We start from the raw sequence: 115,343 nt of genomic DNA, 5'->3' as shown, positions 1-115,343 counted from the left end.
ACGCTGGCTGCCAGACGAAGGCTCCAGCTTGTCAAACCAAAAATCCGGCTGGGTTCTGGGGCGCTTAGTTTTTTGGCTAGTTGAGTGGTAAAGGCTAATGAAGGGTGTTGTGTACGGGTGCTGGCAAAATAACGGAACTGCGCAGCATGCGACATCAGGTGATCGGGGATGTTATCCTGCTGAAAAAACTGACGCAACTCTTTTTCTTCCTGGAGGCTCGTTTCACCCTCATAATATTTCTCCAGCAATTTTTCAATGTCCTGCTTCATAATCATTGACTTTTAAGTAATTGTCGCGAAGCTTTTGCCGGGCCCGCGACAAAATCACTCGAATATTATTAACGCTGAGGCCAGTAACCTGTTCGATCTCCTCAAACGAATATTCCTCCACATCGCGCAGATGAAGCACCAGTTTCTGCTGATCTGGTAATTCATTCATTAGCTGCCGAATCAAGTCGGCACTATCCGTTAATTCTACCTGCCGATAAGGCGAAACGTTTTCCGTGGCGACGCCCAAAAGGGCGGAGTCATCAGTTGATTTCGTTTTAGCATGCGACTTTAACCGATCCAGACACAGATTTTTTGTCATCTGAACTGCCAGCGCTTCTACACTATGATAAGCATCTAACTGTTGTCGATTGGTCCATAGCCGGAGCAACACATCCTGTAGGGCATCTTCGGCTTCTTCGCGGTTGCGAAGAAACAACTGAGCCAATCGGAAAAGACGACCCTGCACCGGAAGTATGCGTTGTTTGAAGACTTGTAGATCCATATCAATGACATAGACGACTGTGTCCGAAAAACATTACAGCGTGATGAGATTTTTTTTCAGAGATTAAACAGGCCCTTCGCTCGGTAGCAACAAAAAAGAGATCTTTACCTTGACCACCCCGCTACATAAGTCGGAATGAGGCAAGGTAAAGACCTCGAAATAAATGGTAGAAATTAATTAACTCACGTAAGCGCGCTGGCTGGCTAATTGACGTCGAACCAGACTCCAGCGTCGGCGTGAAACAGGGAGCACTTCACCCGTGCTTAAATGCACCAACCCACCTGTTTCGGTGCGTTCCAGCCGTTCCACAAACTGGCGATTGACCACACAATTACGATGGAGCCGAATGAATAACTCATTAGGGAGTTGGGGCGAGTAGTATTTAAGTGTGCGAGGCATCAACATCCGGCGACCATCTGCCCAGTTGAGCCAGCTGTAGTTAGCAACAGCCTGCAAATACACTAAGTCTGACACAGAAAAAAACTGTCGACCCGTTTCTCGAAGATAAAGCTTAAGTGGAGGCCAATCCGTTGACATGGACCGATTAGAAAAAGAAAAGACCGACATAGACATTGTGCGTAGTACTTTTCAAAATATTTAAGAAATAATACCTACCGCAATACTAAGCGCAATGGCCTCTCCGCTCTTGCTCATTCGTAACAAGTACTATAAAATTTGTAACATGAGGTAGCTACATTCAGTAGAAGAATGGGAATGTTTGCAAATAAATGAGGAAAAGGGGCCTGATTTCGGATGAAATAAATCGTATGGGGTAACTAAGTACTTATTGATATCAGGCAATTTCATGTCGATTTTGATCGACGTACTCCGAGGGCGTAAGGTGATACTGGTCTTTAAAAACTTTAGAAAAATAGGCTGGAGTATCAAAGCCTACCCGGTCGGCAACTTCGGATATAGAGACACCAGTTATGAGAAGTTCTGCTGCCCGTTTTAACCGGACAATCCGAATCAGTTCATTCGGAGTTAGCCCCGTCATGGTTTTTACTTTTCGATTCAAATGCATGCGACTCATACCGATGGCTGCTGCCAATGGCTCAACCCCGAATGTGGAATCATCCAGACGCTCTTCCAGGATAGCATAAAGGCGATTCATGAATTCATCCTGTGGGTCCTGACTGGCAGTGGGTAGATTGCCCTGACGCAATAGCTGGGTCCGGAAATGCTGCCGAATCCTGGATTGCTGTTCCAGGCGGTTACGAACTCGCGCGTTCAGTTCGGCTACCTGGAATGGTTTCGCTATATAGTCGTCGGCTCCAGCAGTTAAGCCTTCCAGTCGGCTGTCTACAGAAACTTTAGCCGTCAATAAAATAATGGGAATATGACTGGTAACCGGATTCTCTTTGAGTTGTCGGCACAGTTCATACCCATCCATTTCGGGCATTAATACATCGCTGATAATCAGGTCTGGGCCATCGGCAATGGCGGTTTTTACACCTATCTGTCCGTTGCTGACGCGCTTCACCTGCCATTCTACATTCAGGGTAGAGACGATGTACTCGGCCAATTCATCATTGTCTTCTACCAGCAGTATTCGATGTGCTTTTTCTTCTGTAGGTTCCGAGTTGGCGGGAGTCTGTCCCACTACCGTAGTGGCCACAAGCTCGTTGGGGGGAGTTGCCACTACGAGTTCTGGGCGAGCCTGGCGGCAGGGAAGTTCGACGGTGAAGGTTGTTCCCTGTTCAGGATGACTGGTTGCCGCAACCGTACCCTGCATCATCTCTACTAATTCTTTTACCAGCGCTAACCCAATTCCAGACCCGCTGTTGGCACTTTCGAGTGGATCGGCCTGATAAAACCGATCGAAGATACGGGGGAGTTTCTGGTCTGGAATTTTCGGTCCCGTATTATGGACTATGAAACGGACCAAATCGGTTTTTGCCGAGTTTGCAACGGTTGGGTCTTGTGGTTCGACCTGTATCGAAATCGTGATAGCCCCGTTTGCCTCCGTAAATTTCAGGGCGTTCGACATGAGATTACTGAGAATTTTTTCGACTTTATCCGGGTCGAACCAGTAGAAAGGTTGCTTAAACTGATCCGTGAGTTGCAGTCGAATCTGTTTACGCTGAGCTTCTTCGGTAAAAGCCCCGACAATTCGGCGGATAAACTCGGGCAAATCGGCAGGGGTGGGAGTGATGGTCAGATTCCCGGCATCGAGCTTTGCCAGATCGAGGAGCTCGTTAATCAACCGTAAGAGTCGGTTGGCATTCCGGTAAATAAGTGTAAGCCGATTGTGGTAAGGCGAATCGGTTGTGTCGTTCAGAACCTGTTCTAATGGGGTTAGAATAAGGGTTAAAGGCGTACGGAATTCATGGGTGATATTAGCAAAAAAACGCGTTTTAACGGCATCCAATTGTTTAAGCTGCAATGATTCCTGCTCACGAAGCTCTAACTGACTTTTTTGCTGGATTCGACGAATCCGTATTTTGAAAAATAGCCATAAAGCGCCTGCTAACAATAAGGCATATGATAAATAAGCCCACCAGGTGGCCCACAACGGCGGTTCGATAACCAGCTTTAGTGAATGCGAAACGGGGCTCCATACGCCCGAAGTGTTCGACGCATTGACAACAAATGTGTACGTATTGGGTGGCAGGTTTGTATAAGTTGCCGTAGCCGCGTTACCACTGTAAACCCAGTCTTTGTCTAACCCAATGAGTTTGTAACGATATTGATTTTTGTGGCTTTGATTAAATTCAAGCGCTGCAAAATCAATGGACAAAAAGTTTTGGCGGTTTGTTAAAACGATTTCAGTTGTTTCATTGATGTCTTTCTCAATGGGCGAATCGGGCGTGGTAGCCGTTACCAGTTGGTTGTTAACTCGCAAAGCGGTCAGGGCAACAATGGGCTTAACGGGGTCTTCGCTGATACGACTTGGATCGAAGGCGGTGTAACCACCAATACCACCGAAAATAAGACGCCCGTCGGGCAGCGACACGTCAAAGTACTGCCTAAATTCTTCACTAGGCAGTCCATCATCGGTCATGTAGTTCTGGACTTCATACGATCGGGTATCGAAACGACAAAGACCACGATTGGTACTCAGCCAAAGATGCCCACTGTTATCGGGTCGGATGGCATAAATCACGTTGTTGGATAAACCCTGTCCGACAGTAAACCGTTGAATCTGGCCGGTCATTTTATTGAGTCGGCAAAGCCCTTCGCCAAACGTTCCAATCCAGAGGTATTTATACTGAAGCGGGTCCTGAGCCAGACATAATAAGGCATTGCCGGGTAGCGAGTTAGGGTCGCTGGCCACATTTTGCCAATGAATGAGTCGCTTTTGAGAGAGATCAGCGCGCAGGAGACCATGATTCTCGGTAGCCAGATAGATACGACCACCATCGACGACCATTCCCGTAATAACATACGAATGATTGGCGGGAATTGGGAGCGGGAACGTTGTAAACGTACCTAACTCGGGATTGTGCCGAACAATAACCTGACTAGTAGGACCTAATAATCCCCAGAGTTCGCCTTCGGCCCCGGCTGCAAGTGCTGTCAGCCGAAAAACCTTGTCAGGAAGCCAGCGACTTTCGATTCCATTGGGCTGAACGGCACTAAAGGTTTGCCGTTGGGTATCATATACATAAGGTATCGTTTGCCGACTGCTGATCCACAGCTTTTTTTGCCGATCGAACTGGTACCGAATACCGGCGGGAGATTGCTGGCGGATTTCTACCGGAATAGCATCGCGCGGGATGTTTAGTTGTTGACTTAGCCAGTCGGTCTGGAAATTGCTGGTGTAAGGCCAGGTCTGGAAAGGACGCTTGTTCAGATCGTATTTAATAACGCCATCGCCGTTGAGTCCTATCCAAAGAACATTGGTTCGATCGACCAGTAGCGATAATGGCGAGAAGTGAGCCAGTTTGGGCGACTCCGCCGTTCGATCGGGCCATAAAGAAATAAGGCCCCCCTGATCGGTATATCGATTTTGATTTACGTAGTCGATTCCCTGAGGATCTATCGCAAATAAAGGAAGGTTTGGGTCATTAGGGAGCGGCACTACTTTTTGAACACGTCCGGTACTAGGGTCGAAGAGGGCAAACTGACCGGGGAAACCCAGCATCAGCTGTCCATTTTTGCGTTCGTGGAGCCTATAAACTTCATTTTGGGGTAGCCCCTGGGCTTCCAGATAACTATCCAGTTTCTTAGATGATGGATTGTAGCGTGCCAATCCATCCTGAGTGGCCAGCCACGGATAACCATGACGATCGACTAAAAGGGCGTGAATGACCTGATACGTAGAATCATTTTGGGTAGCCCATTGTCGGTGAGATACGGTGCCATTGGCATTAAGCCGAAAAAAGCCGTTGGTGTATGTGGCTACCCAAACGTTTCCGGCCTGATCGGGTTGGATACCGATGAGCTGATCGCGACCAAGAGCCTGTTTAAAAGCGGGAGAGTTTGAAATTCGGTTCGATCGTTCGGTAACTGGATCGAAACAATCGATGTGATTATTCTCTGTACGAATCCAAAGTTTTCCGTTTCGGTCTTCCTGGATTTCATAGATACTACTGAAGGATAACGATTGGGACTGCTGCGGATCGTGGGTGTAAATGTGGAACCGAAGCCCGTCATAACGGCAAAGTCCGTCACGTGTAGCCATCCAGATAAACCCACGATGGTCCTGAATAATGGAGTTAATGAACCCCTGGGGCAACCCATTTCGTACCGTAAGGTACTCTGGTTCTGGGGTAGCGGCATGTATCAGCTTCGACGATCCGAGCAGTCCTATAATCAGCCAACAAACGAACCAACGGGTAGGTCGGGGCATACACTGATCATGATTTTGCCCAGAAGGGCTTGGGTTAGGCCACAAATAATGAAGCAAATAGCTACCTTTAGTTGCTTTCGGCAACTTGAATATAGCAGTATTTTGTTTCCTGTAACTAGATTCTTTTGCTTTTCGCTCCACAACTCGTGCCCTTCTTATGCATATTTTTTTTGAAACCCGGGTTGATCAATCCTTATCAGAAACCTGGGCTGGCTTTAACCGGAGTCTGTTTGAACAGCTTACTCCAGTATTTCCACCCGTAAACGTAGTACGCTTTGACGGGTGTTTAACGGGTGATGTTGTTCATTTACAGCTAAACTTTTTCCTGTTTCGCCAGGATTGGATCAGTCAGATTGTTGATCAACAAACGGGGACAGAAGAAATTTACTTTATTGATCAGGGTACTAAGCTTCCGTTTTTCCTGAGTTATTGGCATCACCGGCATGGACTTCGCCGGTTTGTTGATGCCCTAACTGGTCAGGAACATACCGTTATTATCGATGATATAACCTTCCGAACCCCTTTTTTGCTTACCAATTATCTACTATATCCGGTCATGTGGTTTCAATTTGTATGCCGAAAACCTATTTATCGTAGAATATTTGGTCGTTTATGATGTAATAGACTTTGTTTATTTAGTCCACTGATTTAGTCGCATAAATACGACAGGGAAACTGAACATGCAAAAAAAAGGCGGTTATTCCCGTCACCTTTATAACTAAACGGGCAAATTTTAGTTTACGCTGGCTTTGTAACCAATGGATGTGTATTTTCGGGATTTCACGGATTCTTATACATTTGTTAGACTAAGATTCCTTTAATCACGCTTCATGAAACTCCCCAATCTCACAACACGAATCTTCCTGGGCATGGTGCTCGGTATTGCCATTGGCTATTTTTTCCCAGATACCGGCTCAGGCTTTTCGGGTAGTGACCTGAATATTCTGTCCAAGATTTTTTTACGGCTCATTAAAATGATTATTGGGCCTCTTGTATTTGCCACCCTGGTGGTGGGTATTGCCAAACTTGGCGATTTCGGAACTGTTGGGCGAATTGGCCTGAAAACCTTGGCTTATTTTTACTTTGCCACCATTCTATCGCTGGTTGTTGGCTTGCTGGTTGTCAATATTTTGAAACCGGGCGAAGTGATGAATCTGCCACTTCCCGCCAAAGGCACCGACACGGGAGTTGAAGTGCAGAAACTAACGTTTGAGAATTTCATTACCCACATTGTTCCGACGAGTTTTATAGAAGCACTGGCTACCAACGAAATTCTTCAGATTGTGGTATTCAGTATCTTTTTTGGTATTGCGGTTGGTTCCGTTGGTGCGCAGGGGAAAATTATGATCAAAGCGCTCGATGCTCTTTCGCACATCATGTTCAAAATCACGAGTTACGTGATGGCGTTTGCCCCATTTGGCGTATTGGGCGCTATCGCAGCCGTTGTGGCTAAGCAGGGATTGGGCATTTTGTCGGGCTATGTGTACCTGATTTTATGCTTTTTCGGCGGGTTACTGTTCTTTATTTTCGTTGTTCTGGCGGCTATTTGCGTGGTAGTACGTATTCCTTATGTCGCTTTATTAAAAGAAATTCGCTCCGCCGTTATTTTGTCATTCAGTACGGCTAGTTCAGAAGCTTCGTTTCCGCAAACGATTGAAGCCTTACGCCGATTTGGTTGCTCAGAGCGGATTATTTCGTTCGTTTTACCCTTGGGTTATTCCTTTAACCTCGATGGGTCGATGCTGTACATGACCTTTGCTACGGCTTTCATTGCGCAGGCGTATCACGTGCCGCTGAGTCTTGAGCAACAGATTACCATGATGTTGACCCTGATGATCACCTCCAAAGGGATTGCCGGTGTGCCCAGAGCTTCTCTGGTGGTTATTGCTGGAACTATGTCGCTGTTCAATTTGCCTATTGAAGGGCTCGCTCTCTTGCTTGGAATTGATCAGGTACTTGATATGGGACGTTCGGCTACCAGTGTAGCGGGTAATGCGGTAGCAACCTGTGTTATCTCGAAGTGGGAGGGAGAATTCAGGACGCAGCCCATTGAAACTGACGAAGTTACCGCTTGATAAATGGATTTGCCGTTTAGGGAGGAATGCATGGGTATTCTCCGTTCATTTCGTAGGTTAGAGAAGCAATTGCTAGACATATTGTTTCACCTAAACCCCTAAGTTTGTGCAGCCCTCTTACACCCCACTCAGTACCTATACCAAGGCTACGCCTGTACAGCGGTTCATTGCCGCGTTTATCGACAGTATTATCGCCTACATACCTTGCTGGATATTAATTATCGTATCCTACAAGCTGGGCATGGTTGGTTATGCTATTGCAATCGCTTATCTGCTCACTAAAGATGCACTACCCGAAACAGGAGGCTTTTTGGGCGGGCAGAGTGTCGGGAAAAAACTAATGGGTATCAAAGCCATTAAAGAAGATACGGGCGCTAGCCTGGTTGGCGATTATGGAACATCGATCACTCGGCAGGTTTCCCTGTTAATTCCGTTCTTTGGCTTTATCGATGCGCTTATGGTGTTTAGCGATGAAGGCAAACGCTTCGGCGATAAATGGGCGAAAACGATTGTTGTGAAAGTTTAACGACAACTAATTTGATTAAAAGGCCGCAATCCTTCGGGTTGCGGCCTTTTTTATGACCGTCTGTATAGCCGTTTGGCAGTTCATCCGTAAAATGATTGTTGTGAAACCGTCTAAGTTTGTAGCTTGAGCCCACGAAACAAAACCATTCGTTCTTCCCTAAACTAAATGAACATTCTCGAAACCTATCACATTGTAAAGCAGTATGCTGAACATCGGGCTTTAGACGACGTCAGCTTATCGGTACCCAAGGGCTGTATTTTTGGATTACTCGGCCCTAATGGAGCGGGTAAAACCTCCCTTATTCGGATTATTAACCAGATTACGGCCCCCGATTCGGGCGAAGTGATCCTGGATGGAGAACACTTAAATCCCAACCACATCAAACGAATTGGCTACCTGCCCGAAGAGCGGGGGCTCTACAAAAAGATGAAGGTGGGTGAACAACTGCTGTATCTGGCGCAACTCAAAGGGCTTTCGGAGAAACAGGCGATGGACAAACTGAAAACGTGGTTCATCAAGTTCGACATCAAAACCTGGTGGAATAAACAGATTCAGGACCTGTCGAAAGGGATGCAACAGAAGGTGCAGTTTGTGGCAACGGTTATGCACGAACCAGACCTGATTATTCTCGACGAACCGTTTTCGGGTTTCGACCCCATCAATGCAAATTTGATTAAAGACGAGATTCTAGAATTGCGTGACAAAGGGAAGACGATCATCTTCTCGACGCACCGGATGGAATCGGTAGAGGAACTTTGTGATCACATTGCGCTGATCAACCGGTCACACAAAGTTCTCGATGGGCCCAAACGGGCTATTAAGGAGCAGTTCAAGACGCACACCTACCACGTCGAATACCAGGGGACACTGGAAAATCTGCCAACGGTCTTCGAGGTGTTATCCTCTCGGCAAACCGAAGATGGCTTTTTACGGTCCGACATTAAAATTCCTCCCGATACGGCTGTCAATGAACTGATCCGTCACCTGCTCGATCAGGTTACCGTCCGATCGTTTGGCGAAAATATCCCCAGTATTAACGACATTTTCATTCAGACCGTTGGCGAAACCAACGACTAGAAGTACGATTTACGAATTACGATGTACGATTTTATCAATAGCCGTACATCGAATTCTAAATCAGAGTAATTAAAACATCGTAAATCGTCCAACGTAAATCGTAAATCAATACGTGAACACAATTTTCCTGATTATCAAACGAGAATACCTGGTTCGGGTGCGTAAGAAGTCGTTCATTGTCATGACGATTCTGGGACCAGTGCTCATTTTTGGTTTTTATGCCATTATTGGCTGGGCAGCCGTTAGCTCCATTAACCAGAAAAAAATTGCTGTAGTCGATGAAAGTGGCCGGTTTTCGGGCAAGTTTAAAAACGACGACGAAACGAATTTTGCCTATCTGAAGGAGTCGCTTCCGGCGGCTAAAAAAACCTTCGTGAAGCAAGGCTACGATGCACTGGTCTTTATTCCGAAAGACGTAATTGAGTACCCGAAAACGGTACAGATCTTTGCCGAAAAAAGCGTTAGTCTTTCTCTGCAAAGTAATATAGAGCGATCTATCGGGAAGGAAATCGAGAACCAGAAACTGGAGCAGGCGGGCATCACGCAGAAAATTATTCAGGATGCCAAAGTCAATGTAGATGCTCAAACGATCAGTCTGAGCGATGCCGGAGAGAAGAATAGTAATGGTATTGCCACAACCATTATCAGCGGCTTTTGCGCATTGCTCATCTACATTTCCGTGCTGATTTATGGGACCCAGGTCATGCGTGGAGTAATGGAAGAAAAAACCAGCCGGATTGTTGAGGTAATCATCTCATCGGTGAAGCCATTTCAGTTGATGCTTGGTAAAATCATTGGGGTAGCGCTCGTTGGATTGACACAGTTTATGCTCTGGATTGTTCTGACGGTAGGCCTAATGACCGTGGGTTCAAGCATCATGGGGCAGAAGGAAACGGCAAAATCGGCCGTGACCACTCGCATGAATGGAATGCCGGGTGGGCAGGATGTTCAGCAGAAAATGTCGACGGCTAAAAATCCCGTTGCCGACGTGATGGCAGCCATTGAAACTCTGAATCTGCCGTTGATTATTGGCTGTTTCCTGTTCTATTTCTTAGGTGGGTATTTGCTGTATAGTGCCTTATTTGGTGCAGTTGGGGCTGCTGTCGATAGTGAGACCGAGACACAGCAGTTTATGTTTCCGATCATGATGCCCATTATTGCAGCCATCGCTTTTGCGCAAATTGCCGTTAAGGACCCCGATGGCCCCCTGGCTTTCTGGACATCTATCATTCCCTTTACATCGCCCGTAGTTATGATGGTTCGGATTCCATTCGGTGTACCCGTCTGGGAGGTAATACTGTCGATGGTCTTACTCGTATTAGGCTTCATGGGCACAACCTGGATCGCGGCCCGAATCTATCGCGTCGGTATTCTGATGTACGGCAAGAAAACCTCCTTCCGCGAACTAGCGAAATGGGTGTTTTATAAAGGGTAAAAAGGAGGAGGGGGAAGAGAGGGACAAAGGAGCTGACGCGAAAGCAACACCTTTTCTCCCTTTCTTCCCCCTCCTCCTTTTTACCTTTTTAAAAACCGATGTCAATGACTAACGGCTGAACGAGCCATTGGCCTGAGGTTACGTTGTAGATGGTTCGGAAACCGGCTTCGAAGGGCGTACGTAGGCGAAGGGCGTTAAAGACAAAGGACACGTCGAGGCCCGTTGTCTGATAGTCATGATGTTCAATCTCGTAGCCACGCAAACGGCCGTACACATCCCGTACTTCTACGCTACTCTGGCCCTGAGTCATGTCATAAAAGCCTCCTGCCTTGATACGCTGTACATACAGCCATCTTCCTAATGACCAATGCATATCGGCAACGGGAAGCCGATACTCTACGCTGCCAGCCTTAATCTGGTCGTCTGATACGTAACCCTGTCCACGCGGGAAGAAAACCAGCGCGTTAAACACATACGTTCCCTGTGCCTGTAGCTGGTAACCTGCTCTGAATCGTAAGGAGTGATGATCAAGTAGGCCAGGGAAATACAGATTCCCCTGAATACCCAACTGTTCTGCCGTTAGCTTACCGCCAAAAGGTGTTGTGCGGTAGTTTACAGAAACGGTTTGTCCCCAACGCGGAGCCACATCACGCTTGCTTTGGCGAAGAAGGTGTGAATAACTGAACCCATACGTTAAGGCGCTCAGCGATCCGGCTCCCCCGACTTCTGATGGATAACGATAAGGTAAATCATAGCCAGACACCTGTAAGTAGTTATAATAGGCTGATAGGCTGGCACTTTGGACGTATTTCGAATTGGTGAATTGCAGGGGCAGGCGAAAGCCAGCGGTTAGCTGATTGTATTGCCAGCGATCAGTCCGCAGGCTGTCGAGCGGATAGGTTCTGTCAATATAAAGCGATGTACTGCGGGTACCTCGTTGAAAACTTACATCAATAATGGGGTAAAGTCCCTGATAGCTCAGGAGAGCATAAAAATTACCAGCCCGTTCAGACTGATTATAGGTATAACCCACGCCAATCTGTGTTGTACTCAGCAAATCCTGCGAACTTAAGCCAACAGACAACGCCTGCCCTGTACTGGAAAGGGTAGGCCCCCAGCTATAAATATTAAGCGCATGAGCCAGCCGATTAAAGCGAGACGGTTTATAGGAGATCGAATTAGTACTCGAATCGCTGAGAATACGACGTCCCAATGCAGCTCCCGGTTCCTGTTTGGGCAATGAGCCAAAATAACGGATGGTTTGCTCCTGAACCGGCTCACTTACAGCTTTCCAGGTGGTCGGATCAAGGGGCATATCGGCAATGCGATAGCCCGTAGCGGCAAAATCTTCGAACGCGAGCCGGGTTCCCGATGGCGATACGGCAGCATGATAAGCCGCCAATGGCCGCGACGTAACCTGGAATACCTGCTTTGAGCTGATATCAACTGCATACAAATTGTCGATACCTGATCGAGGGGAATTGTAAAGCACATACTTGCCCCACGGTTGCGGATGGCTGATGTTTTCGTTCACTGGTGGCAGTAAGTCGGTCTTTGTATTGGTTTCAGTATCAATAGTCTGTATAGTTTTCTGGCTATTTTTAAGGGCAATCGTCACCAATGTCCGGTTGTCGGCCTGCCAGCGTGGGTGTTGGAAAAAAGCATTATCTGGATTCGAGATTTGCTTCAGCAACTTGCCCGTTTTGGCATCGAGTACCAGTAGTCGGGTTTTGTATTGATCGGTACTCTCAACAACTGCTAGTTTTGTGTTGTCGGGTGAGAGAGTGGCCACCATATAGCGTGCTCGGTGCGACAGGCGAGTCAGTTTTCTGGTTTTAAGATCGAGCAGCCGGATGTTCGAATAAACGCGTTGGCTCCAGCGTGGATCATAGCCAAACTCAACCCAGCAGGCTTTGGTGGCTGTGGCTGATAATAAGTCAGGGTCATTCGGGAAGCCTTGCACCTGAATGACCTTCTCCGGCTTATTTTTTGACAAAATAACCAGCCGGGGCGTATCCCCCAACCCACTTTTTACGGCTAAAACGGTCGAATCGGTCAGGAATTGCGGATGCTGATAATTGGTGAAAACGGGTCGTGAATTCGATTTAGATGACGGTTGTTTCTCGACACTAACCCGAAAGCTTTGGGTCGGTGTAATGGTCAGCGCTTCCTGTTGTTTCTTCCAGATTTCGGTCAGATCGGCCATTGTTTTCTGGTACAGATCTTCCGTTCGCAACTTGGTTTCGTCTTTGATACTAGCCGAAAACGCAAACGGTAGTGGCCATCGTCGGTAATTGCGGTTCAGAACACGACTCCAGACGTCAGGACCATAGGTACGTTTGAGGTACGTAGTCATAAAATACCCCAGTACGTAATGATTTGGTACATTGTCGCGGTATGAACCGGCCACTGCTTTCGGGTAATCGAATGGCTTTCCAGCGAGCAGATTAGCGCGCATACCCAAATCAAAATTCGGAATTCGTCCGCGACCGCTATTGCTCAGGAGGGTTTCGTTACTGACGGCATCGCCTTCGGCAAACCAGTCGGGCACGGTCAATAACGGGAAGAACAGGCCTGGATTTCCTAATAATGAATAAAGAACCCGTCCATAACCCTGTAAGGCTTTATCATTTTGAACAACGTGTCGATACTCGTGTACAGCCAGCAGATCGAGCCAGTTAAATGTGCCCAACAAACCGGGGTCTTGTGGGGGCACGGCAAAAAACTCAGATCGCCTTGGAAACAATGTAACAAAACCGTTACTATTCGTCGTCTGATTTTGAAGCAGAACCGAAATACGCCGAGGCTGCTTTTCCAGGGAGGCACTAGCAGGCTCATACAGACTTTCGAGTCGGTTCGCTGTTCGCTGGGCAGTCGAGTCAATACCAGACGGATAGAGTACCCGGAAGTGGGGCGTTGTAATCCGATACCAGCGAAGGCTAGCCGGATTTTGATCGAGAATCGGGAGTGTTTGTGCCGTGGCGATCAGGGCTACGAACAGGAGCTGGAGCGTAAGGACGAGTCTTCGTAACATGCGGTATCAATGTACGCAGTTTTAACGAAAAAACGCCCCAGCGTATGTGCTTGCCCTGATTTTTCAATTCCTAATGGGTACGATTGGGAGACTAAAAGTGAAAAAATTTTTCACTTTTTAGTTGATTTTATTTCTGCTCAGATACGATTAGAAGCACTTTTGTCGAAGAAATACCTCCAGCATCGTTTCACTTCAATTCCGCTCAGGTACGATTAGAAGCCGGACTTGTTGACCCAAATCGTAACCGTCGTCGTCATTTCAATTCCGCTCAGGTACGATTAGAAGATAGCATCAGGTCTGATAGCGTTCCGCTTTGCTGAATTTCAATTCCGCTCAGGTACGATTAGAAGGTTGTGGTCGGGGAGCGCGAGGCTTTTTTGTGACGAATTTCAATTCCGCTCAGGTACGATTAGAAGGAAGCAGGGGCAAGCGTCTACATCGGCTACTGCTGCATTTCAATTCCGCTCAGGTACGATTAGAAGGCTGAACACGTGGCACAAATCAAGATCATGACCGGGATTTCAATTCCGCTCAGGTACGATTAGAAGATTGTCGTATCAATTCAAATGAATCAAAAAGTGATTTATTTCAATTCCGCTCAGGTACGATTAGAAGTCCCTATTACCAAAAGGCAAGAAGCCCTCAACGGTATTTCAATTCCGCTCAGGTACGATTAGAAGGTCTTTAAATTCGAGTTGTCTTTTCATAGTTAGAAATTTCAATTCCGCTCAGGTACGATTAGAAGTTGGAAAGGGAGATATTAAAATGAATCGGAAGGTAATTTCAATTCCGCTCAGGTACGATTAGAAGAAATTCGCCTTACTGGCGGCTCTTCACTTGTGCTAATATTTCAATTCCGCTCAGGTACGATTAGAAGATGACCGAAAAAAAGCCTATGGCCTGGTTCAGCACGATTTCAATTCCGCTCAGGTACGATTAGAAGCAATCCGGCGTTTGTTACCTGGTCGAGTCAGGATCAATTTCAATTCCGCTCAGGTACGATTAGAAGCTGGGCCGCATTGCGACCATGATTGTCGGAAGAGGAGATTTCAATTCCGCTCAGGTACGATTAGAAGCCGTGAATTTACGGCTAAAAATGGGCCTTATAAAGCCCCAGAAGATGATTTTGCCAGCCCGAAAGCAGGTATAAAATCGTCGATTCGTAATACTACGAAAAATCCCGTTGATCGACGACTTGCTGATAGTCAATTATATAGGGTTAGAGTGCGCTCGTTCCGGAGGCAAATTGACCGTTGATCAAAGAACAAATTGACGTGTAAAAAGCAGTCGACGACTTGGGACAGTCATTGGTCGATGTTTTTTCGCCGTTTTTACAAAGATTATAAAAACTTCAGAATGTATTGAATGAGCTTCTTGACCGTATTGGTATAAGGGGGATAAATGAATTTCATAGTCCCGAAATCGCGTTTCATGACTCCTCGTTGATTGGAAAATTCCTGAAAGCTAAAGAAGCCGTTCGACTTGCCCACGCCACTGTTGTTAATGCCCCCAAAGGGAAGCTCAGCGTTGACGAATTGGAGCATCGTCTCGTTCACAACTGTATCCCCCGCTGATGTATGATCCAGAATATAATTTGTATTCTGACGGTTGCGGCTATGGATATAGAGCGCCAGTGGCTTTTCGCGCTGATTCACGATTCGTAAGGCTTCGTCGAGGGTTGAGTAGGTTAAAACGGGGAGTATCGGACCGAAAATTTCATCCTGCATCACCTGCATGGCATCGGTCACGTTTTCCAGAACGGTTGGCTCAATGAAGTTCTGATCGGGGTTCATCTTGCCACCCAGAACAACCTTCGCGCCTTTGGTAACGGCATCATCGACCAGATCGCGAAGTCGTCCAAAGTGCCGGTTGTTTATGATGCGGGCATAACTGTCGGACGTTTCAACGGGCTGCCCATTAGAGCTGTACATAGCCTCTAATCGCTCACGTAAAGCTTCCATAAAAGGCTGTTTAACCGACTGATGGATAAGAACGTAATCTGGAGCAATGCAGGTCTGTCCGCAGTTGATGCATTTAGCCCAGACCAGTTGAGCCGCTGCCTGCTGAATATTGGCCGATTCATCCACAATGGCGGGCGATTTTCCCCCTAATTCGAGCGTTACCGAGGCTAGGTGCTTGGACGCTGCCGTCATAACCACTCGCCCAATAGCCGGACTTCCGGTAAAAAAAATGTGATTGAAAGGAAGTTCGAGGAGCGCTTGCGATACATCGGCGTCGCCCTCAAAAACAATCACTTCTTCGGGCGGAAACAGTTCAGTTATCATCCGCTTCAGCAAGGCGGATGTATGCGGAGTTAGTTCCGAAGGTTTGAGGATCGCGACATTCCCGGCTGCTATGGCCGATACCAACGGACGGAGGGTAAGCGCAATTGGGTAGTTCCAGGGCGAAATAATCAGTACGTTCCCTTTGGGCTCGTACCGAATATAACTGCTGGTGCCAATAAGTGGCAATGTAGTGGGCAATGATTTCGGCTTCATCCACTGCTTTAGGTGGCGGATCGTGTGTTTGATTTCGCCATATAACGACATTAAGTCGGTCAGCATGGCCTCGGCGGCTGGCTTGCGCAGATCATCGTAGAGGGCTTGTTGAATCGCTGATTCGTGGGTGATAAGCCAGGTTTGGAGCTTTTGAATACGGTCAAGACGCTCATTTACGGTTGTCAATGCCATTTGAGGAGCATACCGTCGTTGCGCAGCGAAAGCCGCCTTAAAATCAGTTTTATGTTGTACGGAAATCATGCGGTTTCAAGGTCAATGTTCTTTGTTTTCTGGTCAAAATTCAAATCGGAGCTGTACCGGCGACCGATAAAATGTTGACCTTTAAACTTGAAACATTTTTAAAGAATACGCTAAAAATACAAAAAAGAAGGCGATATGGATTTAAAACATGAATCGTTTATCTTAGCTGAAACTTTAGCACCCCGAATTGGATGACGCTCGTTAGTGACAACATCCGCTATCTGCGCAAACTGAATGGTTTGACGCAGGAGCAATTTTCTCGAAAAATAAATATAAAGCGCTCCTTATTAGGGGCTTATGAGGAGGGCCGTGCCAACCCAAATCAGCAAAATATACAAACTATTGCCAAAGCGTTCAATACAACCGTCGAACTGCTAACCCGGCAGGATTTACGGAAACTTCGCGAAACGCCGAATCTTAGTATTCCTCTTGGCCAAAAAAACACCGACGTATACGCTCACCGGAATGATCGGGGGAGTGAAAATGGGTCTATCATTCGATCAGATGGGAAATTAGCCGACGATGACGACCCGTTTCAGCATCCTGATTTCCCGGATATTTTCGCGCAGCCTGCGCCCCCAACGCCAGAGCCACAACCACTATCGTCGGTACTGAACAAATATTACAAAACGCAGGAAGAGCCACGTCGGGCACAGGATGCACCCACTCCGCCCGTCATTACGTCGCCTGTGCGACCCGGTGCTGGAGTTTCGCCATCGACGTTTCAGCCTCAGCAGGATAATCGGCAGCCCGATCGTCCTGCTCCATCTGCGGTCGATCGATTATTTGCTCCACAAACAGACCCCCAACCCCGACCTGAACCTGTTCGACCTGCCTCGCCTTCCCGCCAGTCGGAGTCATTGACGTTCAATAATGTGTATGAAGGAACGTCGGTTTCAGCCTACTCAACTTCGTCGGCGCAGGCAATTGCTCCCACAATTCCGGTGGTGATGCAACGTCAGTTTGCCGAATACGGCCAACGTTTTCAACAGGCCGATTTTTTGCATCGACTGCCAGCCATGCAGTTACCTACATTACCTGAGGGGCATTATCGGGCTTTTGAAGCAGGCGATGACTTTACGTTTCCGGGGGCCTTGCTGGTTGGGAAATTCATTCGGAACTGGTTCGATATTGCCGATGGAAAATTATACGTCCTGCTTATGCATCAGCAACCTACGGGGTCAGGTATTTCCTGTCGGCGAGTATATAATCAGGTGAAGGTGAAGGGTTCGCTGTTGCTAACTGCCGATCGAGCCGATATTCCTAACCGTGAAATAGCTTTAAAAGATGTGCTGGAAGTCTGGGAAATCTGCGCGTTTGTCAGCCAGCAACTTCCTCCACCAGCCCCCAATACAGAGCGCTTACGACAACTGGTCGATGAACTTCGTTTTGAGGTAGAGCGTCTTTAATGGTTTTTTCTGACAGGATTTGCAGGATTGACAAGATTTTACCCGCATTAGTAATCCTGTCAATCGTGTAAATCCTGTCAGAAAAACTTCTCCCGCCAACGCTTACCTTTGTCGGTGTTATGCGTTATTTTCTTCAATTGGCCTATCGGGGCACTAATTATCATGGCTGGCAGCGGCAACCCAATGGGCTGAGTGTACAGGAAGTTCTGGAGACGGCTCTGACCACAGTGCTTCGACAACCCATTTCGATTGTGGGTAGTGGCCGAACAGATGCGGGTGTTCACGCAGGGCAACAATTTGCTCATTTTGAGGTAGATACCGCCTTACCAGGGCATTTGCTTCGCTCTTTGAATAGTTTAATTCCGCCAGATATTGCCGTTTACGATTGCTTCCCCGTCAGAGCTGACGACCACGCCCGTTACACTGCTACATCTCGCTATTACCAATACCAGATCAGCCGTCGGAAAGACCCGTTTCGGGATGGATTGGTGTATGTGTTTACGTTGCCATTGAATGTGAAAGCGATGAACGACGCTGCATCGATCTTATTGAATCATATTGATTTCGAGTGTTTTAGTAAGGTGAAGACTGACGTCAAGACGTTTAATTGCCAGATTGAATGGGCGTATTGGGAAGAGAAGCCAAACGGTGATTTAGTTTTTCATATCAAGGCGAACCGGTTTCTACACGGCATGGTGCGGGCCATCGTCGGAACATTGCTGGCAGTGGGGCAGGGGCGATTGACGATAAATGAATTTGAACAAATAATTCTGTCAAGAGATCGCCGAAAAGCCGGGCGAGCCGCCCCCGCAGAGGGTTTATCACTAGTAGAAGTAGGGTATCCGGCGGAGGTGTTTAAAGAGCGAAAGAGTGAAGTTAAAGAGTGAAAGAATGAATGAGTGAAAGAGCGAAAAATAGTCTGCGCCAGCATTTCGCTCTTTCACTCATTCATTCTTTCACTCTTTATTTGTTACCTTTCATCAAACAAAAACGAGTTCACTTGAAAATTGGAACAATCATATTAGCGGCTGGGGATTCATCGCGGATGGGTGGTGAACCCAAACAGTTGCTGACCTACAAAGGTCAATCACTTATTCGTCGGATAACTGAACAGGCGCTGGCTTTACAGCGCGGCCCAGTGGTTGTGGTATTGGGGGCAAACCGTGCCCGTATTGTGCCCGAACTGACAGGCTTACCAGTCACCCTGGTCGATAACGCGAACTGGCCAACCGGACAGGCTTCATCCCTGAAAACAGGGTTGGCCGCGCTCTATATTACGCACAAAGACATCGAAGCCGTACTGGTTTTACATACCGATCAACCCCTGGTATCGCTCGGGTTGCTGCTGCATATGCTGGAGGTTCGTCGGGAAAATGATAAAGGTATTGTTGCCTGTCGATACGACACCCAACTGAGCGTACCGGCTCTGTTTGATCGGGATTATATTCCAGAACTGCTTGCTTTAGAGGGCGATAAAGGCGTAAAATGGGTGATCGGCAAACATAAAAATGATTGCCTAGAAGTACTTTTTGAAGCCGGAAGCATCGATCTCGACTCTAAGCGTGATGTCGAAATGTTTCAACAAGCGCAAATGCAGTCGCAATAAACTGTAATATCGCAGGAAATCTCACCGACTCTGGGTTCATGATAAAAATACTCAGCCATTGACATGAGTAGGAACAGCAGCAATACGGTGTTTAAGTCCAACACATATTTTATCTATAGTCTATTTCAATAAAGTAAATCGTAATGACAAAGTCCGCAGATATCGGCTTAATTGGTCTAGCCGTAATGGGTGAAAATCTGGTGCTTAACATGGAAAGCAAAGGATTTACCGTAGCCGTATTCAATCGAACCGTTGAGAAGGTTGACCATTTTATTAACGGAAGAGGAGCCGGGAAAAACTTCATCGGTGCTCACTCTATTGAAGAGCTGGTCGCTTCGTTAGAAAGACCCCGAAAGGTGATGATGCTGGTAAAAGCGGGTCAGGCCGTGGATGATTTTATTGAACAAATCATTCCACATCTGGAACCGGGCGACATTATCATTGATGGCGGTAACTCCTATTTCCCGGATACCATTCGCCGAACCAAGTATGTAGAAAGCAAAGGATTTCTGTATATCGGAACGGGCGTTTCGGGTGGCGAAATTGGAGCGCTACACGGCCCTTCTATGATGCCCGGTGGTAGCGTTGAAGCCTGGCCAGCCGTAAAAGGTATTTTTCAGTCCATCGCGGCAAAAGTGGACGACGGTACACCTTGCTGCGACTGGGTCGGTAGCGACGGTGCCGGACACTTTGTGAAAATGGTGCATAACGGAATCGAGTATGGCGACATGCAGATTATTGGCGAGGCTTATCAGGTCATGCGCGATCTGCTGGGTATGAGTGCCGATGAGATGCACGAGGTATTCAAAAAGTGGAATACCGAAGAGCTGGACTCGTATCTGATTGAAATTACGGCCGACATCATGGCGTACAAAGATGAAGATGGTACACCGATGGTCGATAAAATTCTGGACACCGCCGGTCAAAAAGGTACCGGGAAATGGACTGGAACGGCTGCCCTTGATCTAGGTATCCCATTAACACTGATTGGTGAGTCGGTTTTCGCCCGTTTCCTATCAGCCCAAAAAGATATGCGGGTCGATGCATCGAAAGTGATTCAAGGACCCAAGCCCGAATTTACTGGCGATAAAGCGCAACTGCTGGACGATTTGAAAATGGCTCTTTATGGCGCTAAAATCATTTCGTACGCCCAGGGATACAATCTATTTATGGCAGCGGCCAAAGACTATGGCTGGCAGCTTAACTATGGTGATATTGCGCTGATGTGGCGTGGTGGCTGTATTATCCGTTCCGCGTTCCTCGGCGACATCAAAAAGGCGTTCGATAAAAACCCTGCTCTCCCGCATCTATTATTGGATGATTTCTTCAAGCAAAAAGTAGAATCAGCTCAAGCCGGATGGCGACGGGTGTGTGCTGCGGCCTTAATTAATGGCATTCCGGCGCCTGCGCTTACATCGGCACTTTGCTATTTCGATGGTTTCCGGAGCGAATGGCTGCCTGCCAACTTACTACAGGCGCAACGCGACTATTTTGGGGCTCATACCTACGAGCGGATCGATAAGCCACGTGGTCAGTTCTTCCATACGAACTGGACCGGAGAAGGGGGCGATACCGTATCGACAGCCTATAATAACTAATTGCTTGACTAACAGTTTTTTATTTTGCAAATGCACAAAAAAGCGGTGCCTATACAGGCACCGCTTTCCAATTCTGTAGCACCAAACGTGTAGTTAGGTAACTATTTCCTGTGTCCAATTACATTGCCTCATGCAAAAACTCGATACTGCTCACGACCTGCAAGCACGCCTTTTAAGAGTTCTGGAAACCGTGAAAACGGAGTTTGCGCCCTTGACCGATGCGCAATTGCGTTGGAAACCGGCTCCTAACCGCTGGAGTATTATCGAATGTTTGCAGCACCTGAATCTGGCTGAACGATTTTACATCCGAAATATTCAACACAAAGTCGATAAGGTGGGCCTAGTACAAACGAACCCAGCCGACCAGATGTTCGAAAGCGACTGGGTAGGAAAGGCAATGATGTATGCCGTTGACCCTCAGGTGAAACTGAAATTACCCGCTCCTGGGCTAGTTCGTCCTCGCCCAGCCACTGAGTTAGTGCCCGCCGATGTAATGGGCCAGTTTCTGGACTTGCAAACAACCCTTCATACCCTGTTGGATAAAGCCGTTTATCTGGATTGGAATCAGGATAAAGTGATGACGTTGTTTGGTAACTGGTTGAAAATTAGATTAGGCGATGCTTTCCTGATGTTGGTTGCCCACACCGAACGACATATAAATCAGGCCATGCGTGTAAAGGCGGAAATGGCTACTTTTACGATTACGACTAATAACCTGTGATGAAACATTATATTAAACAAGATCCCTGGAACATCGTTGAAGAGGGATTTCACCGTGACTTTAATGAAATTACTGAAAGCGTGATGTCGCTCGGCAATGGCCGATTGGGCGGACGCGGTTCGTTTGAAGAAAAATTTACCGGAAAAACCTTACAGGGGAATTATGTGGCCGGGGTGTACTATCCCGACAAAACCCGCGTTGGCTGGTGGAAAAATGGATACCCCGAATACTTCGCTAAAGTACTGAATGCTGCTAACTGGATCGGTATCGATATCGACATCGAATACGAAACCCTTGATCTGAATCTTTGCGAAGTGCGTGACTTTCGGCGCGTGCTGAACATGCAGGAAGGGTATCTCGAACGCTCGTTTGTGGCTGTTCTGAAAAGTGGTAAAGAGCTACAGGTGAATTCGAAACGGTTTTGCTCCATTGTCGATGATGAATCGGGAGCTATTCGGTATGCGATCAAACCCCTGAATTTCGACGCAAAGATTACCATTACACCCTATATCGATGGCGACATTCGCAACCGGGATTCGAACTACGATGAAACCTTTTGGGATGAAGTTCGGAAGGAAACGGCTTATGGTGAGGCTTATATTGAACTGCGTACCCGTAAAACGGGCTTCCACGTTGCTACTGGCATGTGCGTGGAAATTGAGCAGGATGGCGCCAAAGTGGACTTTCAGTCGCAGCCCATTAAGTACGAAAAGTATGTAGCCAATCGCATCTCGCTCGATTGTCGGAGCGGGCAGGAAACGGTTATTTACAAGTATGCCGTGAACCTGTCGTCGCTCAATTACGACTCGGATACGATTATCAAGGAGGCTCATCAGTACATCCAGCGGATTACCCGCAAAGGCTTCGACAAGATGCTGTTCGAGCAAAAACAAGCCTGGGCCGATAAGTGGAAAACCAACGACATTATTATTGAAGGGGACATTGCGGCCCAACAGGGTATTCGCTTCAATATTTTCCAGCTAAACCAGACCTACACGGGCGAAGACGAACGCTTGAACATCGGCCCCAAAGGCTTTACCGGTGAAAAATACGGCGGTTCGACCTATTGGGATACCGAAGCGTATTGCCTGCCGTTCTACCTCTCAACCGCCGATCAGAAAGTAGCCAAAAATCTGCTGGTTTACCGCTACAAACAACTGGGTAAGGCCATCGAAAACGCGCAAAAACTCGGTTTCCGGGCGGGGGCAGCACTGTACCCGATGGTGACGATGAACGGCGAAGAATGCCATAACGAATGGGAAATCACGTTCGAGGAAATCCACCGGAATGGGGCTATCGCCTATGCCATCTACGACTACGTTCGCTATACCGGCGATGAGCAGTATCTGGTCGAGTATGGTCTGGAGGTACTCATTGCCATCAGCCGCTTCTGGACCCAGCGCGTGAACTGGTCGAAGGCAAAAGAGCAGTATGTGATGCTGGGCGTAACTGGTCCGAATGAATATGAGAATAACGTCAACAATAACTGGTACACCAATTACCTGGCCGCCTGGACGCTCCGTTACACCGTTGAAGCAGTAGGTAAAGTAAAAGCGCTGGACGCTGAAAAATATGCCGATCTGATTGACCGGATTCATTTCCGTGAGGAAAAAGAACTGTCTACCGCCCGGCAAATCATCGATAAGATGTACTTGCCTCAGGATGAGAAACTGGGTGTTTTTCTGCAACAGGAAGGTTTCCTGGATAAAGACCTGATGCCGGTGTCGGACATTCCCAAAGGCCAGCGACCCATCAATCAGAACTGGTCGTGGGACCGGATTTTACGGTCGTGCTTTATCAAACAGGCCGATGTCTTACAGGGACTGTATTTCTTTGAGAACGAGTTTACTACGGAAGAATTGCAGCGCAACTTTGAGTTCTATGAACCCATGACGGTGCACGAATCTTCTCTTTCACCCTGTGTTCACTCCATTCAGGCGTCGAAGTTAGGGATGAAAGAAAAAGCTTACGAAATGTACCTCCGTACGGCCCGACTCGATCTTGACGATTACAACAACGATACCGAAGATGGCTGCCATATTACCTCAATGGCTGGAACGTGGCTGGCTGTTGTAAAAGGTTTTGGTGGATTAAGAATCGAAAAAGAAGACGGGGCTGACCATCGGGTGAACTTGAATCCGTATTGTCCAGATAACTGGCAATCGCTGTCGTTCAAGATTCGTTTCCGGGGCGTATTGATTCAGGTAACGGCTACGCAACAAGACGTAACGGTGCAGAATTTTTCGGGAAAATCGATTACAATCCAGTTGCACGGGAAACCTGTGACAGTAAACGCCGAGAGCCAGGAGACTGTGACGATTTAGAGCGAATTGTTAGTTAAAAGCAGGCCTGCTTTTGATAGTGCAAACTATGGGAAGCAGGCCTTTTCAATTGTTAAGGAGGTAAGGAGCTTGCTTTCACCCCTCTCCTTATTTCAAGGAGAGGGGCCGGGGGTGAGGTGAAACCCTAACGACTACTACCTGAAGTCGCGTGTTTCCCTAAAATAACACCAACCGTAAACTGTATAGACGGGAACCAGCCCTGGCGAAAATGAGTAGCGACATTTCGCTTCTGTTGCCAGTCTTGCCGATCGTTTTTCCAATAAACGGAATCCCAGTAACCTGGGTTGTGGGTTATCTGGTTGGTTGAAAAAAGCTTGACCAGATATTGTGCGCCAATGGCTCCCGATAAGGTGATTCGCTTCGCGATTGTTGCCTTGCCACCAAATAGTAGTTCTGGGGCTAAGGAAAAACCTGCCGCACGAAGCGAATCCGTAGGCATTGGATAGGTAGCGTCAGGTTGAAGTTGCAAGTTCGAATAGTCCACGACCATCCGCGCCGAACTAAACAAGGTTAAAGCGTCCCCGATGCCCAAACCGGGAATATAATAGCGGTAACCAATAGCTAAGCGAGTATTGGTGAAGACATCTGTGCGGGGTGGGGAGATCAGGCCATAAGCTCGTTTTTGCGTATCGTTACCGTTATAGCCCAGTGAGATCGTTAAACTCTGTCGAGTATTAAGGTACCGTTCATACTGCACCAACTGATAGCTGGGATAGAAGATACCGGTGGGGGAAATAGTTAACTCCTGCCGTTGGCTAAAGGCCTGAGCGCTTACTGACAAAACGAATAGGGTGATAAAAGAAACGTTTTTCATGTGTGGACGATGTACTCAGATGAGGCTTCGAAGGTATAATGACCTTCGATCTGCTCCAAGGGTTGGGAGAACAAAAAATACATTTGGAAATAGAGCGATTTCGTAATTAAGCAGAATTAATTTGAAAAGTATTTTGTGTGACCCCGCTGAGGTCACACAAGGCAGCAAATGATGATCTGCAAATCTGCTTGACTGCCTACTGACCATATACTGAAGCTGTTTAAACTTTCTTATTTGGATTGAATTTGCATCGTTTTTTTGTCATTCCGACGTCAGGAGGAATCTCAAGTTTCGTATTAATCAAGCTTGAGATTCCTCCTGGCGTCGGAATGACAAAAAATGACTCCACTTTTACTTACTAAAGAAAAGTTTAAACAGCTTCACTAAATAAACCTAGTAGATACCAGAATGCCCGAATTACATTTGCCCAGCTGGTGCTGGAAAATTAGTATGTCGCTTTGGCACCCCAACAATAATCAACAGGTATAAAGAGTCGCAATTCAGTTCATGAGAATACGAGTGGAGCATAGCTATTTTACTATCTTTTTAGGCCTGCTTCTGACTGTCATCTCCTGCCAATCGTCGAATCGCTCGAGCCAGGATGCCCCCCACGAACTCATCTCCGCTTTTTATCATTGGAAAGTAACCTACAATCCGACGAATTCAGAGCGCGACCAACTAAAGGCACTGAATGTCAATAAGCTGTATATTCATTTTTTTGATGTTGACTGGGATGCCCGAACCCGGCAGGCTGTGCCTAAAGCCTTTGTTCAATTTCGGCAAAAGCCGGTTGGGAGTATTGTACCAGTGGTATTTATAACCAATCGGACACTGGTAAACCTGTCGCCGAATGCATTGGCTGATCTCGCCACGCACATTACGCAGGCCATCATAAAAATTAGCCAGCAACAGAGGTTGTCCTTTCAGGAAGTTCAATTTGACTGCGATTGGAGTACAGGTACGCGTGATCGCTATTTTCGCTTGTTGACCTTGCTGAAAAATCAACTCCATCGTCCGCTTTCGGCAACGATTCGGCTGCATCAGATTAAATACACCGATCAGACGGGGATTCCACCCGTAACGCGGGGTATGCTCATGCTCTACAACGTAGCCGACTGGAAACGGGTGGAAACCCATAACTCGATTTACGATTCTGAAGTAGCAAACCAGTACCTGTCGTATGTATCGAACTACCCATTGCCACTCGATTTAGTGATGCCCTTGTTTCGCTGGACAGTCGTTTACCGCAACAATCGTTTCCTGACGTTTTTGACTACTATCGACCGAAAGGCGCTGATAAACAGTCGTTTTCTGATGCCTCAGTCAGACAGCACGCGCTTTGTCGCCAGTCGGGACACAACGGCTTTTGGTTTCTCTATCCGTCGAAACGATCTGTTTCGGGCAGAGGCCGTATCACCCGAATTACTATTGATCGAAAAAGCCCGTTTGCTCGATCAGATTTCTAACCAACAACTTACATTTGCTTTATACCATCTCGACTCGACCATTTTAGCCACATACCCGCGTGAAACGCTTCAAACCCTCCTTCGGCCTCAGCCGCTTCCGTAGACCTTTTCTGTTAGTAGCCATCGTGTTAGGGTTTGCCTGTGGGCCATCGTTCGATCCGAACGAGTTCATGAGCTTTTTTATGCCCGAATCGGCCAATAGTAAGCCAGAGGATAGTCGCTATTTTTTTACGCCCCAGTTTTATAATGACGCCGAGATTAGCGAGCAGTATAGCGATAGTCTGGTGATCGACGAGAACATCAGCGCCTGGGTCAATTACGCGGGAAAGAGTCTGTCGGAAACGCAGATGTACAAGGCGTTGTACAGCGAAAATCCTGCGGCTGTGGCGGCCCTGAAAGCGAAATTTGCCCGCACCAACCCGGCGGCTGTCACGTATCTGGACTTCGCCTGGGCCGCCGACGATGGTCAGGGAAATCCATGGGACCCGAACCCTACATCAACAGACAGTACGAAACTTCCTGAGCTTCTCAATACAGCTAAAACGGCTTACGGAACCACGAACGATGCGTTTCTGAAAGAACGCTATGCGTTTCAGGCGGTAAAACTGGCTTGTGAAACCGAAGATTATAAGCAAGCCCAACAGTTGTATGATCAATTGGTAAAGCCGATGCCTACGCACACGTTTATTAGTGATTGGGCTTTGTGTCGTCGGGCGGGCGCCACGTTGGCTTTGGGCGATACCGCGCAGGCCATCTACGAATTTGCCCTGGTATTTGACCGATGCCCATCCCGCCGGAAAGCTGCCGAAACCAGTTTGCGGAAGTATGGTATTCGCTTTCGGGAGGGAGCTTTGCAGTACGCAAAAACGGATCAGGAACGGGCGGCAGTGTATGCGCTTTGCGCCATTCAGCCCGGACAGGACGCATTGGAATTCCTCAACGAAATTGTTCGCCTAACTCCGAAAAATCCGTTGATCGAGTTGGTCATGGCCAGGGAAATCAATCGGAATGAGTACTACTTCTTTCAATCGGAAGATGAGTACATGAACTATGGCATGATGACATCGCCCGACTCAATGGCGTTTGTCAAACGTAAAGCTGAAGGGCCGTCCTATTTTGAAAAACTTCGATCGTTTGCTCTCGAATCGGCGGATAATAAAGCACTGGGAAATCCGGCTTTCTGGTACACAGCTGCGGCCTATCTGGATTACATCGGGAAAGATTATAAAGCCGCTCAGGCGCATCTGGATCAGGCTGTTTTATCGCCTATGCCCAACGCAACGCTGAAAAAACAGGTTACCGTACAGCGAATGCTACTGTTGGCTGCCCAAACGGAAACAATTACGCCCGAAGCAGAAAATCAGTTGATCGGCTATCTGGAGGAGTTTGATAGTACCAATAACTTCCGGCTTGGCTACGCGTTTACGTCTGTTTGTAAGCAGTTTGCGGATAAATACCAGCATAAGACTGAAACAAAAAGTGGCTGGTTGTCAGGCTGTAGTCGTTCGAAAGCGACACATGTTGATGGACCAAGTGTGGCTAAAGCGTATTTACTGACAATGCTGACCACTCAAGGGGGCACAGAAAGCTATCTGGCCAGCACAAACGACCCGCATTCCATTGAAGATACGGTATCGGCAATGACTGTCGAACAAACAATTGCTTTTGCCAATCAGCCAACCACCGATTTCGATAAACGACTGCTAAAGTTAGCGGGCCTGACGAATGACTATCTCAATTTATTACTTGGCCGACGACTGATGATGGAACACCAGTATGCAAAAGCGGCCGATGCTTTCGCGAAGGTAGACGCTAAGACCTGGGGAGATGAAGCCTTTACAAGCTATTTCCAGACGAATCCGTTTGCCATAAAGATGCCTGCTATTCATGCGGCCGATGGGAGTGTCAACTTCCCGGAAGAAGACGAAACGAACCCGTACACGCCCATTGAGTTTGCCAAACGCATGGCCGAGCTAGAGCAACAAGCCAAGGCCGCTACCGGCGATAAAGCGGCTGAATTGTACTACCAGTTAGGGTGCGGTGCCTGGAATTTGAGTTGGTATGGCAATTCATGGCTGCTGGTCAAATCGTACTGGAGCGCGGGCGAACCGCCAGTGTATAGTCTGCCTACGAATCCAGTTGAAAAGCAAAAAGGCATTGATCAGCTTCTGAATACCGATTATTACACCACAGCCCATGCTAAAGGGTATTTTGAGCAGTCGGCAAAAGTGGCTAAAACGCCTGCCCTGATCGATCGTTCTGCCTATATGGCTGCCCGGTGCGAGGCCAATGCATTTGCATTGAATCGTTCCATTGAGCAGATCCGGAATGGGTATATAGCTGAGGACGATTCAACGTTTGTGAAGAATATGCTGGCCTTGCGCAAAACCAAATACGCCAGTGCCTATAAAGTATTTTTCAACAACCCCTCCCGAACGATGTTTAATCAGGAAATGATTCGGGAGTGTGCGATGTACAAAGACTTTTTGCAGTTTGGTGATCAGGTTAGCGATAAAACAAATGGAGGCAAAAACGTATACCGGAGGTAATTTTAATTGGGTTGTCCCGGTATACGATGCCCTTGCCTTTGTTGTATTTGGCCATCGATTGCAGCGTGCACAAACCATATTTCTAGAGCGTATTCCTCCAAATGCCACAGTATTAATTGTGGGTGGGGGAACCGGTTGGCTGTTGGAACAGATCCTGTTGAAATGCCAGCCGAAACACGTCATCTATCTGGAAACATCTTCCTGTATGCTGGCCCGCGCCAGTCAACGACTGGTGCGGAAAGCACTGGTTGGTTCGGTGGAGTTTCGGGTGGGCGACGAGTCGAGCGTTATGACCGATGAACGCTTTGATGTTATTCTTACTCCTTTCGTGTTGGACCTTTTCACCGACCAGACACTACACACTGTTTTTCTGCCTCGACTTCGTGCTGGTTTAAAAACGAGTGGTGTATGGCTCGTAACAGACTTTGTTGAGCCTAAAATCTGGTGGCAGAAGGGTCTTTTATGGACAATGATTCAGTTCTTTCGACTCACGGCGGGGATACAAACTACTCACTTAGCCGATTGGCAGAAACAACTCGCCGAATCAGGCTTAACTTGTAAAGAACGCCAAATACAGGTAGGTGGCATGGTTTCGGCGGAAGTTTGGAAAAAGATAGAACGCTGATTTTTAGGATTGCCATGATCGAACCGTTAACAATCATAAATGTGCGTTCTATCTGGCACGAGTAAATACGCGCGCCAGCTTATAACCCTTTTAGTGTTTTTACCAACGCCCGATAATCGCTTATTTCATACCATTCCTCGGTGCCCAGATTTAGCCATTGGCCTTCCTGTCTAGGGCGTTTTAGCTCTGCCTCATCCGGGTCGTAATCATGGTTATACACTTGATTCATCACGTGTTGTAAGGTCGACCAGGGAAGCAGTTTAGTTTGCTCACGCCGATTTTCGACGGTTGTAATCTTAACTGTTCGCTCGGCGAAGGAAGCCGTTAAGCGCGTTTCTAAAATACCGTGCTGACCATTAATGCTTAGAAATAACAGTTCAAAAGGACGCTCACGGGCAACAACTTCGTAGGAGGCTTGAATCAGTTCCTGCATTAAATACTGCCAATCGTCAGCTTTAGCAGGCTTGCCCTGAGATTTACTGCCGTTATCGGTCTCAATCGTAACTTCCCAGAAATCATCGTCTTCATCCAGTTCGTCTTCGTCAATTGGTTGCAGACGTGTTTTACCGACCAGATTGGCCAACGCTTCCCACCAGGCCCTTGGCAATTGTCCCGACCAGACATAATCGTCGTCGCGTGTATAACCTTCGGCGATCAACTCGTCATCATCGATATCATCACGATCAGGGTATGTAATAGAAATGGCTACCTGAATGGCGTTGCCGGCAATTTTATCGATGGTCAGGGTATAAAAATACGCGTAGGGAGCAGGCAATGACCGGGCGGTCTGGTAGCGAATCTGGAGACTTTTGAAAGACATAACTCGTCGGTTAACAGTCCGGCAAAGTTAGTGTATTTGTGCTATTGTCGCTTTTTGGTCAACCTTGCCAGTAGGCGTTTCTAGAAATTGGTCAACGAAAATGATTTCTTTCGGGACAGCATAAGGGCCTAATTTCTCGCGAACCGTTGCCTGTATCGTCGCCCAGGTCACCCCGTCCAGGCTACTGTCTGCATTCTTCCTGCTCTCATGCTCCGTGCCCCGCGCTCCACGCTCATATAGCACCACCACGCGTTGCCCCAACCGTTCATCTGCCAGACCTGTTACGAAAAAACGACCGCTGTAGTTTTCGGAGTGGAGTGAACCCAGTACGTTATGAATTAGCTGTTCTACCTGTTCGGGCTGCACTTTAACACCCCCGCTGTTGATAACCCGGTCTGCCCGACCCAATAGTCGAAAATGCATAGGGTCGACTAGTTCAACGACATCGTTGGTTTGAATTCGCTCAAAATTTGTGGCAGCTGAGGTGATGTGTAAACAGCCCCGCTCGTCGGTCCCTAGGTCAACGCCAGCCAGGGCGGTAAATAAATCGCTGGCAGCTGGCCCATTGAGTCGGCGGAGAGCGATGTGTGAGACGCTCTCCGTCATGCCATAAGTAGCGTAAACAGGTGCCGTAATGACCTGAAGTGCTCGTTCAAGCGTTGGGCTTGTGGCGGCACCTCCTACCAAAATGGCCTTCATACCGTTCAAAATGGCCAGTTGGTCGGCGTCATTCTTTTCCAGAATAGTCTGCAACTGTAGGGGGACTAGTGCCGTAAAAGCAAAGTGATTGTCAGTTGCCTTAAAATCGCTCAGCGGATTACCGGTTGGTTCAACGATCGCTAGGGGAAGGCCAAGCTCCATACCACGCACCAGCATCATGACACCCGCTACGTAATGGATATTCAGACAAACAAGAGCTGTGTCGCCTGACTGCAAGCCAAGGGTTTGGCCAGTTAATCGGGCACTCGCCTGCATCTGCGCCCGTGTCAGCTGAATGGGTTTAGGCGTGCCTGTAGAGCCAGACGTATAGAGCGTAAATTCTTCCTGACCACTCAACCAAGCTCGACAAAAAGCCAGAGCTTCTTCCTCATAAGGCGTTTGTGCTAGAGGCCAGGAATCAGGCTTGATAGGAGAGAGGAACATTAATTATGCACCCGCAGGGTACCAGATGTGAGATTGGAGTCGATGATATACAGGGTTAGCGGCTGTTTGGCTGGCCCCGAAACTACTTTCCCATTGATATCGAAACGAGAAAGATCGAGTGGGCAATAGAATTGATTATCCGATACTTTGTAGATTAATTTTGTCCCTTCATACGTGCATTTCGCTGAAACGGCCACGTATTTTCCATCTTTAGTCTGCACGACCATGACATTTTCGACAATCACATAACCGCCTTTAACAAGCAGGTTCTGGTTGGTATTGTCATTCAGACTAAGTGTAAAATCAACTTTCTGGGTAGGGTCTGGCGTTGGTTCAGAGCTTCCCTGTCCGGCACAACCGGCCATACTACGTGTCAGAATAATTGACCCGATACTAGTGCCAACAAGTTTCAGAAATGCCTGTCGGGGCATTGTTGGCTGATCTGTGGATGGAAGGGTAGTTTCCATAACGGTTTTCGCGTACTTTTGTGGCATCACGCCGTTCAAGGTGTAAATATGCGTTATTTTTTGTCATTCAACGACAGCGAACAAAGACGTTTGCAGGGCGGTTACCCAATTACTAATTATGGAAGAAGCGAAAGTTATTATCAATCCGATTTCGCCGGATAAAGTTGCCGAAGCACCGGGCCTGCTGGAGTATGCACACACAGCGGGTAGCGCTATTATTCGCCCGGAAGATAAGGGCAAAATCACCGGACGCGCCGTGGCGGCCATGCGCGAACAAACCGACATGCAACTCAGCCAACTGTACAAGCAAATGCAGTTACTGGCCGAGCAGGCAACAGCCATTCGGAATCGAGTCGAAATCTCGGAGCGTATTTATTCCGCCCAGATGAATTTCGAACCCGTTGTTGGGCATACCTATCATTTTTATCAGCGTAAAAACGGCACCGATCTGCTATCCATGATTGGTCCGAATGAGTGGGGCCGCAAGTTTCCATTTGAGCGCTGCCTCGCCACTGTTCGCATGATGGCCGATCACACCTGGGATGTGCAGTATCACGAAGTTTCATTTAATGAGTGAAAGAGTGAATGAGCGAAAGAGTGCCGCTTTAGACTCTTGTAGGTTGCAGCCTGTTTTCGCTCATTCACTCTTTCGCTCTTTCACTCTTTAATTTATGCAAAGCAATTACCCCTGGGAAACCATTAAAGAATACGAGGAGATTCTGTTTAGCTATTACGACGGAATTGCCAAAATCAGTATCAACCGTCCACACAAGCGTAATGCTTTTACGCCCCTGACGGTCAGGGAAATGTCGGAAGCGATGGAAATTGCTCGGCAGGACGAACGCGTTGGTGTCGTTATCCTCACGGGTGAAGGGGGAGAAGCGTTCTGCTCTGGGGGCGATCAGTCGGTTCGTGGGCACGGGGGCTATGTTGGTGAAGACAAAGTGCCTCGCTTGAATGTCCTGGACCTGCAAATGCAAATCCGGCGGATTCCCAAACCTGTGATTGCGATGGTAGCCGGTTATGCGATTGGCGGTGGACACGTTTTGCACGTTGTCTGTGACCTGAGTATTGCGGCTGAAAACGCTCGTTTTGGCCAAACTGGTCCTAAAGTCGGCTCGTTCGATGGTGGGTTTGGCGCATCGTATCTGGCGCGGGTTGTTGGTCAGAAAAAGGCCCGCGAAATCTGGTTCTTATGTGATCAGTATGACGCACAGGAGGCTTTAGATATGGGGCTGGTTAACAAAGTTGTTCCGCTTGAACAACTGGAAGAAACAACAATTGCCTGGTGCCGTAAAATCCTGGAAAAAAGCCCCATTGCGCTTCGCATGCTGAAAGCTTCGTTCAATGCGGAACTAGATGGCCAGGCGGGTATTCAGCAATTGGCTGGCGATGCTACCTTGCTCTATTATCTTTCTGAAGAAGCGAAAGAAGGTAAAGATGCTTTCCTGGAAAAGCGCAAACCCGACTTCAGCAAGTTTCCGAAGTTTCCGTAATAAACAGCGGGTTTAGCCTGCTTCATTATAAAAGCCCTAACAAGAGCGTATAAAATCGCTGTTTGTTAGGGCTTTTTTCTGAAATGTATGGATTACAGTTTATAGAATTTTCAGGAAGATCAGGAGAAGTAAGGAAACTAACACCCCTAGCGAACATACTAACGTAATCATCCGTTTCCGAATGATAAAGCCAATGAGTGAGGCCCATGAAACCGTAGAAACCGCCTGCTGGCTACTTTAGGAAGTAGCTTATATACGATTACTATGGCTTACTTTCGACTCCTTTTGCTGGTGCTCCTTGCACAAGTGGCTGTAGCTCAGGAATCCAACTCCACGCTGAATCAAGATCCTGTTTTTACAACAATTCTGAAACGTCGGCTTAAATATCCTCGCCAGGCCCAGTTATCAAATCGGTACAATCGGGTTTTCGCTGGATTTAACGTCGATGATAGAGGGCGTGTTCAGGATATTTCAATTCTGAATCATAGTGTCGAAGGCGATTACGTGGGCTTTGAACAAACGATAATAACTGCTTTGAAAAAGCTACCATCGCTGAATCTACGGTATACTGGAAGTTATATTTTACCGATTTCGTTTATCCTGGTTGACTACCGACAAAAGGACAGGCAATTTGTCCCTAAAGACACCTTGTATGTTCAGGATTTGGCAGGCCGCGTTATCCTGAATGAAATTAAAGTTTTGGGGAGTAACGTAAATAGTAGCGAGCGAATCTTATCGGGGAGAACCTATTAAATTTTTTAACTAAACCGAGTTTTCTTAAACAAGATAGTTCGTTAACGAGGTACATGTAGCCTGTCAACGTGGTGTCGGTTTTGCGAAATCGACACCACGTTGAGGCAAAAGAACATACTATATTCGGTAAAATTCCGGGCAAGCAGCAGAATAATTTGAAAATCTGACGTTCACAGCTGGTATTGTCTGACCATTTTTGCGCAAAAACGTGTAGTTTTACCGTACAGCGTTCATCCTCATATACATAAGCGATCATGTCTACTCGTAGGAACTTCTTCCGCCAAACCGCAGCCGCAGCCACGGCTGCCCTGACTCTCCCACAGTTTTTACCCGAAACATTTGCCAGCCCTATTTCCACTGCTGATGTTGGACTAAAATCCGCGGCTCAGTGGGCGCAGGATGAAGATTTCTGGTCGTGGGTGAAATCAGAGTATACGGTATCGCCTACGTTGCTTAATCTAAACAATGGCGGTGTTTGTCCGCAACCAAAAGTTGTTCAGGATGCCCACATCCGATTTTACCAGTATTGTAACGAAGCTCCCTCGTATTACATGTGGCGGATACTGGATCAGGGCCGCGAATCGCTGCGTGAAAAACTAGCCGATTTAGGTGGCTGCTCACCCGAAGAAATTGCCATTAACCGGAACGCTACCGAAGGCTTGAACACGGTTATCTTCGGCCTGAATTTGAAAGCAGGGGATGAGGTTGTGCTTACTAAACAGGATTATCCGAACATGCTCAACGCCTGGAAACAGCGCGAAAAACGCGATGGCATCAAGCTGGTTTTTCTGGACTTAGAGCTGCCCAGTGAGGACGATAAATACCTGACGGAGCAATATGTCAAGGCGTTTACTCCCCGAACCAAAGTGGTTCATATTACCCACATGATCAACTGGATCGGGCAAGTGATGCCCGTTCGTAAAATTGCCGATGAGGCTCACAAGCGAGGTATTGAGGTGATTGCCGATGGGGCACACTCGTTCGCGTTATTCGATTTCAAAATTCCTGATCTTGGTGCCGATTACTATGCTACCAGCCTACACAAGTGGCTCTGCGCGCCTTTTGGTAGTGGTATGTTGTACATTAAGCAGAACAAGATTCGCAACGTCTGGGCGCTCCTGTCGAACAACGAGCCCGATGGACCAGATATTCGCAAATTCGAGAGTTTGGGCACACGATCGTTTGCTTCCGAAATGGCTATCGGTACTGCCGTTGATTTCCACAACAGCATTGGCTCGGCCCGTAAGTTTGCCAGGGCCCATTACCTCAAAAATTACTGGATGGAACGAGTTAAAGATGTGCCTGGGGTAAAACTCCATACATCACTCAAACCAGAATTTGCCGGTGCTGTTGGCTTGTTCTCCATCGATGGCATGAAAACCAGCGAAGTAGACGGGCAGTTGTTGAACAAGTATAAAATCCATACAACAGGCATCGATTGGGAAAATATTCATGGCGTAAGAGTAACCCCCCACGTGTATCATTCTCCCAAAGATCTCGACCGTTTGGTGGTCGCTATTACGCAAATAGCGGAGAAACAGGCTGTTGCCAGCAAGCAGAAAAAGAGCTAGAGTAGAAAAATAGAACGCGGATTTTTATGATTGCTATGGTTGATCCTAACTGATCGTGGCAATCATAAAAATCCGCGTTCTATTTTTAACGAATAATATGGTATACCCAATGGATGAGATTAAATGGGGAATTATTGGTTGCGGAGACGTAACCGAAGTAAAAAGTGGACCGGCTTTTACTAAAGTGCCGCATTCGAGTTTGGTGGCCGTTATGCGGAGAGATGCCGAAAAGGCCGCCGACTATGCCCAACGTCATAACGTGCCCACCTGGTACGACGATGCCGATGCCCTGATCAATGACCCGAATGTCAACGCTGTCTATGTGGCCACTCCGCCCGATACACATGCTGAGTACGCCATTCGGGCAATGCGCGCTGGGAAACCCGTTTACGTAGAAAAGCCAATGGCTCGCAATGCTGCCGAATGCGAAGCTATGAATCAGGTCAGTCGGGAAACGGGTATGCCACTGGTAGTTGCCTATTACCGTCGGTCGTTGCCGTATTTTCTGAAGATAAAAGAGCTAATCGATACGAAAGTTATTGGCGACATTCGATACGTTCGGATTCAGTTGAATTGGCAACCTTATGACGAAGAAGTGGGGGAGAATGCAAAACCCAGGTGGCGGGTCGATCCTGAAATATCGGGTGGCGGCCATTTCCATGACCTGGCTTCTCACCAATTCGATTATCTGGAATATGTACTTGGCCCTATCAAAACAGCCAGCGGAATTGCCCGAAATCAGGCAGGCTTATATCAGGCCGATGATATTGTTGTGGCCAATTTCGAATTCGAATCCGGCGTCCTGGGAACTGGAACCTGGTGCTACACCGTGAATAAAGAACAACGTATTGAAGAAACGGAGCTTATTGGTTCTAAAGGAAAGATTACTTTTTCCTTTTTTACAATGAATCTCATCAAAGTGGAAACGGAAGCAGGATCTGTCGAGTACACGATTCCAGCCCCAACAAACATACAACAGCCCCTCATTGAGTCGATCGTGAACGAGCTTCGGGGCGGAGGAAAAAGCCCTAGTACGGGCGAAACCGGCGCGCGATCCAATATGATTCTGGATTGGATTACGGCGCGTTGATATGTAGTAAAGTTAGTGACCGTCGCTTCAAAAGGGCGTTACTGTCAGAGGCCCTTCGCCAACTTGAAGGCCAGCCTACTGTTGGGATCAAGCTGCGCCAAAGTCAATATCTTTGGCAGACCTACTGGCAAGGCAGTATCGACTTATCCGCCCCAGGCACGCTCCTTTACCGATGATAGGCACCGCACCGACGACCCGGCCGTATGGAACTGGGTCGTAAGTGGTGTTTGCCATGCGCTGAATCAAGCCTTCTTTCAAGCGCAACAGGTTGGTCAAGAGTATGTTGGTTAAGAATTGCTAGGCTGTTTTGCTGATCCAAAACGCGTTATTCAGCTAACGGCATACCCCTACATTAGAAATACGTCATAATCATTTCTAGTTGATATTATTTTAGGTCATTTCGCCCCGCAAAATAGTCAGTTCACGCATAGATCGATTAACAACAGTAGGCTTTCAGGGTAGGGTATTTTAGGTTTGCTCATGTCAGACTTTTTGACGTAAACCTTTTTTATTGGACTTTCCCCTACTTACCTATGAAAACTAAAGCTACCTGTCTATTACTGTTTGCATCTGCTTACGGCTTACTTAGCTGCTCACAAAATGCAACCGAAGAAGCGTTGAAAATATTGCCTATAGTTAATGTTGAACGACCAGAAGAAGCTTTCCCACGTCAACGGGGAACACTTCAAGCAGGTACGTTGAATGGTGAGAAAATTACGTATTCACTAATCAACGGACAGGCGGTTTTCCAAAATGATATACTGGTAAATCCAGATAGTATTGATGATTCAGCGGATTTGTCTACCCAAGCCATAAAAGGAACTGGACGCACAAAGTTATCCTCCCGCTGGCCCAATAAAACAGTTTATTATGCTATCGATCCTGCACTCCCTGATCAGGCTCGAGTATATAATGCTATTGCACACTGGGAGTCCAATACCTCTATCCGGTTTGTGCTCCGTACAACGCAACGCGGTTATGTGCTGTTCCGCCCAGGTCCAGGTTGCTCATCAAATGTGGGTTATGCTGGAGGTCTGCAATACATAAACTTAGCGAACACTTGTTCTACGGGCAATACGATTCATGAAATTGGGCACACTGTTGGTCTATGGCATGAACATACTCGTGCCGATCGTGACACTTATATTACAATCAATACAGGCAACATTACTAGTGGATACGAAACGGACTTCCAAACTTATAAGCAACGAGGTATGGACGGTTTTGACTATGTCGGAGGATTGGATTTTGGCTCAATCATGCTATACGGCTCCTTTGACTTTTCAAGAAACGGTTTGCCCACTATTGTGAAGAAAGACGGATCAACGTTTATACGTCAGCGTCAGTCTTTGTCAGCAATAGACATTGCCACAGTTCAATCAATGTATCCTTGAATTGATGATTGGTGTACAACTTGCTTCGCTACTGTTTTTGCGTTTGGGTTTAGATAAGAACTCTGATTAGCAGATTATATGTTTACGAAATATTATGATAGGTAAATTAAAGGATGATTAGAATAATATATTTATTTATATTATTACTTATTATTTTTCAATAATGAATTATGTGAATAAATTTGTCGCTCTAAGCTGATTGTCAATAGGTACTGGGCGTTACTAAGTCAATTCAGAGAATTGTCCATTTTGTATTAGTTCGCCAAAATCTTTTCTTTTCATCAAGTTCTGAGAATAGCCAACTATCTCAATTACTATAGTATATAGTCAGCCTTAAGTCCTCATACTCAACAAATTCTATTTAATTGGGGTGCTGCACTCGACAACAAAGCATTGCTGAGTGCAATGAGTCATTAGGTCTTATTCACACATGTTGACGCAAATACTAATTATTGAAGACGTACCGCAAATTCGGGAAAACGTAGCTGAGCAATTGACCTTGAATGGATATGATGTACGAACGGCCGAAGATGGCGTAACTGGTCTGGTACAAGCCAAACAATGGCTTCCCAATCTGATTCTATGTGATATTATGATGGGAAATATGAATGGTTATCAGGTGCTTGAGGGTATCCGTACTAATCCGGAAACAGCTCATATTCCATTTATTTTTTTAACGGCTAAAGCAGACATGGTGCACTTGCGAGAAGGTATGGAGCTAGGCGCCGATGATTACGTGACGAAGCCTTTCCTATTACGGGATTTACTTAACGCGATTGAGAGCCGACTGAAAAGAAACCAGGAACAGGGGAATACTGCCAAGGCATCACATGCTTATTTAAGATCAATCCGTGGCAGGGATGGTAAAGGATGTATGCTACTAAGCACAGAAGAGTGTGTTTATTTCGGCACGCATAAGCGAGGGTATTTTGTTTATCATCCACTCGGAAATTTTCAGATTGATATGAGCTTAGATACGCTTATCGCTAAGCTTAATCCGAATCATTTTTTTCGGGTAAACCGACATGCCATTTTGCACCGGAAAAGTATCCAGAAATACACGTATTGGGATAAGGGTAAGCACTGTTTACTAATTGATGTTGGGGGGAGACACCAGGAAGTGATTTTGCCCAAAGCACGTTTTCGTTCCTTTAAAGACTGGTTAGCCCAGTAAATAACAACAAGTTATAGGATAATGATCGGTGCGCATTTTTGGAAATTCAGGCACTATTAATCGAAGTGACAAAAAAGACGAAGCGGACAGCTTAGTTACCTAACTAAATGGAATCTAGCAGGAGAAAGGTAAATTAATGGAGAAATATTTACAGTTTTGGTTCAATGCGTCTTCAAAAGGGGTTGCTTTTTTAGAACCTATATGGAACCAGCATAAAATCATCATTGACTTTCGCTATACATTAGTCAATAAGACCTTTGCTCAACTGACTCGACAAACGCAGGAAGAACTTATTGGCCAAATTGTTAAACCAGCTAGCCAGCAAAACGAATTTTTTGGGTCGCTCGTGCAAACCATTCAAACAGGCGAAACGCAGCGAATACTAAAGCAATATCATCGAAATGGCGAAAGCATATGGCATGAAATAACGTTAACCCGTATGGAAGACCATGTCATGGTGGTTGTTCAGGATGTTAGTGAACAGAAGCAAGCTGATCATAACCTGCAGCGACGACTGATTATGGAGTCGCTTATTTCAACTGTAGCAAGTCGATTTATAACACTTAAATCCGACGAAGCAACTAATTACATTGTTGAAGCTCTGAAGATAATAAGCGAATATGTAAATGCCGAGCGTGCATCGGTATTTATGTACAGCGATGATTATCAGGAAGGGAGTTGCGTACACGAATGGTGTGCTCCAGGACATCAATCCAGAAAGGATAAAATACAGACTAGACCACGCGAATGCTTTGACTGGATGCGACCGAAGCTGGAGAAGGGTGAGATGATTCGCTTACAGATCGACGAGCTCACGCCCGAACAAACCCAGGAAAGGACTTTTTTTGAGTTTATCTCGGTGCGATCAATAATCGCCATCCCCATAATTCAGGAACAGAAAACGCAGGGATTTATCGGATTTTATACGATTAGTAAGCCGCCTATCTGGGATCAAAATGACGTTTCCTTGTTAGGCACATTTAGTACGTTAATCGCTAACGTGCTGTTACGATTGCAACAGGAAACGGCTTTACAACGTGTAAATCATCGTCTGGAAGGCCTACATGCCGTAGATCAGGCTTTACTCAACTCCCGAATGGCTGAACAGCCTCCACTGTCGATTGCCATGAAATATATGTATGGCCTGGTGCCCTGTAATCGAATTTCGGTATTTCACATCAATAGAGAAACGGGTCTGGCAGAAGCTAAATGCCGGGTTGTTGATGGAGAGCTAGACATTGCCCCCACTATTGCTGTCCCCGCACATTATTTTGATGACCGGTTTACGCAAAGCAAAGTGCCGGCAGAATTCATCTACTATCCTGATGTACAGGCAGACTCAACGGGCATACCTCCTAAACTGCTATCTAACCTAACCGGCTTCCGTTCGCAGGTAACTATTCCCTTATACAGCAAGAAAGAATGCATTGGGGTTTTCACGCTAATGTCAGTCGTCCCCAATTTTTTTACTGAAGAGTATCTCCAAATCGCTCAGGAATTAGCCGGGCTACTGGCCATTGTTTTATATCAGCAACAATTAGATAAGCAACTAAAACTGTATACTGAAAAGCTTGAATTGCGGGTAGAAGAACGAACGCAGGAGGTCAGACGATTATCCACGTTACACCAGGCAATTCTTAGGCACGCCGGTCAGGCGATTGTATCAACTGACTTTAGTGGAGTGATACAGACGGCTAATCAAGCTTGTGAGCATTTGTTGGGCTATCGACCCGACGAATTGATTGGATGGCAGGCTTACCTGGAAGTAGGGCAGGCCGATAATTCGGTGCCGATTGTTAGCTATGGGCCAGTTCAACCGGGAAATCGTCCGGTCACTATTTTCACGGAAGCTTTAGCTTCCCAAGGTTATTTCTATTGCGAATGTATAGCCATTACTAAATCAGGTAGCCGAATTCCAATCTTATTGGCTGCCAGTGCTTTGCAGGATGAGGACGGCACTGTTATAGGTTATATGGGCATTTCTACCGACATATCGGCCCTGAAAAAAGTGCAAGGTAAACTTCAGCAAAAGAATCAGGCACTGAATAGTTTTTTTGAAGGTGCGTTGGACATGCATTGCATTGCTGATAGTAAGGGGAATATATCGGCCGTCAATCGGGCTTTTCAGACTACACTCGGCTATTCGGCAACCGAATTAATGAGTATCCCTTTTTTAGAACTAATTCACGCGGATGAGCAGAAGTTTGTTTATAAGAATCTGTTAGTGAACATTCTGGACCAACCTGTTCGCAACCAGATTAACCGAATGCGCAGAAAAGATGGATCCTACCGGATCATTGAATGGAATGCGATTGGCATTAATCAGGTCGTGTATGGCTCTGCACGCGATATCACTGAACGACAGGAAACGGACATGCAGCTTCGGAGCCTGAATCAGCGTTTACAATTAGCTACACAAGCAGCAGGTCAGGGCCTCTGGGAAAATGATTTAGTAACAGGGGCTTTATTTTGGGATGACCACTTGTGGCAGATTTTTGGGGAGGAATACCGTCAGCCAGACTGGAGTTTTGAAAAGTTCCTAAACATTATTCATCCCGACGATCTGCCCAATTTTCTAAAGCGTTCTCATTTAGGGGCGCCAGGAAATAAGATTTCAAACGTGAGCCGAATTTTCCGGCCAGATGGAAGTATTCGCTACATTGAATCGAGTGGGCTGATCACTCGGTATGAACAGGGCCGCCCATTACGAGCAATTGGTGTTGCCTGGGACGTAACTGAAAGAGAGCTTACCGAAGCTGCGGTGCAGGAAAGCGAGCAGCGGTTTAGAGAAATCGCCGATAATGTTGACGAAGTCTTCTGGATTCATGCCACCAATCCCTTTCGGCTACTTTATGTGAACCCAGCTTATGAGCGTATATGGCATCGGACTTGCCAAAGCCTGTACGAAAACCCGCTTTCGTTTCTCGAATCGATTTATGAAGAAGACAAACCAGTTGTTGAAAAGGCCTATAGTCAATACGGTCTAGGCGAGGAAATCAGCGTTCAATTCCGGGGTGTCAGGCCAGATAATTCGTTGTTCTGGGTATCGATCCGTACTTTTAGTATTCGCGATGAAACAGGAAAAACCATACGCCAGATTGGGCTTTCCAATGACATCACGAGCCAGAAAGAGACAGAACTGATTTTGCAACAATCCTTACAACAGGAACAGGAGCTGAATCAACTCAAGTCGCAGTTTGTAGCTACTGCCTCCCATGAGTTCCGAACACCTTTAGCGACGATTCAGTCGAGTGTTGATTTAATCAAACTCTATCTCGAAAAGCCAATTTCTACCGCGAATGGATCGATTCAAAAGCACCTGGCGGTTATTGAAAAAGAGGTTGATCAATTCAATAATCTCCTTACCGACATATTGACAATAGGTAGAATCGAATCTCGAAAAGTGAATTTCGCACCTAGGCTAGTAGATGCCCTACTGCTCTGTGAAGAACTAATTAGTACCCATTTTAGCCACCGCAATGATCATCGTGTAGTCGAATTCATCGTAAAAGGCACCCCTCAGAACGTTTATATAGACGATAAATTAATGCGTCATGTACTGGTTAATTTATTGTCGAACGCTTTTAAATTTTCGAAAAGTAATCCCGTCTTACGCCTAATTTTTAACGAGCAAAGTCTTGTTTTTGAGATTGTCGATAAAGGAATTGGTATACCAGGCAAAGAGCTCTCGGCCCTATTTCAGGCATTTTTTCGGGCCAGTAATACAAACGGTATTCCAGGCACAGGTTTGGGCTTAGTTATTGTCAAACAGTTCGTTGAACTCCATGGGGGAAATTTTGACATTCAGAGCGAAGAGAAAAAGGGTACTTTTTGTACCGTTTCCTTACCTGTTTAATTGATAAATCCAATGCTCTTAAGCCATTAGTTGACGGTAAAGCCATTGACAGACCATTCAAAATACATTATGCATTCATGGCAACGCAAATTTTACTCATTGAAGACGACGTTCAGATGCGGGAGAATGTAGAGGAGCTACTGACCTTGCAGGGATTTCAGGTAGAAACGGCTACCAACGGGCGGGAAGGAATTAGTCAGGCTTTGCTTCATTCACCAGATTTGATACTCTGTGATATCATGATGCCTGAAGTTAGTGGCTATCAGGTACTGGAAGTCGTCCGTACAAATTACCTGATCTCGAATGTTCCATTTATATTTCTGACTGCCAAATCAGATCCAACTGATTTGCGTCGGGGAATGGATTTAGGCGCTGATGATTATCTAACGAAGCCGTTTACGTCTCAAAATTTGTTGAATACCATTGAAAGCCGGCTGAAGCGGGAAGACCTGCGAAAAGCTCTTCTAAAAACCCAGATCAATACATTTCAGCAAAAACTAGCTTCAGCAGCGACGCATGAATACAATACAGCGCTGGCGGGTATTATAGGCTTCTCATCGTTATTAGCTGAAAATTTCCAACAGTTTACCGCAGCAGAAACGTTGTCTATGATGTCTATGATAAAGATTAGTGGGCTGCGGTTGAAACGCTCACTGGATACGATTCAACGGATGGATTTATTACAGCAGCTAGACCCCGCTCACGAGGCTTATTCTTATTTCTCGACTGGCAACTCATTTATTACAGCCGAGGAGGTTGAGCATGTTGCCCAATCAGTATCTGAAAGACAAGACCGAGTACTTGATTATCACTTAAGCATACAAAGTGCTCAATTGCGTATTTCTGAGGATAACCTTCGTATTTGCCTTGAAGAGTTAATTGATAATGCCTTCAAGTTCTCCGATCCGATGCAAAAAGTGTCGTTGACTGGCGAATGCGAAGGAAGTCAGTATCGTCTAACATTCATCAATACAGGTCAGCCTTTCAAACAAGACTATTATAATCAAATTGCCCCCTACATGCAATTTGAACGTCAACGCTATGAGCAACAAGGTTTTGGATTGGGCTTAGCAATTGTCAAAAAGATTTTGGAATTAAATCAGGGACGCCTAACTATTAGTAGCTTACTCGTTGAGGAAACGTCTGTATCAATCTGTTTACCGATTATATCTTGACATAGTAAAACAGTTCAACAGCATTGTAGAAAGGTGTACTAGTACTCGTCCAATTTAGTTTCTATAGATTCTTTGGATTCTATCGTCTTTGATTATCAGCACAATAGAATCAACCGCGCGGGCGGCCCCGAGAATCTATAAAATCCCCTAGAATCTATTTTGCCAAAGCACTAGTCAACCCTGTTGTATGCCTTCTACACATATAAAAGGAGGCTGGGCAGATGGGTGTCGATCAAACGCCTACAAATGCCTTCAATCGGGAGGTCTAAAGGCGACAACTGACAATTAAATTTACCCCCTCACTGTCAGATCAAGTAGTGGCTACTACAAATTAGTTGGCTGTGGATTCTGCAATTCCAGTCAATTATCTAAGTTCAACCATAGTTTGCTATAAATGAGGATCGTTCTGATATCGTTCAACTGCTGTTTTGTACTCTTCTTCTTTTTCTGCAGCCATACGCTTGACAGCCGCTGAGACTCGTTCATACGCTGCTTGATTCTCAATTTTAGGTGGTTGGGTTTTCATCATCTTCATAATCTGCCTCTCCCAATATATAAAAGAGTTGACTAGGTCAAAGACCCAGTTCCAGACAAAATATTTTACATACAAATGCAGAATTAATACGCTCATTTTACATACATTTGGAGAGTTAATCAAATCGAAAGAATAACCGAACAAGCCCATGAAGGGGAGTAACCTGGGGGAATTTGAAGAATTAGTGCTGCTGACAATTGCTGCACTCGTTAACGACGCCTATAGTGTAGCCGTTTGCGATGAACTGGAAAAACATACAGGGCGGGCCACGAAGCTAGGTGTTGTGCACGCTGTTCTGAATCGATTGGAAGAGAAGGGGTTGGTGAAAAGCCGAATGGGCGAAGCAACTAGCACGCGAGGGGGTAAACGCAAACGCTATTACGAGGTTACACACGCGGGCAAAATTGCTCTGACCAATGCCAAAGAGGTTCGGGAATCACTCTGGCGGATAATCCCCGGCTTCAATTTGGAGGGCTCAATATGAAACGATATGACACTCAATACGATTGCCCGATAGATCAAACTGATCAACCCGAACCGCCCCGTTGGGCGCAACGCCTGATTAGCTGGTATTGTCGCCCCGAGTTACTTGAGGATTTGCAAGGCGATTTGAATGAATATTTTGAGCGAAACGTGAAAGCGAAAGGTGCCAAGCGTGCCCGGTTGATTTACTGCCTGGATGCCCTCAAGTTCTTCAGATTATATACGATTCGAAAACCTGATTTTTTAAACCTTTTCATTCACTGGATCATGATTGGCAGCTATCTTAAAACATCCCGGCGCAGTCTGGTGCGCAATAAGTTATTTTCCTTCATCAACATCTTCGGATTAGCTGTCAGCATGTCGGTGAGTTTGCTTGTTATTTCGCTGATCTCTGATCTGCTCTCTTACGATGACTTTCAGTTGAAGAAAAATAGAACCTACCGAGTCCTTACTACCTTTCAGAATTTAGATCAGCCTGCTGAGGAGCTAGCTTCTACTTCCGTAAAGGTTGGGCAGGAAATTCGGAAAGCGGTAGCGGGCGTAGAAGAGCTAACCATTTTTCGTAATGGGTTTGGTGGAGATGCGCACATAGGCGAAACCGTAATACCCCTTGGAGCTTATTGGGCCGATAATTCGTTCCTCAAGGTCTTTTCATTCCCATTACTAAAAGGCGATCCGGCCACGGCCCTCAAAGAGCCTTATTCGTTGGTGCTGACCGAAAAAACGGCCAAAAAGATGTTTGGCGATGTTGACCCATTAGGCAAATTCGTCCGATTTGATTCGCTGAATTATACGGTTACAGGTGTGGCGAAAGATGTTCCGAAGTTGTCGCACATGCGATTCGATGCGCTTGTTTCGTTTGCTACCGCCGATGCATTACTGGCCAAAAATGACCCGAATTTTTATAGTTGGGAAAATGTCTGGCAGAACTACGTTTACATAAATCTGCCGGAAGGAAGTAATCCTGTTGCGTTACAAGCGACGCTAGATAAACTGAACAAGAAGGAGAATGCTGCCATAAAAAATAAAAAGTATATCGTGGCGCTTCAACCGTTGAACGATGTCGTATTAAGCCGACGGCTCGGTAACACAATTGGGCCTAATATTCGGCCACTAGTCATTTGGATTCTGGGTGGCCTGGCATTTGTCATTATTTTATCGGCTTGTTTTAATTACACAAATCTGTCCATTGCCCGTTCGCTCCGGCGCTCTCGTGAAGTTGGCGTTCGTAAAATTATTGGTGCCATGAAAAGTCATGTACTTGGGCAGTTCATGACCGAATCAGTTATTATTGCCCTGATAGCGCTGGTGTTTTCCTTTGGCCTGTTTTTGTTCTTACGCGAGCAATTCCTATCCCTCGATCCACATATTGCTGATCTGGTCGAACTCAATTTATCGCCCCGAATCATTCTTTACTTTGTGATCTTCGCTGCGTTGGTTGGGCTTGCCGCCGGGTTTTTGCCTGCTGTGTTTTTCTCCCGAATCAACGCACTCCAGGTCATAAAAGACGTCTCAACGGTAAAGGTATTTCAGCGGGTTACGATGCGTAAAGCACTGATTGTGATTCAGTACACCTTCTCGCTGATTTTCATTGTCACAACCCTGATAGGCTATAATCAATACCGGGGACTTGTGCTGTTCGATCTGGGCTTTACCACCGACAATATTTTAAATATTGAGTTGCAGGGTAATAAAGGAAACGTGTTAGCCAAAGAGTTTTCGCAAATTCCGGCTGTACGTGGTGTTTCCCGCTCAATGATGATTACCAGCCTGGGAAGTATGCACGGTACAAATATGAAATATACCGATCCCCGAGATTCTGCAATGGTTTGGCTAAATATGGTCGATGAGCATTATTTGCCCTTACATAGTCACAAACTGATTGCTGGAGGAAATTTTACTTTACGTCCCAAAAAAGGAGAGGAAAGTGAAGTTATTGTAAATGAGCAGGTGCTGAAACGGTTCAATATTGCCAAAAGAAACCCTGAAAAAGCGCTAGGTAAAGTGGTTACTGTAGATGGTAACAAACTCACCATTGTAGGCGTACTAAAGGATTTTCATTACGGAACAATGGATAAGAAGATTGAACCCGTCATATTCCGGTTCCTGACCGATGAGACCTGGGGGTATCTGAATGTCAAAATTGCTTCGAATGATTTAGCTGCTACGATGGCAAGTATCGACAATGTCTGGCGCAAGATCGACAAGGTTCATCCATTGGAGGCTAAATTTTATGATGATCAGATTGAGCTGGCTTACAGTCAATTCTCGGTCATGGTGAAGGTTATTGGGTTCATTGCCTTCCTCGCCATTTGTATTGCCTCACTTGGCTTGTTTGGTATGGTTGTCTTCACCACCGAAACCCGATTAAAGGAAATCAGCATCCGGAAAGTGTTGGGAGCAACCGAAGGCGGGCTGGTCTTTTTACTAAGCAAAGGATTTTTAGGATTGCTGCTGATCGCGAGTTTGGTGGCACTTCCAGTAACTTACTACTTCTTCGACCAAGTCGTTCTGACCAGCTTCGCCTATCACCAACCCATCGGGTTGAGTGACCTATTGATCAGTGTATTGATCGTGATGACATTGGCCTTTTTACTGATCGGTTCCCAAACGTTAAAAGCCGCCAGAAACAATCCGGCTAAGGTATTGAAGAGCGAGTAGAGACGCAATCCCTTGCGTCTCCTATGCGTCAGCAAAGCCATACTGGATAATGAGACGCAAGGGATTGCGTCTCTACTCGCGAAACGACCTATACCAAAGCCCAACGGCTCCCAACCAACCCAGCACCAGCCATATGCCAACGGGAACCCCAAACATAATAGCCAATAGACCACCAATAAACGTAGCGAGTACACCCGATAGCCAGCGATCTGGTATGATGTTGCGACCATAAGCGAGGCTATGCATAAATAATAAGGCACCCCAACCCGTTAACCAGAGCCAGATGATATAATCGAGACCAATGCTGGATGGACAGTTACGCAGTAAAATCAGGAGTTCAGGTAGCCAGATGAGGCCATAAGTGAGCGTATATCGACCCAATCGTTGTAACCACGATAGAGGCAGATTAGGTAAGAGAAGCAGATACTTTTGCTCAAATTCGCTGATTTGATTACCTACTTGTGAATGCCCTAAAATAGCGAGCAACAACCCAATCAACAGGAGACGCTGGTCGTAATCGTCGGTGGGATACAGACGGCAGACACCAGCCAGTAATAATCCGGAAAAAGCTTTTGTTAATAAGAATGAGAGCGGTTCATATCGTAGCCAGTACGTGGGAAAAAACAGCTCATACGGAAGTCGAACTGTTAGATGCGGTAAACGAATTGACTCGGGATTAGGGTGTCGAAGCCGATAATCAGCCGCAGCTGCTCCCGTTCCAATCTGGGCCAGAATGACGAGGACAATAGCACTGAGCGAATCCCATTGCTGATAGTGAACAGCCATTTGTACCATCCAGCCTGCATACGCAATAATAGGCAATAACAGACCCGTTTGTATCGCCAACCAGAGCGCCCAGCGTGTAGGTTTTGGTACGAGCCAGAACGTCTGCAGAAATAAATGCTCTGGAGCCGTTAATTCCTGCCAGATAAATGAAATGGTTTTTAGGAGATACAATCCCCACAGAACGAATACAATAGCCAGAAAAAACGGCGAACCCAAGGCGGCTGTAATGAGCGCTTTATGCTCCGTGGCACTTAGAAAGCCAAAGGCTAAAAGAAGTATGACCAGAAATGTACCTGCATTTTTGGCGTAAAAGGGGCCAATCAGGAGTTTGTTTAGGAACGTCAGCATTTATAGTTCACTTTGTGTAATGACTCCCGAGCTTACCTGCCAGACACCGGTGATCGATAAACCTGTCAGGCTAACGTCCTGATGAGAAGTCAGTAAAAAAGAAACATGCTGCTCATCTCGAAGCTGTCGCACATAAGTAAAGAGCCTTTCGGTGGTTGCCACGTCTAAGGTTGTTAGTGGCTCGTCGAGCAGAATTAGGCGGGGTGTTCCAAGGAAGGCTAGCAACAGCGATAACTTCTTGAGCATACCACTCGAAAACTGTCCCGTTGGCTTAGTCCAGAAGGCGTCCACACCCAACAGCTCGGCTAAGGCATCTACTTGGCCAGCGGGCGATAGTTTGGCTTTCCCAACAAATGCAACCAGATCGCGGGCTGTCAGGAAAGAAGGGTAAAGTGGCTCTGCTTCAGCGTAGTTGACCCGCATTCGATAATCGATCGGATTCCGCGTGATCTCGTAGTTGTTATCCAGAACAATTTTTCCCGAAAAGGGCAGTAAGCCAGCTACTGTTCGGAAAAATGTTGTTTTCCCAGAGCCATTACCGCCCCGGAAGTAGTGGATGCCCGGTGCTAAATGCAGTTCCGGGACTGTTAGGGCAATATGCCCATTATACGCTTTGGTGAGGTTAGAGACGGTGAGCATATTCATTGAACTGGCGCGAGTACATACTCGCGCCAGTCTGAATCATTCATCATTTATAATTCATCATTTCATTTACCATTTCACACTCAGCCGCACACCACCCATGCCATTTCGGCCGGGGGCTGCATTGTAATAGCGGTTGCCAACGGCGTTTAGGTCATAGCCAAGGGAATAACTTCTGTCCAGTAGATTATCGCCACTGGCATACACATCAAGCATCCAGTGTTGTCCCAGATTTCGTCGGAAACCGAGTGTTGCCTGTAATAATTGAGTTGGGTTCGATAAGGCTGTGTTGGCGTCGTTCAACGCAAATTCCAGCAGAAACTGGTAGGTCAAATGAGCGTAGAAACCTGACTTGGTTTCGGCATCGATACCCGTGATATTGGTTGTAGGCGCTACACCCGGAATGCGATTGTTCGACAGATCGACAGTACCTTGCTGATAGTCGCGGTACCGATAATTGATCAAGGTTAGGTTGTTCCACAAGCGGAGCAGGGAGAATGTCGAAGCGTTGGAAACGGACGATGGCATGACAAAATCATAGGCGACCTGCGTTTCTAATCCCGGCTGATCGGTCCGGCCAGCATTGACAAAGTAATCGGCTCCGGCTGCATCTGACCGACGCACGATGGTTTCACGTAATTGAAGTTTATATAGGGCTATATCGAACCGAAGCCGACTGTTAAGAACTGTTCCGCGCAGACCTACTTCATAACTGGTTCCACGTTCAGGATTTAGAGTAGCACTGAAGCCACCGGCCGAAGGATGTATTTCCTGGCTAGATGGAGCCGAATAGCCCGTGCTGATGCTTACAAAAGCCGAGATATTTGGACCAAACGTGCGGAGTAGAGCTATTCGTGGTAACCAGACTGGAGTAAAATTCCGGGTGATCATAGCGGTGGGCAATCCTCCGGCTCGTACCATAAACCGGGTAAAATCGTACCGAACATCATTGCGACTCAAGCCTGCCGTTAGTAGAAAATGAGCAGGTAGTTCGGCTTCTGCCTGGGCAAAAATGGTTGATTGTCTCGAAATGAGTTCTTCGTCGGTCTGGATACTATCGGGTACGCCACCCCGGTTTCCAAAATTCCGGTCGACTGTAAAGTTGCGTAAGAACTCACCACCAACGGTTACCACCGTTGGCAATAGACTGTTCGGGAAACGGATCTGAGTGACGGTTCGGCCCCCAATGCCCTGATCGGTTCGTCTTTCGTAGTTTGTAATAAAGGGGTTGGCGAAGTCGGTGGTAGTACCGAAGATGGCTGTTGTATTCTGGATACGATCACTCCAACGATATTCGTGCGACAACCCGAAATAGCCCACTTTCTGGTAAATTCCAGCGTTCTGAGCGGCACTGCTTGGGAGGGTGGCCGTTGCCGGACGAGAGGCACGAGGATTGGCCAGGAACTGAGCTTCGGTCAGACCGCCCGGTGTTTGATAGTGTAGGTCAGAGTACAATGCCAACATTGAAACTGTCCGTTTGGGGCTGACATTGAATGAGCCGGTAAAACTCAGATTGTCTCGCACCACAGCACTTTGGTCGCGATAGCCATTCGATTGTAAATGGTTGTAATTGAGTGATATGGCTGAGTTGTTTTTGCCGGTTTGTAACACCAGGCCATTCCCGTATAATCCATAGGAACCGCCCAGAGCCGAAAGTTCAATCGTACTTTTGCCCGCTGGAACGCCCAATCCACTAAATAGAAGCGTACCGCCCGTACCGGCACCGTACAAACTTCCCGACGGACCTTTGATAACCTCAATTCGGCCGAATGCCCGAACGTCAAGCGCATTCAGGTTGGTGTTGCCGCCCGCATCCGTAAGGGGCATTTCGTTCCAGTACGTTTTGATGTTTCGTACACCAAACGGCGACCGAATGGCACTTCCCCGAATGGCAAGCCGATAACTACCCGGCGATCGTTCATCGGCCCGAACACCAGGTAACGTATTCAATGCCGGAATCAACGTAGGCGTCCCAAAGCGCTGGTTCAAATCCCGGCGCGTGAGTAATCCCACTGATGCTGGCGTTTCGAGTAAACGTCGATTGGTTGCGTAACCCCGTACTACAACTTCATTGAGTTGGAGCGTGTCCTCTAAGGAAGAGGTCGTTGGGGCTTGAGCGAAAAGAAATGAAGGGAAAAGAAAACCACTAATTAGTGTGAAGGGGAGGAAACGTTTGAGCATAGGGCTACAAGATAAGTAGCGCAAAAGTACAACTGAAATAAGAGAAAGAATGTCGTAAAACTGGCTTCTTATTTCGGAAGTTTCACTCGATATAACCGAAATGGGTATTCCACTTTGTCTTCCCCATTATTATAGCGTTTGCCCCGATGGAGTTGGGCGGCTGTTACATACAAGTAGCCGTCGGAGCCGATGCCAAAACTATCGGGCCAAAGTAAACGATTGTCCTGCACAAGCATTTTTAATTCTCGCTTAGGCGTAAAGTACCGAATGGCTTTATCGGGAGAATCTGTCAGATACACATTCCCGAGTTTATCCGCAAGCATACCGTGCGAAACCCCCGTTTCGCCCATTACCTCAACGTGTGCGGCTAATTCGGTAGGCGACAGGGCAGAGTTTATAAGGTAGCTGGTGGCAATGCGGAATAATTTTGTCTGGGTAATTGGTCTGAAATAGAGGTACTTGTAGTCGTACGTTAAGGCAATGCCATTGACGTTACTCTTGAATGGATTCCCTTTGTTGTCTCGTACCTCCTTTCCATCAATGGTCAGCACAAAATTCGGATCGGCCTTTGTGGAAGGATCATTTTCTAAAACAGTTCGGCTTTTGCCCGACCTAAGGTCCAGTACAACAAGGGCACCTCGTCCTGGGTCTGAGAGATACGCAACCTGCTGTTTTGAATCAACCTGAACATCATTTAGGGCAGTACGTTCGCGGGGCAAATCCTCAAATCGATAAATCTTCTCCACCTGATTCGTGGCAAGATTTATTTTTACGAGTTTAATCCCATCCGTAATCGCTTTCTGACCAGCAGGACTAGCCGGGTCAAGTACCCAAAGCATGTTAGTTTGATCGACGAAAAGAGCCTGTACATTGATAAATCGACTTTGTGGTTTCAACGAATCCCACTGGTTCCATTCTGCATTCGGATAAGGATATCGTTTCCCTTTGATAATCTCTGCCAGACCATAATCATAATTCATTGGATTCTTTGGGAACGTAACGAAAATGCGGTTCTCCTGCGAAACACCTAAGCCAATAGGTTGGTGTTTGCCAAATTCGGCCACTGTTTCCAGCTTCGATTGGGCCAGAGTGAGCAGGCTGTTTACCAGAAGGAAAAGACAAACGATATATGTTTTCATGGGAGTCGATTTCAGGCTAGCTACATTCACAAACAAGAGTAAACGGCGAAAATTCCTACTTGTTGATTCAAGGATAGGCTTTTCCCTACACAACGAACTCGGGCGTTCAGAAAAAGTTTAGGCACTGGATTGATTCGCTTACTGTGAAGGGAGTGCCACTGACACAACTGTTAATAGATACGTTGGCGGGGTAAAATTCGTGCAACAGCCACTTATACTCTAATTAGGTAAATTCTGTTTTTTCGTTATATTTGTTTCAAATCAAGCGGTTTACTGACCGGGAAAGTAAGGTCAGTTGTGTTCCACCATCATTCAGCTGTTACCTTGACATTTCAGGAATTTAATCTCCACGACGACCTGTTGGCCGGAGTGGATGCCATGAACTACTTAAAAGCCACACCCATTCAGGAGTTGGCGATTCCCAAAATTCTAGAAGGACGCGATCTGATTGCCAGTGCCCAAACCGGTACGGGAAAAACAGCCGCTTACCTGATTCCTCTCCTTGATCGAATCTCGCACGCCGACCACGATCATACCAGCACGCTTATTCTAGTGCCAACCCGTGAGCTGGCAAAGCAGATTGATGAACAGGTTGAAGGATTCGGTTATTTTGTGAATGCCAATAGCATTGCTATTTATGGCGGTGGCAAAGGCGACGACTGGGATAAACAACGCAAAGCTCTCGAAACGGGAGCTGATATCATCATTGCTACACCTGGCCGACTGATTGCGCACATGCAACTGGGCTATGTGAAGTTCGACAAGATCGACTATCTAGTACTTGATGAAGCCGATAAAATGCTTGATATGGGCTTTTCGGATGATATTCTGAACATTGTAGCGAAACTGCCCACCAAGCGGCAAACCTTGCTTTTTTCAGCTACGATGCCCAATAAAATCCGCGAGTTTTCGAAGCGAATCCTGACTGATCCGGAAGAAATTCGACTGGCCGTTTCGAAACCAGCCGCTGGTATCGATCAACAATTTTATCTGGCCTACGATAGCCAGAAACTGCCATTGTTGGCGCATTTGATTAAAAACAGTACGAAACCCGTGCAAAGCATGGTGCTGTTTACATCGCGGAAATCGGAGGTAAACAGCATTGTGCGGGCCTTGAGTAAACTGGGCTATGACGCGCGCGGTATCAGCTCTGATCTGGAGCAGGACGATCGGGAAGTGGTTCTTCGCGATTTTAAAAACAAAGTATTCCCAATTCTCGTCGCGACCGACGTGCTATCACGGGGCATTGATATTGATAACCTGACACACGTGGTTAATTACGACATTCCACGTGATGCCGAAGATTACGTTCACCGAATCGGGCGAACGGCACGAGCGGCTACTACCGGTACGGCCATTACATTTATTAGCGATCAGGATCAGAACCGTATTGTAAACATTGAACGCCTGATTGAGCGTGACGTGGACAAACAATCGATTACAGAAGCGTTAGATATGGGCAAATCGCCCATTTTTGATCCGAAACGATTTAGCGGCCTACGTGGTAAAGGCGGGTCTCGGAGCAATAATGGTAAAGGTAGACGCGACGGACGTCGTGGAGGTGGGCAGCCTAGGCCAGAAGGTAGTCAACCAGTTTCGGGCGAACAGCGTGAGCGTCGTCGTGAACAGGGAGCTGATGCCGAACGTAAACCCCGCCCGGAAGGCGTAGTGAGTGTTACCGAAGGGACGCCTGCTGAAACTGCCGGTGGAAGTGTGCTGCCAAATCCAGCCAATGGCGATGGGAAGGCCAAAAATAAGCGACGAAAAAAACGTCGGAAAGGGCCCAAAGGCGAGGGCCGCTCGAAAGATCAGAACCAGGCACCCGCTTCGGTGCCCGTTGGGGAATGAACAAATTCTAGCTTTGATTTCCTATAGCCGTAAGCGCTTTATAGTACTTTTTATAGATAAGCAACTAATGAGTATCCTCATTAAAGATCGTGTGAATTGTTCGCTTATCGAAGTCTTTTAAAAACACTGGGTTTTCTGTCCACGATATGCGTCAGCAACTTACGTCCCATGAACTTAATTCTGCTGGATGGCTTAATCGTTCTAAACGAAACGTCCGAAACGGCAAGCTCACTTTCTTAAGGAAATAGGTCAAAATCGTTTACCGTGGTATCCTAAGAAAGTGAACTTGCCCAGCTATGGCGTGTCAATATTAAGGAAGCAAAACCCGGTCAACGATATGAACAACCCCACCAGTAGTAGAAAAATCACCCTGTGTAATTGTCGCTACATTCGTTCCATTCCCTTTTCCAAGAATAGTTACTTTGTTATTACTCACGGTAAACCGAAGGCTTTCACCTTGAGCCGTCACAATGTCTGATCCGTTCTGGAATGTTTGTAAGTAGGCCCGGTAATTTAGTATATGATAGCTAAGCAGATTAGCTAAAACTTTAGGATCAGCCGCTTTTATTGCTGCCTCGTCGGCATACCCGGCCGCTTTAAACGCTGCATTGGTAGGCGCAAATACGGTAATGCCCGTAGCTGTATTCGTGGTGGCAAGTGTTTGGATTGTACTGCCAGCCCGATCAATAGCAGCTGCCAGCAACGATAAATCAGCATTGCTCTTGACCAGATCCGCTACAGTAACTGTAGGTGGTATCAGTAACCGATCAATGATATGAATAACACTGCCCGTTGTGGCAATATTACCCTGAATGATTTTCGCGTTGTTGACGGTAACAGTTTCCCCTGATTTAAAAACGACAACTCGACTGTCGGCAAGCGTCGTTTGATAGGAAGTATTCACATTGGTTGGAAAAGCGCCCAGATCAATGCGTGAACCAATGACATGGTATCTGAGAATACGCTGTAGATCGGAGGCTGGCAATGCATTGATAGCCGTGGTAGTTGCATAACCAGCTGCTTTAAAGGCATCATCGGTTGGAGCAAATACGGTTAGCTCACCTTTGTTTAATTCTGAACCTAAGCCCGCTTTGGCAACTGCTGCAGCCAGCAAAGTTAAATTTGCCGTTTGTCCAATTGTTTCACTAACCGATACAACCGAACCTGTTGATGTGGTTCCAGTACCAGGTGATGTAGTCGTGCCAGTACCAGGGGTCGTTGTTGTCCCGGTACCAGGGGTTGTTATCGTACCCGAACCGGGAGTTGTGGTTCCTGTAGTAGGATTTGGATCAGGGGTATCGTTCTTACAACTTATCAGGAATTGCCCTGAACAAACAAAAAAGATAGCCATTATTAGCCCTAGAGTGGAGGAAACCGTTAGCTTTTTCATACGTTGATTATAAAGTTTAAAAAACGCTCAATTCAGTCGTGCAGACAACGAAGCGAACTGAGTAAACAGAATTATTAACTTCCGTAAAAGTTAAATTGTTGTAGTAGCAATCGCTGGTAAATGGGATATTATCTTGAAAATACCTTACTGTCAGTTGAAATAATATAATTAACTGTACAGAATTAGTTTATTTTGTACCCATTAGTAGGAGAGTAGTATAGGATAGCAAAGGTGTCAGGTAATCCTTGATTGCCCTATAAAGAGTACAGTTTTAGAAATCTAGAACATAGCGATATACTCCTCGAAATGGGCTACAGGAGCTTACTTTGCAGAGGTAGGCAAATCATTTTCGTAAGTTTTTGCCCTAGTAGCTACTACTGCGGAACGTTTAGCCGAATTGACCCCAATACTATCTCTGGAAGAAGTTAATCAAGAACAATCACCGACTTTCCCATAATTTTATCACGACGGGATTCACGGTAAGCTTCCCTGACGTTACTGAGCGAGTACGTCTTATCCAGCACGACCTCTAGGTCAGCCTGAGCGAGCTTCGTCAATGTAGTGAGTCCGTCAACGGTTGGTTTCAGGATCAGGATTTTTAGTTTTTGTCCGGAAATGAGATTGTTAACAAACGAGTAAAGGAGCGTTAAGGGTGAGGGAAGTGTACTGACAAAGACAGCTCTTGGCTTCATTAGCCTCTTGGCCTCCTTAAATGACAACTTGGTGGATAGGTCAATAACCGCGTCGAACTGCTGATTTAGCAGGTTGATATCTTGCTTAGTGTAGTCGACTACAGTATCTGCCCCCCATTTAATGGCCTCTTCCACACCTTTGGTACTGACAACCGCTGTCACGCGGGCTCCGCGTTTTTTAGCAATCTGCACGGCGAATACGCCAATTCCACCCGTGGCACCATTGACTAATATATCCTGTTTTGGGCCGACGGAGGCCAATTGATCAATGATTTGCAGGGCTGACAGTCCGGTTACAGGTAAGGCAGCTGCTTTTTCAAAGGAGACATTGGCAGGTTTTGGGCTAATGTCGATTTCTCGGACGGCAATGTAATTAGCCAGGGCTCCGCCTTTGAATACGTCCAGTAGGCCAATGACCGCATCCCCCGTCTTAAAGCGGGTAACGTCACTTCCGATTTGGTCGACAATACCCGAGAAATCGATGCCTACTGATTTAGGAAATTTAGAACCCGACATCAATTTCATTTCTCCGCCGTACACCTTCCAATCCAGGGGATTAATCGAAACCGCTTTTACCCGGATCAGCAGTTGGTCTTTCTGGATACTTGGCACTACTTGATCGACTAATTCCAGCACGCTTTCGTCGCCGAACTGGTTATACATTACTTTTTTCATGGCTATATGTGTGTTCGTTTCTACACAGCAAAGGTGGATGATATAACGAACTATAAATAGCGCAAAAAGTCGGAAAAACAGTCGAATCCGACGAGATAGATGACTCCATATGTCGGCCCATCTGGCATTATTAACGTCTTATATATAGGGTGCTGACTGTCCGATTTGGTTTGTCCGATAGGACTGATTTACGGTCACATCGGAATATTTTCTACTAGAGAACCTTCCGAGTTTTGTACTGTAATTAAATCATGCATCATGGAAAATCACCAAAAACCGATCACTGTTGGCCCTCAAGAGGGGAAAAGCGTTTCTGTTGGGGGGAGCACCTACCGAATCCTGGTTAGTGGCAAAGACACAGAAGGAGCCTTTGCAACGATTGACATGCTTGTCCCTCCCGGCGGTGGGCCTGGACCACATGCCCACGCGAATTTTGAAGAATCCTTTTACGTGGTTGAAGGCGAAATCGAGGTCAGATCTGAGTTTGGCAAGTATGCAGCGACCAAAGGATCATTGATTACCATTCCTAAAGGAGGTGTGGTGCACGGGTTCAAGAATAAGACTGAGCAAACGGCCCATTTACTTTGCACCGTAGTACCAGCCGGTCTGGAATCATTATTCGAGGAGATCGGCCAACCCGTTGCCCCCGGCCAGTTTCTTCCACCACCACTGCTGGATGCAGCTACTATTAAACAATTGCAGGCTATCGCCGAAAAGCATGGTCAGCAAGTGTTTCCACCCGATTATCTGGGGTAAACTGAACGTTATGAATACGAGTATCGCTTCGGGTTTAAGCCATAATGCTTTTCAAAGAGTCGGCTGAAGTGACTCAGATTGGAAAAGCCCAGCTCGTAACCTACCTCTCCCACGGAATGCTTGCCCTGTTTTAACAGAAAGGCGGCTTCTTCCATTCGAGCTTGCTGGTAGTAATTGTAAATGGTGGTGCCAAACGTTTGCTTAAACAGAAGTTTTAACTTGGTTTCGCTCATGGCAGCGGCCTGAGCCAGTTCGCGGATGACCGGTGGCACGCTCAGGTCGCTAATAATCTCATTCCGTATATAAATGAGTCTTTCCGCGTCGACGCTGTTGATGGTTTGATGGGCAGCGCTTTCGCGTAGAGACAGTTTATTAAATACCAGATAGAGCAGTTCCTGCACCTTGATCTGCATGTAAAAGTTGCTCAGAAGGTCATTCATGTCCACGGTAGCCAGGTTTTTAAGCAGCAACTTAGTCTGGGCTTCCATGCGCTCAAAAAAAAGAAAGGAATTACCACCGCCGGAAATGGTTTGGAGTACTGAATTAGGTTCAGTGACGGCTAATAATTGGGTTAAGCGGGGTGGCGTTATGGCGACAACCACGTAGTGAATTTGTTGATGGGCAGGAAAACGGATGGTTGAGCTGAGATCGTTAGACGTGACTTGGATCGCTGACTCGTCACGCTGAGAAAACAGGATTTGGGTGTCGTCATTGAAAGCAATCTGGAGCGCGTGCTCGTTATTGTAAAAAAAAACGGTGATCAGTTCATTCCCCTGGCCGGACGCATTGCGTTTGATGATCAGATCTTCCTTGAGCAAGTAGCGGTGTATGGTAATTTTGAAGTCTGGCCCGAATGATAATTTACGAACGTACCCCTGTCCCAGATGATCAGGTATCACCAGGAGGCCGTTTTGTACTGTTGCCTGTATAGAACGGGCAAAGTAGGTCATAAAGTCAAAATCAGGTGTGGCGCAGAAACTGAATATCATACTGACAGAGGCTATGTAGTCCAATGTTAGCAATATGGCAGAATTGTACTTTATAAGTATAGCCTTAGGATTGAAAATAAATACTTGCCATTCAACGAAAAATTAATTTTCTCAAAAAAGCTCCAAACTGCGGCATAGTAGACCTTCTCAGAAACTACTGAACTATGCGGGCAAGGCTTCTGATTGCCTAGGAATTAAATTAAGCAATTTCTAGTTATTTATACTCAATTTGCTCTTGTGATGTGTAAAAATATAGTAGCCCTCCTCACGGTAATTGTTTTTTCTATCGTCGTTTTCCAAGCCTGTACAAAAGATGAGGCCACTACGACTATAGCTCCCACAGTAAGTACACCCATCCAGTCTATTACGGTCACTAATTCAATTACTAATGATACGGCTCTGCTTGGCCAGGCGCTGTTTTGGGACCCAATCTTGTCGGGTGATAAAGACGTAGCCTGTGCTACCTGCCATCATCCCAATAATGCCTATACGGATGGATTAGATCTGGCCTTGGGTACCAATGCCGTTGGTTATGGACAAAACCGTCGCTTTCTAAAACCCAACGACGTACCGTTAACGAAGCGAAATACGCAGACCATACTTAATGCAGCCTTTAATGGCATGGATATAAATGGAAATTATGGGTCGATGACCGCGCCAATGTTCTGGGATTCCCGCGCAAAAAGTCTCGAAAATCAGCTGATCGGCCCACTCACTACATTTGAGGAAATGCGTGGTCATGCATACACCGAGGCTACTACGGTAGACAGTCTAGTGGCTCGATTGACAAAAAACGCTGAGTACCGCCAATTATTTCAGACCGCCTTTGGCAGTAGTCAGGCCATTACAGCAACTAATATCAGCATCGCTATTGCAAGATTTGAGCGTACCTTACTGGCAATGAATTCACCCTACGATCAGTATCAGAAGGGGGATAAAACGGCACTAACTGACCCGCAAATTCAGGGAATGCGGATATTCAAGGACGAGGGCTGTTCCATTTGCCATTCGGGGCCGATGTTTTCTGACTACAAACTCCACGTAATGTCTGTACCTGACAATACGCAACTGGCCGTTTCTGATGCAGGTGCGGGGGGGACCTATGCATTCCGAACTCCCTCGCTGCGAAACGTCGGGCTGACAGCTCCGTACATGCATAACGGGGTTTTTCAGACGCTGAAGCAGGTACTGAAGTTTTATGACGACATCGGCGAGCCTATTTCACAAAATCCGCATGTGCGGGTACAGCAATTAGATGCAAACATCCAGCGAATTGCTCTGCTGCCCGCGGATCAGGATAATCTCATTGCGTTCCTGAATGCCCTAACTGATCCTACTTTTGACAAGTTCATCCCCGTTCGTGTTCCGAGTGGTCTCAATCCGGGGGGTAACATCCGGTAGGTTCGTTTAGGGTCAGTTTTGCTGTTTCGCTTTCGTACTTTACTATCCAAAGTAGGAAAATTTCAGGTGATTGGTTGGCCAATAGAAGGTTGTAGACTTAATCTTAAAAAACGCTCCTGTAGCCAGGGCGTTCTTTTGCTTGATTTCTGGCGGTATGTCACTGACAATTTGGGTCTAACAGGAGTCTTTGCCATTTAGCAGGACAATGAAATTGAATCTTGTCCCTGGTTTTATGTTCACTGTTATGGAATCAATATCCGAATAAAAAGTCCCCATTTTGCCTTTCGTGATCGATCGGTGGTGAAAACATCCGGGCGAATTTTAGGGGAAAGTAACCGTGCATTCTTATTCAACTATCCCCCATCATTAATCGCTTTAGAAAACTTCCCCCAGGTTGAAAAACAAGCCGCGCGAACCATCTAAACCAAAGCCGTAATCAATAGAAAGATTGGTGCGCGACACTTTGTTCATTTTGATTCGAATACCACCACCGATACCCGGCGCTATTTTTTCAAATTGTCCGCTGTTTAGCTCGGTTACTGACTGGGCATTGGCAAAAATAACACCACCTAACAGCCGGTCGCTGGTGAGGTGAAATCGGTATTCAGCTTCGGCATATAGGAAATTTTTACCTCGAAATCGACCCTGTATATAGCCCCGACCGATATTGCCTGTATTATCCCAACCCGTGCTGGGGAGATCCAGAAAAGGCGGATCACCATTTAAAGTAAAGGCATTATATGACCATAGAGCCAGAATGTTGCCTGAGCGGGAAGACAAGGGAAAATACTTTCGGGCCTCTACTAAAAGCGATTTATACGAGTCATCGCTACCTAAAAACTCCGCGTTAGCCCGAAAAACCGTGTTAACGTATAGCCCCCCGTTTGGATTAATGGCATTACTTCGGTTGTCGTAAAGTAAGTGCAGAACTGGCCCCGATGAGATCGAACGACCCTGAACCCCATCAGAATAACGAGAAATACGGACTAGTTCACGAACACCATTAGGCCCTTGAATGTAGCTATCTATATTCCAGTGGAGGTCCAAATAATACCCGACACCCCCGTAAAAATTGGGCGCTAACCGACGTAGAAAACTCTGGTAAAACCGGAAATAGGCGTAATCCATATTGATAATCCGCTCGGTAGTGGTATACATACCCAGACCATAAGTCGCTTGTGGATAGTGCATTAGACGCCAGTCATTCGTCCAGAGATAACGATTGTTCCTGCTCCAGATCATCGAATTCGCCGTCAGGATAATCTGATTATTCTGCGTGTACGACAACTGTCCGCTCATCGACGACATATTCGCATTGGGTCGTCGGAATGGGGTATTAACGAGTACAGCAACCAGCGCACGGGTTTGCAACGTATAGCCAATTTGCGGAATAATCATCATAAACCGTTTGCCTTCCTGCAGGGATGAAGAATCGTGCGGGGTAATATGCAAACGGGGATACCAGCGTTTAACCAGGTCGGCAACATCCTGTAAATGGTGCACTGGTTGGGTAATCTGGGTAGAGTCTTTTGTGCCTATTGAATCTGCCAACGGTATCTGAGCCAGACAGCAGGATAGCTTTGGTGAAACCAGAAGCAGGAAGCCCACCAACAAACGGATAACAGGTTTCATAAGTGGGACTAAAGATATCGCATAGATTGATAGACAGTATGTTATGGCGTAGCTTTATACTCATACTCCACAGGCTTACGCATACCCAAACGCAAAAAAACACCCTATTGTTGCAGCCATAAATCCAGCAGAAAATAACAGATCAAATTACCTCAGTTTGCCAGAGTTTAGTACTTGCAGTATTATTAGATTACGAAAATACAGTTATTCGGCCAATTATCCTGCGCAAGTTGAGGGATACACTCCGTTTGTGGCAGTGAGAAGTTCTGGAATGGGCAAAAAAAGCGAATCAACAGCCTCCAAAAATGCATAGTAGAATAAAAGGATTGGTTATTACAGAATGAAGAAACATTTTTCTTTTTAACGAAATTTATTTTTTCAAATGGGAATTGACGAAATCTTCTTTGGATTCACTGCCCAGGACCTCATTTATTTCTGTATTTTTGACCGTTAACCCAATCATCAACTCATCAATTTCATGTTAAAACCTCTCCTGACAGGGCTGTTCGCAGTCAGTCTGACCTGTTCAGTCATGGCCCAGACGACCTTTCCGCGAAATGGCGTTTATGACGAGCGACCGGGGCTATACGCCTTCACCAACGCAACCATTGTTGTTGACCCTCAAACTACCTTACAGAATGCTACTCTATTGATTCGGAATGGTCGAGTCGAGGCTGTAGGAACTGCGGTTAGTGTGCCCAACAGTGCCGTCGTTACCGATTTGAAGGGCAAACGGATTTACCCGGCCCTCATTGACATTGATTCCGATTATGGTATGCCCGAGATCGTACGCGGTCCAGGTGGTGGTGGTGGTCGTGGGGGCGGTGGCGCTCCACAATATGAGTCGAACAAAAAAGGGGCGTATTACTGGAATCAGGCGATTCAGCCAGAAAACGAGGCCAGTACGCTTTTCAAAGCTAATCCAACCAAAGCCGATGAACTCCGTAAATTGGGTTTCGGGGTGGTGTTGACGCATGCACACGATGGTATTGCGCGAGGAACCGGTTCGCTAGTTACGCTGGCTGATGATCGCGAGAATACGCTGGTGCTTAAACCAAATATCACGGCTCATTATTCGTTCAGCAAGGGAACTTCGGGCCAGCAGTATCCGAACTCCATGATGGGCGTGGTGGCTCTGTTGCGTCAGGCGATGTACGATGCCGATTGGTACAAACGGGCTGGTAGCAAAGAGCAGGCAAATATGTCGCTCGACGCGTTGAACCGCACCCGTTCGTTACCGGCTATTTTTGAAGCCAATGATAAGCTTGGCATTCTTCGGGCTGATAAAATCGGGGATGAGTTTGGTATTCAGTACATTATCCGAAGTTCAGGCGATGAGTACCAGCGTCTTGATGAAGTGAAGGCAACGGGAGCTTCTCTGATTGTTCCCCTCAATTTCCCCCAGCCCTACGATGTTGAAGATTCATGGGATGCAGATAACGTGTCGCTAGCTGAACTGAAGCACTGGGAAATGGCCCCGATGAACGCCGGACGCGTAGCAGCCGCCAACATTCCTTTTGCGCTAACGACGGCTGGTTTACGAAACAAAGCGGATTTCTGGGCTAATCTTCGCAAAGCCATCGAAAGTGGCTTGTCGGAGCAGAAAGCACTCGAAGCCCTGACAACCATTCCGGCTAAGTTGATCCATGCCGAAGACATGGTGGGCACGCTGCAAAAAGGTCAGGTGGCTAACTTCCTGATTACATCGGGCAACTTATTCAGCGCCGACAATGTGATTTTTGAAAACTGGATGCAGGGCAAACAGTACATCGTTGCCAATAAAAACGCAGCTGATTTACGCGGGACCTGGAATTTAACGGTTGGCAGCCAGAGCAATCTGAAGCTGAATATCACGGGCAAAACACCAGAAAAGCCTGAGTACCAGATTTTGGTGGATACCGTGAAAGTAACTCCTAAGGTTTCTGTAGCTGGCGATATTATTTCGATTCAGGTTCAGCTGGATAAGCGGAAACCTGGTACAACGCGTCTGACGGGTTATCGGACGGGTACGACGATCAAAGGCGATGGCGAATCGCCGGATGGTAAAACCATTACCTGGTCGGCAACTCGTACGGGTGATGCACCTGCTTCAACAAGTGCAACGAGCTCAACTTCTCCTGTTGCATCAGCTACAGCTACGACACCGACTAGTAACACCGCTGCTACGATACTCTATCCGTTTGTAGGCATGGGTAACCTGAAAAAGCCACAAGCAGAAACTGTATTGATTCGGAATGCGACAGTCTGGACGAATGAAAAAGATGGCATTCTTACGGGTACAGACGTACTGGTAGAAGGTGGTAAGATTTCAAAAGTTGGCAAAGGGCTAACCGCTCCTGCAAACGTAAAAGTTGTCGACGGAACCGGTAAGCACCTGACCAACGGCATTATCGACGAACACTCACACATTGCTTTGCTGTCGATCAACGAAGGTGGGCAAACCAGTTCGGCTGAAGTGCGGATGTCGGATGTAATTAATCCGGACGATATTAACATTTACCGGCAGTTAGCAGGTGGCGTTACAACTTCGCAACTGCTGCATGGCTCGGCTAACTCCATTGGTGGTCAGTCGGCCATTGTAAAACTGAAATGGGGCGAATCGGGTGATGGCATGTTGATCAAAGGCGCTGATGGGTTTATCAAGTTTGCGCTTGGCGAAAACGTAAAACAGGCCAACTACCCAAACCCGAATGTGTTAACTCGTTTCCCACAATCGCGGATGGGCGTGGAGCAGGTTTATATGGATCACTTCATCCGGGCGAAAGAATACGCCAAAGGATGGGCTGACTACAATAAGCTGACTGCCAAAGAAAAAGCAACGGCTCTTATGCCTCGTCGGGATATTGAGCTGGATGCCCTTGCCGAAATTCTGGCGAACAAACGGTTTATTACCTGTCACTCTTACGTTCAGTCAGAGATTAACATGCTGCTGAAAGTAGCCGACTCGCTGGGTTTCAAAGTCAATACGTTCACCCACATTCTGGAAGGCTATAAACTGGCCGACAAAATGGCGAAACATGGTGTTGGCGGCTCGTCGTTTGCGGACTGGTGGGCGTACAAAATGGAAGTACACGACGCTATTCCATACAATGCAGCGCTCATGCGTAGCCAGGGAGTAACGGTTTCGATCAACTCAGATGATGCTGAAATGGCCCGCCGATTGAATCAGGAAGCGGCTAAAACGGTCGAATACGGTGGTGTGCCTGAAGAAGATGCCTGGAAAATGGTAACGTTAAATCCTGCCAAACTGCTCCATCTGGATAACAAACTCGGTAGCATTCGGGCGGGTAAAGATGCCGATCTGGTTCTCTGGAACGCTCACCCACTGTCTATTTATGCTCGTCCCGAAATCACGATGATTGAAGGAGCTACCTATTTTAGCCTGAAAGATGAAGATGCCAAACGTGACGCTGTTCAAGCTGAACGCGCCCGGATTATTCAAAAGATGTTGACGGCTAAAGCCGGTGGTGCTTCGACCGTGCGGCCTAACTTCCGTCGGGCACGTATGTGGCATTGCGAAGACGTAGAAGGCATGTTTGCTGAAGAGGAGGAAGAGCAAAAATAGAGGCATTGTATGGTATACGGTTTATGGTTTTCGGTTGTGCGTCAGCCTACAGTATACCATAAACCGTATACCAAAAACCAACATAACATGAAAAAACTACTAATACCTATACTCTCTCTGGTCGCGCTTACGGGCTATGGTCAGAACCCCGCTCCGGCAAAGCCGCAAACGAAGGCTATTGCGCTCACGGGCGGCACGGTACACATTGGAACCGGGCAGGTAATTCCTAACGGAGTTGTTCTGTTCAGCAACGGCGTTATTACGAATGTTGTTGATGGTACAACGGTGCGCTTGAATTTGAACGATGTCGAGGTGATCGACGTATCGGGCAAGCACGTGTATCCAGGCCTTATTTCGCCGGTTTCGACGGTCGGTTTGCAGGAAATTGGCGCGGTTCGGGCTACGGTCGATATGCGCGAAGTCGGCATTTTGAACCCTAATATCCGGTCGCTGATTGCCTACAATACCGATTCCGAAATTATTCCCACGATTCGGAACAATGGGGTTTTATTCTCGCAGGCAGTACCACAGGGTGGTACCATTTCGGGAAGCTCAAGTGTTATGATGTCTGACGGTTGGAACTGGGAAGATGCGGTGCTGAAAAAAGACGACGGTATCTGGCTTAACTGGCCAACTTACCTGGCCCGCGATTTCAATTTTGAGGATTTCACGACCGTTGTCCGTAAAAACGAACGTCGGGGCGCTGCAATCGATGCGCTTCGGGCGACGTTTGCCGATGCGAAAGCGTATTCGGCGTTGACAAATCCAACGCCAATGAACCTCAAACTGGAGTCGATGCGTGGCTTATTTACGGGTAAACAGAATCTGTACATCCGGGCCGACTACGGCAAGGACATCATGGAGGCCGTTACGTTTGCGAAGTCATTGGGTGTTCAGAAGGTTGTTATTGTTGGGGGCGAAGAATCGCACCGAGTGGTTTCATTTCTGAAAGAGAACAATGTTCCGGTTATTCTGAGTGAATTACACCGACTGCCTACCCGCGAAGACGAAGATGTTGACCTTCCTTACCGACTGCCGGGTATTCTGCACAAGGCTGGCGTACTGGTTGGCCTGAGCTATTCGGATGGTTGGTGGCGGACCCGCAACCTGGCATTCCTGGCCGGAACAGCCGCTGGTTTCGGCGTAACGGATCGTGAAGAAGCCTTGAAAATGGTAACCTCAAATACCGCTAAAATTCTGGGTGTCGATAACCTGGTTGGTACGCTCGAAAAAGGAAAGCAAGCCACGCTGTTCGTTTCGGCGGGCGATGCGCTGGATATGCGGACCAATGTTGTTGAGCAGGTATTTATTCAGGGCAGAAAAGTGAACCTGGACGATCGCCACAAGCGTCTTTATAAAACATATAAAGACAAATACGAGAGTAAGTAACGAGAGTTACTAATTGATTTTTGTCATCCCGACGAAGGAGGGATCTTAAGGTTTCCTAGCTCTCCAGTAAGGATACTATAAGATCCCTCCTTCGTCGGGATGACAAAAAAGTGCTTTTAACACAAGAGACCCAGAGAGCACGGGGATGTAATTTGCATCCCCGTGCTCTCTGGGTCTCTTATTTAATCCATTTTATAAGCCCGAACTGGCTGCTGATTAATACCAAATAATAGTGTGTTGCCAATCGGTAGCACAGAACGAACGTCTCCTGTTAGTTGAAAACCTGCCTGCTGCTGCGGAATTGCTGAAAAGTTCCCCTTGCCATCGCCCCGCAGAAGCAACCCATAGTTTGCATCAGACCGACCGAATCGTAAACGAGCCTGGGAGGTGTTACCACATAGGAGCAAGTCTTTTCGTCCATCCTTATCGTAATCGACAGAAGTGATCGTGAAGATTGGCGATTCCTGAACGGCAAGTGGTAAGGGCTTTGCGGTGTATTTACCAGCTTGATTACTCAGAAAAAGACTGGTTTTTAGCTGGTTTGCGATCAGTTTATTCGAGCCTTCCAATTGTTCATCCGTAAATACATCAGCTAGAGTCGCATTGGAATAGCTATCATAATTGGTGAATTTATGCCGGAGCATGCCGAGTTGATCGAGCAGTTCGTCGCGGGTTGCGTGAGGGTAGCTTTTTCCCTGCACGTACAGACAAAGGATCGGATCTATTTTGCCGTTTTTGTCGAAATCCTTATAAATCAATTCGGCTGGTTCCTTATCGCTGGCACGGCATTGTGTATTCAAGCCTTGATTTCCTACTACCAAATCAGGTCGCCCATCGCCGTTAAGGTCATCGACCAGAAGTTTGTTCCACCAGCCACGCGATTCTTTATCAAAATAGGTCTTCGTTTGATCAGATAGTTTACCTCCGGTCCCTAAAGCGAGCACCGTGATAGGCATCCATTCGCCCACAATAACCAGCTCTGGTTTATGGTCGGCGTTGAGATCAATCCAGGCTGCATCGGTAACCATCCCAAGGGTGGATAGCATGGGTGCTAACTGGGCTGTTTGATCGGTGAATTTCCCATGACCATCGTTAATGAGCAGGAAGCTCTTAGGTGTTTCGGGATAACGGCCCGGTATAACCCGGCCACCAACGAACAAATCAGGGTGCTTATCTCCGTTAACATCGGATACGCGTACACAAGCGGCACTGGTGTTTAAAACAGGCAATGCGTTCGGGCTTTTGGTGAAATTCCCTTTGCCATCATTCAAATACAGGCGATCCTGCAAACGGGAATCGTCAGGTGTTAAGTCGCCATAACCACCGCTGCATACGTAGAGATCAGGAAAGCCATCGGCATTGGCATCAAAGAAAACGGCATCAGCATCATTACTCAGTTTATCCGCTTCAAAAGCAGGTTGGGCTTTACGGCTAAACTGATTGCCAGCTTGCTGGATAAACAGCGCTCCGGCTTGATCCGTACTGCCCCCCACATACACATCTTCCCGGCCGTCGCCATTTACATCGGCTTTGACTAAACAGGGGCCATTAAAGGACTGCGCATTGACTAACAGCGTTTGCCGTTTGAAATCGTTGGCTTTATTAATCGGATCGGTGAAGACAATGGGCGATTTTATTTCCTGAAAAAGAGCAGACCCCACTTTAGGAGGCTGGAACGTCGATTGCGCGTTTTTCTCCTGTAACGTCAGTTGTTGGTCCGCTTTTACCTTGGTCAGTAGTTGCTGCTTACCCGTTGGCCAGATTACCCGAAGCGAGTCAATACCCGTGTCGGTTCCTAAGCCAAAATGCAATCGGGGCGACATACTCGACTGATAACCGCGCGTAGGCATCTGTTCGACATACTGTTGCTGGTTTTTACGATAGAGAATTACCTTAGCGCCTAACCCCTGTGTGTTTGCCCCAGCACCTTCCAGTTTTAGGGTCAAGTAATGATGCTGACGTTCTTTATTGGTTTCGTTCTGAAAAATGAAAGCGGGCTGGTTGGTATTGTTTACGATTAGGTCTAAATCACCGTCGTTATCCAGATCGGCATAAGCGGCTCCCGTACTGTTAGAATGTTGCGTCAATCCCCAGGCTGAGCCTACATTGGCAAATGTGACTTCACCAGATGGATCGCCACCACGATTTCGGAACATGTAATTCACAACATTGGAAGAGGGAATTTTATGAACCAACTCCAGAACATCTTCGCGACGGAAATTCGCCGGACGATTTTTCATGTAGTCGGTCATGTATTTCAGAAAGTCCAGGTTCGTGTAGTCGCGAACGTAGCCGTTAGTGATGTATAGATCTTTCCAGCCATCATTGTCATAGTCGGCCAGTAGGGGAGACCAGCTCCAGTCGGTATTGGAGATACCGGCCAACTGACCAACTTCGGAGAATAATGGCGCGGAGGCTGGAGAACGGCGCTCGGCGGTTCCCTGCCGTAACGACGGACCGCCCACGCTCCCTGCTCCCTGCGGCACTCCCCACGTTCCTTCATTAAGCTGCAACATATTTCGCATGTGCTGGTAATGAAAACCTGACTGTACGCTAAGGTCGAATTTGTCGTAGTTATCGGGAGCCATTAATAACTTCTGTCGCCGGTTATCTTCCGGGAGCATATCGAGAGTCAGGATGTCCGGGCGGCTGTCGTTGTTCACATCGGCGACATCGTTCCCCATCGAAAAATTCGATATGTGTCGAACGCTGGTACTAAGCTGATTGGTAAACACCGGGCCACCAGACCGTCCACCCTGATTGTTGATGTACAGATAATCGGGGACACCATAATCATTGGAGACGTACAAATCGGGCCAGCCATCGTTATTCAGATCCGACACCCCGACACCCAGGCCATAACTCAGCACTGAACTGCTCAGGCCTGATTGCTCCGTTATATCTTCAAAATGATTGCCCGTGTTCTTTAGCAAGCGAGAGCCAATTTCTGGATTCGACTGTTGCATGATGGCCGCTGTCGCCTGGGGGTCAAGTATGGGCAATAAGCGGGGATTATGATTAAGCAGAAACAGATCGAGGTCGCCATCGCGGTCATAATCGAAGAAAGTGGCCTGTGTGCTCTGCCCTGGTCTGTCTAATCCATATTGAGCCGTCTGCTCTGAAAAATGCGGGATGCCCTGTGCATCGGGGCCGTCGTTGATGAAAAGTTGGGGAATGCGTTTTTGCGGAGGTAAACTACCCGAATAACTGACAAATAGATCAAGCCGACCATCGCCATTCACGTCGGCCATTGTCACGCCCGTTCGCCAGGGGCCTTCTCGACCAGCTACGCCAGCGGTTGCGGTTATATCGGTGAATTTCATACCTCCCTTATTGAGGTATAACTGATTGGGAACCATGTTACCGCTGAAAAAAATATCTTCCAGCCCGTCGCCATTCAGGTCACCAACAGCTACCCCGCCCCCATTATAGAAATACTCGTACATGAGCACATTCGTATTCAGCCCTTCGGTCAGGTTATTGGCGAACGTAACCCCAGTTTGTTCGGGTGTTAATGAGGTAAAGAGGGGAGGGCCAGTATTTTCAGTACTAACCTGCTCATTGGAGGAATTGTCCTGACAACTGCTTGCCAGAAAACAAGTTATTAGGAGCAACCAACCAAACAGTGTAGGTAAAAAGAACTTCATAAAGAAAGAATCGATAAAGAACTTGGGGAGACTATTTATAGTAATTTGCTACAGTAAGCAAGCAGTTTTTTTAAGTCGTTCGCCTGCTTGAAATCGACGGATTCAGTGGCAAGGTAGGCCATAACCTGTTCCCGGTGTTTGCCAAATACTTTTAATAAACTAGTTTTATTGAGTAGATAAGAACGGTTGTTCTGATCAATAATAAAGTAAGTTTTGCCTTTTATCAGCAGAAGATCCCCTTTCGCATCAAACTTACGTATGGATGCATTATCGGAAGAATAGAACTGGTAGTTGGTAATGGATGCTGTGCCTGAGGATTGGTTATAGGCCCCTAATTTTTCACCTTTCGCCATTTCTAAAACTCGCTTTTCGGCGAGTTTGACGAGACCATACGTATCAATCAGTTCCATATACCCCAATTTTGGGTCATGCCAGAATATATCCTGCGGTGGTGCCTGATCGCCCGGTGCAGGGTTGTCAATGCTAACCAGTCGAACCACAGGTTGATCAGTTATCGCCAGCGTATCACCCTGTGCGTTGATAAATTGCATTTCGCCCAACAGTATGTTGTAGTTGAAGCGAGCAGCTGCCGATGTTCCATTAACAAATAAAAGCGTACCATTGCGAAACTGCTCATAGCAATATCGCTCGCTAAAAGGTAGTGTTTTAGTTTCACTTACCCCTCCTCTTACCCGAATCAAATTTGTGCTCTGAGCTCGTGTATTACTCTGAATAATGGCCCAGATTAGTATAGAAAACAGAGTTGCCTTCATGGGGTAGAACGGATTGTTACCAAAAAACTGATGCCAGCGCATCAATACGCCGGCATCAGTTTTATGACAAATCTTCAAGGAATGATTAATAACCAGGATTCTGGATCAACTTATTATTTCGGTTAACCTCATCCCGGCTGATGGGGGCGAAATAGACTTTGTCGTTCCATTTTCGGTTTTCTTTACCCGTTCCCAAGTCCTGCACGCTATAGGTGTAGTTGTAATTGTCTTTACTGTACTTGTACGTAGTGACCGTTTTCCCCGGCTTTAGTTTGCCCGTAATGACTACAATTCGAGCTTGTTGACCCAGTACAGTTGGAGCAATCATCCACCGCCGAACGTCGTAAAAGCGCTGATCTTCCAGGAACATTTCAACGTTTCGCTCATTTTGGTAACGTGCTATCAAGGCGGCCCCCGTCTCAGTAATGGCAGGCATACCTACCCGGAAACGAACCGCGTTGATCCATTTTTTTGCTTCCGCTTCCTGCCCCAGCATCAGACAGGTTTCGGCGTAGTTCAGCACAACTTCCGTATACCGAATCTGAATGGATGGGATTTCCTGACGGATATTCTGGTCCACGATATTTGCGTCAGTATTAAAAAACTTACGAATCCCGTATCCCGTCCAGGTACCGTTCCAGTTCTCAATCGTACTGTTGCGGGTGTCCAGACCAGCAAAGGGAGTGGTTGTACCACCACCCGTTCCTGTTTCATAAAAGCCCATCTGAATCTGACCGGCGGGGTCGATACCAGCACCATCGGGTGTACGGGGTTTCCATTGGGCGCCGTCGTACAGGATAGAAGCATAGAAACGGGGATCACGATTTTCGTACGGCGCTGCAGCGTGAGCTGGGTTCTTCCAGTCGAATTTGGTACCATCCATCATCTCGTAGTTATCAACCATCTGCTGGGTCGGTTCGCTGGAAGTCCAGCCGTGGTAACCGTTGGGCATGTTGTTACGCGGGAACCAGGAACCCCAGTCGTCGTTGGAGGCCCGGATGTAGTATTTCAGAAAAATACCATCGGTTTCTCCTCCGTTCTGCGAGAGCGACAGGTTTATGTAGTTCTGTTGTCCTTCGGCAGCCGAAACAGGAGCGGCCAGGTTCAATTTGTAACCGTATAAATTGAGGTCCATAACGGCTTTCGCGGCATCCTGTGCTTTCTTCCAGCGCGCAGTCCGGTCGCCACTTACATAACCCAGCAGTTCCGGATTGGCGAAACCAGCAATAACACTCGACTTGGCTTTTGCGGTTGGAATGTCATGCAGATCACTAGCGGCATACAATAGCACCCGTGCTTTAAGAGCCATCGAAGCGCCCATCGTAGCCCGGCCAGCGGCCATGCTCCGGCCCTTCAACAACGCAGAAGCTGAGTCCAGATCGGTAACAATAGCGTTGACACACTCTTCATACGTATTACGGGCAACGGTGTAATCCCCTTCATTCAGGGTATAAGGCGTTTTGATAATGGGAATAGCCCCATAGTAGCGCAGCAACTGATTATAAAGGTAGGCGCGCATAAAATACATCTCGCCCCGCATCCGCCCGGCTAAGTCCCCACTATTATCAAATGCAGGCTTGGCCAGTTTAGACAAGGCAATATTAGCGGCTCGAATTCGGGCGTAAACGGTTCCCCATTCCATCGTGCTTTTAATGGTGCCCGTATTGGAAGGACTGATGTTTGCTTCGTTGACATCCTGCTTGCCGAAGCTATACAGCGCATTATCAGTCTGGCAATCGAAACTCATCTGATCCAGTAGACCATCCCGGATGCCGTTGTATACGTCAGTTACAAAGGCTTCGGAGAGGGCCCGGTCTGCCCAGACAGCATCGCCTGATACCTTATCAAGCGGTTTCGTATTCAGAAAATCGCTATTACAGGCTATCATCGTTGTGCCCAGAACCAGGCTAAATGACAGACACTTTGCTATGTAATTCATACTGTTCTGATTAATCGATTAGAAACTAAGTGTTAGGCCCCCGTTAATAACTCGTGCCTGCGGATAATACTGTCCCGCACTATTCGTCGATTCGGGATCGAATATACCTTTCATGGCAGGCGCGTAGGTAGCCAGGTTGAGGCCGTTTACATATACTCGAAGATTGTTTAGGCCAATCTTTTTTCCGAGAGCACTAGGTAGGGTATAGCCCAATTCCAGGTTTTTCAGCCGAATATAGTTCGTACTTCTGAGCCAGTAGGTAGTACCGTTGGAGAAATACTGGTTGCTCCGGTCAACAATACGGGGATCGACGGTGCTTGGGTTGTCAACTGTCCAGCGGTGGTCGTAGCTCCATTGAAGGAAGTTACCAATGGTGCCCGATTCCGTTTGCAGGAATATCTGACCACCAGCTGATCCCTGAAACAGGATGCTAAGATCGAAGTTTTTCCAACGTACACTGGCGTTCAAACCACCCTGAAAACGCGGCTGGTTGTTTTTGTCGGCCCGTACCCGGTCGTTCGCATCGATTTTACCATTACCGTCGATATCCTTCAGCTTCATGTCGCCAGGGCGCAGCAGGCTGGCACCTACACCGCTGTAGTCCAACTTGTTGGCGTCAATCTCTGCCTGTGTAGAGAAAATGCCATCATATTGATACATGAGCGTACCATTGGCATTATTCGGGTTATTCACGTCCGATGGAATAGGCTTACCGGTTGAACGCTGCCACTCAGGAGCACCTGGCGTTTCGTCCCAGAACGTAATGGTGTTTTTGGCATAGCCACCATTTACACTTACATTATATTTGAAATCACCCGCCTGGCCATTATAACCAATACGGAATTCGTACCCTTTATTGGTAACCCGGCCGATGTTCGTAGCAGGTAAGGTAGCACCCGTAGTTTGTGGAATCGATGCACTCTGACGCCACAGGATATTCGACCGTTTGTTCTGGAAGACATCGAATTCAAAGAAAACCTTTCCGTTCAGCAATGATCCTTCCAGACCAATATCAGCGTTATTGGCAACTTCCCAGGTTAACTTGGTATTCGGGACACCGTTTTCATACAGCGTCTGCGCTACCTGGTTATTGATAACATAACCCCAGTTTGAGTTCACTACATCGCCGTAAGCGTAGGTTGGCAGGTAATCGTATTCACGAAGGGTACCGTTAAAATACACCTGGTCATTACCCAACTGCCCCCACGATGCCCGAAGTTTCAACGAGCTAACAGCTGGCAGGGCTTTCTTGAAGAAGTCCTCTTCTGAAATACGCCAGCCTGCCGTTACACCTGGGAAGAAGCCCCAACGGCTTGATGCAGGGAACATGTACGAACCATCGTACCGCCATAGGAATTCAGCCAGATATTTTTCTTTGTAATTATAAGCCGCCCGGCCAAAATAACTCATACGAGCCCGTTCCCAGGCAGCCGTTGTATTGGCAATCTGCTGGGTTTGGCTACCCGCAAATAGCTGGTCGATAGCCGTCGAATTAAAGTACTGACGGAAGCCCGAGAAGCCGTTTGAATTAGACTGCTCCTTAGTGATACCCGCCAGCAATGTAATGGCATGACTGGCACCGAAGGTATGGTCGTAGGACAAAATACCCGACAGCAACGAGTTGAACTGATCGTTCGTATACTGATTGAGGGTAGACTGGGCAGGCCCTTTCTGTACGCGTTGAAGCAGAGGTTCCTTCGTTGTTGGATCGTAAGAGGTATAATCCCAGCTATAAACGAACCAGGGGGTCTGCCACCGTTTGCCTTGCTGAATGTATTTATCCAACGCGACACTACCTGTCAGCTTCAATCCTGGAATCCAGGGGTTAGTGATATTAACACTGGCATTACTTTGTAAGTAATATCGGGTATCCCGATCATAACCAGTAGCGCTGGTTGTAACCAGTACAGGCTGCTGGCCATTCTCGATATCAGGAGCCGGTAGACCATTAGGCCAGAAAGCCGGTTTATTAGGGTATCCCCGCGCGAGCATTCGGAAAATGTCTCCGGCACCCACCGTTGGGAAGAACCGATTTTCCTGACGACCGACGACGCCTGTTACCAGGTTGATGTACTTACTGATTTTGGCGTCCAGATTCAGGCGGAAGTCATATTGTTTATAACCCGTAGCCGAATTTTTATAATAAGCGTCCTGATTCTGATAGTTGACGGAGGTCAGGTATTTGATATTTTCCGAACCACCCACCAACTGTAGTGTATGCCGTACTTGGGGCGACCAATCTTTTAGCGCGGCTTTGAACCAATCTGTATTTGGGTATTTCCAGGGATCTGACCCATCCTGAAACTTCTTGATCTCATCAGGTGTATAGGCGGCCTTCGCAATAGTACCATCTGGTAGGGTATAACTGCCCGTTGTTGCAAAGGCAGCCGAACCAGCTTTCCAGTATTGTGCAGGCAGGTTATACAGGTTAATCTCGTTGTTTATCTGTGCGTATTCAGCCGCCGTCGCCATTTTAGGAATAACCGTTGGCTGACCAAAACCCTGATTAAAACTGTACGATAATTCTGGCTTACCCGACTTGCCGCGCTTGGTTGTCACTAGAATAACGCCGTTAGCTGCTCTAGACCCGTAAATAGCGGCTGCGGCATCTTTCAGAACCGACATACTTTCGATGTCGGCTGGGTTCAGACGCTCGATACCCCCAGCACGGGCTGGTACACCATCGATAACGATCAGCGCGTCATTATTTCCCAATGTGTTAGAGCCCCGAATTCGGATAGCGGCACCGTCATATCCTGGTTCACCACTGGCGTTAGTCGCAATAACGCCCGGCATCCGGCCAGCAATCGAGTTTGTCAAGTTTACCGCTGGCGATTTTATCAGGTCAGTTCCTTTAACAGTTGCTACGGCCCCGGTTACGGTTTCTTTCTTCTGCTCACCATAACCCACGACAACGACCTCATTCAGCATTTTGTCGTCAGAAGCGAGCGTAACGTCAATGGAATTTTTACCTGCTGCGGAGATTTCCTGGCTTATATAGCCGATGTAGGAAAATACCAGTGTTTCGTTACCCTTTGGTAAATTTAGGGTGTAATCACCAGTAGCTGCGGATACTGTTCCTGTTGTTGTGCCTTTCACAACAATACTGACGCCTGGCAGAGCCAAGCCTTGTGCGTCAACTACTTTACCCGTTACTTTCGATTGAGCGAAGGCCCCAATCGAGCAAAACAGGCTAAACAGAAACAGAGAACAAAACACGATTTTCCGGGGCCTGATCGTGCTTGTTGGGAAGGCATCTTCTCGCAAAAAGAAGACCTTCTGGTGCGTACATTGTTCTTGCATAAGCTTTAACTTATTGTTAATTTAACAATGGGTTAAAGCTTATATACTGAGTGTTTTTACTCGTTAATAATTACCTAAAATAGAGCTTATTTTAACATTATTTGCTGCTAATGTGCAAAAAAAGATTAAAAAAAAGTTAATTATCTTATAAGAAATCTGTAGATTTAATAGGATTTTATGGTAATGGACTTTGATTTTTCTTTGGCTATTTTTCTGTAATTTAAGCCGTTACATGATTCTTTTAAAGAAAGACTGTTGTGTTTAATAAAGTTGCTTGAATTTAAAAGAAGACATGTTTGGCTGTTCCTGGTCAGTGCACAGAGAAAAAAATATTTCTAAAAAAATTTAAGAAATACGGCCCCAGTTGTTTTCGGTCTGCTTGAGCGCATCGACGTGATTTCGGATGGGAGCGTGCTGAGGGAGGACGAGTTCTGGGTCTTCTGCTAAAATTGCCTGTGCCGATTCGCGGGCTGCCGTGAGAATGGCACCATCTTTAGCCAGATCGGCAATCATTAAATCCATTACTCCGCTTTGTTGTGTACCCGTGAGGTCGCCAGGACCACGCAGCTGAAGATCGACATCGGCAATTTCGAAGCCATTGTTTGTCCGAACCATCGTTTCGAGTCGGGTGCGGGTATCACTACTGAGTTTGTAGCCGGTCATCATGACGCAGTACGATTGATCGGCACCCCGACCAACCCGCCCACGTAGCTGGTGGAGTTGAGAAAGGCCAAATCGCTCAGCACTTTCAATGACCATCACACTGGCATTCGGTACATTAACCCCAACTTCGATAACAGTTGTGGCTACAAGAATCTGGGTTTCCTGCTTTAAAAAGCGTTTCATCTCATCGTCTTTCTCGTAAGGAAGCATTTTGCCATGTAGCATGCCTACTTCATATTTTGGACGAGGAAAAGCCCGCTGCATACTCTCAAAGCCATCCATCAAATCTTTGTAATCAAGCTTTTCGGATTCTTCAATAAGCGGATACACGACGTATACCTGCCGACCAAGCTCAATCTGCTGGCGCATGAACCCGAATACTTCAGACCGGTGCTTGTCGTACTTGTGGACGGTTTTAATGGGTTTGCGGCCTTTGGGTAGTTCATCAATAACGGACACATCGAGGTTGCCATAGAGCGTCATGGCCAGCGTACGCGGAATTGGCGTAGCTGTCATTACCAGAATGTGTGGTGGAACCACTTCGTTCTTTCGCCAGAGTTTTGCTCGTTGCGCAACGCCAAAACGGTGCTGTTCGTCAATAATACACAGGCCAAGGTTTTTGTATTGCACAGCGTCTTCAAGCAACGCGTGCGTGCCAACCAGAATGTGCATTTTGCCCGATTGTAGTTCTTCATGCAAAACCACCCGGCGTTTCTTATTGGTTGAGCCAGTCAGAATACCGAGGTTTAAGCCCATAGCATCCGCAAAAGGCTTTAAGCCGTTGTAATGCTGGTCGGCCAGGATTTCGGTAGGGGCCATCAAACAGGCTTGTGCACCATTTCCGATAGCCAACAGGCAGGCAATGAAAGCAACGATGGTTTTACCACTGCCCACATCACCCTGCAACAGCCGATTCATCTGCTTACCCGTCAGAAAATCGGCGTATATTTCTTTGATAACCCGCTGCTGGGCACCGGTTAATTCAAAGGGCAGCAGTTCATTATAAAAGTGCTTCATCAGCGAGGTATCCCGGAATACCTGTCCCGGAAACTCCTCTTTCTGAATGAGCTTATTTTTGATCAGCCGCAGCTGATTGTAGAACAGCTCCTCAAATTTCAACCGACGCTGAGCCTGTTTTAGCCAGCCTTGATTTTGAGGCAAGTGAATGTTCCACATAGCTTCCCGTTTACCAATCAGCCGAAATTGCTGAATAAGTGAATCGGGTAGCGTTTCGTGAATATGCGGCCACGATTGTTCGAGCAAGCTCCGCATCACCTTACCCAGAACCTTGCTATCGAGATGGCGTTTGCGGAGTTTTTCGGTCAGATTATAAACCGGGAAAAAGCCGACTTCGTGTTCCGAAGCGGTATTTGTGTTTTCCAGTTCGGGATGAATGATGCTAAACTGCCCATTGAATGATTGAGGCTTTCCATAAACAATGTATTCTCCGTCGCGCCGTAAGGTTTTTTCGATATACGTAATTCCCTGAAACCAGACGAGACTTAGTGAGCCGGTGCCATCGGTAAACGTGGCGACTAAGCGTTTTTTTGAGCCTTCACCTTCCAGATACCAGTCCCGCAATCGCCCGCGTATTTGAGCCGAAGGCATGGAGTCCATCAGTTCGTCGATGGTATAAAAGCGGGAACGATCGTCGAAGCGAAAAGGGTAGTATTGAATCAGGTCGCCGTAGGTGAACAAATTCAACTCTTTGTTGAGCAGTTCAGTACGCTGCGGGCCTAATCCCTTGAGGTACAAAAGTGGTGTATCGAAAAAAGTAGCGCGCTCGGTCATAACAGACCCTACAAATACCCGGTTTACTGGCAGATTCAACCAAAAATACACATTTTATTGCAAATGGAGAGATGGATTTACTGGCTTTGATGAATCGCGCCAAGCATTAATTTCACCGTAGTCGCAACTTTATTCCTCGTTAACTCGCCCAATACCAAATGCTAAGCCCGCATAAATATCTAAGCCACGGGGCTGAATACCGTTGGATTTTGTGCCGATCAGGCCCAGAAAATTATCGGTCCCTAACCAACCTGGCCCAACCCGTATAGACCCCCCTGCGGTTAGCCCACCATTCAGATAAGCAACAGGCATTGCCAGGCTGAGCCAGCGGGCATCGAACCTCGGCGTAACCGCTATAATTGTTGGTTGATGAATAGCGGTTGCCTGTAACGCCCGCACGTCCTGCAAATACGTCAGGTTTATACCGAATCCACTGGGTAACTGATAGTCGGCGGTTAAGTTCAACGAAGTTGGTAAGCCTGCTCTAAAGGTAGTATTGTCGGGTTTTCGGCCAGTATTTAATTTATTCTGGATAACCTTAATAATGGAACTGGTGCCGTTAAGGTTATTGAAGTCGCTACTGCGAAACTTAACGGGATTGGTCCCAATATCGGTATACCTGTATTCCTGCCCCTTATAAGTCAGACCGCCAACATCGGTTAGTGCGATGCCTAATTTCAAGGCCGGACTTTCGGCATCGTATTGGTCAATATAAGTCAGGCCAATGTCAACGCCGAAGCCCCGGCCAGGTACCGAAGAACTAAATAAAGTAGAGGGGGTTAGTTGCCGATCCTGAAGATAATTCGTGTAGGCAAAGGTGGCATCCAGTTTGTTGACTTCCAGATAAGCATTATTTGCATTAGCAGGGTCCTGTACTATGCGGTAGTTCATATCCCGATTAATCAATTGCTGACCATTATAGCCGAGCAAAAATTTTGCAGTTGCCCCTAAAAGAAGCTTACGACCATCACCTTCCAGAACAGTCCCAGCGTAGGTTAAACCTAATTCGGCATAGGTGTTGGAATTGGCATTGAATTTATTATTGGTGCTTGGGATGCTATACAAAGCACCGTCGTTCAAACTGGCTCGTAAGGCCGATAGCAGTGGCTCCGAAGCCCCAACGACCTGACCCACGGCTCGAAAGCGGGTTGTAATAGCAAAGGCCCCCCGTTCTCCGGCTTTCATCAATAAAGAAGGACCACGAATTTCACCCGAGACCGTCCCGCTTTTTGCTCTGCCATTTAGCATCTCCTGGGTATAGTCTTGCTCAAATTTAATGGTCCCGTTTGAATTCTTATATTGGGCCGGTACAGTGCCCGTAACTAGACTGAGTAAGGAAAAGGGAGCCTGGTAGCGAACATAGTTGTTATCCACATGGCCATTGCCTGTAAATACGTTCAAATAGAACTTTGAAGGGGAGTCGGCAGCTAAAGCAGGGTTAATATATAGGCGATTTGTTCCTCCATAGCGACTGGTCGAAATCCCGAGCAGGTTTTGGGAAAAACCGACCGTTGCCAGCAGTAAAAACAGCCCTAAACTGAGTGAATACTTCATGAAATGAATTAATGAATGGAAAAGCGTTCTACAAAAGAAACGCAAATCCAACGCCAGGGTTAGATAATACTGGATTTATTTTGAGTGAGTGGTAAAAATACCCTCCTTTTGTTGCCTCAAACAGAGCTGGGTAATACTTGTACTTTTCGTAGAATAAGCTTTGGTAACCGAAGAGTCGGTTCATTTCTACAAATTACGAAATCGGCTGTTTTGTGTTCTAGTAATGGCTTATCGACGTTCGGTAAATTCGGATATGAAAGTCTTTTTATACAGTAGTTTTGTTACTTATCGAACCTTTCCAGGGGCAGTATATTAATCCATATATAACGGATGTTCTTAGGTAGTAATCCCTGACTAATTCATGATTTTTGTTCGGTCTAAAGCGCAGGCTGTGCTGTTCATTGCCTGTATTATTACCCTCCAATTGGGGGCTAAATCGGTTGTTATGGCCTCAGATTTAAAGCCAGCCAATCTACGTACCGAATACAAAGTAAACCCGGTGACCGATGTTGGAAAACCTCGCTTAAGTTGGGAGTTGACCTCTACGATAAGAGGCCAGATACAGACGGCCTATCAACTTCTGGTTGCTTCATCGCTGGAACAATTAGCTTCAGATAAGGCCGATCTCTGGAATTCCAATAAAGTTACGGGCAATGCTACTAATCAAGTGGAATATGCGGGTAAGCCGTTGGCTGCCAGGGCTATTTGTTTTTGGAAGGTTCGGAGTTGGGATAAAAATGGCGAACCTGGCCCCTGGAGCGCCATTGCCAAATGGGAAATGGGCCTGCTGACTAAATCCAACTGGAAAGCCGAATGGATTGGAAATGACTTAACGGCCTTAGGAAAAGGGAAAACGTATCATTTGCCCCCTGCGCCGTTTTTTAGAAAAGAAACTCAACTGAAAGGACCCATTAAGCGAGCAAGATTATACGTTACATCGCTGGGCTTATATGAATTTCAAATCAATGGTAAGCGCGTTGGGAAAGATTACTTTACACCGGGCTGGACCGATTACAACAAGCGGGTTTATTATCAAACCTACGATGTTACGACCAATCTGAAGACGGGTAAAAATGCACTGGGTGCTATTCTGTCCGATGGTTGGTATGCTGGTTATCTTGGGTACGCCTTGCTGGTGGGCAATCCAGTTGTGCGGAATTTCTATGGAAGTGTTCCATTGCTAAAGGCGCAACTGGAAGTAGACTATACCAATGGGGAGAAAGAGATTATAGCTACCGACCAAAGCTGGAAAACAAATCATGGCCCAATCCTTGAAGCCGATATCTTAAATGGCGAAACGCACAATGCCAATCTAGACTTTGATAACTGGAGTCAGGTTGGCTTTGATGATGTGAACTGGAAAAATAGCCTCATTTTTCCAGATAAATCAGAGCGGAAGATTGAGGTTTATCCTGGAAATCCGATTCAGGTTTTTCAGGAATTAAAAGCGAAAACCGTTACGCCAAAATCTGGCGGGAAATACCTTTTTGACTTAGGCCAAAACTTTGCGGGCGTTGTGCGGCTTAAAGTTAAAGGCAACAAAGGAGACACCATTCGATTGAGATTTGGCGAAGTGTTATTCCCAAATGGGGAAATAATGACCGAGAATTTACGGAAGGCTCGTGCTACGGACACGTATATTCTTAAGGGTAGTAAGGACGGTGAAACCTGGACGCCAAAATTTACCTATCATGGTTTTCAGTATGTAGAAGTTTCTGGGTTCAAAACCCCTCCAGGATTAGATGCTATCACAGGCATTGTATTGACCTCTGCTACCCCCTCAACTGGTTTGTTTAGTACAGATAATCCACTAATTAATAAGCTGTACCAGAATATTGTGTGGACACAACGGTCCAATTATTTTGATGTTCCGACAGATTGCCCACAACGCGATGAACGATTGGGTTGGACAGGGGATGCACAGGCTTATGTTCAGTCGGCTACTTTCAATAATGATATTTCGGCTTTTTACACAAAATGGCTGGTTGATTTAAACGACGCACAACGAGCCGATCACTCCTATCCAATTTATGCCCCCGCGCCCAACGTTCGAAAAACAGATACGTATTCGCCGGGCTGGTCGGAGGCCGGGATTATTTGCCCGTATACGATTTACAAAACGTACGGAGATACCCGAGTAATTCGGGAGTTCTGGCCAAATATGGTGGCTTATCTCAAGTTTATGGAAGCAAAGAGTAAAGGCGACTATGTTTACAAGGAAGGCAGCTTTGACGAAATTTCCCCTAAAGGTGGTTTTGGCGACTGGCTTTCGGTGGGTAAGAAAACACCTCCCGACATGCTGGCAACCATGTACTATGGCTACGTGGCTTCTATGATGGCCGAAATGGCCAAGGCTATCGGCAAACAGGATGAGTCGGCGTATTACACGACTATTTTTGCGAAGATCAAACAGGCATTTCTGGCGCATTACACCAACGAAACCGGGAAGTTTAAAACGAATAGTGCTGCGTATGGGAATGGAGATGGCTATGTAGATGGAGACATGGGTTTTGCCGGACATACCCAAACCGCTTATGCCAATGCGATTTACATGCATATGCTTAAACCAGACCTGACCCAAAAGGCAGGCAATTGGCTGGTAGAGCTTATCAAGGCGAATAATAACAAACTCTCAACTGGTTTTTTAGGGGTGAAGCCACTATTACCTGCCTTATCGAGTACGGGGCATAGCGATGAAGCGTACAATTTATTGTTAAGTACAGAATATCCTTCCTGGGGGTTCGAAGTGGTCAATGGTGCCAATACAATATGGGAGCGTTGGAATAGTTACATCAAGGGGAAAGGCTTCGAGAACAATGCGGGCATGAATTCCTTTAACCATTACGCCTTTGGCTCCGTAAATGAGTGGTTTTTTGAGTATGCCGCCGGCATTCAGGTTGAAGAAGCTGGATATCGAACGTTTACGATCAAACCCGAAATTGCCCGACTGGGTATTAAGCAAGTAAAAGCAACTTACCATTCCATCAACGGAACGATTACAACAGCCTGGAAAAAAGATGGCTCCTCCATTCAGTTGCAGGTTACCGTGCCTACCAATACCGTAGCCACAGTTTTCATTCCAACTGTAAAGCCTACGACCGTTTTAGAGGGTGGCAGAGCCATAAAAACGAATTCGGCTATAACTGTAAAAGATTATAAAGGCGGCTACTTGCCTGTTGAGATCGGCTCAGGTGTGTATCAATTCACGTCTCAAAACTAAGGACGAAGGCTATTAATCAAGCTAAATCCCAAAGATTTAGCTTGATTAATAGCCTTTCTCAAAAAACGAATATGAGTAAACAGTAGTCCATACAAACGTTAAAGTAGCTCTTTTCAATTTATATACATACAGCGACTATTGCCGTTACTAAAGAGAAAAACGCCATTTCTTATCGGCTATAGTACCGTAATCGCTACAAATTTTCCAAACTTTGTGGCATTAAGGACCCATTTCGCGTTATTTGGGTACCAACCGAATTGTATGTCTATGAAATTAGTACCGGCTATGTTTTGCATAGCGTTTTTTTGCCTGCCTGATGCGCAAGCGCAGCGTCGCGGTAATTCACAATTTATTCCGTTTTCTGAAGTGGGCCTCGCTGGAGGAGCATCGTTCTATCTGGGAGAATTGGCGCCACCTAATCAAGCGTTTCAAAGTTTTTCATTGTCACCCCGCTGGAACGTAGGAGGGAGCTTCACCCGTCATCTTACACCCAGCTTTTCTGCTCGGGCATCCTTAACCTTAGTTCGGTTAGCTGGAGATGATTATACATTTAATAAAGACGAACCGAATGGGCATCCCGCTCAATTTCAGCGGAATCTTCACTTTCGGAATGATCTTAAAGAGCTAGCCTTGAGTGGTATCTATCAATTTATTCCTGAGGGCCGTCGCCCAAATCAACGACCATCCTTTACTCCCTATCTGACACTTGGTGTAGCACTGGTGGCACACAACCCTAAAGCGAGGACTCCTGTCAATGCCGACGGTTCTTTAGGAGATTGGGTCGCTTTACAACCATTGGGCACGGAAGGGCAAGGGCAACCTGGTTATGCTAAGCCTTATTCGTTGCTTACAGCCGCTATACCGGTTGGTGCGGGCATGCGCTGGCAACTTACGGAGAGCCTGAACTTGGCCGCTGAAATCAGCTTTCGCTACACATTCACGGATTATCTCGATGATGTAAGTGGCTTTTACCCCAATCCGGGTGATTTACCGTCGGCCCTGTCGGCTACAATGTCAGATCGACGGGCGGAGCCCATTGCTGCTCGTACGGGCGATGATCGAACCAAGGCCTTAGCAACCTTATATACTGTTTCTCCGGATGTTAGGCGAGGGCTACCGGGTAATGATTTTTACATACTGGCCCAGCTTTCCATTCATTACCTGATTCCGCCATCCATGATCAAATGCCCGACTTTCCGACGATAGGTAGTAGTAGATTATTACATTGATTATTAGAGCCGATAATTGTACTTACGTTTAAAGACCGTTACTTTTTGCTATTCCGACTATAGGAGGAATCTTAAACTTAACCCATGGGAACTTTGAGATGTCTCCTATAGTCGGAATAGCAAAAACAAGCAATTTTACTGTTCAAGATTCAGGTACTGCATTTCGCATTCGGATTAAGGAAAATTGCAAGGTAGACGCAGCTACTTCTTGAGCTAAGGGCCACAACGTTTCTACAAAGCGCACCTCAATAGGTCTCTTTTCTAATTCCTCTAAACAATTTTTTATAATTCGCATGGATAAAGGTGTTTCGCTTTTATAAGAGACATAATAGCCAGCGCCTTCGTCGAGTAAGACAAAATTGTCGGGGCGGAATTCATAACAATAAAGCTGGGCTTTTTCTATTGTCTCAAGCCATTTATTTTCCAGTACGACGATGAATGATGCGGTTGTATTGCCTAGAAATTTTTCCTTGTCAACTTCTGACGTACTGTCTTTGGAATAAAACGTTACTCTTGGGCAATCTCTAGGAAACAGGTAATTGTGCAAGCGCGTTTCGCTAATTGCAAACACGACATCCCCATGAATAGAATCAAAATGAGACGGAGATGGTCTCGGCTCAAAAACCTTAATAGTCGGGTTTTCACTGATGTGAAATAATCGATTAGGCTGCACGAGTTGGGGTGTTCGGCTTGGATAGATGATTGTTAACTCAGACCATATTGATTATACAGAACAAAGGCAGAGTAATTGCCCAAAAACGCCCTTACTTCCCAACTACGCTTAACTCCAGATGCGATGGATAGGCCGCCGAGCGGAAAATGGTGTGTGTGGCTTTTTGATAATCGCTCTCTTTCGCTTCAAAAATGTTTGGAATAAACTTTTGCGGATTCCGGTCGATGATTGGGAACCAGGTGCTTTGGACTTGCACCATCAGCTTATGGCCTTTTCGAAACACGTGATTGATGGAATGCAGGTCAATCGAGTAGGTTTCGGTTTTGTTGGGCTGAATGGCTTCTGGTTTTTCAAAACTGTTTCGGAAACGACCTCGGAAAACGTCGTTTGCTACCATCAGTTGATAACCACTCATGGCGAGTTGCTTCGGATCGTGGGCTGGATATACATCAATCAACTTAACAACCCAATCGGCGTCACTTCCGGTTGTAGCGGCAAACAGTTTGGCCAATACCTCGCCCGTTACGGTTATATCGTCCGTTAAAACGTCTGTTTCCCAGGAGAGTACGTCCGGGCGATTGTGTACAAACCGCTGATCTTCAGTAAGCCAGGTGCGCCAGCGAGAACCCGGTCCGTAAGTAGCTTCAATCGGTCGTGTACGATAGGGGACAGGGTGCGCTGGGTCAGACACATACGCATCGGAACCAGTTGGTGCTTTGGGGGCATCGAACGACAGTTTGCCGTTAGCCTGAAAATAGAGGTTCCGCTTCGTGGCTTCTTTCGGTGGCCAGGTTTCGTAGCGTTTCCAGGTATTTGAACCCGTTTGAAACGTAACGGCTTCAGCAAAATTTCCAGCGCCTTTCCCTTTCAGGTAGTACGCAAACCAAGGGGCCTGAATCTCCTTTCGGAACGTAACCGAGGTGGCTGTATCGAACTTGATATTTCCTAAGGTACTGCCGTCACTTCGACCCCAACCACCATGATTCCAGGGACCGGCCACCAGAAAGTTTTTGTGCCCCTGATCCTGCTTTTCCCAAAGCTGATAGGCTTTTAGGGGGCCATAAAAATCTTCCTGATCCCACCAGCCTGCTACATTCATGGTCGGTATTTTGGGGCTACTATCAATGCGATGAATAAGCGATTGTTTCTGCCAGAACGAATCGTAATTCGGGTGTTTTACGAAGTCGTTCCAGGTTGGTAGTTTCCCGTTGAAATACAGTTTGTTAACGTTTGATAATGGACCTAATTTCAGATACCAGTCGTAAGTGTCATAACTGGGAAATGGAAACAACGAATCGGTTTTAGTCGCTTCTTCCATGAAAGCATATTCGAAACCGTAACTCAATCGAAACGCGCCATTGTGATGAAAATCGTCGCCCAAATACATATCGGAGGGAGTTGCCTGCTCCGAAACGGCCACCAGAGCAGGATGTGGATCAATGGCTGCAATGGCTGTTGTCCAACCTGCGTATGAAATCCCGTACATGCCTACTTTCTTGTTGTTGTTCGGGACATTCGCCAGCAACCATTCAATAGTATCGTAAGTATCCGTGCTTTCGTCGATGGCTTTTGGGTTCTTCTTATCTCGGGTAAAGCGCTGCATTTCGAACGTGCCCTCCGATTTATAGCGCCCACGAATATCCTGATACACAAAAATATAGCCGTCGTCGGCCATGTCTTTTACGTACTGGATACGGTCAGGTGTCTGGGTTTCGCTTACGCCGTAGGGTGTGCGGGTCAGCAGAAACGGTAACGCTTCTTTACTGTTTTTGAGCGTGTAGATTACCGTATTCAACCGAACGCCATCGCGCATTGGAATCATTACCTCCCGACGTTGGTATGGGCTAGGTGTTTGGGCGATGGCATGAAGGGATAAACCAAGAAAGAAAATGGCGAACCAGCGGAGATGTTTGTGCATTGAGTGAAGTGTCTGGGAGTGAAGAGCTAAATATAAAAAACACAGAGCTACTTTTTGCATGAATCGTGTTCTGGCGTATTAATTCGGCATAAATGTCTGGTAAGCGTTATTTTTGTGATGTCAGGTTTTATTCAATTGAACTAATTAATCGACGAAATTTTTCATACTCACCGGGTTAAAACTCGGCGCAGCTCATTTTATTCTGTTGTTTTTGCGCCGGGTTTTAACCCGGTGAGTATGAAAAGAAATACTCAGCACTACCAGTTGCCAAATACCATAAACCGAATACCGTTTTGATTCCTGCTGTTGACGCTCTCCTGAAAGACATCCGTAACAAACGGATTGCCCCTGTGTATCTGATTCATGGCGACGAACCCTATTACATTGATCGTATTGCTGAGGAGCTTGAAAAAGTGGCGGTTCCGGTGGCTGAGCGAGGGTTTAATCAGTTTGTCCTGTTCGGGAAAGATACGGATGCCGGTGCCGTTCTGAACTATGCCCGACGCTATCCATTCATGGCCGAGCGACAGTTGGTGCTCGTGAAAGAAGCCCAACAGATGAATGGCATCAACGATAAATCGGCCCAAACGCTGTTCGAAGATTATGCGCTGAATCCGCTTTCCAGTACCATTCTGATGCTCTGTTATACGCGGGAAGACGGCAAACCAGCCCTCGACGAGCGAAAAGCCTGGGTGAAAGCGTTCGGAGCAAAAGGCAAACTGTTAGGTGTTAAAAAGCTATACGACAACAAGATACCCGATTGGGTAGGAGAGTACTGCCGCGAACAGGGGGCAAAAGTTAGCCCTAAAGCCTGTCAGCTCCTGGCCGATCACATTGGCAACGACCTTAAGCGGTTGGCGAGCGAAATCGACAAAATTCTGATTAATCTCCATGTGGGTGAAGAGATTTCGGCCGCAACCGTTGAGCGATTGGTTGGCATTAGTAAAGAATACAATGTCTTTGAGCTGCAAAAAGCTCTTATCCAACGCGATGTGGTGAAGGCGAATCAGATTGTTGATTATTTCGGACGAAACCCGAAGGACAATCCCCTGGTCGTTATTCTGGCGCAGCTTTTTGGCTATTTCAGCAAGGTCTTACTGGTTCAGGCTTCGAAAGATCAGAGCGATAAAGGGCTGGCCCCATTACTCGGAGTGAATCCGTTTTTCGTGAAAGATTATCTCTCGGCAGCCCGTACGTTTCCATTGCCAAAGGTGGCTGATATTATTCACTCCATCCGTCGGGCCGATGCCCAAAGCAAAGGTATTGACACGCCAACCATGACGGAAGGCGATATTCTGCGCGAACTAGTCTTTGAAATTCTGCATTAGTTGAAAATTTATTGAAATGTAAAAAGCCGCTGACTATCAGGGGCTTTTTGCGTTTTTGACTTGCAGGATTTAACAAAAATATCAGGCAATCAATCGAAAATAAAGCGGCTTCTCATATTTTTAGTTAATATTGCAACGTTGTTGCATAAATGATTTGAAGGAAGCCTTGAAATCAGTTTGAGAAAAAGCTTGATGCATACCTATTGGAAAGTCGGTTTATGGGTTTGGATAGTAACCAACGTGATTTCAGTCGGTTGGGCACAATCGGCTACGTGTACTAAAGTAGCTCAGGGCCAGATTTTAGGATTGGATACGCACGAGCCGCTGGTAGGAGCAACGGTTTATGTCCGCGAATTGCAAACCGGCTCAGTTGCTGACTCTGTGGGTTCTTTCCGGATCAATCGACTGTGCGCTGGTAAATATACACTTGACTATCAGTTTGTTGGTTATAAAACGAAAACAGTCTCTATAACGGTTGGGAGCGATTCATTACTAACGCTAGCCACCGTGCAGCTCGCATCCGACAATCAGTTGTTGCAGGAAGTTGTTGTTACGGAGCACCGTTCAGAAGCCCAGCAATTGTTGCAAACGCAGGTTAGTTTATCGGGCGCAGCGCTTGATCAAACACGCGGTCAGTCGCTGGGCGAGAGCTTGAAATCGCTGGCGGGTTTGTATTCGATTCAGACTGGCCCTAGTGTTTCTAAACCCGTTATTCATGGATTGTACAGTAACCGAATCATTATCCTGAACAATGGGATTCGGCAGGAAGACCAGCAATGGGGTTCCGAACATGCCCCGCAGATTGATCAGTTTCTGGCGTCTCGCCTGACGGTCATTAAGGGGGCGGCCAGTATTCGCTACGGTTCCGATGCCATTGGCGGGGTAATCCTAGTCGAGCCCAAAGCGATGCCTACGCGGCCCGGTATCGGCGGGGAAGTAAACGTCGTTGGTGGAACCAATGGAGGCTTAGGAGTAGCCTCCGGAATGCTGGAAGGGGTATTTAGTAAGAAATTAGCGGGGCTGAGCTGGCGATTGCAGGGTACGGTAAAACGCTCTGGTTATGTCCGAACGCCCAACTACTATCTGGAAAACACCAGCTATCACGAAAACAACTTTTCGGGCGATTTGCATTACGACCATAAGCGATGGGGGGCTGAGGTGTTTTTCAGCCGGTTCGACACCAAAGTTGGGCTTTTTACGGGGGCTCAGGTGAGTAGTTTGGCTGATTTATATGCCGCTCTCCAGCGTACGGAACCATTGTCGCAACCTGGATTTTCCTACTCGCTTGGTCGTCCTTATCAGGATGTGCAACACGATATGCTGAAAGTGCGAGCCTATCTTCATTCCAGTCGTGGGGGAGAACTGACGGCGACTTATGCCTGGCAAAAAAATCAGCGTCGAGAGTATGACTATGTTTCATTTAGTGGCATACTAACGCCCGAATTATACCTCAAGCTGGAATCTCAAACGATGGATCTGGTTTGGGAACATGCACCCATCAAAACAAAATCGGTAGGGCAGTGGTCAGGTAGCCTTGGTTTTAATGGGATCACGCAGGGCAATGTTCGGCAATATCTGTTTTTGATTCCGAACTTCCGGAACTATGGGGCGGGGTTGTTCGCTATTGAACGCTATGCTGTTGGTCCCTGGACTATCGAGGGCGGATTGCGGTATGATTATCGGTGGTTGCGGGCTTATTTTCTGGATGATGCCACCAAGCAGACCTACAACGAGACGCACAGTTGGCAAAATGCCAATGGCTCGTTGGGGCTAGCTTATCAACTTCGTCCTGACTTAACGCTAACGGCTAACCTAAGCACGGCCTGGCGGGCACCCAATGTTGCCGATCTGTATTCCAATGGGTTACACCAAAGTGCCGTAGCCTACGAACGAGGTAATCCGAACCTTCAGCCCGAGCAAGCCTATAATGGTAACCTAGTGTTAGCCTATACCGGTAAGCGACTGAGCGGTGAAATTGGGGCTTATAACAACCTGATTAATAATTACATCTACCTGAAGCCAGATTCGGTCCCGATCGTCCGGCAACGGGGAGCTTTCCCATCATACACCTACACACAAGTACGCGCTACGTTTCGGGGTATTGACGCCACCTTGAATTACAAACTGACGGATCAGCTAACCGTAACGACCAAAAATTCACTGCTGTTTGCCTACAACCAGACCGATCATAGTTACCTAGTCTTTATTCCGCCCAACCGGTCGGACAATAGCCTGCGCTACGATTGGGAGAAATGGGGGAAATTGTCGAATCTCTATGTCTCAGTGAGTGGCTTGTACGTGGCCCGGCAAAACCGAGCGCCTGCGGTAACGAGTCGTCAGGAAAATGGGCAGATTATTTTTACGGGCGATTTTACGGCTCCACCCCCTGCGTATTTTCTGCTTGGTGCCGAACTGGGTTTTGTAACTCAGGTAGGTAGGCAGCCGATGAGTGTCATTCTCAGCGGCACCAATCTGGCTAACGTAGCGTATCGGGATTACCTGAACCGATTTCGCTATTTCGCCGATGAGCCGGGGAGGAATATCATGCTGAAAGTGAAGCTGCCTTTCTCATTATCCAAAAATACCTGAATTCCTGACGGAATTTGAAAAATGCGTTGCCATAGTCTTCTAAAAGGCTAACCGTGGCGTAGCTATGTCCTTACATTCTCAATTAATTACAACCTAGTTTCACGTTTAACATTTGTCAGTTATGAAGTACGTCAAAAATCAAGTTATCTGGCTCGCCTGCATTGCCTTACTCGCTGGAGCCTGTAGTAAAGATGAACAAAACGTAGCGCCTACCGATGATAATGAGGCCATTACAACCGCTTCACTCACGCTGACGAACAAGGCCACGCCAACGGAGAGCGTAACGGCAACGATCGAAAACCTGAATACTACGGCTGATTTTAGCAAAGCAACCCTCAACCTGAAAGCGAATACGACTTATACGGGTGTTATTGGACTGCTGGATAAAACGAAAACGCCAGTGCTGGATGCTACGGAAGAAATCAGGGAAAAAGCCAATGAGCACCTGTTCGTATATACAACTACGCCTTCGAATCTGTTAACGGTAACGCTGACAGATCGGGACACGAATCCATCGCCGGGTCCTTACCCGATTGGGCTAACGATTGAAGTGAAAACAGGCGCTGCCGGATCTGGCAAATTGAACGTTGTGCTACGGCACCAGCCGAATGTTAAAAATGGCACTGCCACGCCAGGCTCATCAGACTTAGACACCAATTTCCCGGTGGTCGTCAATTAATGTAAGCAAGCATATTTAGCTTCAATCATTTTCCCCCATCGGGACGGTCGGCCGCTGCCGCCATACAAAATCATCAGTACTAAAATTAATTGCTTTTTATGGGATATAGTGCTTAGAATGAGTTGGTTGCTCTTGTGAATGACTAGTTTTTTTGCGTAAATAGTAGCTGTTTTTATGCGGAAAGTTGCGTTTATTTTGTTCTTAAATAAGAACGTAAACAACCAAATTTTAAGCTAAATGGAGTCAATTCACCTGCACACGCTAGCGTCTCATGCAGCTAAAGCTACCCCGGCCCGCACTATCCGTCGGAAAGTGAACGGGGCGGCCACGGCAGCCCTACTGATTAAAATGGCAACTGAAATTTTGACCGCATCGCCTACCCTTAGAAAGAGTGCAAATATTACGCTGATGGATTTAGCCGCGGCCGATAAAGTGCGGAAAAGCTTACAGAAACGTGTTGATTAATCGCTTTTTTTGCGGCTAGTCATTCATAGAAACAGCCCGCCAGGTTTGGCGGGCTGTTTCTATGAATGACTATATGGGATTGGGAAACGTACTTATCAAGACTTAATTTCTGCTAAAAGGTAACAATTACCAGAGATGACAAAAAAACGCTGACCCAATTGAGTCAGCGTTTCCCATATACCCATATATGTAGCTCATTGAAATCTGTAAACAGACGGCAATGAACATTAATTAAGGAGCAATAATTGAGCCAATCGATGCCTTATAGTAGGGCATAAGCTCAGTTTTTTCATAAATAGAGAATCTTTTGAAAATAAGAAAAATGGTGTGGAAAGAAGCCGGTTTATAGATCAGGCCAGAGGCACAAAAAACGCCGGAGCTATAAGTTCCAGCGTTTTTCTCCCAAATCTAACTTTCGCCACAATAAGTTTCGACCCAAAGTGTGACGCCCACTCGCTCAACATACGGACGAACAGACGTTAAGGTTGCGTCGGTTTATAGCCATTGCTCATAAAAAGCCATAATATCAGCCCGCATGGTTTCTGTTTCCTGATGCCCGCTTTCGTAAATCTTTAATTTCCAGGCGTTTGATGCGCCATCGTGCCGATAAATTTCAGTTAGTTGCTGATCAATTTTTTTGAGACCTGCCAGTGGTGTCAAGGGATCGAATCGCCCGGCCAGACTAAAATGGGGGCGGGGTGAAATCAGTCCATTGATTTGACTCGTGGTAAATTGTGTCAGTAAACCCGGAACATAGTAGTAGATGCCATGTAAGCCAAGTCCTCTGGCTTCTAATAGGGCCTGGTAATCGGTAAGGCAACACAGATCAACGCAGACTTTAATACGCTCGTCCAAAGCGGCTAGCCACCAGGCCATGGTACTGCCCATCGACATACCCATCGTAGCGATACGACCTGTATCGACGTCCGATCGGGTGTGCAGGTAATCCAGCGCTCGTAAATGATCATACACCATCATCCCCCACAATACCTGACCATTCCAAAGCATCTCCTTAAAGGTGTCCATTTCGCTGCGTCCGTGGCGTTCGCCAAAACACCAGCTATCAATACATAGGCCCGCGTAACCCGCTCGACCCAGCGCAAGGGCGTAAGGAGGTTTCTGCATTTCGGGCCTGCCCAACACGTATTCATTTTTTCCTACTTCATACTGGCCGAAATGAGAATGATTAAATAAAACTACGGGAAGTTTGCCGGGACGATTCTTAGGCTTCGTAAAATAGGCGGGTACTTTTTCAATCCCATTGATATCCAGAAGGAGTTTTTCTGTAATTAACTCATCGCTTTCCTGGGTGGAAATAAGCTCCACCGTTATGGGGCGTTGTCGATTAGGGAGTTTGCCTAACAACTGATACAGTTCCTTTCGTTGCTTTGACTTGCTGGAGATTCCTGCTTGAAAAAATGAATTGTCCGTCATACTAAAAGACGCTTAAAGGAGGAAATTAGAAGGGTTTCGCATTAGTGAATGGGCCCGATTTTTTATCTGACGGAAGCAAAATAATAAACTCGGTACCTACATCGGCCTGACTCTGCATCTGTAGTGATCCATTATGCCCTTTGGTAATGATATCGTAGGAAAGAGAAAGGCCCAGTCCCGTGCCCGAACCACTCGGCTTTGTGGTAAAAAACGGCTGGAAAATCTTGTCTCTAACCGCTTCGGGGATACCGGTGCCATTATCCACTATCCGGATTTCCACCTGATTCTCCAGTCGTTTTGTGCTGATGCTTACGGATGGCTGGTAATGATTGGGCTGTTGTTTTTTCTTTTCTGAAACAGCATAAAAAGCATTGTTCAACAGATTGAGCAGCACCCGGCCTAAATCCTGCGGTATCACATCGATTTTATCGACGAGTGGGTCAAAGTCGGTTTTTAGTTCTGCGTTAAAGGTCTTGTCTTTGGCACGTAATCCGTGGTAGGATAACCGCATGTATTCGTCGCACAGATCGTTCAAGTCGGTGGGGGCACGTTCGCCGGTTGAAGTTCGGGAGTGTTCCAGCATTCCTTTAACGATTGACGAAGCCCGGTTTCCGTGGTGCGTAATCTTCTGAAGGTTTAGGGTCAAATCACCTAGTATTTCATCCGCGTACTCCTTCTCCGAGTCCGGCAAATTTTGGAACGGCCCTTCTTTTAATTCGTCGACCAGCTCTGTGCTGACTTCCGAGAAATTAGTAACGAAGTTCAGCGGATTCTGAATTTCGTGCGCGATACCAGCGGTCAATTCGCCCAATGAAGCCATTTTTTCGGATTGGATAAGTTGGGCCTGAGTCGTTTTTAACTCCACAAGCGCCTGTTGAAGGGCTTCTTTCTGTTCGTTTAGTTGCTTATTAGCCAGCTGTTTGGCTCGATTGTTACGGGTCAGAATGAGCGAAAACCCAATGAGGAGGGTAATGACACCGACAAGAACCAGGACAAACTGTTTCTGGCGATTCGACTCCTGCTCGCGTAATTGGCGATCTTTGGTAAGCAGCTTGATCTGGGCTTCTTTCTTGAGTAGATTTTGTTTGTATCTCAGCGAGGCTAGGCGTCGGGTAGTGGTTTCAGCGGTTAGGCTGTCTTTATACGCACTGTATTGCAAAAAATACTGATAAGCCTTAGCATAATCTCCTTCCTTGGCATACGCCTTACTCATTGCCTGACTCGAATCCCGTCGTTTTCGTTGCTCGGAGAGTTTGATAACTACGCGTGGACTGCTTTTGTCAAAACGAATCAGCGTATCGAGCAGACGATCAACAATGTCCGGCTTAAAGTGAAAATGGTGTCCCTGTAGTGGATTATAGTCAGCTCCCGGTATTGGTGTTATATAATCGAACGGATTTGGTGGAATGGAACGCCGATCAGATTGCCGTTTATCGATCTGAGCGTTCATTTCAGTAGAAAATGAGCGGGATTTATTCTTTGCTATCATGGATGAACTGATCTTCATGGCTACTCCCAGCGATTCCAGCACGTTAGCAAAGGAGGCAGAAAAAACGGGCGCAACTCGACTGCTCATGCGTTGAATTCTGGAAACCTGATTCATGGCCCATACCGATTCTCTTAAATCGCGAATTTGTTCAGCTAGTTGACTAGCCTCCTGCAATAGGGCAGTGGCCTGCTGGTTTTGCTGCTGTTGTAATCGGATTCCTGCCAATTGGCAGAGTGCGATGACTTGTCCGGGGAGGTAGGCCAGTTGGCGGGTTCGGGTAAGCAGCGAATCGGCCGTTTGTGCTGAGTAAATGGGTTGACTCAAGGCTGACTTCAACCGGCCGATATCAGTTCTGCTAGACTGTGGTAAGTCGAGAGTCAGGCTATCTAGATGAATAACCTGTGCTTGTAAAGGACGTATTGATATGGTTAGAAACAGCGTAACCTGAACGATTATATAAGAAATTGAAGGCTGTTTCATAAGCTAAAATTGATAAATGAAAATCAGGCAGGTTCTTTCCCACAACACCCGATCGTGTTTACTAACACACGATATACTTCACTGCGGCATGGCTCCCTGCGAAAGTCCTAATAAAAGTATAAATTCTAAATTAAGTCCTTCAGCTCCTAATTACTTAATTGACGATGAAATCACTAGTAAAACTCATTACGCTAGTCGTCCTGACCAGTTCTGTCAGCCAATTTCTTTACGCACAGTCTGTGTCCATGACGATTAACAAACGATATCTGAACCTGCCCATAGCGCAAACTCAAAACCGGGGGACAATGAAATTCCTGGTTAATAATAAGCAGGAGCGCTCTTTCAAGATACGACTTGCCGCTGGCGAACCCGACTATTGGGTGTTTTGCGATATGGCGGGGCTTCAGGGAAAAACCATTACTATTCAATACGATGGCAGCCGCGAAGGGCTGACGAAAATCTATCAGGCCGATAAAATTGCGGGTCAGGATTCGTTGTATCGGGAGAAGAACCGGCCTCAGTATCACTTCTCAACCCGCCGGGGATGGATAAACGATCCTAACGGCATGATCTATTATGCTGGTGAGTATCATCTTTTTTATCAACACAATCCCTATGAACGAGAGTGGGAAAACATGTCGTGGGGGCATGCCGTAAGTCGCGATATGATTCACTGGGAAGAATTGCCGACTGCGCTCTCACCTGATAGTTTAGGTACCATGTTTTCGGGTTCGACTGTGATTGATTATGCCAATACTGCCGGCTTTAATCAGGGCGATACACCGGCTATGGTTGCATTCTACACAGTCGATAATCCCGAAAAACAAATTCAGTGTATGGCCTATAGTCTGGACAAAGGCCGCACCTGGACAAAATATGCGAAGAACCCACTGATTGATTCTAAAGAGAAGTGGAACAGCAAAGACACCCGCGATCCTCGCGTATTTTGGTATGCTCCCGGAAAGCATTGGGTGATGGTGTTAAACGAACGGGATGGGCACTCGATCTATACCTCGAAGAACATGAAGGAGTGGCGATACGAAAGTCACGTAACTGGTTTTTGGGAATGCCCTGATTTATTCGAATTGCCAATTGATGGTGATACTAAGAAAACGAAATGGGTGATGCATGGGGCATCTGCTACGTATATGATTGGCTCGTTCGATGGGAAAACGTTCACACCCGAATCGGGCAAACATTATTACGTTACAGGGACTATCTATGCCGCACAGACATTCGCCAATATGCCCCAAAATGATCCCCGACGCATTCAAATTGGCTGGGGGCGTATTGCGCAGCCGGGGATGCCGTTTAATAATATGATGTTACTGCCCACCGAGCTAAAACTTCATACAACCAAAAATGGCTTACGTTTAAGTAGTATACCGGTAAAAGAAACAGAACCGTTGTTCGAGAAGGCGCTGCAAAGCTCGGGACTGAGTGCTGCTGAGGCTAATGAGAAATTAAAATCGGTTAACTCGTTAGATCGCTTTCGGATCAAGACGACGCTGAAACTGTCGCATGCCACGAGTGCGGGATTGTCGTTATTCGGACAGCGGGTGCTGGATTATGACATGAATAGTAACCGGGTAAATGGAGTTTTCTATTCGCCCGAAAATATGACCAGCATGGAGATCATGGCCGATATTTATGTTGATCGCACGTCCATAGAAGTATTTATTGATGGTGGGGCTTATTCGTACTCTCTGGAAAGGAAGCCAGTTTCAGGAAGCAGTGAGGGACTTCATTTCTGGGGTACTGCTATTGACGTGAAAGAGTTGGCGCTATACACCGCTCAATCAATCTGGAAATAAATTGACCTCTGGCGTCTCTGTCAACGACTAATCAATATCCCCCTGACAGTATGGTGACTGTCAGGGGGATATTGATTAGTCGCCTGGAGGAATTCGCAATTGGCCTATTGAGAAAGAATGGATCTGGTTATTTTATGAAATTCGGACTAACAGAAAAATCTCTGCTGGAATGTTCGGCAGAATCCTATTAAATGAATACTTTTAGCAAAAAAGGTAAAGTTTTATAGCGCCGGTTGAAGACGCTCGGTTATCTTGGGGAAATAAAAAAGCCCTCTACAGAAAAGTAAAGGGCTTTTAAAACTAAGTAGCGGGGAGCAGGATCGAACTGCCGACCTTAGGGTTATGAATCCTACGCTCTAACCATCTGAGCTACCCCGCCGTTTGATTCCACAAAAGTAGGGAAAAATCCTCTTTAAACAAAAAATGGCGTTGACTTTCGCAAAAAAAATCGTTTACCTTTGCCAATGACCCCTTTAGTCTAATAAGTTATGGAGAAATTGAAATTTATCACCGAGTACGAACTTCGGGCATCTCCCAAAATGCTGTTCCCGTACATCAGCACGGCATCGGGCCTCTCGCAATGGTTTGCCAGCAAGGTCAATACGATGCCCGAACAGCGATTCGACTTTCAATGGGATAACGAAAGCCATATTGCTCGGCAGGTGTCTATGAGGCAAAATAAAGGGGTGCGCTTTGAGTTTTTAAATACAGACGATAACGAGAGCGATAATAACTACGTTGATTTTCGAGTCGATCAAAGTGAATTAACACAGTCGACGTTTCTACGTGTCACTGACTACTCCAGCACAACCGATGAAGAAGAACTGAAAGACCTTTGGGATGGTTTAATTGATAAACTGAAGGAAATTGTAGGGAGTTAACATTATTTACGAATTACTTTAGACGATTTATGACGTTATATATGTTAGTAAATCGTAATTCGTATTGCTCTGGCATCCCGGCATAGCAGCGAAGAAAGGAGCGTAATCTCGTACATGAAAAAGATTGATAAATTAATACTCGGCTCGTTTTGGGGGCCGTTTTTTTTGACCCTCACTGTCGTCATCTTTATTTTTCTGATGCGGCTGCTGATGTTTTATATTGACGATTTTGTTACCAAAGATCTAGACCTGGCTACCTTTGGTCGATTACTTTTTTACTTTGCCCTCCTAACTATACCAACCGCTCTTCCATTGGCCGTCTTGCTGTCGTCGCTGATGACGTTCGGAAATCTCGGCGAATTTTTTGAATTGACGGCTCTCAAAAGCGCTGGAATTTCTCTCACAAGAGCTATGCAGCCATTGCTGATTGTGGCAGTCGGTATTAGTATATTTTCCTTCTGGTTCAACAATTCGGTCTCACCCTGGGCAAACCTGAAAGGGTATAGCCTGCTCTATGATATCAAAACCGCAAAAGCCACATTGAATCTGAAAGAAGGCATTTTTTATAACGATTTGCCTGGTTATAGTATCAAAGTAGATCACAAGATTAAAGGACCCAAAGACAGTAAAAACGGCGATTTGTTGAAGGGGCTGGTTATTTACAAGCATTCAACGACTGGACTGGAAGCTGGTAATCGCGAAATTATTCTGGCTGATTCAGGGCGAATGTTCATGGATAAGGATCGATCTTACCTTGTTTTCCAGCTTTTCAACGGGAATGATTATCAAGAGTATTCAGATAATAATAGCTTTAGTTTTACCGCAGGCGCACCTAATCAAGGAGCGCAGTTTATGCGGAATGGCTTTAAGGATTATCGGTTGGTAATCAGTATGGAATCATTCGGGATTAAACGGACGGATGAGAACCAGTTTGAGTATCACGAATACATGAAGAATCTGAACGAACTGTCGACGTTGACAGACTCGTTACGGAAAGATTATACGAAGACAAGTCTGAATGTAGCCAGCACTTCGCGCCAATATTACAATTACCAATTTAAAGCAGATGCGGCTCTTCGACAAAAAGTAGTGAAGGATGGAAAATGGGTTGACTCTGTCCTGAAAAAACGAGCTATTGCAATCCCCGATTTAGCGCAGGCGGCCCTGAGTCAGGCACAAAACATTCTATCGTATTCAACATCTAACGTGACGTATCTGACTGAGAAAGAGAAAGGTGTGTGGAAATATCAGTTAGAAACGCATCACAAATTCACTCAGTCGATTTCGATTTTTATCATGTTTCTGATTGGTGCATCGATGGGTGCTATTATCAAGAAAGGAGGCTTTGGGGTGCCTGTACTTATTGCCATCGTCTTCTTTATTTTCTTATACGTATTGACGATCACAGGCGACAAATATGCCAAAGAAGGGCTCCTCTGGGTGCCTGTGGGTGCCTGGATGGCTAATATCGTTCTATTGCCAATTGGGCTTCTATTGATGCAACGTGCCCGGCACGACTCACGCCTGTTTGATAAGGATGTGTATGTAATAGCCTGGGAAAAGTTAAAGCGGAGAGTTGCGGCTTTTAAAGATCGTCGGTCGTCAGTGGTTAGTCATCAGGTTTAAATGGCTGTCAGCTACAGAAACTATTGATATATTCCTAGTGACTATCGACTATTTTTGCTATCTTTGCACCCAAATTCAATTTTTCATTTTATTAGCTGTCTGAAGATGTATCTAACGACCGAAAAAAAACAGGAGATATTCTCTACCTCGGGCCATGCCAAAAGCGCAACGGACACCGGGTCGGCCGAATCCCAGATCGCGCTGTTCACTTACCGGATCAGTCATTTAACTGCTCACCTGAAAGTTCACAAGCACGATTACGGCACCCAACTGGGTCTTTTAAAATTAGTAGGTAAGCGTCGGCGGTTGCTGAACTACCTCCTGAAAAAAGACATCATGCGTTACCGGGCTATTCTGGCCGCGCTAGGATTGCGGAAGTAATCGGCGACTTCACAAAAAAAGGGAATCTACAACTAGTAGATTCCCTCATTTTTGTAGTTTCTATAGGAAAGTGGTGAAAACCTGTTAAAAATTTATTAGTTTACAAAATCCGGAAACGGTTGATAGCCATTGGTATGCCAGGCTGTTAAAGCGGTTTAAAGCTGTAAGAGGACGTATTCAAAATCTGTTGTATGTTTCAAATCACCACGCAATCCGTTGCGCTGCCCGACGGGCGGGAAATTACCATCGAAACCGGAAAAATGGCCCGACAGGCCGATGGGGCGGTGGTTGTACGATTAGGCGACACAATGCTACTGGCAACTGTCGTATCGAGTAAAGATGCCAAAGAAGGAGTTGATTTCCTTCCTTTGTCTGTTGATTATCAAGAAAAATTTGCGGCTGCTGGTCGGATTCCAGGAAGTTTTCAACGACGGGAAGGTCGCCTGGGCGATCACGAAATCCTGATTAGCCGTTTAGTGGACCGCGCTTTGCGGCCTATCTTCCCCGAGAATTACCATGCCGACACGCAGGTAATGATTACCCTGATTTCGGCTGATGCCGAAGTTCAGCCTGATGCCTTAGCGGCTCTGGCTGCTTCATCGGCTCTGGCAGTATCAGATATTCCATTCAATGGGCCAATTTCTGAAGTACGCGTTGCTAAAATCGACGGACAGTATAAGATTAACCCAAAAACGTCTGATCTCGAACGCGCTACGATTGATCTGATTGTGGCTGCTACCGAAAGAGATATTTGTATGGTGGAAGGCGAAATGGACGAATGTTCAGAAGCCGAAGTTGTAGAAGCACTTAAAGTTGCTCATGAAGCGATCAAGGTTCAGTGTGCTGCTCAGAAAGAATTGACGGTAAAAGTAGGAAAGACCGAAAAACGTCAATACAATCATGAAACGCACGATGAAGAGTTGCGCGCAGCTGTTCGAGCAGCTACGTACGATAAGATTTATGCCGCTGTTAGCCAACAGAACCCGAGTAAAAAAGGTCGTTCTGAAGCTGCAAAAGCAATTCGTGACGAATACATTGCTTCGTTTCCAGAAGGTTCAGAAGTGAATGTAGGTTTAATAAAAACCTATTTCCACGATCTGGAATGGGAAGCGTCGCGTCGGTTGGTACTAGATGAGCGTGTTCGTCTGGATGGTCGTAAACTGGATCAAATTCGTCCGATTATGGCCGAAGCGGGTATTCTGCCTGGCCCACACGGGTCAGCTCTGTTTACTCGTGGTGAAACGCAATCATTAACAACAGCAACGCTCGGTACCAAAACGGATGAGCAGATTGTTGACCAAACAATGTACCAGGGATACGCTAAATTCCTGTTGCATTACAATTTCCCCGGTTTTTCTACCGGCGAAGTAAAACCGAACCGGGGTGCTGGTCGTCGTGAAATTGGTCATGGTAATCTGGCTCACCGGTCGCTGAAAAAAGTATTACCACCAGAATCTGAGAATCCATATACCATCCGGGTTGTCTCCGATATTCTGGAGTCAAACGGGTCATCGTCGATGGCAACGGTTTGTGCTGGTACGATGGCGCTAATGGATGCTGGTATTAAAATCAAGGCGCCTGTAGCCGGGATTGCTATGGGCCTTATCTCAGATGGCGATAAGTATGCTGTATTGTCGGATATCCTCGGCGACGAAGATCATCTTGGTGATATGGATTTCAAAGTAACCGGTACCGAAAAGGGTATTGTAGCCTGCCAAATGGACCTGAAAGTTGATGGACTATCGTACGAAGTACTAGCCCAGGCACTGGAGCAGGCACGTTTAGGTCGATTGCATATTCTGGGTGAAATGAAGAAAGGCATTGCCGAAGTGCGTGGTGACTTAAAGCCACACGCTCCTCGTGCCGTCGTTATCAAGATTGACACGAACCAGATTGGTGCCGTTATCGGGCCCGGTGGTAAAGTCGTTCAGGATATCCAGAAAGATTCAGGTGCCGTTGTGAACATCGACGAGCATGATAATGCTGGCTGGGTTAGCATTTTTGCTACCAGCAAAGAGAGTATGGATAAGGCTGTGTCGCGAGTAAAAGGCATTGTTGCTGTACCAGAAGTAGGTGAAACCTACGTAGGTAAAGTGAAAACAATTCAGCCCTTTGGTGCCTTTGTTGAGTTCATGCCAGGTAAAGATGGCTTATTGCATATTTCCGAAATTAAGTGGGAACGTCTAGAAACAATGGATGGTGTTCTGCAGGTAGGAGAGGAAGTAACGGTGAAATTAATTGATGTAGATAAAAAGACAGGAAAGTATCGTTTATCACGCAAAGTTTTGTTACCGAAGCCGGAGAACAAAAATGCATAAGTGATTGTTACTTTTTTGTGTAATGCAACGTCAAAAGTGAGCGTTATATAGTGACTCCACTGGGGACAACGTAATATGAGACAGCTAAAAATATCAAAACAGATTACCAACCGTGAAAGTCAGTCGTTAGACAAGTACTTACAGGAGATTGGTAAAGTGGACCTACTTACGCCTGACGAGGAAGTAACGCTGGCCCAGAAAATTCGGGAAGGTGATCAATTATCGCTGGAACGCTTAACGAAGGCAAACCTACGATTTGTGGTCTCGGTTGCCAAGCAGTATCAAAACCAGGGTCTCTCGCTGGGTGACTTGATCAACGAAGGAAACCTTGGTTTGATTAAGGCTGCTCAACGCTTTGACGAAACCCGTGGATTTAAATTCATCTCGTACGCCGTTTGGTGGATCCGTCAGTCTATTCTGCAGGCTTTGGCCGAACAGTCTCGTATTGTACGTTTGCCATTGAACCGGGTGGGTTCGCTGAATAAAATTTCCAAGACGTTCTCTGATTTAGAGCAGAAGTTCGAACGTGAGCCTTCGCCTGAGGAGTTGGCGGCTGTTCTGGAAATTTCGGCGGCTGAAGTTGTTGATACGCTGAAAATTTCGGGTCGGCACGTATCGATGGATGCACCGTTTGTGCAAGGCGAAGAAAACAGCCTGCTCGACGTGCTCGAAAATGACGGTGAAGATAAGCCTGATTCGGGTCTGATCAACGATTCGCTACGGAAAGAAGTGCAACGGGCGCTTTCGACGCTAACGCAGCGTGAAGCCGATGTAATTACACTCTACTTTGGTCTAAATGGCGAACACGCTATGACGCTCGAAGAAATCGGTGAAAAATTCAACCTAACCCGCGAACGGGTTAGGCAGATAAAAGAAAAAGCCATCCGTCGTCTACGCCATACCTCACGGTCAAAGGCGTTAAAGACGTACTTAGGCTAAACTTCCTGTTTGCTTATGCAAAACGGTTCCTGCGCGAGTGGGGGCCGTTTTTGTGTTTAGAAAGTAGGCATTAGCTTCTAAAAGCAAAAGCAGCTATGGCAATTTTTGCTTGCCATAGCCGTCTTTGCATAAGTATAAAAAAAGGAGTTGCTAAGGCTTTACAGCAGCTGCGCTATCAGCCTTTTGTTTGGCTGTAGCTTTTGCCTGTTTTTTGAAATAGCCACGCAGCAGGAAGTTATTTTGAGCCGCTTTCAGGTCTTCGTTGAGTAAGACCGTGCTCTGGGTTAAATTACGAAGCGTAGTACGAAGATTACTGGCCGTTTCCTGATCGGAGAGTAACACGCCCAATGGACTGTTGGGATTATTCAGCTTTTCCGAGGCTTTTCCCAAATTTTCGGACGTTTGTCGTAGGGTACTAACGCTCTGATCAGCTGCCGTAACTGCCGATTCGAAGCGGCTGGCTGAGCGGCTCAGGCGCCGGAATACCGTTGTATCACTAACCAAGTCGTGGGCCAGTGTTCCTTTGGTGTTTAGCCGGGCGGCAAACTGCGAAACAGAACCGGTTATTTTTACCGTATTATCCGATGCTTTTTCCAGATTAACCATAGCCTTTTTGAAATTTTCGGCCACTAATGAATCGGTAAGCACGGCCCCTACTGTGCCTTTGCCTTTGCGGAGATTACCAACAAGCTCTTTAAAATCGTTGGTTACACGTAGGAGATTATTGTTGTTCTCCTGCAAGGTGGCCATAATTTGGTCCGAGCTTAACGCTTCTGAAGTTCGAATCTGATCGCCATCTTCTACTTCTGGATGGCGGGTTGTGCCACCAGAAATTACGACGATTTTATTGCCAATCAGCCCATCCGAACCAATGGTGGCGCTGGCATCTTTCCGGATATACTGTTTCGAGCTTTCCTCAATGTTCATGTCCACTTCTACCTGCGCATTCTTATAAAAGCTGATTCGTTTGATGGTCCCAATTTTAACCCCGGAAAACCAGACGTTATTACCTGCTTTCAAACCACCCACGTCCTTGAAAAGAGCAATGAGTCGAATACTTTTAGTAAAACGCTTTTGCTGACCACCCAGCACAAATACCCCCGCAACAAAAATTAAAATGCCCAACAGGACAAAAATGCCGACAACAACGGATCGCTTAGTTGATTCTGTACTCATAAATAGTTGTAAGTCTTTAGCCGTCAGCCAATAGTAGATTCTCCATATGACTAACCACTAACGACGTATAGTGTTCAATTCACAAACTTGTAATTATAAAATTGCTGAATACGTTCGTCCGGATCACTAAATACCTCATCGAACGGACCAACTCGCTCAAATTTTCCGTCCAACAACATAGCCACACGGTCGCCGGTGGTTTTCGCACAGGTTAGGTCGTGGGTGATGATGATGGACGTAGCGCCTAAACGTTCGCGCACATCGTTGATCAGATTGTTGATTTCAATACTCGTGATCGGGTCCAGACCAGCCGTTGGCTCATCATACAGCATGATTTCTGGTTTCAAAATTAGCGTTCGGGCAATCCCGATCCGTTTCCGTTGGCCACCTGATAACTCTGACGGCATCTGGTTAATGGTCTGCGATAAGCCCACGTCAGCCAACGCCTTTTCCACAGCCTCATTGATTTCTGCTCGGCTCAAATTCCGAACATTTCGTACCAGTGGAAATTCCAGGTTTTCCCGGATACTCATACTATCGTACAAGGCGCTGCTCTGAAACGAAAACCCGACTTTTTGCCGAAAGGCATCGAGTTCTTTATCGCGAAGCGTTTCAACATCCTGGCCCAGTACGATCACTTTACCCGCATCGGGTTTGAGTAAGCCAACCATAATTTTAATCAGGACAGACTTTCCTGTTCCGGATCGACCCAGTACTGCTACGTTTTCGCCCCGCTTTACTTCTAAATCAATACCCCGTAAGACATGCAAATCGCCAAATGACTTACGAAGGCCATGAATAGAGATGACCGAATCGGGTTGGGTATTCGCTTTTGCCTTACTCATACAGTAACAGATCGTTACACATTTTATTAAATACAAGAATCTGTGTTTTAGCCTTTCTACCGAAACGCAGAAACAATTTGAAGTGAGAGCAATTCTTCGATGAAAACTAGAAACATGGCCGTTACAACCGACGAGTTGGCTGCCTTACCCACGCCTTCGGTGCCTTTCGATGAATGATAGCCTTTATAACAACCAACCATGCCAATTGTAAACCCAAATACAATTGATTTAAGCACGGATGCAAAAATGTCTACGTACGATATAGCACCAAAAACTTCCTGAATGAACGACATAAAACTGGTTTGTTCATTCAGGTTGACATTGATGTAAGCGCCCATTAGCGCCACAAAAATAGTGTACATCGTCAAAATGGGAATCGTAATCGAGGTAGCGAGTACTCGGCTAACGACTAGAAACTTGAATGGATTGGTGCCGGAGACCTCCATTGCATCGATTTGTTCCGTTACGTTCATAGACCCTAGCTCAGCACCAATACTCGACCCTACCTTTCCGGCTGCAATCAGCGCCGTAACGAGTGGGCCTAATGCCCGCACGATGGCAATGGCAATTAGTCTGGGGAGCCAGGAGGTAGCGCCAAATTCAGACAGCGAAGGCCGCGACTGATTGGTGAATACAATACCTGTGATGAAGCCTGTAGTAGAAATCAACAACAGAGATCGGTATCCCACCTCGTAACATTGTTGAACAATCTCTCTGAATTCATAGGGTGGCAAGACGACTTCTCGAAAGAAGCGGCCAACAAAAGCCGAAACATCGGCCAGGTTTACAAAGAATTTATCGAACCCCCGAGATAGTACGGCGCGGCCCGATGACGAATTTGTCGATTTTGGATTATCAGACTGCATTCAAACGCTGGATGGAGAAAGAGCCGACAAGATACGCACCTAGTGGCTGTATCTTACATAACAGATTTAGAAAGCTGTGGTTTTAATTAAAAAAAAAACTTGGCTAAACTTTCCAACGTGTTGAGTTTAGCCAAGTTAGGTTTTCTGCAAATTTTCCTCAAAAAACGACGCTAGGCCGCCTGAAGAGACTCATTATGCCGCCAGAAATGAAAGGCTGTTTGCTGAGCAGGAACTGGTGATAGAAACGACGAATAGTCATTTGGGCGCGACATTACTTCTTTGTAAAGCAGGACCCGATAAAGATAATACCGGGTTTCGCGGGGTAAACTCATTCGATAATAGTCGCGGTGATCATGTCGTTTTAGCTGATTCTTAAGCAACCCCGGTCCAGCATTATACGCAGCTGCCACCAGCGACCATGAACCCAGTTGATTGTATAACGCCCGTAAATACCGACAGGCGGCATCCGTAGCTTTTTGCACATTGAATCGTTCGTCGATCCGTTTACCTACTTTCAGGCCAAGATCACGGGCTGTGCCGGGCATAAGCTGCCAGTAGCCAGCCGCACCTGCTCTTGAAACAGCTTTTGGACGCAGCGCACTCTCGGCCAGGGGAACATATCGGAAATCGTCCGGGATGCCGTATTTCTCAAGAATGGGATTGATAATCGGAAAGAACACATTGGCCCGTTGACGGAGATCGCCAAGGTCGCTGGCATGTGGGCGAAACAAGGTAAAAACGTGTTTCCAGCGGTCAACAACATCAGTTTGATCGAGCGGTAAACATTCACCACAGAAATCGACATCGAGCAGGGGCAAATCAGGTGCTTCACTGGCGAGTGGCCTTAGTAATGACATCGAACTCGACCGATTGTGGCTGGATGCCGTTGCATCTGATTTCGTGACAATGCTGCTTTTAGCAAGATTGAGGAGCGAAGCAGGGCCAACATGGAGAGGAATAAACTTTGCGGCAATAGCGACAGCCGGACGTAAGGCGGCTATCAAGACTGAAAATCCAATACGCTTAAACAAAACACTATTCAGGATGGTACTGTGTTTATAACGACCGTAATTTGATATTAGTGCCTTGATAATCAATGTGATATTTGAATTTTGGTTTCCTGAGAAAGGCTACTTCAATCTATTTGATTTCGAATCGGTTGAGGGTCAATGCTTTCTTTGTAAAAAGCATGTAACGTATAAAGGAGCACCGTTTCGTCAAATTTTTTGTGACAAACTAAGCTTGTCAGACCAATGAAAAATGCTGACCGGCAGATTATTGAGTCGGAAAAGTCAGGAAATCAGCACGAACAAACTTGTGAAAGGGGGATGGGCTCTCTAACTTCGGGAAGTTTTTTAGTACTTATGATTGATATCGGACGAATAAATACCCTTACAGCCTTGCGCGAAACCAGCGTTGGGTTCTTTTTGGGAGACCTGTCGGACAGACGAACGCAGGATTTTAATAATGACATCTTGCTGCCTAATAAATATGTGCCTGATACGCTGGCTGTTGACGACGATATCGACGTGTTCGTTTATACCGACTCGGAAGATCGGCCCATTGCCACCACATTAACCCCGGCTATACAACGTGACGAATTTGCCGCTCTGCAAGTCGTTGCCGTTACCAGTGCTGGTGCTTTTCTGGATTGGGGGTTAGAGAAAGATTTGCTGGTCCCACACCGCGAGCAGGCGCGTCCTATGGAAAAAGGCCAGTGGTACGTCGTGTTTATGTATCTCGACCGGCGCACCAATCGATTAGTGGCATCCAGCAAGGTAGCCCGCTTTCTAGATCCTGATGTAAGCGATCTGCAAGTTGGTGATGAAGTACAGTTGCTTGCCTACGAAACCACCGATTTGGGCGTAAACGTCATTATTAATAATCGCTACAAAGGGTTGGTGTATGCCAACGAGATTTTCAGAACGGTCCGGCCCGGCGACCCACTGATTGGCTATATCAAAACCATTCGCGACGATAGTCTGGTCGATGTGAGCCTGCAAAAAACGGGCTTTGACAATGTTGAACCGAATGCCAGGCGTATTCTAGCCACCCTGAAAGCCGAAAATGGTTTCCTGCCATTGAATGATAACAGCTCGCCAGAGGCTATTTACAAAGCACTGGAAATGAGTAAAAAGACATTTAAAAAGGCAATCGGGACACTCTACCGGGAGCGAAAAATTGTGTTGGAGGAAAGCGGTATCCGATTGGTGTAATTTTTCGAGCAAATGAAACCCACAGTTAGTATAGAATACTGCCCAAAATGCGGCTGGTTATTGCGGTCGGCCTGGATGGCGCAGGAGTTGCTTACGACGTTTACTGACGATATTCACGGGGTTTTATTACACCCTTCCGAATTCAGTGGCCGTTTTTCAATTCGAATCAACGAGCATGTTATTTTTGATCGGAAGGTGGAAGGCCGTTTCCCGGAAATAAAAGAGTTGAAACAGCTTGTTCGGGATGTAGTAAATCCAGAAAAAGACCTGGGGCACTCAGATCGGAAATGATACTCTGATGGCTTACTAATCAACATTAGACTAGAAGCGAATTACTACTTTATTCCTTTAGGCTTCTTTTGAACAAGGGGTGGATTTTCTCCTGTTTTTTTCTATTTTTCGGGAAACAATCCACCAAGTATCTTTCCTTGTTTTCTATACTACACCTGTGATCTTACGAATAAAGTATTTCCTGCAGTTACTAGTCCTGTTTGGCCTTTTGACGCTATCATCAGCTGTCCTGGCTACCCCACGAGTCGATATTGCGCCTGCACCTGCCTGGAGACTGCCTGTAAAGGCAGGCGGGCGCGTCCCACTCCCAAAAGAGTTTACTGAGGGCTATTATGTGGCTTTAGTTGATTTGCAGACACATGTTGAGCTGCAGGCACATTATTCCCATATGATCCGGGAAATAAAAACGACGGAAGGGGTTCAGAATGGGTCGCAGATCAGTGTCTATTTTAATCCAGCGTTTGAGCGTTTGGCTTTCCATAACGTGACGTTGTATCGGGGAGGAAAGCCAATTAATAAATTAAAAGCAGGAGCATTCAAAATTGCTCCTATTGAAGCTGAACGAGATCGATTCATCTACAACGACTCGTATATAGCCACGTTGCTCCTCGACGATGTCCGACCTGGTGACCGAATTGATTATGATTATACCATTAGCGGGACGAACCCTGTATTTGGAGGGCGGTTCGCCAATGATTTTTATTTTAGTTCGGCGGATTTACTCCCTCATCGGCATCAGGTTCTACTGATAAGCCCTGTCAGAAAATTGGCTTTGCGAAGTCTGAATAATCCACCAAAACCGCAAATTTCTTCCCAGAATGGCCTTAAACTATATGAATGGGATGCCTACAATCTAAAGTCACCATTAAAAGAGCCTTATGAGCCCGAATGGAACGATCGAGAAGCACACGTTCAGGTCAGTGAGTATGGAAGCTGGCAGGATGTTGTTAATTGGGCATTGCCGATGTATACAGTGCAGCCTGCGTCAGCGCCATTGCTAACATTAATTTCGGAATGGAAACGCCAGGCGAAAGGCAATGCATTGACATACGCACAATTGGCTACTGCATTTGTCCAGAATGACGTTCGGTACATGGGTATAGAAATTGGTGAGTATTCGCACCGACCTCATAATCCGGCGCAAGTAATTAATCAACGCTATGGTGATTGTAAGGATAAGTCGTTGCTTTTGTGCACGTTGCTTCAGGCAAATCAGACTGATGCATATCCCGCTCTAACCAGCACATATGCTGGCCCACAGATGAATCAGGCATTACCCAGTCCAACCGTGTTTAACCACGCTATTGTCTGGATGCAGGTTTCGGGCGTAACCTATTGGATCGATCCAACGATTGCACATCAGGGCAATGCAGATGGCATGTTCAGGGTGCCATCCTACGGTGCAGCTCTTGTTCTGAAACCAGGTGAAATGGCTCTAAAGCCTGTGATTTCGTCAAAACGTGGCACTATTGACGTCACCGAAACCTTTATCATTCCATCGCCCCGAACACCTGAAGCACTCAGTAAACTTCGTGTAGTGTCTATTTATTCTGCCAACCATGCCGATAATCTGCGGGCACAACTGGCAGCAGCTAGTTTGTCAACGCTTGAGAAATCGTACCTTGATTTCTACCAGGGGAACTACAAACGACATCAGGTTGAATTACTCGATAGTCTGCGGATAGAAGATGACCTCAGGTCTAATACCCTAATGAGTTATGAAGGTTATTCATTATCGAATAGCTGGGAAATGGACAGCACATCGGGCGTGGCGACATTTGGGGTGTTTGGTCGAACGTTTTATGATAATCTTCATCAACTGACAGCTGAAAAACGACATCAACCGCTGGCGCTACCATTTCCCTTTGAAATGGATTATACCATTCAACTGGAACTTCCTGAAGCTTGGAATGCATCAGACGATCAATGGGCTGTAAAACGAGATGGTTATGAATTGTCATTTGATCGGTTTTATGACCCCGCAGATAGTACACTGAGGCTACATTATCATTACAAAACTCTGGCCGAACATCTGCCAGCTGGAGCTGTAGATACCTATCGGGCCGATGTGAAAAAGATTACAGGAGAGTTGGAGTATCAGCTCTCCTACAATGGTAAATTAGTTGGACAGCGGGGGCATGTTCATCCGGGGAGCGTTATATTTTTTCTCCTGACGTTGCTTGGGTTTGCTTATATGGGGTGGCGTTGGTACCAATATTCTCCGTTAGCTACTTCAGATTCAAATACTCCCAGATCAATTGGTGGGTGGCTATTGTTAATGGCATTTAGTGTATTGCTTAGCCCATTTATCCTTGCCTATCAACTCATTACAACGCCAATTTATTGGAGTGCCAGTACATGGGCTACACTGAAAGATGCTGAGACACTAAAAACGGCCTTGTTGCACATAAGTGTTTATCTTGAGGGAGTATTAAATCTGGGCTTGTTGTGTTTCTCCGTGTTGTGTGCTATTCTGTTTGTTCAGAAACGTAGCACCTTCCCACTTTTATATAGCGTATTTCTGGCAAGTCGTATCGTTGTTCTTATAATTGATACGGTGGTATTTGGAGAAGTTTTTGATATCAAAATTGATGAGCACGAATATGGGGAGCTTGGGCGGTCCATGATCATCCTGGCTATTTGGATTCCCTATTTAAACAAGTCGACGAGGGTACGTCAAACCTTTGTTACTCCCTATCTGAATCGTTTGATAGATAATGATTATAAGGAGCTTCATTATACTGGAGCCGAAGCATCAATTGCAAATTCAGACGAAACAGATGCTATAGATCCTAAAACTTCTATGGAGTAATAAATACTGAAAGAAAGCTTTACTAGCGGTAGACTGGTTGTCAGGAATTCTTTTTTGATTGCCCCGACGGAATTTACGAGTTATTGCAAACTGATTAACAAAATGCCATTACGCTCCCGAGACTGGTTTGGCCGCACCGGAAAAGACGGCTTTATTTATCGTGCCTGGATGAAAAACCAGGGTTTCCCACATCACGAATTTGAGGGGAAACCCGTTATTGGTATCTGCAACACCTGGTCGGAATTAACTCCCTGTAATGCTCACTTTCGCGAACTGGCCGAAGCCATCAAGCGAGGTGTTTGGGAAGCGGGTGGATTTCCACTGGAATTTCCAGTGATGTCCTTAGGGGAGTGCCAGATTAAGCCCACAGCGATGCTGTTCCGTAACCTGGCCAGTATGGATGTAGAGGAAAGCATTCGGGGGAATTCAATTGATGGTGTTATCCTGATGTGTGGTTGCGACAAAACGACGCCCTCGCTCGTAATGGGGGCCTGTAGTGTCGATATTCCAACGATGGTCGTGTCGGGTGGGCCGATGTTGGCAGGGCGATTCCAGGGACGGAAAATTGGTACGAGCGACCTCTGGCGCTTTGCCGAAGCCTTCAAAATGGGCGAAATGACCCAGGCTGAATTCGTTGCCGCTGAGGCTAGTATGGCTCGTTCGCAAGGGCATTGTGCCGTAATGGGAACCGCTTCAACCATGGCGGCTATGGTGGAATCACTGGGGTTAGCGTTGCCCGATAATGCAACTATTCCAGCTGCCGATTCGCGCCGGAAAGTGCTGGCACATATGACAGGTGCCCGCATGGTTGAATTGGTGAAAGAAGGCGTCAAGCCATCGCAGATTCTGACCCGGCAAGCGTTCGAAAACGCCATTATGATTAATGCCGCTCTCGGCGGCTCCACCAATTTTATCTTGCACCTGACGGCTATTGCCGGACGGGTTGGCGTCGATTTATCGCTGGACGATTTCGATACGTTATCCGCAAAAATTCCTTTGCTGGCCAATTTGCAGCCATCAGGAGAGCATTTTGTAGAAGATTTATTCTATGCTGGTGGTCTACCCGCCGTTATCCGTGAACTGCGTCAATACCTTAACAACGACGCCATAACGGTGAATGGGCATACGATTGGCGAAAACTGCGCCGAAGCGCAATGCTATGATCCAGCCGTTATTGCTTCGGTTGAGCAACCGTTTAAGCCTGAATCTGGGGTGGCTGTTCTGCGGGGTAATCTCTGTCTGAATGGGGCCGTAATCAAGCCATCCGCAGCATCTCCTGCGCTTATGCAGCATACAGGCCGGGCTGTTGTTTTTGAGGATATCGATGATTATAAAGCGCGTATCGATGACCCTGAACTGGACGTCGACCCTACCTGCGTACTAGTTCTGAAAAATGTTGGTCCCAAAGGCTATCCGGGTATGCCCGAAGTCGGAAATATGCAGTTGCCTGCCAAAATTCTGGCACAGGGAGTGCATGACATGGTCCGGATTTCGGACGGCCGCATGAGTGGTACCGGTTTCGGAACAGTCGTTCTGCACGTATCGCCCGAATCGGCGGTTGGTGGCAACCTCGCTTTAGTGCAAAATGGTGATTTGATTACATTGGATGTACATAACCGAAATCTCCATCTGCACGTTTCGGATGAAGAACTAGCAGCTCGATTGGTTCATTTTAAACCGCTTGACCTCGGCTATAATCGTGGTTATGTGAATATGTACATTCGGCACGTTACTCAGGCTCACCAGGGAGCCGATTTCGATTTCCTGCGAGGTGGCTCCGGAAGCGAAGTAAAGCGGGATTCGCATTGATACGTTGTTCAATGCTCGGTTATCAGATTGATCTATGAAGCTATCAGCACGCCTGTTTGGTTGTTTGTTGTTTTTCGTTGTGGCAAAGGCAACAGGACAGGTTAGTGCCCTGAAAGGAACATGGATAAATCCTGAGATGCAGGCTATGGTCATCAACGATACAAGCAGCAGTTCAAACAATAACTTCTTATCGACAAAAAAACTGTCGAGTTCATTTCAACTTCAGCTTTATGGCGATACACTAAGCTTTCAAAACCGCTATACGTCATCGGCAACCAATTTTAAAAAACTCTATATAGACCGTTATGATTTTAAAATTGTCCGATTTGAACAGCATACGCTCGAATTAAAGCCCGTTTCTAAATTCTCGTCTGACTTCTTTGGAGGTGGCGAATCGATTTTGTTGAAACGACAGGAATACACGGCTGATACCACTATTCGGTTTGAGAAGCTTGTATTTTCTTCGGGCCTTTGTCATGGATCGTGTCCTAAATATGAGTACGAGTTGACCAATAAAAAGGCCTTTCGACTCCATATTATCA

81 protein-coding genes, 1 tRNA gene and 1 CRISPR repeat array (2 of these 83 cut by a window edge) are annotated in these 115,343 nt (G+C 46.6%); of the genes, 48 read left to right on the top strand and 34 right to left on the bottom strand.

Annotated features, from left to right (window positions below; all coding sequences use genetic code 11):
• The 4 genes from ACYVGR_RS03335 to ACYVGR_RS03320 all read right to left on the bottom strand — a co-directional run.
• Nucleotides 1-269 carry the beginning of a HEAT repeat domain-containing protein gene (locus tag ACYVGR_RS03335; RefSeq protein WP_460953860.1) on the bottom strand. Its footprint begins 517 nt before the window's first position, so only the first 269 of its 786 coding nucleotides appear in the window; the start codon lies at nt 267-269; its stop codon lies off the left edge, out of view.
• Entirely contained in the window at nt 253-771 is a 519-nt protein-coding gene (locus ACYVGR_RS03330; RefSeq protein ID WP_460953859.1) for an RNA polymerase sigma factor, read from the bottom strand. Before ACYVGR_RS03330 ends, ACYVGR_RS03335 begins: the two co-directional genes overlap by 17 nt.
• 177 nt (nt 772-948) lie before the next feature.
• Nucleotides 949-1,308 carry a LytR/AlgR family response regulator transcription factor gene (locus ACYVGR_RS03325; RefSeq protein WP_240543735.1) on the bottom strand — a complete coding sequence of 120 codons (360 nt, stop codon included), beginning with the start codon at nt 1,306-1,308 and terminating at the stop codon, nt 949-951.
• Nucleotides 1,309-1,564: 256 nt separating this feature from the next.
• Entirely contained in the window at nt 1,565-5,566 is a 4,002-nt protein-coding gene (locus ACYVGR_RS03320; RefSeq protein ID WP_460953858.1) for a hybrid sensor histidine kinase/response regulator, read from the bottom strand.
• 157 nt (nt 5,567-5,723) lie between these two features.
• Here ACYVGR_RS03320 and ACYVGR_RS03315 point away from each other — a divergent pair, with 157 nt between their 5' ends.
• From ACYVGR_RS03315 to ACYVGR_RS03295, 5 genes are all read left to right on the top strand, one after another.
• Entirely contained in the window at nt 5,724-6,182 is a 459-nt protein-coding gene (locus tag ACYVGR_RS03315) for an SRPBCC family protein (RefSeq protein ID WP_460953857.1), read from the top strand.
• Between the two features lie 214 nt (nt 6,183-6,396).
• On the top strand, nt 6,397-7,641 hold the full coding sequence (locus ACYVGR_RS03310) for a dicarboxylate/amino acid:cation symporter (protein WP_460953856.1): 1,245 nt from the start codon (nt 6,397-6,399) through the stop codon (nt 7,639-7,641).
• Between the two features lie 106 nt (nt 7,642-7,747).
• Nucleotides 7,748-8,167: an RDD family protein gene (locus tag ACYVGR_RS03305; RefSeq protein WP_460953855.1), complete on the top strand. Its 420-nt coding sequence runs from the start codon at nt 7,748-7,750 to the stop codon at nt 8,165-8,167.
• Between the two features lie 165 nt (nt 8,168-8,332).
• Nucleotides 8,333-9,244 carry an ABC transporter ATP-binding protein gene (locus tag ACYVGR_RS03300; protein WP_460953854.1) on the top strand — a complete coding sequence of 304 codons (912 nt, stop codon included), beginning with the start codon at nt 8,333-8,335 and terminating at the stop codon, nt 9,242-9,244.
• 112 nt (nt 9,245-9,356) lie between these two features.
• Nucleotides 9,357-10,679 carry an ABC transporter permease gene (locus ACYVGR_RS03295; RefSeq protein ID WP_460953853.1) on the top strand — a complete coding sequence of 441 codons (1,323 nt, stop codon included), beginning with the start codon at nt 9,357-9,359 and terminating at the stop codon, nt 10,677-10,679.
• A gap of 88 nt (nt 10,680-10,767) precedes the next feature.
• On the opposite strand, the gene ACYVGR_RS03290 is transcribed toward ACYVGR_RS03295, so the two are convergent.
• Together ACYVGR_RS03290 and ACYVGR_RS03285 are read right to left on the bottom strand one after the other, a co-directional pair.
• Nucleotides 10,768-13,713, bottom strand: a complete 2,946-nt coding sequence (locus tag ACYVGR_RS03290; protein ID WP_460953852.1) for a hypothetical protein — start codon at nt 13,711-13,713, stop codon at nt 10,768-10,770.
• Between the two features lie 124 nt (nt 13,714-13,837).
• Nucleotides 13,838-14,789: a CRISPR direct-repeat array (repeat unit 30 nt; unit sequence ATTTCAATTCCGCTCAGGTACGATTAGAAG).
• A gap of 264 nt (nt 14,790-15,053) precedes the next feature.
• Complete coding sequence (locus tag ACYVGR_RS03285) at nt 15,054-16,472, bottom strand: aldehyde dehydrogenase family protein (protein WP_460953851.1); 1,419 nt, start codon at nt 16,470-16,472, stop codon at nt 15,054-15,056.
• A gap of 191 nt (nt 16,473-16,663) precedes the next feature.
• On the opposite strand from ACYVGR_RS03285, the gene ACYVGR_RS03280 reads away from it, so the two are divergent.
• The 6 genes from ACYVGR_RS03280 (at nt 16,664) to ACYVGR_RS03255 (ending at nt 24,130) form a co-directional block, all read left to right on the top strand.
• Complete coding sequence (locus ACYVGR_RS03280; protein ID WP_460953850.1) at nt 16,664-17,881, top strand: helix-turn-helix domain-containing protein; 1,218 nt, start codon at nt 16,664-16,666, stop codon at nt 17,879-17,881.
• Between the two features lie 119 nt (nt 17,882-18,000).
• Complete coding sequence (gene truA / locus ACYVGR_RS03275; RefSeq protein WP_460953849.1) at nt 18,001-18,768, top strand: tRNA pseudouridine(38-40) synthase TruA; 768 nt, start codon at nt 18,001-18,003, stop codon at nt 18,766-18,768.
• A gap of 113 nt (nt 18,769-18,881) precedes the next feature.
• The gene (locus ACYVGR_RS03270; protein ID WP_460953848.1) at nt 18,882-19,487 is read left to right on the top strand and encodes a nucleotidyltransferase family protein; all 606 of its coding nucleotides are present in this window, start codon (nt 18,882-18,884) and stop codon (nt 19,485-19,487) included.
• 143 nt (nt 19,488-19,630) lie between these two features.
• Complete coding sequence (gene gnd, locus ACYVGR_RS03265) at nt 19,631-21,085, top strand: decarboxylating NADP(+)-dependent phosphogluconate dehydrogenase (RefSeq protein ID WP_460953847.1); 1,455 nt, start codon at nt 19,631-19,633, stop codon at nt 21,083-21,085.
• Between the two features lie 130 nt (nt 21,086-21,215).
• Nucleotides 21,216-21,806 carry a DinB family protein gene (locus tag ACYVGR_RS03260; RefSeq protein ID WP_460953846.1) on the top strand — a complete coding sequence of 197 codons (591 nt, stop codon included), beginning with the start codon at nt 21,216-21,218 and terminating at the stop codon, nt 21,804-21,806.
• Nucleotides 21,806-24,130, top strand: coding sequence for a glycoside hydrolase family 65 protein (locus tag ACYVGR_RS03255; protein ID WP_460953845.1), 2,325 nt, complete (start codon nt 21,806-21,808; stop codon nt 24,128-24,130). Before ACYVGR_RS03260 ends, ACYVGR_RS03255 begins: the two co-directional genes overlap by 1 nt.
• 142 nt (nt 24,131-24,272) lie before the next feature.
• Here the strand turns inward: ACYVGR_RS03255 and ACYVGR_RS03250 are convergent, their stop codons facing one another.
• Nucleotides 24,273-24,962 (bottom strand): hypothetical protein, encoded by a 690-nt coding sequence (locus ACYVGR_RS03250; protein WP_460953844.1) that lies wholly within the window; start codon nt 24,960-24,962, stop codon nt 24,273-24,275.
• A gap of 507 nt (nt 24,963-25,469) precedes the next feature.
• Between ACYVGR_RS03250 and ACYVGR_RS03245 the strand changes: the two genes are divergently transcribed.
• Genes ACYVGR_RS03245 through ACYVGR_RS03235 form a run of 3 tightly spaced genes read left to right on the top strand, consistent with a single transcriptional unit; the run spans nt 25,470 to nt 29,602 of the window.
• Nucleotides 25,470-26,531 (top strand): hypothetical protein, encoded by a 1,062-nt coding sequence (locus ACYVGR_RS03245; protein ID WP_460953843.1) that lies wholly within the window; start codon nt 25,470-25,472, stop codon nt 26,529-26,531.
• Entirely contained in the window at nt 26,488-28,977 is a 2,490-nt protein-coding gene (locus ACYVGR_RS03240) for a hypothetical protein (RefSeq protein ID WP_460953842.1), read from the top strand. Before ACYVGR_RS03245 ends, ACYVGR_RS03240 begins: the two co-directional genes overlap by 44 nt.
• A complete protein-coding gene (locus ACYVGR_RS03235) occupies nt 28,949-29,602 on the top strand; it encodes a class I SAM-dependent methyltransferase (protein WP_460953841.1) in 654 nt (217 codons plus the stop codon). Before ACYVGR_RS03240 ends, ACYVGR_RS03235 begins: the two co-directional genes overlap by 29 nt.
• A gap of 79 nt (nt 29,603-29,681) precedes the next feature.
• Here ACYVGR_RS03235 and ACYVGR_RS03230 read toward each other — a convergent pair whose 3' ends face one another.
• The 3 genes from ACYVGR_RS03230 to ACYVGR_RS03220 are packed head-to-tail and all read right to left on the bottom strand — an operon-like array spanning nt 29,682 to nt 32,032.
• Entirely contained in the window at nt 29,682-30,422 is a 741-nt protein-coding gene (locus tag ACYVGR_RS03230) for a hypothetical protein (protein WP_460953840.1), read from the bottom strand.
• Between the two features lie 27 nt (nt 30,423-30,449).
• Complete coding sequence (locus ACYVGR_RS03225) at nt 30,450-31,565, bottom strand: AMP-binding protein (RefSeq protein ID WP_460953839.1); 1,116 nt, start codon at nt 31,563-31,565, stop codon at nt 30,450-30,452.
• Complete coding sequence (locus tag ACYVGR_RS03220) at nt 31,565-32,032, bottom strand: QcrA and Rieske domain-containing protein (RefSeq protein WP_460953838.1); 468 nt, start codon at nt 32,030-32,032, stop codon at nt 31,565-31,567. The genes ACYVGR_RS03225 and ACYVGR_RS03220 overlap by 1 nt, the downstream gene beginning before the upstream one ends.
• Before the next feature lie 118 nt (nt 32,033-32,150).
• Here ACYVGR_RS03220 and ACYVGR_RS03215 point away from each other — a divergent pair, with 118 nt between their 5' ends.
• The 10 genes from ACYVGR_RS03215 to ACYVGR_RS03170 all read left to right on the top strand — a co-directional run bounded on the left by ACYVGR_RS03215 (nt 32,151) and on the right by ACYVGR_RS03170 (nt 44,541).
• The gene (locus ACYVGR_RS03215; protein WP_460953837.1) at nt 32,151-32,609 is read left to right on the top strand and encodes a DUF2452 domain-containing protein; all 459 of its coding nucleotides are present in this window, start codon (nt 32,151-32,153) and stop codon (nt 32,607-32,609) included.
• 94 nt (nt 32,610-32,703) lie between these two features.
• A complete protein-coding gene (menB, locus tag ACYVGR_RS03210) occupies nt 32,704-33,528 on the top strand; it encodes a 1,4-dihydroxy-2-naphthoyl-CoA synthase (protein ID WP_460953836.1) in 825 nt (274 codons plus the stop codon).
• Nucleotides 33,529-33,792: 264 nt separating this feature from the next.
• Entirely contained in the window at nt 33,793-34,281 is a 489-nt protein-coding gene (locus ACYVGR_RS03205; RefSeq protein ID WP_460953835.1) for an energy transducer TonB, read from the top strand.
• A 254-nt stretch (nt 34,282-34,535) separates the two neighbouring features.
• Nucleotides 34,536-35,852, top strand: a complete 1,317-nt coding sequence (locus tag ACYVGR_RS03200; protein ID WP_460953834.1) for an aminotransferase class V-fold PLP-dependent enzyme — start codon at nt 34,536-34,538, stop codon at nt 35,850-35,852.
• Nucleotides 35,853-35,961: 109 nt separating this feature from the next.
• Nucleotides 35,962-36,942 carry a Gfo/Idh/MocA family protein gene (locus ACYVGR_RS03195; protein ID WP_460953833.1) on the top strand — a complete coding sequence of 327 codons (981 nt, stop codon included), beginning with the start codon at nt 35,962-35,964 and terminating at the stop codon, nt 36,940-36,942.
• Nucleotides 36,943-37,005: 63 nt separating this feature from the next.
• Complete coding sequence (locus ACYVGR_RS03190) at nt 37,006-37,233, top strand: hypothetical protein (protein WP_460953832.1); 228 nt, start codon at nt 37,006-37,008, stop codon at nt 37,231-37,233.
• A gap of 242 nt (nt 37,234-37,475) precedes the next feature.
• A complete protein-coding gene (locus tag ACYVGR_RS03185) occupies nt 37,476-38,336 on the top strand; it encodes a M12 family metallopeptidase (protein ID WP_460953831.1) in 861 nt (286 codons plus the stop codon).
• A 430-nt stretch (nt 38,337-38,766) separates the two neighbouring features.
• Entirely contained in the window at nt 38,767-39,510 is a 744-nt protein-coding gene (locus ACYVGR_RS03180; RefSeq protein WP_460953830.1) for a response regulator, read from the top strand.
• 136 nt (nt 39,511-39,646) lie between these two features.
• On the top strand, nt 39,647-43,366 hold the full coding sequence (locus ACYVGR_RS03175; protein WP_460953829.1) for a PAS domain S-box protein: 3,720 nt from the start codon (nt 39,647-39,649) through the stop codon (nt 43,364-43,366).
• 77 nt (nt 43,367-43,443) lie between these two features.
• Entirely contained in the window at nt 43,444-44,541 is a 1,098-nt protein-coding gene (locus ACYVGR_RS03170; RefSeq protein ID WP_460953828.1) for a hybrid sensor histidine kinase/response regulator, read from the top strand.
• Between the two features lie 388 nt (nt 44,542-44,929).
• On the opposite strand, the gene ACYVGR_RS03165 is transcribed toward ACYVGR_RS03170, so the two are convergent.
• A complete protein-coding gene (locus tag ACYVGR_RS03165) occupies nt 44,930-45,172 on the bottom strand; it encodes a hypothetical protein (RefSeq protein ID WP_460953827.1) in 243 nt (80 codons plus the stop codon).
• Nucleotides 45,173-45,224: 52 nt separating this feature from the next.
• Between ACYVGR_RS03165 and ACYVGR_RS03160 the strand changes: the two genes are divergently transcribed.
• Both ACYVGR_RS03160 and ACYVGR_RS03155 read left to right on the top strand, forming a co-directional pair.
• A complete protein-coding gene (locus ACYVGR_RS03160; protein WP_460953826.1) occupies nt 45,225-45,560 on the top strand; it encodes a PadR family transcriptional regulator in 336 nt (111 codons plus the stop codon).
• The gene (locus ACYVGR_RS03155) at nt 45,557-48,220 is read left to right on the top strand and encodes an ABC transporter permease (RefSeq protein ID WP_460953825.1); all 2,664 of its coding nucleotides are present in this window, start codon (nt 45,557-45,559) and stop codon (nt 48,218-48,220) included. Before ACYVGR_RS03160 ends, ACYVGR_RS03155 begins: the two co-directional genes overlap by 4 nt.
• Nucleotides 48,221-48,292: 72 nt before the next feature.
• Here the strand turns inward: ACYVGR_RS03155 and ACYVGR_RS03150 are convergent, their stop codons facing one another.
• The 4 genes from ACYVGR_RS03150 to ACYVGR_RS03135 all read right to left on the bottom strand — a co-directional run bounded on the left by ACYVGR_RS03150 (nt 48,293) and on the right by ACYVGR_RS03135 (nt 53,316).
• The gene (locus ACYVGR_RS03150) at nt 48,293-49,354 is read right to left on the bottom strand and encodes a hypothetical protein (protein ID WP_460953824.1); all 1,062 of its coding nucleotides are present in this window, start codon (nt 49,352-49,354) and stop codon (nt 48,293-48,295) included.
• Nucleotides 49,355-49,993, bottom strand: a complete 639-nt coding sequence (locus tag ACYVGR_RS03145; protein ID WP_460953921.1) for an ABC transporter ATP-binding protein — start codon at nt 49,991-49,993, stop codon at nt 49,355-49,357.
• A 72-nt stretch (nt 49,994-50,065) separates the two neighbouring features.
• A complete protein-coding gene (locus ACYVGR_RS03140) occupies nt 50,066-52,177 on the bottom strand; it encodes a TonB-dependent receptor (RefSeq protein WP_460953823.1) in 2,112 nt (703 codons plus the stop codon).
• 68 nt (nt 52,178-52,245) lie between these two features.
• Entirely contained in the window at nt 52,246-53,316 is a 1,071-nt protein-coding gene (locus tag ACYVGR_RS03135; protein WP_460953822.1) for an L-dopachrome tautomerase-related protein, read from the bottom strand.
• Nucleotides 53,317-53,694: 378 nt separating this feature from the next.
• Here ACYVGR_RS03135 and ACYVGR_RS03130 point away from each other — a divergent pair, with 378 nt between their 5' ends.
• Complete coding sequence (locus ACYVGR_RS03130) at nt 53,695-55,164, top strand: DEAD/DEAH box helicase (protein ID WP_460953920.1); 1,470 nt, start codon at nt 53,695-53,697, stop codon at nt 55,162-55,164.
• 310 nt (nt 55,165-55,474) lie between these two features.
• On the opposite strand, the gene ACYVGR_RS03125 is transcribed toward ACYVGR_RS03130, so the two are convergent.
• Together ACYVGR_RS03125 and ACYVGR_RS03120 are read right to left on the bottom strand one after the other, a co-directional pair.
• Nucleotides 55,475-56,554 carry a fasciclin domain-containing protein gene (locus tag ACYVGR_RS03125; RefSeq protein WP_460953821.1) on the bottom strand — a complete coding sequence of 360 codons (1,080 nt, stop codon included), beginning with the start codon at nt 56,552-56,554 and terminating at the stop codon, nt 55,475-55,477.
• A 425-nt stretch (nt 56,555-56,979) separates the two neighbouring features.
• Nucleotides 56,980-57,921, bottom strand: coding sequence for an NAD(P)-dependent alcohol dehydrogenase (locus ACYVGR_RS03120; protein ID WP_460953820.1), 942 nt, complete (start codon nt 57,919-57,921; stop codon nt 56,980-56,982).
• 258 nt (nt 57,922-58,179) lie between these two features.
• On the opposite strand from ACYVGR_RS03120, the gene ACYVGR_RS03115 reads away from it, so the two are divergent.
• Complete coding sequence (locus ACYVGR_RS03115; RefSeq protein WP_460953819.1) at nt 58,180-58,677, top strand: cupin domain-containing protein; 498 nt, start codon at nt 58,180-58,182, stop codon at nt 58,675-58,677.
• 8 nt (nt 58,678-58,685) lie between these two features.
• Here the strand turns inward: ACYVGR_RS03115 and ACYVGR_RS03110 are convergent, their stop codons facing one another.
• Nucleotides 58,686-59,666, bottom strand: coding sequence for a helix-turn-helix transcriptional regulator (locus tag ACYVGR_RS03110; protein WP_460953818.1), 981 nt, complete (start codon nt 59,664-59,666; stop codon nt 58,686-58,688).
• A 240-nt stretch (nt 59,667-59,906) separates the two neighbouring features.
• Between ACYVGR_RS03110 and ACYVGR_RS03105 the strand changes: the two genes are divergently transcribed.
• Nucleotides 59,907-61,067 carry a cytochrome-c peroxidase gene (locus ACYVGR_RS03105; RefSeq protein WP_460953817.1) on the top strand — a complete coding sequence of 387 codons (1,161 nt, stop codon included), beginning with the start codon at nt 59,907-59,909 and terminating at the stop codon, nt 61,065-61,067.
• Between the two features lie 375 nt (nt 61,068-61,442).
• Here ACYVGR_RS03105 and ACYVGR_RS03100 read toward each other — a convergent pair whose 3' ends face one another.
• Nucleotides 61,443-62,699, bottom strand: a complete 1,257-nt coding sequence (locus ACYVGR_RS03100) for a BamA/TamA family outer membrane protein (RefSeq protein WP_460953816.1) — start codon at nt 62,697-62,699, stop codon at nt 61,443-61,445.
• Nucleotides 62,700-63,177: 478 nt separating this feature from the next.
• Between ACYVGR_RS03100 and ACYVGR_RS03095 the strand changes: the two genes are divergently transcribed.
• Together ACYVGR_RS03095 and ACYVGR_RS03090 are read left to right on the top strand one after the other, a co-directional pair.
• Nucleotides 63,178-66,264, top strand: coding sequence for an amidohydrolase family protein (locus ACYVGR_RS03095; RefSeq protein ID WP_460953815.1), 3,087 nt, complete (start codon nt 63,178-63,180; stop codon nt 66,262-66,264).
• A gap of 87 nt (nt 66,265-66,351) precedes the next feature.
• Nucleotides 66,352-67,653: an amidohydrolase family protein gene (locus tag ACYVGR_RS03090; RefSeq protein ID WP_460953814.1), complete on the top strand. Its 1,302-nt coding sequence runs from the start codon at nt 66,352-66,354 to the stop codon at nt 67,651-67,653.
• 182 nt (nt 67,654-67,835) lie between these two features.
• Here ACYVGR_RS03090 and ACYVGR_RS03085 read toward each other — a convergent pair whose 3' ends face one another.
• The 6 genes from ACYVGR_RS03085 to ACYVGR_RS03060 all read right to left on the bottom strand — a co-directional run bounded on the left by ACYVGR_RS03085 (nt 67,836) and on the right by ACYVGR_RS03060 (nt 81,323).
• On the bottom strand, nt 67,836-71,300 hold the full coding sequence (locus ACYVGR_RS03085; RefSeq protein ID WP_460953813.1) for a VCBS repeat-containing protein: 3,465 nt from the start codon (nt 71,298-71,300) through the stop codon (nt 67,836-67,838).
• A gap of 35 nt (nt 71,301-71,335) precedes the next feature.
• Nucleotides 71,336-72,073 carry a hypothetical protein gene (locus ACYVGR_RS03080; RefSeq protein WP_460953812.1) on the bottom strand — a complete coding sequence of 246 codons (738 nt, stop codon included), beginning with the start codon at nt 72,071-72,073 and terminating at the stop codon, nt 71,336-71,338.
• Nucleotides 72,074-72,158: 85 nt separating this feature from the next.
• A complete protein-coding gene (locus ACYVGR_RS03075; protein WP_460953811.1) occupies nt 72,159-74,012 on the bottom strand; it encodes a RagB/SusD family nutrient uptake outer membrane protein in 1,854 nt (617 codons plus the stop codon).
• 18 nt (nt 74,013-74,030) lie between these two features.
• Nucleotides 74,031-77,315 carry a SusC/RagA family TonB-linked outer membrane protein gene (locus ACYVGR_RS03070; protein WP_460953810.1) on the bottom strand — a complete coding sequence of 1,095 codons (3,285 nt, stop codon included), beginning with the start codon at nt 77,313-77,315 and terminating at the stop codon, nt 74,031-74,033.
• A 345-nt stretch (nt 77,316-77,660) separates the two neighbouring features.
• Nucleotides 77,661-79,769, bottom strand: coding sequence for an ATP-dependent DNA helicase RecG (recG, locus tag ACYVGR_RS03065; protein WP_460953809.1), 2,109 nt, complete (start codon nt 79,767-79,769; stop codon nt 77,661-77,663).
• 129 nt (nt 79,770-79,898) lie between these two features.
• Nucleotides 79,899-81,323 carry a DUF5723 family protein gene (locus ACYVGR_RS03060; RefSeq protein ID WP_460953808.1) on the bottom strand — a complete coding sequence of 475 codons (1,425 nt, stop codon included), beginning with the start codon at nt 81,321-81,323 and terminating at the stop codon, nt 79,899-79,901.
• Nucleotides 81,324-81,684: 361 nt separating this feature from the next.
• On the opposite strand from ACYVGR_RS03060, the gene ACYVGR_RS03055 reads away from it, so the two are divergent.
• Both ACYVGR_RS03055 and ACYVGR_RS03050 read left to right on the top strand, forming a co-directional pair.
• The gene (locus tag ACYVGR_RS03055) at nt 81,685-84,543 is read left to right on the top strand and encodes a family 78 glycoside hydrolase catalytic domain (protein ID WP_460953807.1); all 2,859 of its coding nucleotides are present in this window, start codon (nt 81,685-81,687) and stop codon (nt 84,541-84,543) included.
• 267 nt (nt 84,544-84,810) lie between these two features.
• Nucleotides 84,811-85,749: a hypothetical protein gene (locus ACYVGR_RS03050; RefSeq protein WP_460953806.1), complete on the top strand. Its 939-nt coding sequence runs from the start codon at nt 84,811-84,813 to the stop codon at nt 85,747-85,749.
• A 165-nt stretch (nt 85,750-85,914) separates the two neighbouring features.
• Here ACYVGR_RS03050 and ACYVGR_RS03045 read toward each other — a convergent pair whose 3' ends face one another.
• Together ACYVGR_RS03045 and ACYVGR_RS03040 are read right to left on the bottom strand one after the other, a co-directional pair.
• Nucleotides 85,915-86,445, bottom strand: coding sequence for a DUF6886 family protein (locus ACYVGR_RS03045; RefSeq protein ID WP_460953805.1), 531 nt, complete (start codon nt 86,443-86,445; stop codon nt 85,915-85,917).
• A gap of 91 nt (nt 86,446-86,536) precedes the next feature.
• Complete coding sequence (locus tag ACYVGR_RS03040) at nt 86,537-88,363, bottom strand: CocE/NonD family hydrolase (RefSeq protein ID WP_460953804.1); 1,827 nt, start codon at nt 88,361-88,363, stop codon at nt 86,537-86,539.
• 293 nt (nt 88,364-88,656) lie between these two features.
• Here ACYVGR_RS03040 and holA point away from each other — a divergent pair, with 293 nt between their 5' ends.
• From holA to ACYVGR_RS03020, 4 genes are all read left to right on the top strand, one after another.
• On the top strand, nt 88,657-89,691 hold the full coding sequence (gene holA, locus ACYVGR_RS03035) for a DNA polymerase III subunit delta (protein WP_460953803.1): 1,035 nt from the start codon (nt 88,657-88,659) through the stop codon (nt 89,689-89,691).
• 192 nt (nt 89,692-89,883) lie between these two features.
• Nucleotides 89,884-92,280 (top strand): TonB-dependent receptor, encoded by a 2,397-nt coding sequence (locus tag ACYVGR_RS03030; RefSeq protein ID WP_460953919.1) that lies wholly within the window; start codon nt 89,884-89,886, stop codon nt 92,278-92,280.
• A gap of 121 nt (nt 92,281-92,401) precedes the next feature.
• Nucleotides 92,402-92,959: a hypothetical protein gene (locus ACYVGR_RS03025; protein ID WP_460953802.1), complete on the top strand. Its 558-nt coding sequence runs from the start codon at nt 92,402-92,404 to the stop codon at nt 92,957-92,959.
• A 237-nt stretch (nt 92,960-93,196) separates the two neighbouring features.
• Nucleotides 93,197-93,424 (top strand): hypothetical protein, encoded by a 228-nt coding sequence (locus ACYVGR_RS03020; RefSeq protein WP_460953801.1) that lies wholly within the window; start codon nt 93,197-93,199, stop codon nt 93,422-93,424.
• A gap of 495 nt (nt 93,425-93,919) precedes the next feature.
• Here the strand turns inward: ACYVGR_RS03020 and ACYVGR_RS03015 are convergent, their stop codons facing one another.
• A complete protein-coding gene (locus ACYVGR_RS03015; protein ID WP_460953800.1) occupies nt 93,920-94,858 on the bottom strand; it encodes a dienelactone hydrolase family protein in 939 nt (312 codons plus the stop codon).
• 25 nt (nt 94,859-94,883) lie between these two features.
• The gene (locus ACYVGR_RS03010) at nt 94,884-96,827 is read right to left on the bottom strand and encodes a sensor histidine kinase (RefSeq protein WP_460953799.1); all 1,944 of its coding nucleotides are present in this window, start codon (nt 96,825-96,827) and stop codon (nt 94,884-94,886) included.
• A 164-nt stretch (nt 96,828-96,991) separates the two neighbouring features.
• Here ACYVGR_RS03010 and ACYVGR_RS03005 point away from each other — a divergent pair, with 164 nt between their 5' ends.
• Nucleotides 96,992-98,641, top strand: a complete 1,650-nt coding sequence (locus ACYVGR_RS03005; protein WP_460953798.1) for a DUF4980 domain-containing protein — start codon at nt 96,992-96,994, stop codon at nt 98,639-98,641.
• A gap of 305 nt (nt 98,642-98,946) precedes the next feature.
• Here ACYVGR_RS03005 and ACYVGR_RS03000 read toward each other — a convergent pair.
• Nucleotides 98,947-99,020 (bottom strand) — tRNA-Met (locus ACYVGR_RS03000).
• Nucleotides 99,021-99,129: 109 nt separating this feature from the next.
• On the opposite strand from ACYVGR_RS03000, the gene ACYVGR_RS02995 reads away from it, so the two are divergent.
• The 5 genes from ACYVGR_RS02995 to ACYVGR_RS02975 all read left to right on the top strand — a co-directional run bounded on the left by ACYVGR_RS02995 (nt 99,130) and on the right by ACYVGR_RS02975 (nt 104,786).
• On the top strand, nt 99,130-99,522 hold the full coding sequence (locus tag ACYVGR_RS02995) for an START-like domain-containing protein (RefSeq protein ID WP_182462511.1): 393 nt from the start codon (nt 99,130-99,132) through the stop codon (nt 99,520-99,522).
• A gap of 114 nt (nt 99,523-99,636) precedes the next feature.
• Entirely contained in the window at nt 99,637-101,148 is a 1,512-nt protein-coding gene (locus ACYVGR_RS02990) for an LptF/LptG family permease (RefSeq protein WP_460953797.1), read from the top strand.
• Nucleotides 101,149-101,253: 105 nt separating this feature from the next.
• Nucleotides 101,254-101,529, top strand: coding sequence for a 30S ribosomal protein S15 (gene rpsO / locus ACYVGR_RS02985; RefSeq protein WP_182462513.1), 276 nt, complete (start codon nt 101,254-101,256; stop codon nt 101,527-101,529).
• 191 nt (nt 101,530-101,720) lie between these two features.
• Nucleotides 101,721-103,847 carry a polyribonucleotide nucleotidyltransferase gene (locus ACYVGR_RS02980; RefSeq protein ID WP_460953796.1) on the top strand — a complete coding sequence of 709 codons (2,127 nt, stop codon included), beginning with the start codon at nt 101,721-101,723 and terminating at the stop codon, nt 103,845-103,847.
• A gap of 75 nt (nt 103,848-103,922) precedes the next feature.
• On the top strand, nt 103,923-104,786 hold the full coding sequence (locus ACYVGR_RS02975; protein ID WP_009282104.1) for a sigma-70 family RNA polymerase sigma factor: 864 nt from the start codon (nt 103,923-103,925) through the stop codon (nt 104,784-104,786).
• A 150-nt stretch (nt 104,787-104,936) separates the two neighbouring features.
• Here ACYVGR_RS02975 and ACYVGR_RS02970 read toward each other — a convergent pair whose 3' ends face one another.
• From ACYVGR_RS02970 to ACYVGR_RS02955, 4 genes are all read right to left on the bottom strand, one after another.
• A complete protein-coding gene (locus tag ACYVGR_RS02970) occupies nt 104,937-105,962 on the bottom strand; it encodes an MlaD family protein (RefSeq protein WP_460953795.1) in 1,026 nt (341 codons plus the stop codon).
• 74 nt (nt 105,963-106,036) lie between these two features.
• The gene (locus tag ACYVGR_RS02965) at nt 106,037-106,807 is read right to left on the bottom strand and encodes an ABC transporter ATP-binding protein (protein WP_460953794.1); all 771 of its coding nucleotides are present in this window, start codon (nt 106,805-106,807) and stop codon (nt 106,037-106,039) included.
• Between the two features lie 56 nt (nt 106,808-106,863).
• Entirely contained in the window at nt 106,864-107,673 is an 810-nt protein-coding gene (locus tag ACYVGR_RS02960; protein ID WP_460953793.1) for an MlaE family ABC transporter permease, read from the bottom strand.
• Nucleotides 107,674-107,843: 170 nt separating this feature from the next.
• Complete coding sequence (locus ACYVGR_RS02955) at nt 107,844-108,704, bottom strand: lytic transglycosylase domain-containing protein (RefSeq protein WP_460953792.1); 861 nt, start codon at nt 108,702-108,704, stop codon at nt 107,844-107,846.
• Nucleotides 108,705-109,037: 333 nt separating this feature from the next.
• Between ACYVGR_RS02955 and ACYVGR_RS02950 the strand changes: the two genes are divergently transcribed.
• The 5 genes from ACYVGR_RS02950 to ACYVGR_RS02930 form a co-directional block, all read left to right on the top strand.
• A complete protein-coding gene (locus ACYVGR_RS02950) occupies nt 109,038-109,889 on the top strand; it encodes a CvfB family protein (RefSeq protein ID WP_460953918.1) in 852 nt (283 codons plus the stop codon).
• A 12-nt stretch (nt 109,890-109,901) separates the two neighbouring features.
• A complete protein-coding gene (locus ACYVGR_RS02945) occupies nt 109,902-110,180 on the top strand; it encodes an Rdx family protein (RefSeq protein ID WP_460953791.1) in 279 nt (92 codons plus the stop codon).
• Nucleotides 110,181-110,337: 157 nt separating this feature from the next.
• A complete protein-coding gene (locus tag ACYVGR_RS02940) occupies nt 110,338-112,992 on the top strand; it encodes a DUF3857 domain-containing protein (RefSeq protein ID WP_460953790.1) in 2,655 nt (884 codons plus the stop codon).
• Nucleotides 112,993-113,094: 102 nt separating this feature from the next.
• Nucleotides 113,095-114,801 (top strand): IlvD/Edd family dehydratase, encoded by a 1,707-nt coding sequence (locus ACYVGR_RS02935; RefSeq protein ID WP_460953789.1) that lies wholly within the window; start codon nt 113,095-113,097, stop codon nt 114,799-114,801.
• A gap of 34 nt (nt 114,802-114,835) precedes the next feature.
• Nucleotides 114,836-115,343, top strand: partial view of a hypothetical protein gene (locus tag ACYVGR_RS02930; RefSeq protein ID WP_460953788.1) — the 5' portion only. It continues 326 nt past the right edge of the window; the window shows 508 of its 834 coding nt (coding positions 1-508); its start codon is at nt 114,836-114,838; its stop codon lies beyond the right edge, outside the window.

This window comes from Spirosoma litoris, assembly GCF_054776755.1.
Note: the sequence above shows the minus strand (reverse complement) of the source record. Positions and strands in the feature narration are given on the sequence as shown.

Excerpts from the sequence above, each read along its gene's own strand:
- ACYVGR_RS03330 (WP_460953859.1), bottom strand. The coding sequence starts at position 771 with ATGGATCTACAAGTCTTCAAACAACGCATACTTCCGGTGCAGGGTCGT.
- ACYVGR_RS03325 (WP_240543735.1), bottom strand. The coding sequence starts at position 1,308 with ATGTCAACGGATTGGCCTCCACTTAAGCTTTATCTTCGAGAAACGGGT.
- ACYVGR_RS03320 (WP_460953858.1), bottom strand. The coding sequence starts at position 5,566 with ATGCCCCGACCTACCCGTTGGTTCGTTTGTTGGCTGATTATAGGACTG.
- ACYVGR_RS03315 (WP_460953857.1), top strand. The coding sequence starts at position 5,724 with ATGCATATTTTTTTTGAAACCCGGGTTGATCAATCCTTATCAGAAACC.
- ACYVGR_RS03310 (WP_460953856.1), top strand. The coding sequence starts at position 6,397 with ATGAAACTCCCCAATCTCACAACACGAATCTTCCTGGGCATGGTGCTC.
- ACYVGR_RS03300 (WP_460953854.1), top strand. The coding sequence starts at position 8,333 with ATGAACATTCTCGAAACCTATCACATTGTAAAGCAGTATGCTGAACAT.
- ACYVGR_RS03290 (WP_460953852.1), bottom strand. The coding sequence starts at position 13,713 with ATGTTACGAAGACTCGTCCTTACGCTCCAGCTCCTGTTCGTAGCCCTG.
- ACYVGR_RS03285 (WP_460953851.1), bottom strand. The coding sequence starts at position 16,472 with ATGATTTCCGTACAACATAAAACTGATTTTAAGGCGGCTTTCGCTGCG.
- ACYVGR_RS03280 (WP_460953850.1), top strand. The coding sequence starts at position 16,664 with ATGACGCTCGTTAGTGACAACATCCGCTATCTGCGCAAACTGAATGGT.
- truA (WP_460953849.1), top strand. The coding sequence starts at position 18,001 with ATGCGTTATTTTCTTCAATTGGCCTATCGGGGCACTAATTATCATGGC.
- gnd (WP_460953847.1), top strand. The coding sequence starts at position 19,631 with ATGACAAAGTCCGCAGATATCGGCTTAATTGGTCTAGCCGTAATGGGT.
- ACYVGR_RS03260 (WP_460953846.1), top strand. The coding sequence starts at position 21,216 with ATGCAAAAACTCGATACTGCTCACGACCTGCAAGCACGCCTTTTAAGA.
- ACYVGR_RS03255 (WP_460953845.1), top strand. The coding sequence starts at position 21,806 with ATGAAACATTATATTAAACAAGATCCCTGGAACATCGTTGAAGAGGGA.
- ACYVGR_RS03250 (WP_460953844.1), bottom strand. The coding sequence starts at position 24,962 with ATGAAAAACGTTTCTTTTATCACCCTATTCGTTTTGTCAGTAAGCGCT.
- ACYVGR_RS03245 (WP_460953843.1), top strand. The coding sequence starts at position 25,470 with ATGAGAATACGAGTGGAGCATAGCTATTTTACTATCTTTTTAGGCCTG.
- ACYVGR_RS03235 (WP_460953841.1), top strand. The coding sequence starts at position 28,949 with ATGGAGGCAAAAACGTATACCGGAGGTAATTTTAATTGGGTTGTCCCG.
- ACYVGR_RS03230 (WP_460953840.1), bottom strand. The coding sequence starts at position 30,422 with ATGTCTTTCAAAAGTCTCCAGATTCGCTACCAGACCGCCCGGTCATTG.
- ACYVGR_RS03225 (WP_460953839.1), bottom strand. The coding sequence starts at position 31,565 with ATGTTCCTCTCTCCTATCAAGCCTGATTCCTGGCCTCTAGCACAAACG.
- ACYVGR_RS03220 (WP_460953838.1), bottom strand. The coding sequence starts at position 32,032 with ATGGAAACTACCCTTCCATCCACAGATCAGCCAACAATGCCCCGACAG.
- ACYVGR_RS03215 (WP_460953837.1), top strand. The coding sequence starts at position 32,151 with ATGGAAGAAGCGAAAGTTATTATCAATCCGATTTCGCCGGATAAAGTT.
- menB (WP_460953836.1), top strand. The coding sequence starts at position 32,704 with ATGCAAAGCAATTACCCCTGGGAAACCATTAAAGAATACGAGGAGATT.
- ACYVGR_RS03205 (WP_460953835.1), top strand. The coding sequence starts at position 33,793 with ATGGCTTACTTTCGACTCCTTTTGCTGGTGCTCCTTGCACAAGTGGCT.
- ACYVGR_RS03200 (WP_460953834.1), top strand. The coding sequence starts at position 34,536 with ATGTCTACTCGTAGGAACTTCTTCCGCCAAACCGCAGCCGCAGCCACG.
- ACYVGR_RS03195 (WP_460953833.1), top strand. The coding sequence starts at position 35,962 with ATGGATGAGATTAAATGGGGAATTATTGGTTGCGGAGACGTAACCGAA.
- ACYVGR_RS03185 (WP_460953831.1), top strand. The coding sequence starts at position 37,476 with ATGAAAACTAAAGCTACCTGTCTATTACTGTTTGCATCTGCTTACGGC.
- ACYVGR_RS03180 (WP_460953830.1), top strand. The coding sequence starts at position 38,767 with ATGTTGACGCAAATACTAATTATTGAAGACGTACCGCAAATTCGGGAA.
- ACYVGR_RS03175 (WP_460953829.1), top strand. The coding sequence starts at position 39,647 with ATGGAGAAATATTTACAGTTTTGGTTCAATGCGTCTTCAAAAGGGGTT.
- ACYVGR_RS03170 (WP_460953828.1), top strand. The coding sequence starts at position 43,444 with ATGGCAACGCAAATTTTACTCATTGAAGACGACGTTCAGATGCGGGAG.
- ACYVGR_RS03165 (WP_460953827.1), bottom strand. The coding sequence starts at position 45,172 with ATGAGCGTATTAATTCTGCATTTGTATGTAAAATATTTTGTCTGGAAC.
- ACYVGR_RS03160 (WP_460953826.1), top strand. The coding sequence starts at position 45,225 with ATGAAGGGGAGTAACCTGGGGGAATTTGAAGAATTAGTGCTGCTGACA.
- ACYVGR_RS03155 (WP_460953825.1), top strand. The coding sequence starts at position 45,557 with ATGAAACGATATGACACTCAATACGATTGCCCGATAGATCAAACTGAT.
- ACYVGR_RS03150 (WP_460953824.1), bottom strand. The coding sequence starts at position 49,354 with ATGCTGACGTTCCTAAACAAACTCCTGATTGGCCCCTTTTACGCCAAA.
- ACYVGR_RS03145 (WP_460953921.1), bottom strand. The coding sequence starts at position 49,993 with ATGCTCACCGTCTCTAACCTCACCAAAGCGTATAATGGGCATATTGCC.
- ACYVGR_RS03140 (WP_460953823.1), bottom strand. The coding sequence starts at position 52,177 with ATGCTCAAACGTTTCCTCCCCTTCACACTAATTAGTGGTTTTCTTTTC.
- ACYVGR_RS03135 (WP_460953822.1), bottom strand. The coding sequence starts at position 53,316 with ATGAAAACATATATCGTTTGTCTTTTCCTTCTGGTAAACAGCCTGCTC.
- ACYVGR_RS03130 (WP_460953920.1), top strand. The coding sequence starts at position 53,695 with ATGAACTACTTAAAAGCCACACCCATTCAGGAGTTGGCGATTCCCAAA.
- ACYVGR_RS03125 (WP_460953821.1), bottom strand. The coding sequence starts at position 56,554 with ATGAAAAAGCTAACGGTTTCCTCCACTCTAGGGCTAATAATGGCTATC.
- ACYVGR_RS03120 (WP_460953820.1), bottom strand. The coding sequence starts at position 57,921 with ATGAAAAAAGTAATGTATAACCAGTTCGGCGACGAAAGCGTGCTGGAA.
- ACYVGR_RS03115 (WP_460953819.1), top strand. The coding sequence starts at position 58,180 with ATGGAAAATCACCAAAAACCGATCACTGTTGGCCCTCAAGAGGGGAAA.
- ACYVGR_RS03110 (WP_460953818.1), bottom strand. The coding sequence starts at position 59,666 with ATGATATTCAGTTTCTGCGCCACACCTGATTTTGACTTTATGACCTAC.
- ACYVGR_RS03105 (WP_460953817.1), top strand. The coding sequence starts at position 59,907 with ATGTGTAAAAATATAGTAGCCCTCCTCACGGTAATTGTTTTTTCTATC.
- ACYVGR_RS03100 (WP_460953816.1), bottom strand. The coding sequence starts at position 62,699 with ATGAAACCTGTTATCCGTTTGTTGGTGGGCTTCCTGCTTCTGGTTTCA.
- ACYVGR_RS03095 (WP_460953815.1), top strand. The coding sequence starts at position 63,178 with ATGTTAAAACCTCTCCTGACAGGGCTGTTCGCAGTCAGTCTGACCTGT.
- ACYVGR_RS03090 (WP_460953814.1), top strand. The coding sequence starts at position 66,352 with ATGAAAAAACTACTAATACCTATACTCTCTCTGGTCGCGCTTACGGGC.
- ACYVGR_RS03085 (WP_460953813.1), bottom strand. The coding sequence starts at position 71,300 with ATGAAGTTCTTTTTACCTACACTGTTTGGTTGGTTGCTCCTAATAACT.
- ACYVGR_RS03080 (WP_460953812.1), bottom strand. The coding sequence starts at position 72,073 with ATGAAGGCAACTCTGTTTTCTATACTAATCTGGGCCATTATTCAGAGT.
- ACYVGR_RS03075 (WP_460953811.1), bottom strand. The coding sequence starts at position 74,012 with ATGAATTACATAGCAAAGTGTCTGTCATTTAGCCTGGTTCTGGGCACA.
- ACYVGR_RS03070 (WP_460953810.1), bottom strand. The coding sequence starts at position 77,315 with ATGCAAGAACAATGTACGCACCAGAAGGTCTTCTTTTTGCGAGAAGAT.
- recG (WP_460953809.1), bottom strand. The coding sequence starts at position 79,769 with ATGACCGAGCGCGCTACTTTTTTCGATACACCACTTTTGTACCTCAAG.
- ACYVGR_RS03060 (WP_460953808.1), bottom strand. The coding sequence starts at position 81,323 with ATGAAGTATTCACTCAGTTTAGGGCTGTTTTTACTGCTGGCAACGGTC.
- ACYVGR_RS03055 (WP_460953807.1), top strand. The coding sequence starts at position 81,685 with ATGATTTTTGTTCGGTCTAAAGCGCAGGCTGTGCTGTTCATTGCCTGT.
- ACYVGR_RS03050 (WP_460953806.1), top strand. The coding sequence starts at position 84,811 with ATGAAATTAGTACCGGCTATGTTTTGCATAGCGTTTTTTTGCCTGCCT.
- ACYVGR_RS03040 (WP_460953804.1), bottom strand. The coding sequence starts at position 88,363 with ATGCACAAACATCTCCGCTGGTTCGCCATTTTCTTTCTTGGTTTATCC.
- ACYVGR_RS03030 (WP_460953919.1), top strand. The coding sequence starts at position 89,884 with ATGCATACCTATTGGAAAGTCGGTTTATGGGTTTGGATAGTAACCAAC.
- ACYVGR_RS03025 (WP_460953802.1), top strand. The coding sequence starts at position 92,402 with ATGAAGTACGTCAAAAATCAAGTTATCTGGCTCGCCTGCATTGCCTTA.
- ACYVGR_RS03020 (WP_460953801.1), top strand. The coding sequence starts at position 93,197 with ATGGAGTCAATTCACCTGCACACGCTAGCGTCTCATGCAGCTAAAGCT.
- ACYVGR_RS03015 (WP_460953800.1), bottom strand. The coding sequence starts at position 94,858 with ATGACGGACAATTCATTTTTTCAAGCAGGAATCTCCAGCAAGTCAAAG.
- ACYVGR_RS03010 (WP_460953799.1), bottom strand. The coding sequence starts at position 96,827 with ATGAAACAGCCTTCAATTTCTTATATAATCGTTCAGGTTACGCTGTTT.
- ACYVGR_RS03005 (WP_460953798.1), top strand. The coding sequence starts at position 96,992 with ATGAAATCACTAGTAAAACTCATTACGCTAGTCGTCCTGACCAGTTCT.
- ACYVGR_RS02995 (WP_182462511.1), top strand. The coding sequence starts at position 99,130 with ATGGAGAAATTGAAATTTATCACCGAGTACGAACTTCGGGCATCTCCC.
- ACYVGR_RS02990 (WP_460953797.1), top strand. The coding sequence starts at position 99,637 with ATGAAAAAGATTGATAAATTAATACTCGGCTCGTTTTGGGGGCCGTTT.
- rpsO (WP_182462513.1), top strand. The coding sequence starts at position 101,254 with ATGTATCTAACGACCGAAAAAAAACAGGAGATATTCTCTACCTCGGGC.
- ACYVGR_RS02980 (WP_460953796.1), top strand. The coding sequence starts at position 101,721 with ATGTTTCAAATCACCACGCAATCCGTTGCGCTGCCCGACGGGCGGGAA.
- ACYVGR_RS02975 (WP_009282104.1), top strand. The coding sequence starts at position 103,923 with ATGAGACAGCTAAAAATATCAAAACAGATTACCAACCGTGAAAGTCAG.
- ACYVGR_RS02970 (WP_460953795.1), bottom strand. The coding sequence starts at position 105,962 with ATGAGTACAGAATCAACTAAGCGATCCGTTGTTGTCGGCATTTTTGTC.
- ACYVGR_RS02965 (WP_460953794.1), bottom strand. The coding sequence starts at position 106,807 with ATGAGTAAGGCAAAAGCGAATACCCAACCCGATTCGGTCATCTCTATT.
- ACYVGR_RS02960 (WP_460953793.1), bottom strand. The coding sequence starts at position 107,673 with ATGCAGTCTGATAATCCAAAATCGACAAATTCGTCATCGGGCCGCGCC.
- ACYVGR_RS02950 (WP_460953918.1), top strand. The coding sequence starts at position 109,038 with ATGATTGATATCGGACGAATAAATACCCTTACAGCCTTGCGCGAAACC.
- ACYVGR_RS02945 (WP_460953791.1), top strand. The coding sequence starts at position 109,902 with ATGAAACCCACAGTTAGTATAGAATACTGCCCAAAATGCGGCTGGTTA.
- ACYVGR_RS02935 (WP_460953789.1), top strand. The coding sequence starts at position 113,095 with ATGCCATTACGCTCCCGAGACTGGTTTGGCCGCACCGGAAAAGACGGC.